The sequence below is a fragment of the Stenotrophomonas maltophilia genome (assembly GCF_025642255.1).
In the GTDB taxonomy this organism is placed as follows: domain Bacteria; phylum Pseudomonadota; class Gammaproteobacteria; order Xanthomonadales; family Xanthomonadaceae; genus Stenotrophomonas; species Stenotrophomonas maltophilia_P.
In genome coordinates, this window is the sequence record NZ_CP106759.1 from 337,501 (window position 1) to 450,619 (window position 113,119).

A 113,119-nucleotide genomic window follows, 5' to 3' on the forward strand; every position below is an offset into this window, starting at 1 on the left:
GTCTCCACCCGAGACTCAGTGAAATTGAAATCGCTGTGAAGATGCAGCGTTCCCGTGGCAAGACGGAAAGACCCCGTGAACCTTTACTATAGCTTTACACTGAACGTTGAGTTCGTCTGTGTAGGATAGGTGGGAGGCTATGAAACCATGGCGCTAGCTGTGGTGGAGCCATCCTTGAAATACCACCCTGTCGTGCTTGACGTTCTAACCTGGGCCCATTATCTGGGTCGGGGACCGTGTATGGTGGGTAGTTTGACTGGGGCGGTCTCCTCCTAAAGAGTAACGGAGGAGCTCGAAGGTACGCTCAGCGCGGTCGGACATCGCGCACTGTGTGCAAAGGCATAAGCGTGCTTGACTGCAAGATCGACGGATCAAGCAGGTAGGAAACTAGGACTTAGTGATCCGGTGGTTCTGTATGGAAGGGCCATCGCTCAACGGATAAAAGGTACTCCGGGGATAACAGGCTGATACCGCCCAAGAGTTCATATCGACGGCGGTGTTTGGCACCTCGATGTCGGCTCATCACATCCTGGGGCTGTAGTCGGTCCCAAGGGTATGGCTGTTCGCCATTTAAAGTGGTACGCGAGCTGGGTTCAGAACGTCGTGAGACAGTTCGGTCCCTATCTGCCATGGGCGTTGGAGATTTGAGAGGGGCTGCTCCTAGTACGAGAGGACCGGAGTGGACGAACCTCTGGTGTTCCGGTTGTCACGCCAGTGGCATTGCCGGGTAGCTATGTTCGGAAGCGATAACCGCTGAAAGCATCTAAGCGGGAAGCGCGCCTCAAGATGAGATCTCCCGGGGCACAAGCCCCCTGAAGGAACCATGTAGACTACGTGGTTGATAGGTCAGGTGTGTAAGTACAGCAATGTATTGAGCTAACTGATACTAATGATCCGTGCGGCTTGACCATATAACCTCAAGTTGCCTTGGCTTTACGACAGCGTCGTAAGAGCATCCAAGTGCACGCTACGTCACAAGAACTATGCGAGGCTGGCGCCTTGTCCCATCGGGACGAGTGCGACTCTCCAAAAGCCTCCCTGGTGAAATTAGCGCTGTGGAACCACCCGATCCCATCCCGAACTCGGAAGTGAAACGCAGCTGCGCCGATGGTAGTGTGGCTCAAGCCATGCGAGAGTAGGTCATCGCCAGGGTTTATACCCAAAAACCCCGCTGCTCACGCAGCGGGGTTTTTCCTTTTAATGAAGGCACTGCATTTTCCGGGTGGCTTCCGCCCAAGGGCAAGATCGCGAAGCTGGCGCCGCAGGCGCTGCTGCAACCGTCTCCCTGGTGAAATTAGCGCTGTGGAACCACCCGATCCCATCCCGAACTCGGAAGTGAAACGCAGCCGCGCCGATGGTAGTGTGGCTCAAGCCATGCGAGAGTAGGTCATCGCCAGGGTTTACACCCAAAACCCCGCTGCTCGCGCAGCGGGGTTTTTCTTTATGCACGGAAAGCGGCCACCGAGCTGCGATCGCACAAAAAAAGCGGCGCCCCGTAGGGCGCCGCTCTGACCTCGATAGCGTTCAGTCGAGCATGGCGCGACGTTAGCGGGCCGGGGTCTTGGCCTTCATCATCGTGTCGCGGGCGGCTTTGAAGGGATTGCCTTCATACCAGTTCGGCCAGCGGTCGCCACCGGCAAGCTCCTTGCCGACGCCGTACATCAGCTGCAGGTCTTCGACAGTGCCGTCCAGCTTCCAGCTGGCCGCATCGAACTCATCTTTCGGGCCATGGTAGCGGTTGGCGCCGTAGTCAGCTGCTGCCTTGCGGCCGGCTTCCACCCCACCTTCGCGCAGATCTTCGCCGCCGTCGGCGTACAGCGCCGGGACGCCTGCCTTGGCGAAATTGAAGTGGTCGGAACGGAAGTAGAAGCCACTCTGTACCGAGCTTTCGCCGTGCAGGGTGCGTCCCTGGGCCGCCGCCAGCGGCTTGAGGATGTCTTCCAGCTCGGAGCTGCCGAAGCCGGTCACCGTCACGTCTTTGGCGCGGCCGGCCACGGACATGGCGTCGATGTTGATGACGCCGGCGATCCTGTCCAGCGGGAAAGTCGGATGCGCAACGTAGTACTTGGAGCCGAGCAGGCCGGATTCCTCCAGGGTCACGGCAAGGAACACCACCGAACGCTCCGGCTTCGGATCCTGGTGGGCCATCGCTTCGGCGACTTCCAGGATGCCTGCCACGCCGGTCGCATTGTCGATCGCACCGTTGTAGATGTTGTCGCCTTCCTCGCCCTCGTGCTTGCCCAGGTGATCCCAATGGGCCATGTACAGCACGGCCTCGTCGGCACGCTTGGTGCCCGGCAGGACGCCGACCACGTTGCGCGACTGCTTCTGTGCGATACGGCTCTTGAGGTCGACGGATGCGGTGGCTTTCAGCGGCACCGGCTTGAAGCCGCGCTTGCTGGCGTCCTTGTAGGCCTGGTCAAGGTCCAGGCCCGCAGCGGCGAACAGCGAGCGTGCGGCGTCGGCGCTCAGCCAGCCCTGCACCGGGATGCGTGCTTCCGGATCGTCCTTGGCCGGCAGGTCGTACTGCGGTCCGGCCCAGGAGTTCTTCACCACATCCCAGCCGTAGGAGGCGCCGGCCGTGTCGTGCACGATCAGGGCCGCGGCGGCGCCCTTGCGTGCGGCCTCCTCGAACTTGTAGGTCCAGCGGCCGTAATAGGTCATGCGCTTGCCGTCGAACAGGGTCTCGTCATCGACGTGGAACCCCGGGTCGTTGACGAACATGACGACCGTCTTGCCCTTCCAGTCCTGGCCGGCATAGTCGTTCCACTTCTGTTCCGGTGCATCGACACCGTAGCCGACGAACACCAGGTCGCTGGCATCGATGCTGATCTCGGCCTGGCCGGTACGCGTGCCGACCACCATGTCAGTGCCGAACTTCAGCTCGGTGGTCTTGCCGCCCTGGTTGATCTTCAGCACGGTGGACTCATCGGCCGTGGTTTCGGTCATCGGCACGTCCTGGAACCAGCTGTCGCCATTGCCTGGCTTCAGGCCGATGCGTTGCATCTGGTCGCGGATGTAGTTGACCGTCAGCTCTTCGCCCTTGCTGCCCGGTGCTCGCCCTTCGAACTCGTCGGAGGCCAGGGTCTTGACCATCTCGGCGAAATCGGCGGCATTGATCTCCGGCGAGAACGCATGGCCCGCGGTCGCGGTGGACGGGGCGGTACTGTCGGTGCCGGCGCTCGGCGCCGGGGAGTCATTGCCTTTGCAGGCACTGAGCGCGGCCGCGGCGGCCAGGCACAGGAGGAGTTTGCGGGGCATCATCGGTTCCTGGGAAACAAGGGAGGGCCGCACGGTGGTGCGGCCGGGAACGGGGAGTATCCCCGAATCGGTGGGCTCAGTCCGCCGGCGCGGTTTCGCTGTCGAACGGAATGGGATCGGCGCCGCTGACCGGGCCGATGCGCGCAGTGCGGTGCACGTACAGCACCACGTCCCGCTCGAAGTGCAGGGCGCCACTGACCACGGCGTTCGGGCCGATGATGACCCGCGGCTTGCGGACGGCCGTCAGCGAGACGCTGAAGCTGGGCTTGCGCACGCGCACGCCGCCGTCGACCTGGGAGCCGATGCCCACGGTGATATCGCCATTGACGGTTTCCACGTCCTTGCTGACGCGGCTCTCGACCAGGCCGATGCCACCGTTGACGGTCTCCACGCCGCCTTCGATCTGGCTGCCGCGATCACTGAAGATGCTGCCATTGACCGTGCTGACGTTGCCGCGCGCGATCACCTCACGGCCCAGGCGCACCCCGCCGTTGACCGTTTCGATGCTGCCGGTACGGGCGCGGTCGGCGACCTTCACCCCACCGTTGACGGTATCGATGCTGCCGGTTTCGCCGCCTTCGCCGACGCGGATGCCGCCGTTGACGGTATCCAGCTTGCCGTAGCGCTGCCCGGCTTCGGCGGTGATGCTGCCGTTGACCTTGCTGATGTTGTCCTGTGCCCAGGCGGGACTGCTGGCCAGCAGCACGCCCAACAGCAGCGGAATGGATCGAATGTTCATGGGTCCCTCGGTGGATGTGCGGCTGGCAGGCCGCGTGCGTTGATGTCACCATTCCCCAATCGCCCCTGCAACTGCCTGAAGTCACTGGAAAGCCCTTGCGCAACAACGCCTTCCCCTCACGCCGACATCACATCGCCGCTGCCCGCGGCGGGCGCTGCCTGCTGCTGGGGCTGGCCTTGGCATTGGCGCTGCCGCTTCCGTCAGGTGCACAGAACACGCGCGAAACGGAGCGCAAGCTGCAGAAGCTGCGCAGCGAGCTGAAGGGCGTCGCGCAGGAGCGCCGCCAGCTTGAGGGCCAGCGTGGCCAGGCATCTCAGCAGCTGCGCGCGGCCGATGAGAAGGTGGCCCGCAGCGGCCGTGTGCTGGCCCAGACCGAGGCGGCGCTGCGCGAGCAGAACCAGGCACTGGCCGAGGCCGAGCGACGTCGCACGACCCTGCAGTCCAACCTGGCGCAGCAGCATCGCGAACTGGCCGGGTTGCTGCGCGCGGCCTATCAGCTGGGCAACCACGCCCCGCTCAAGCTGCTGCTGTCACAGGACACGGTGGCCGATGCCAACCGTGCACTGGCCTACCACCGGTACCTGCAGCGCGAGCGCGCGCAGCGCATCACCGCATTGACTGCCGATCTCAAGGAACTGGAGGCGCTGCAGGCACAGATTGCCGAACGCCAGCAGCAGCTGCAGGGGACCCAGCGCGAGCAGAAGCAGCAGGCGGCTGCGCTGGCGGCCGATCGTCGCGAACGTGCGCAGACCGTGGCCTCGCTGGACGAACGCTTCAAGGACCGGCGCGAGAAGGAACAGGCATTGGGGCAGGATGCCAAGGCACTGGAAACCCTGCTGGCCAATCTGCGCGCGGCCGCAGCGCGGGCCGAAGCCGAGCGTCGCGCGGCAGCGCGCCGGGCTGCCGCGGAGAAGGCCGCCGCCGAACGCGCTGCACGCCAGGCCGCCGCCGAAGGCCGACCGCCGCCGGCGACCAAGGTGCCGCCGGCCGTGGCATCGGCGCCGGCACCGAAGGTGGGGGGACTGGGGTGGCCGCTGTCGGGCAATCTGCTGGCACGCTATGGCGGCAAGCTGCCAGATGGCCGCACCAGCAGCGGCGTGCTGATCGGTGCCCCGGCCGGCAGCACGGTGACCGCGGTAGCCGATGGCACGGTCGTCTTCTCCGATTGGATGACCGGTTACGGCATGATCCTGATCGTCGATCACGGCAACGGCTACATGAGCCTCTATGCGCATAACGACACGCTGCTGAAGGATGCAGGTGCGCGGGTCAGCCGTGGCGATGCGGTCGCCAAGGTCGGCAACTCCGGCGGCCAGGGCGTGACCGCACTGTATTTCGAGCTGCGTCGTGGCGGGCAGCCGGTCAATCCAGACAGCTGGCTGCAGCGCCGCTGAACCCGGGGCCTGCACGGACTGCGTGGGTTCAACGGGAATTTAGCTGTGCTTCGCGCATAATCGGTGCCTGTGCCTTGGGCACGATGCCACCGTCGACAGGAGTGCTCCATGCGCGCAGCCCGTACCGCCACCCTCTTGCTGGCCCTGTTGCCAGCGCTGTCCTGGGCGCAGCAGACCGCGCCGGCCCCGACCGCTGCGAACAGCGGGCAGGCGGCGAGCAGCGAGGAGGCGGTGACCTCGAAGGTGCCGCTGGAAGACATCCGCCGTTTCGTGGCGGTGTACAACGCGGTGCGCGCGGCCTATGTCGACCCGGTCGACGACAACAAGCTGATGCAGTCGGCGGTCAGTGGCCTGCTGCTCGACCTCGACCCTCACAGCACGTATTTCAACAAGGAAGATGCGCAGGCCTTCGACGAGCAGGCCTCCGGTGCCTACGAGGGCATCGGCGTCGAGCTGCAGCAGCAGCCGGACAACGCCAGCATGAAGGTGATCGCGCCGATCGATGACACGCCGGCGGCCAAGGCCGGCATCCTCGCGGGCGATCTGATCATCGCCATCGATGGCAAGCCGATCAGTGCGATCGATGCCAGTGAGCCGCTGCGGGGCCCGGCCGGCAGCAAGGTGGTGCTGACCATCGTGCGCGACGGCCGGCCGAAGCCTTTCGATGTCAGCCTGACCCGGCAGACGATCCGCGTCACCAGCGTGCGTAGCCGCCTGCTGGAACCGGGCTATGGCTACATCCGCCTGAGTACCTTCCAGGCCGACACCGGTTCGGATTTCCAGAAGCATGTGCAGCAGCTGCAGAAGCAGTCCGGTGGAACGCTGAAGGGGCTGGTGCTGGACCTGCGCAGCAATCCGGGTGGCCTGCTGACCGCCGCTGTGCAGGTGGCCGACGATCTGCTGGACAAGGGCAACATCGTCAGTACGCGGGGCCGCATCAGCATCAGCGATGCGCGTTTCGACGCCACGCCGGGCGACCTGTTGAAGGGCGCACCGGTGGTGGTGCTGGCCGATGCGGGTTCGGCCAGCGCCTCGGAAGTGCTGGCCGGTGCATTGCGCGACAATGGCCGCGCACGCGTGGTTGGCAGCCGCACGTTCGGAAAGGGCTCGGTGCAGACCGTGCTGCCGCTGGACAACGGCGATTCGGTGAAGCTGACCACGGCGCGCTATTACACGCCCAGCGGCAAGTCGATCCAGGCCACCGGCATCGTGCCGGATGTGGAGCTCAAGCCTGCGCCGCGCCCTGAGGATGACGCGCTGCCGGCCAGCCTGAGCGACTACAGCGAAGCCACCCTGCCGGGTCATCTGCGCGGCGACGATGAAGGAACCGAAGGTTATCGGGCAGGCGCGGTGTTGCCGGGCGATGGCCCGATCAACGATGCGCTCGCCGAACTGAAGCATCCCGGTTCGGTGGCCGCGCGACTGAAGGCCGAAGCCGCGAAGGCGGAAGCGGAAAAGGCCGCCGACGCGGCGACCGCCAAGCCGGAAGCAAAGCCGGAAGCAAAGCCGGAAGCAAAGCCGGAAGCAAAGCCGAGCCCGGCCCCGGCAAAGCCCTGAGGCAGCGCCGGGCCACGCCCGGCGGCGCCGGCCGGTTGCCTAGAACCCGTGCCGCTTGCGCAGGCGGCGCGCGATCGCTGCGCGCACGTACACGCCATACACCACGCCGAACACGAAGCCGCCGATGTGGGCCCACCAGGCCACCATGCCGAAGGTCGGGCCGATATAGGCGAACACCACCTGCAGTGCTGCCCATACGCCGATCAGCAGATAGGCCGGGGCGCGTACGAACTCCAGGAACAGGCCGAGGGGAATCACCACGCCCAGTCGCGCGCCCGGGAACAGGGCCAGGTAGGCGCCGATCAGGGCCGACACCGCGCCGCTGGCACCGATGATGATCTGGTCCGGGCTGCCCATGGTGTAGATCGCCACCAAGTTGGAGACCGCGCCGCCGACCAGGAACAGCAGCAACAGGCGCCATGGCCCCAGTACCCGCTCTGCCGGCAGGCCGAAGATCAGCAGGAAGACCAGATTGCCCAGCAGGTGCGACCAGTCCGCATGCAGGAACAGGGCTGTGAACAGGCGCAGCACGCTGCCGTCCTGCAGGGTGGCCCACCAGTCCAGCGGATGGGTCAGCCCGGTGGAGAGCGCGCCCCAGTCGAGCCACAGGCTGCCCCTGGCATCATCCGGCCGTGAGATCGACCACAGGAAAGCCAGCCACAGTGCCGCAAACAGCACGGGTGTGGCCCAGCGCAGGGCGGCCTTCTTGCGCGACGGAAGGGAAACGAACATGGCGACAAGCCTAGCGCGCCGGGCTCCATGGCGGGGGCGCTCCTGTTCAGGTTTTGCGACGAAAAAAGCGCCGCCGCTGTTATTGTTTCATTAACGGCTCTGGGTAATACTCGCATACGGCGTCGTATGTCGGGAGGGGAATCCGGCGCGCTCCGATGGGCCCCAGGGCCTGCCGGGCGCAGGCGCACTCAGAGCAACATCACCGCTTACCGGAGAGAGAACTACGATGCAAACCGCTTCCACCATTGCCCGTCTGACCCTGCTGGCCGTCGGCGTTGCCGGTGCGCTGGCCGCCGCCGACGCCAACGCTGCTGCCTTCCAGCTGAAGGAAAACAGCGCCAAGGGCCTGGGCCGCGCCTTCGCCGGCTCCACCTCGACCGAAGGTGACGCCTCGGTCATCGCCACCAACCCGGCCTCCATGCGCCTGCTCGACGGTACCCTGCTGCAGGGCGACGTCAGCGCCATCAGCTTCGGTGCCAAGTTCCGCGGCCGTGGCGAATACGGCAACGGCGCGCCGATCTCGGGTGGCAACGGCGGCGACGCCGGCATGATCGCCCCGGTCCCGGCGGCCTACTTCCACCTGCCGTTCGGCGAGAACGAGAACATGCACTTCGGTGCCTCGCTGACCGTTCCGTTCGGCTTCAAGACCGAATACGACCGTGACTGGGTCGGCCGCTACAACGGCGTCAAGACCGAACTGCAGGCGATCGACCTGGGCGTCGCGTTCTCGTACGACGTCAACCCGTACCTGTCGTTTGGTGCTTCGGTGTTCGCCGAGCGCCTGAACGTTGACCTGACCAGCGCCGTCGACACCGGCACCGCGATCAACGCCACGGCCCAGCGCCAGGCTGCCGCCCGCGTGCTGCAGGCCGGCGGTACTCCGGCCCAGGCCGCTGCCGCTTCGCAGGCTGCTGCCCGCCAGGCGGCCCAGCTGGGCTTCGCTCCGGGCACCGCTGATGGCTACCTGCGCATCAAGGGTGACGAAGTGTCGGTCGGCTATACCCTGGGCATGACCGTCAGCCCGGTGGAAGGCACCAACATCGCCTTCAGCTACCGCTCGGAGGTCGAACACAAGATCACCGACGGCACCGCCGACTTCACCATTCCGCAGAATGCCGCGGCCTTCCTGGCCAATACCGGTACCTTCATCGACAGCAACGGCCGCGCCACCATCACCCTGCCGGCCAGCGCGACCGTCGGCATCACCCATCGGGTGAACGACCAGTGGCAGGTCATGGCTGAAGTCACCCGTACTGCCTGGAGCAAGTTTGACCAGGTCACCGTCGACTATGACTCCAACCAGCCGGACAGCGTGCTGCCGTTCCACTACCGCGATACCACCTTCGCGGCAATCGGTACCGATTACAAGGTCAACGACAAGCTGACCCTGCGCGGCGGCCTGGCCTACGATCAGACCCCGACCACCTACGAGCACCGTGACGTCCGCGTGCCGGACACCACCCGCAAGTGGCTGTCGCTGGGTATGACCTACGCAGCGTCGGACAAGCTGGAGTACAGCGTGGGCTACACCCACCTGTTCACCAAGGATCCGGACATCTACTCGACCTCGGCGACGGCCAACACCGTCATCGGCAAGTACAAGGTCAGTGGCGACGTGCTGGCCGCATCGCTGCAGTACAAGTTCTGATCCAGGCTTCGGCCTCATCCAGTACACGAAGGGCCCCGCGCAAGCGGGGCCTTTTGTTTGTGCAGCGCGCATCCACGCGGGCTGTGGATCTACGACAATGGCCGCATGAACCTGTCCGATCCGAACTTCCAGCTGGAGCTGGCCGCCAACGTAGCGGTCGCAGGCTCGATCCTGCTGGCGGGACGCAACAACGTCCACACCTGGTGGCTGGGCATTGTCGGCTGCGCGTTGTTCGCCGTTGTCTTCGAGCGCTCACACCTGTTCGCCGACATGGTGCTGCAGTTCTTCTTCATCGCCATCAGCGTGCTGGGATGGTGGCAATGGCTGCGTGGCAACCACGGCGCACCGCTGCCGATCACCTCGCTGCGCCCGCGCACGGGAATGTGGCTGCTGCCGACGGCGGCCCTGGCCACGTTCGGCTACGGCTGGATGCTGACCCGCCTGACCCACGCCTATGCGCCCTACGTCGATTCGGCGGTACTGGTGCTGAGCGTGATCGCGCAGATCCTGATGATGCGCCGCAAGCTGGAATCGTGGTGGGTGTGGCTGCTTGTCAACACGATCGCCGTGCCCCTGTACTACAGCCGTGGCCTGCACCTGACGTCGATCCTGTACGTCGGTTTCTGGATCAATGCACTGGTGGCGTTGCGCCACTGGCGCAATCTGATGCGTGCCGAGGCCACGGCGGCACCTGGCTCCCTGTAGCGCCGAGCCCACGCTCGGCTGCGCCGGAAAAGCCAAGCGCGGGCTCGGTTCTACAGCAAGCGAGGCACGAAAAACCCCGCTTCCGCGGGGTTTTTCGTTGACCACATCAACCCGGTGATCAGTCGCCCAGCGTCAGCAGCGAGGCGTTACCACCAGCGGCCGTGGTGTTCACCGTGACGGTCTTCTCGGTGGCAAAGCGCAGCAGATAATGTGGGCCACCGGCCTTCGGTCCGGTGCCGGACAGGCCCTGGCCGCCGAATGGCTGCACACCGACCACTGCACCGATCTGGTTGCGGTTGACATACACATTGCCGACCTGGATGCCGTTGGTGATGCGATCGACGGTCTCGTCGATGCGCGAGTGCACGCCCAGGGTCAGGCCGTAGCCGGTGGCATTGATCTGCTCGATCACCGCGTCCAGCTGCTCACCCTTCCAGCGGATGACGTGCAGGACCGGCCCGAAGATCTCCTTCTGCAGCTGGCCCAGGTTCTTCAGTTCGTACGCGCGCGGTGCGAAGAAGGTGCCGTGGGCAGCCTCGGCGGACAGTTCAGCCGCAGCGATCAGGCGCGCTTCGCGGTCCATGCGTTCGGCATGGTCCTGCAGGATCTTCAGCGCATCGGCGTCGATCACCGGGCCGACGTCGGTGGACAGCAGGCCGGGGTCGCCGACCTTCAGTTCCTTCATGGCGCCGGCCAGCATGGTCATCACCTTGTCGGCGATGTCGTCCTGCACGAACAGCACGCGTGCGGCCGAGCAGCGCTGGCCGGCCGAGGTGAAGGCCGAGCCGATCGCATCCTTGACCAGCTGTTCCGGCAGCGCCGAGGAGTCGGCGATGAAGGCGTTCTGGCCACCCGTCTCGGCGATCAGCACGCCGATGGCGGCATCACGCGCGGCCATCGCGCGGTTGATCGCACGTGCGGTGTCGGTGGAGCCGGTGAAGGCCACGCCCGCCACGCGCGGATCGGCGGTCAGCGCCGCGCCGACGGTGGCACCATCGCCCGGCAGGAACTGCACCACCTCGGCCGGCACGCCGGCGTCATGCAGCAGCTTCACGGCGTAGTAGCCGACCAGGTTGGTCTGCTCTGCCGGCTTGGCGATGACGCTGTTGCCGGCAGCCAGTGCGGCGGCCACCTGGCCCAGGAAGATCGCCAGCGGGAAGTTCCACGGGCTGATGCAGACAAACACGCCACGGCCGTGCAGCTGCAGCTCGTTGGATTCGCCGGTGGGGCTCGGCAGCTTCTCGGCATGTCCGAACTGCTCGCGTGCCTGCTTGGCGTAGTAGCGCAGGAAGTCGACCGCTTCACGCACTTCGGCAATGCTGTCGGGCAGGCTCTTGCCGGCTTCCTTCACGCACAGCGCCATGAACTCGGGCATGCGTGCTTCGAGCTGGTCGGCGGCGTGCTCGAGAATGGCGGCGCGGCTTGCTGCCGGGGTGCGGTTCCAGGCCGGCTGCGCGGCCACGGCATTGGCCAGCGCCTTCTGCACGGTGGCGGTATCGGCGGGCAGCCACTGGCCGACCACTTCGCGGGTATCGGCGGGGTTGGTTACCGGTTGCGGCGCGCCTGCGGGGGTCGCACCCGGCACCAGCGGCGCGGCCTGCCACGGCTTCACTGCCGCGTTGAGCTGCCCGGCCAGGGCGCGCAGTTCGTTGTCGTTGGCGAGATTGGCGCCCATGGAGTTCTTCCTGTCGTGGTTCTGGCTGCGCAGCAGGTCAACCGGCAGCGGGATCTTGGGATGCGGAATCGATTCGAACGAGGACACCATCTCGACCGGATCGCGGATCAGATCGGAGATCGGCACGCGTTCGTCGGTGATGCGGTTGACGAAGCTGGAGTTGGCGCCGTTTTCCAGCAGGCGCCGCACCAGGTACGGCAGCAGATCCTCATGCGATCCGACCGGCGCATAGACGCGGCAGGGAAGGCCGAGACGATCGGCCGGCACCACTTCGGCGTAGAGATCGTCGCCCATGCCGTGCAGCTTCTGGTGCTCGTACACGCCGCCGTTGGCAATGCTGCGCACGGCCGCGATGGTGTGCGCGTTGTGGGTGGCGAACATCGGGTAGATCGCATCGGCATGTGTGAACAGACGCTTGGCACAGGCCAGGTAGGACACGTCGGTGTTCTGCTTGCGGGTGAACACCGGGTAGCCCGGGTAGCCCTCGATCTGCGCGCGCTTGATCTCGGCATCCCAGTAGGCGCCCTTGACCAGGCGCACCTGCAGGCGGCGACCGGCACGGCGGGCCATGTCGGCCAAGTGGTCGATCGTGTACGGGGTGCGCTTCTGGTAGGCCTGCACCACGACGCCGAAGCCGTCCCAGCCGGCCAGCGAGGCGTCGCAGAACACCTGCTCGATGATGTCCAGCGAAAGCTCGAGGCGGTCGGACTCCTCGGCGTCGACGGTGCAGCCGATGCCGTAGCTCTTGGCCAGCTGCGCCAGTTCCAGCACGCCCGGCACCAGGTCCTTCAGCACGCGCTCGCGCTTGGCATGTTCGTAGCGAGGGTACAGCGCCGACAGCTTGATCGAGATGCCCGGTGCGTTGTTGACGTCGCCGTCGGGACGGCCACCGCGTGCCTTGTGGTCACCGCCGATGGCGTGGATCGCACGACGGTAGTCTTCCAGATAGCGCAGCGCATCCTTCATGGTCAGGGCACCTTCGCCCAGCATGTCGAAGGAATAGCGATAGCTGGCGTTGTCGCCCTTGTGCGAACGCGCGAGCGCCTCGCTGATGGTGCGGCCCATGACGAACTGATGGCCCATGATCTTCATCGCCTGGCGCACGGCCAGGCGGATCACCGGCTCACCCACGCGTCCGACCAGGCGCTTGAACGCGCTGGGTGCGTCGGCACGGGTGGCATCGTTCATCTGCACCAGCTTGCCGGTCAGCATCAGGCCCCAGGTGGAGGCATTGACCAGTACCGAGTCACTGCCGCCCAGGTGCTTTTCCCAGTCGGCGTCGGCCAGCTTGTCGCGGATCAGTTTGTCGGCGGTGTCCTGGTCCGGAATGCGCAGCAGCGCTTCGGCCACGCACATCAGCAGTACGCCTTCCTCGCTGCCCAGATCGTACTGGCGCATGAAGGCTTCGATCGCGCCCTGGTCCTTGGCGCGCACGCGCACGCGGCCGACCAGATCGGCGGCCAGCGCCTGCACCCGGGCCTGTTCCTCGGCGGGCAGGCGGGCCTGCGCCAGCAGCTCACGGACGTGGCTGGCCTCGTCCTTCAGCCAGGCGTCGGTAATGGCCTGGCGGAACGGGTTGGGGGACGCCGGCAGTTCCGGCGACAGCAGCGCGCCATGACGCGGGGCGTCGTGGGCGGCAAGGGAGGAGGAGGGTGCGTTCATGCCGGTCCGGCCAATGGAAAACTTGGCGATTTTAATCATTTTTGCGCCCTCCGGAAGTGCCCCGCGGCCGCCTTCGTGAATGCTGATAGCCCCTAACGGTGGTGGATTCAGCGTGTTCAGCAAGCGCGACACTATTTGTGCTGAATTCGTCATTTGCGGCGCCGGGCGAATGCTGTATTGCAGCATGGCAAAAAGTGTGAATGCACCCTTGCTACCGGTGAGACGGCGGGGCTACCATCGAGACGTTTCCCGCGGCAGGAACGCGGTTGCGACATGATCGAGGTGCTTCCAGCTCCAGATGGGTCAGGTACGCAGCTGCGGCTGCGTCCCCCACGGGCGCTCGATGCCCGGCAGTTCGTCCTGTTGTTCACCGTGTTGTCGGGAGCGATGTGGCTGGTCTCCGCCCTGGGGTGGTTGGCCGGCAATGCATTCGCCCCCCTGTTCGCGCTGCTGTACAGCCTGTTGCTGGCAGCCGCGTTACGTGCCCTGTGGCGCAGCGGCGAACGGCAGGAGGAAATCCGGGTAGTGCCGGCGTATGTGGAGGTCATCCCCGTACCCGGTGGATTGCCGGTGTTCCGGGCTCACCCGCATTGGGTGCGCCTGCTCGCCGACGATGAGAGGGTCCGGCTTGCGTCCAGCGGCCGGCAGGTGGAGGTGGGGAGTTTCCTCGCGCCGGCCGAACGTCAGACGCTCGCAGAGACACTTGAAGGCTTGCTCGCCGCCAGCGATGGCGGCAACCGACGACGCTAAGGGTCTAGGCAATGAAGCAAAGCAGCAGGTGGGGCACGAAGTGCGTTGCAATGGCCGCCGCAGTGGTGGCCGGGGGATGGGTTCCGGCGATGGCATGGGCCCAGGCGGCCGATCCCAAGCCGTGGCAGCTGAACATGGGCAAGGGGGTAACCCAGACCTCGCGCCTGGCCTGGGAGTCGAACAATCTCTCGCTGATCGTCTGCACGGTGATCGGCGTGATCGTGTTCGGGGCGATGGCCTACGCCATCTTCAAGTTCCGCAAATCCAAGGGGGCGGTCGCAGCCACCTTCAGCCACAACACCAAGGCCGAGATCATCTGGACGGTGATCCCGGTGATCATCCTGGTGGTGATGGCATGGCCGGCCACGGCCAACCTGATCAAGATGTACGACACCCGCGATGCCGAGATGACGGTGAAGGTCACCGGCTACCAGTGGATGTGGAAGTACGAGTACCTGGGCGAGAACGTCACCTTCACCAGCCGCCTGGACCGCGAGTCGGACCGCATGCGGCAGAGTGGCAAGGTGCCGACGCGCGAGAGCCATCCCCACTACCTGCTGGATGTCGACAACCGGCTGGTGCTGCCGGTCGATACCAAGGTCCGTTTCGTCATCACCTCCGACGACGTGATCCACGCCTGGTGGGTGCCGGCGCTGGGCTGGAAGCAGGATGCCATTCCCGGCTTCATCAACGAGGCCTGGACCAGCATCGAGCAGCCGGGCGTCTATCGCGGGCAGTGCGCTGAACTGTGCGGCAAGGACCACGGATTCATGCCGATCGTGGTCGAGGCCGTATCCAAGGAGGAGTTCAGGCAGTGGCTGGCGCAGCGCAAGCCGGCACCGCCGGCCGCAGCCCCGGCCGAACCGGCTGCGCCTGCGGCGGAGACGCCTGCCGCGCCGGCCGAACCTGCCGCCGCCGAAGCGGGTGCCGCCCCTGCCACCGCGGCCAGCGGCGCGTGATGTAAATCCCGCGGCCGCCTGCGGCCGTGGCGACAACCGATTCTGAGAGGTGTTTTGCAATGGCGCACTCGGCAGTTGGGCACGACGATCACCACCACCACCCGGGTTTCTTCGAGCGTTGGTTCTTCTCGACCAACCACAAGGACATCGGCACCCTGTATCTGCTTTTCAGCTTCATCATGTTCATCATCGGCGCGGCGATGAGCGTGATCATCCGCGCCGAGCTGATGCAGCCGGGCCTGCAGTTCGTCAGGCCGGAAACCTTCAACCAGCTCACCACCGTGCACGCACTGGTGATGATCTTCGGCGGAGTGATGCCGGCCTTCGTCGGCCTGGCCAACTGGATGGTGCCGTTGCAGATCGGTGCGCCGGACATGGCCCTGCCACGCATGAACAACTGGTCGTTCTGGCTGCTGCCGGTGGCCTTCAGCCTGCTGCTGCTCACCTTCCTGCTGCCCGGAGGTGCGCCGGCCGGTGGCTGGACGTTGTATCCGCCGCTGTCGCTGCAGGGCGGCTACAACGTGGCCTTCACTGTGTTCGCCATCCACGTGGCCGGCATCAGTTCGATCATGGGCGCGATCAACATCATCGCCACCGTGCTCAACATGCGCGCGCCGGGCATCGACCTGCTGAAGATGCCGATCTTCTGCTGGGCCTGGCTGATCACCGCCTTCCTGCTGATCGCGGTGATGCCGGTGCTGGCCGGTGCGGTGACCATGCTGTTGACCGACAAGTTCTTCGGCACCAGCTTCTTCAACGCCGCCGGTGGCGGTGACCCGGTGATGTTCCAGCACATCTTCTGGTTCTTCGGCCACCCCGAGGTGTACATCATGATCCTGCCCGCCTTCGGCGTGGTCAGCGAGATCATTCCCACCTTCAGCCGCAAGCCCCTGTTCGGCTACCAGGCGATGGTGTACGCCACGGCTGCGATCGCCTTCCTGTCGTTCATCGTCTGGGCCCACCACATGTTCACCGTGGGCATGCCGCTGGGCGGCGAGATCTACTTCATGTTCGCCACCATGCTGATCTCGATCCCGACCGGCGTGAAGGTCTTCAACTGGGTCAGCACGATGTGGCGTGGCTCGCTGACGTTCGAGGCGCCGATGCTGTGGTCGGTGGCCTTCGTCATCCTGTTCACCATTGGCGGCTTCTCCGGTCTGATGCTGGCCATCGTCGCCGCCGACTTCCAGTACCACGACACCTACTTCGTCGTTGCCCACTTCCACTACGTGCTGGTGACCGGTGCGGTGTTCGCGCTGATTGCCGCGGTGTACTACTGGTGGCCGAAGTGGACCGGTCGCATGTACAGCGAGAAGTGGGCCAAGGTGCACTTCTGGTGGTCGATCGTGTTCGTCAACCTGCTGTTCTTCCCGCAGCACTTCCTCGGCCTGGCCGGGATGCCGCGCCGTATTCCCGATTACAGCGTGGCGTTCGCCGACTGGAACCTGATCAGCTCGATCGGCGCATTCGGTATGTTCGTCACGCCCTTCATGATGGCGGCGATCCTGCTGTCCTCGCTGCGCAATGGCGAGAAGGCGGCCGATCGGTCCTGGGAAGGTGCGCGTGGCCTGGAGTGGACGCTGCCGTCGCCGGCACCGGCCCATACCTTCACCACCCCGCCGATCCTGCGCCCGGGCGATCTGGCGCATGACGACATCACGCATTGAGGTGGGGCATGCATAACGAGAGCCCGCTCCAGACCTGTAGAGCCGAGCCCGGCTCGGCTGTCGAAGAGCAGCCGGGCAGGGCCCGGCTGTACGGCGGCGAGACTCAGGGCATCGAACAGCAGCGCCGGCGTGCCCGGCGCACGGCGGTCGTGGTGGGCGCCATCGCCGTACTGGTCTATGCCACCTTCATTCTCAGCGGGGTGATCGGACGATGAGCCCGACACCGGCCAGCACACCGTCGCCCAGCGCCGGCCTGCCGCGCCTGATCGGCGTTGCCGTGGCCGTGTTCCTGCTGACCTTCTCGCTGGTGCCGCTGTATCGCATCGCGTGCGAGAAGGTGTTCGGCGTGCGCCTGGAGCGCGGCCCGGGCAGCGAGGCCAGCGTGGGGGCTGCCACCGCAAAGCGCACCGTGCGGGTGGAGTTCGATGGCGGGGTCAATTCGCGGCTGCCATGGGCATTCCATCCCGAGCAGCTGACCATGGACGTGGTGCCCGGTGAGCTGAACGAGGCGCTGTACTACGCCCGCAATGACGGCCCACAGGCGATCGTCGGTAGTGCGGTGCCCTCGGTCGCGCCAGCACGTGCCTCCGGATTCTTCAGCAAGACCGAGTGCTTCTGCTTCACCGCGCAGACGCTGCAGGCCGGCGAGAAGCGCGACATGCCGGTGCGCTTCATCGTCGATCCGGATCTGCCGCCGGAAATCAAGACGATCACCCTGTCCTACACCTTCTACCGCAACGACGCGCTGTCCGATCGGCTGGCTCCGGCCGCCACTTCGGAAGGCGCGCACGCCGCTCCCTGACCCGGATAACGACATGGCCCAGACACCGACCGACGCCAACGTGTACTTCGTCCCGGCCCAGAGCAAATGGCCATTCGTGGGCTCCATCGCGATGATGGTGACCATGGTGGGCGTGGCCAGCTGGCTCAACGATGCCAGCTGGGGGCGCTGGACGTTCTACATCGGCATCGCGATGCTGGTGCTGACCCTGTTCTGGTGGTTCAGCGACGTGGTGCGCGAATCGCAGGCCGGCAACTACAACCGCCAGGTCGATGGTTCGTTCCGGATGGGGATGGTCTGGTTCATCTTCTCCGAGGTGATGTTCTTCGGCGCATTCTTCGGCGCACTGTTCTACACCCGCCACCTGGGCCTGTCCTGGCTCAGCGGCGAGGGCCGCGGGGTGATGACCAACGAGCTGCTGTGGCAGGGCTACTCCGCGGGATGGCCTACCAACGGCCCGGCGGCGATCGGCGGGGCCTTCCAGACCATTCCGGCCTGGGGCCTGCCGTTGATCAATACGCTGATCCTGCTGACTTCCGGCGTGACGCTCACCATCGCCCACCATGCGCTGAAGGCCGGGCACCGTCGCCAGTTGCTGGTCTGGCTGGGCCTGACCGTGGCGCTGGGCCTGGGCTTCCTTGCCCTGCAGGCGGAGGAGTACATCCACGCCTACAAGGAGCTGAACCTGACGCTCGGCTCGGGCATCTACGGGTCGACGTTCTTCATGCTGACCGGTTTCCACGGTGCGCATGTGCTGCTGGGCACGATCATGCTGATCGTGATGTGGCTGCGCTCGGCAAAGGGGCACTTCACCCGCGACAACCATTTCGCGTTCGAAGCCGCTGCGTGGTACTGGCACTTCGTCGACGTGGTGTGGCTGATGCTGTTCCTGTTCGTCTACGTGCTGTAAGCGCCGGTGCCGGTGGCGTACTCAGCCACCGATGCCGTGCGGTTTGATCCAGCCCATGTAGATGCTCACGATCACCAGTACGATCAACGCCACCGACACCGCGATGCGGCGCGTCAGTGCGTTGACCGTGCGCTTGGTCTGGCCCCGGTCGACCAGCAGGTAGTACAGCCCGGCGCCCAGGTTCCAGACGATGACGATCAGAAACGCGATCACCAGCAGGGTCTTCAGCGAATCACTCATGCGCGGCTCGAGGGCAGGGTGGATGTGCCTATCTGACCGCGTTTGCGCGGACTTGTCATGATGCGCCAGCACACGCGGGTGATCGGCTGGCTGCTGGCGCTGGTGGCGATCACGGGATTCACCGCGCTGGGGCTGTGGCAGTTGCAGCGCATGCATGCAAAGCAGGCCATGCTGGATGCGCAGGGCCCCGCTGCGGCGCAGGCACTTCCGCTGGCGCAGGCACTGGCGGCGCCGGGCGCGCTGCATGGCGTGGCCGACCATGGCCGCTTCCTGCCGGGTGTGGTGCTGCTGGACAACCAGACCCGGCACGGCCGGGCCGGGGTGAAGATCTATCGCCCCTTCCGCAGCGACGGCGGCAGCGTGCTGCTGGTCGACCTCGGCTGGCGCGCGCTGCCCGCCGACCGCACGCTCCCCGACCTGCCGCCGCCGCCTTCGCCGGTGGCCGTGCGCGGGCTGCTGGCGCCGCCGCCGTCGGCAGGGTTGGCGCTGGGCCCGGCGTTCTCTGCAACCGGTGAGGCGCAGCGCTGGCTGGCCAGCCGGCTGCCTGCCGAGGGCCTGGCGACGGCGCTGGGGCTGCCTGCACTGCCGGAGCGCGTGCTGCGGCTTGATCCGGCGCTGCCCTTCGGTGATGAACGCGACCTCGATCTGCTGCCGAACACGCTGCCCCCGCAGCGCCACCTGGGCTACGCCGTGCAATGGTTCGGCCTGGCGCTGACCGTGCTGGTGGTCGCGCTGGTGCTGGAATGGCGCAGCAGGCGCGTTCCACGCTAGCGCCGGCCCGACTTCGGGCGCCCGGCATCCCCTGTCCAACCATGAGAAAATGCCCGCATGAACACTGCTACATCCCCGCAGGCGCGCGGTTCCGGTCGCCGGACCCTGGTGCTGTTGTTCGCCGTGTTCTTCGGGGCAATGGCGCTGGCGGCCGTGCTTCGCTTCTCCGGATGGCAGCCCACCGGCCACCGCAACAGTGGACAGCTGCTCAAACCCCCGGTGGACCTGCGCCAGCAGCCACCGACCCTGGCCGACGGCACGGCCTATCCCTGGAATCCGGAGGCGCGCACCTGGCGCCTGCTGGTGGCACCGGCCGGTGCCTGCGACGCGCAGTGCGTCACTTTGTCGCAGGGACTGGGCAAGGTGTGGCAGCTGTTCGGCCATAACGCCGATAATGTCGAGATCCTGTGGCTGGGTCCGCCACCGGCGTCGATCGCCTCGCTGCCCGCGCTGCGGCCGCTGGCACCGTCGCCAGCGCTGCGCGCGGCCCTGCCCGGCGTCGACGATCCGGCTGGCCTGCCGGTCTACGTGATCGATCCGAACGGTTTCGTGATCATGCGCCATGCCCCGGGCAGCGACCTCGGGGGCCTGCGCAAGGACATGGCCACGTTGCTGAAACTGAAGTGAGTCCTGTTTGATGAGCCTTTCCGCGCGTCCGGCGCTGCACCGCAATTTCCACCGCCTGGCGTGGTTCGCCATGATCATGACCGCGAGCACGATCATGTTCGGTGCCTTCGTCCGTCTGTCCGATGCGGGGCTGAGCTGCCCGGACTGGCCGACCTGCTATGGCCGCGCGACCTGGCCGCAGCACATCGAGGAGACGGTTGGCCACCCGGCCGCCGACATCCGTCCGCTGGAAACGCACAAGGCCTGGCGCGAGCAGGTTCACCGCTTCCTGGCCGGCGCGCTGGGCATCGAGATCCTGACCCTGGCCCTGCTGGCCACGCGCAGGCGCCGGTTCGGAACCACGGCGGTCGTCACCGCCTGCGTGCTGGTGGCTGCCGGCATACCGTTGTACATGATGGGCTGGCATGCAACGGCCAGTGCCCTGGCCCTGAGTGGTGAGGCGATACTGCTGATTGCCGCCTTGCGCTGGAACAACATCGATCTGGCGCGCGCGGCGGTACTGACCCTGGCGGTGGTGATCTTCCAGGCCCTGCTGGGCATGTGGACGGTGACGCTGCTGCTGAAGCCGATCGTGGTGATGGGCCACCTGCTGGGCGGCATGCTGATGTTCGGCCTGCTGGTGTGGCTGGCGTGGCGGGCCACGCATCTGCCGATCACGCTGGCCGAGGCGCCCAGGCTGAAGTGGCTGCTGCGTGCCGCCGTGGTCGTGCTGGTCACCCAGATCGCACTGGGCGGCTGGGTCAGTGCCAACTATGCGGCGCTGGCCTGCGGCGGCGGCAGCGCCTCGCTGGACAACTTCCCACGCTGTGCCAACCAGTGGTGGCCGCAGCACAACTTCGTCGAAGGCTTCACCCTGTGGCGTGGCATCGGCGTGGACTACGAAGGGGGCGTGCTCGATGGCGCCTCGCGTATCGCCATCCAGCTGGCGCATCGCCTGTTTGCCATCGTGGTGGCTGCCTACCTGCTGTGGCTGGGCGTGCGCCTGTTCCGCCTGCCGAGCATGCGGGGCTGGGCGACTGCGCTGATCGTGCTGCTGGTGCTGCAGGTCACCCTCGGCATCCTCAACGTGAAGCTGGCGCTGCCGCTGGAAGTGGCGGTGGCGCACAACGGCGTGGCCGTTGCCCTGTTGTTCGTGCTGGTCAGCCTGCTGGCCCGCCTGCGTGCCCCGGACTGATCCGATGTTCTCCAATTACCGCCAGTACTGGGACCTGACCAAGCCCAAGGTCGTCGCCCTGATCGTGTTCACCGCCCTGGTGGGCATGGTCCTGGCCATTCCAGGCGTGCCCAGCTGGGAACAGGTACGCGCGGGCCTGCTCGGCTTCCTCGGCATCTGGCTGGCGGCCTCGGCTGCGGCTGCGATCAACCAGCTGCTGGATGCGCACATCGATGCGCAGATGGCGCGCACCTCGTGGCGGCCGCTGGTGGTCGGCAAGGTCAAGCCGTGGCAGGTGCTGGTGTTCGCCGGCGCGCTGATCGTGCTGTCGATGACGATCCTGGTGCTGTGGGTGAACGTGATCACCGCCGTGCTGACCTTCGCTTCGCTGATCGGTTATGCGGTGATCTATACGGTCTACCTCAAGCGTGCGACCTCGCAGAACATCGTCATCGGTGGTCTGGCCGGCGCGATGCCACCGATGCTGGGCTGGGCCGCCGTCACCGGAATGCAGGGCTCTTCGGACTGGGCGTACTCGTCGCTGCTGGTGCTGATCATCTTCATCTGGACGCCGCCGCATTTCTGGGCGCTGGCGATCTTCCGCCGCGAGGACTACGCCAAGGCGAAGATCCCGATGCTGCCGGTGACCCACGGCGTGGTGCATACCCGCAGGCAGATCATGGTGTATTCGGTGGTGCTGGCCCTGGTCTGCCTGCTGCCCTATCTGGTGGGCATGAGCGGACCGTTCTACCTGGGCGGTGCGATCGTGCTCAACGCGGTGTTCCTCTGGTATGCGTGGCGCATGCTGGATCCGCCGGATGAGCTGTTCTCGATGAAGATGTTCCAGTACTCCATCGTCTATCTGATGGCGCTGTTCGCCTTCCTGCTGATCGACCACTGGATCCTGCCCTGGTTGTAACGGGCGCCTGCCGCCGGGCATGGCCCGGCGCTACCGCATGCCGGAAAGAGGCGGGCGCATCAGCCGGATGCATGACGGCCGTCGCAGTGAGGACATGCTTGACCTGATCGAGGCGGCACGCGTGCTGCGCAGCCACGCCGTGCGTGGACGGTCTTCCACAGAACTCCGTGCGTTCAATGTCGGGTTCCGCTCGCCGGAGGCGGCACTTTGCCAACCCGCCGAGCCGCTACGGTGTAGGGATCTGCCGCGCTGCTGACTCACCGCCGGCAGTGGATCACAGATACGGATGGATTCGGCAGGCGGGATGGTCGAATGTGGATACACAGGATTTGCGAGATGAATCGCAATTCTGTGGAGCTATCAATGAGATGCCATGTTTCTCTGCCCATCGTTCTCTGTGCTGCGCTTGCGTGCTTGGCCGGCAATGCAACAGCAGAAGTAAAAGCACTGAGTTGGGCCAACTGCATTGGATTCGTCAATGAATCCGTTACCTACGAACGGCCCCAGTTCCGCAACTTCCAGGGCTCTACCGCATCCAGGCATATCCCGCTTGGAAACATCGAGCCGAAGCATGTCCTTGCTGCTCCCAACAATGGACTGTACTCCTGGCGCTTCCACGCAGGCGATGGCACCGATCCGGAACGGATGGTTGTTCATGGTTACCACACATGGGTGCTGGGCGGGCGTGTATTCACCCAGTCCACGAGCGCGGTCGACTGCCAACTTTCGGAGTGGTGAGCATCATGAAAAGCGTTTGCTTTCTTGCAACCTCACTGCTGATGTCGATGTCGGCCCAGGCATCGCAGACCGATGCAACTCCTGATCCGGTGGGACGTTGGCTACATCAACGTGCCATGCAAGCTGCAATGCAGGAGGCCTCGATGACGAGAGGGTCGTCCGTAGGCGCTGGCAGCTACCAGATCGTGCGACTGGCAGACCTGGATGCCCCCGAAGCGGTGAAGCATCAGCTTCGCACGGACATGGACCGGTCAGCGGGTGTGGTGCAGGTTGCAGAAGGGAACATCCCAACGCGGGCCGAACTGCTGGCCGCCTTGCCCCGCCGATATCGCTCGGCGTCGGAACTACGCCAGCGCCTGCCACAGCCACCCAGCAGCTTGGAAGCAAGCCTCCTGGGACCGGCGGAGCTGATCGGTATGGAGTCCAGTGGCGTGCTGGATGGAAGCAGGTCGTCGGGGCTGAGCCGTTTCTTCCAGCTGGAAGGCGTCGGCATCGTGGAGTTCAGCGAGAACAACTTCCTCGCTGCGGGCACGCATATCGAGGTCATCGCCGAGGCGCAGAACACAACAGTAAAGGGCGCGCTCGCGCACTTGAAGAAGAGCGTTGACAGCGCTGGCCGTACCCGCGTCGAGCTTGTCTGGACGGGAGACAGCAAGACCTTCAGCCTGATCGCAACCGGGGAGCGCGGCACCGACGTAGAGCGTAACGCCCGATTGCTGCACGACATCGCTGCCGCCATCGTGGATTAGCGACGGCGCGAGGGGCGTCCACACGTGGCGTGGCATCAGCCGAGCATGGGCTCTGCTCTGCAGTAGTTCCACGCCATGTGTGGATGAATTTCCGGGTCAGGAGCTGCGCCGTGCGTAGCGCTGCGCGATCACACCGCAGACGATCAGCTGGATCTGGTGATAGATCATCACCGGCAGCACGATGGCACCGAGGCTGCCGCCGGCGAACAGCACCTTGGCGATCGGCACGCCGGTGGCCAGGCTCTTCTTGGAGCCGCAGAACACGATGGCGATCTCGTCCTCGCGGTTGAAGTGCAGGCGACGGGCGATGAAGGTGATCAGCGGCATGGCGATACCGAGCAGGACGGCAGCTACCACGGCCACTGCCAGCAGCGACAGCAAGGGGGTCTTGCTCCAGAGCCCTTCGGTGACGGCTTCGCCGAACGCCGAATACACGACCAGCAGGATGGTGGCCTGGTCGGTGTAGCGCAGCAGCGCGCGCTGCTTCTCGACCCAGCCGGCGATCCACGGGCGCAGCAGGTGGCCGGCCACGAACGGCACCAGCAGCTGCAGCATGATGCCGCCGATCGCATGCAGCGGGTCGTGCACGCCGCCGGAGGTGCCGGCCAGCGCGGTCAACAGCAGCGGCGTGAGGAACACACCGAGGATGCTCGACAGCGATGCGCTGCAGACGGCCGCCGGCACATTGCCGCGCGCCATCGAGGTGAAGGCGATGGACGACTGCACGGTGGAGGGCAGGGTGCACAGGAACAGCACGCCCAGGTACAGCTCCGGGGTCAACAGCCAGCCCGACAGCGGCTTGAACATCAGGCCCAGCATCGGGAACAGCAGGAAGGTGCAGGCGAGAATGGTCAGATGCAGGCGCCAGTGCAGCATGCCGCCGATGATCGATTCGCGCGGCAGGCGCGCCCCGTGCAGGAAGAACAGCGCGGCGATGGCGACCGTGGTGACATCGTCCAGGACGATGGCGGCGGCGCCCTTCATCGGCAGCAGCGAGGCCAGGCCGACGGTGCACAGCAGGGCCAGGGTGAAGTTGTCCGGTCGCAGGCGCGACCACCAGCGGGTCATGGGGGGCAGACTCCTTGGTGTGGAGGGTTCAGGGCGAGGTGACCGGTGTGGCCAGACGCTGGCGGGTGGCCGCTTCCAGCGACTTCAGGCCGGCGCGCTGGCCCAGCTGGAGGGCCTGTTCCGGGCTGGCATGTTCGTAGCGTGCATTGACCAGGCCGAGCACGGCACCGGCGCGGTTGCCGGACGCGCAGTGCAGCAGCACCGGCCCCTGGCTTTGCTGCAGGGCCTGGTGCACGGCGCGCACATTGGCCGCATCCAGGCCCTCGGCGCCGGCCACCGGGATGCGCACATAGCGCAGGCCCAGCGATTCGGCCGCGCGCGTTTCATCGAAACCACGGTCCTCGTCGGGCTGGCGCAGGTCGATCACGGTGCGTACGCCTTGCGCAGCCAGTTCGCGCAGGTGTGCGGCACTGGGCTGGCCGCCGGCATACAGGCCGGGGCGGACTTCATTGAGCGGGGCACCTGCGGCCAAGGCCGCCAGCGGCAGGCAGAGGGACAGCAACAGCAGGCAGGTCAGGCGCAGCAGCATGGTCCTCTCCGTTGAAATGTTCCGCCGCTACCGGCCCAGGTTGGCGCGGGCCTTGAGCAGCTCGCGCAGTTCGTACTTGTCAGTATCGTCCAGTCCCTGCTGACGCTGCTTTGCCAACAGCTCTTCCAGACGTTGCTGCAACAGTTGTTTCTCCAGCTGGGCCACGGCGTCGTGCAGTTCCTGGGTCCAGATCGCTTCGCTGCCGGGCAGGGTCTGGGCGGCCAGCGTGTGCAGCGAGGCCTGCTCCTCACGCCCGTCGAAATGCTCCAGCAGCGCGCCGGTGCTGATATCGGGACGCTGTTCAACCAGTGCCAGCAGCTCCAGCAGCAGCTCCACACCGGGCAGGCGCAGGCCCTGGAAGTGATGCTTGCCGCCCAGGGTCAGCGCCAGCGACGGCTGCTGCAGCAGCACGGCGATCGCACCCCGCACCAGGCTGCGCTTGGCCACCGGCTGGATCGACCGTGCCGGAGGGCGCTGCGGCATCGCCGTGCGGGTATTCTGCGTGGCCGCACCGAGCCCGGTCAGCTGCGCCAGCTGCTGCTTCATCAGGTCACCGAACGCGCCATCGGGAATCTGCGCCAGCATCGGTCTGGCCCGCTCGGCCAGGCGTGCCCGGCCGTCCAGCGTGCCCATGTTGATCTCGCGGGTCAGCTCGTCGAAGAAGAACTGCGATAGCGGCGTGGCCTGCTTCAGGCGTTCGTTGAAGGCCTCAGCGCCTTCCTTGCGCACGATGGTGTCCGGGTCCTCGCCGTCGGGCAGGAACAGGAAGAAGGCCTGGCGGCCGTCCTTCATGCGCGGCAGCACCGACTCCAGTGCCTTCCAGCCGGCGCGGCGGCCGGCGGCATCGCCATCGAAGCAGAAGAACACGTCCGGTGCGTTTCGGAACAGCAGCTCGGCATGGTCGGGCGTGGTCGCGGTGCCCAGCGTCGCCACCGCCTGGGTGACGCCGAACTGGAACAGCGAGACCACGTCCATGTAACCCTCGACCACGATCAGCCGCTCGATCTTCTGGTTCGCCTGGCGCACCTGCCACAGGCCGTACAGTTCGCGGCCCTTGTGGAACAGCGCGGTTTCGGGCGAATTGAGGTACTTGGGACCGTCGTCCTTCTCGAACACCCGGCCACCGAAGGCGATCACCCGCCCACGGCGGTCGAAGATCGGGAACATCACCCGGTCGCGGAACTTGTCGTAGACGTGCCCCCGGTCGTTCTTGGAGAACAGGCCGGCACGGTCGAGCAGCTTCATCCGCCGCTCGTCCTTGCCCAGCGCATCGCGCAGGCCGCTGTAGCCGTCGGGCGCATAGCCGATCTGGAAGCGGGCGCGGTTCTGTTCGTCCACGCCACGGCCGTCAAGGTAGGCGCGGGCCTTGTCGCTGCCCTCCAGGTTCTTCTGGAAGAAGCGCGCCGCTGCATCCAGTGCCGAATAGAGTTCGCGGCTGTCGTCCTGCTGCTGGGCGCTGCGCGGGTTCTCGCTGCGTGGCACGTCCATGCCGGCGCGCTTGGCCAGCTCATCCACCGCGTCGAGGAACTCGAGGCGGTCGTAGTTCATCAGGAAGCTGATTGCGGTGCCGTGCGCACCGCAGCCGAAGCAGTGATAGAACTGCTTGGTCGGCGAGACGGTGAACGAGGCCGAGCGCTCGTCATGGAACGGGCAGCGTGCCGCGTACTCCTTGCCCTGTCGCTTCAACGGCACGCGGCTGCCCACCACCTCGACGATGTCGGTGCGGGCCAGCAGGTCGTCGATGAAAGCGTCGGGGATACGGGCCATGGGCAGCAGGGCAGGGCGCGGCCGCCGGGGCGCGCAGCAGGGGCGGCAGTTCCCCTAGTTTACTCGCTGGCGATGGTCGGGCCGGCCTGTTGTTCGCTGCTGCCGCCGGCGCTGGCGGCAGCCCGCTGTGCCCGGGCACTCAGGCGCTCGTCGATCACCGCGGTCATCAGGGCGCCGACGAAGAACACCGCGGTAGCGTAGTAGATCCAGACCAGCGCGATCACCAGGGCGCCCATCGAACCGTAGGCGCTGCCGGGCGCCACGGTGGCGATGTAGACGCCGATGCCGTAGCGCCCCAGGGCGAACAGGAGCGAGGTGATGGCCCCGCCGATGAAGGCCTGGCGCCAGGCCACGCGACGGTCGGGCAGATAGTGGTAGAGGAAGGCGAAGGCCAGCGTGTACAGCAGCAGCGTGGTCACGTAACCGATGGCCGGCAACACCGATGGCAGCTGCGCGAATACCACCTGCAGGGCGGTGGTGGCGGTCATCGACAGGATCAGCAGGAAGCCCAGCGCCAGCACCACGCCGAAGGAGAACACGCGCTTGCGCAGCCAGGCCTGGACGCCTTCCAGGCGCTGGCCGCTGGTATGGAAGATGCGGTTGAGTGCGTTCTGCAGCTGTGCGAACACGGCGGTGGCGCCGACGAACAGCAGCAGGGTGCTCCACAACCCAGCCAGCGAGCCCATGCTCGGCTGGCTGTTGGCGTTGTGCAGCACGGTATCGGCCACGCTGGCCACGCTGCTGCCGGCCACCGAGCCGATCTGGCTGATCAGCGCCTGCTGCGCGGGCGGGTACAGCGAGGCGGTCAACCACAGCAGCAGCACCAGCAACGGCGCCATCGACAGCAGGGAATAGAACGAAACCGATGCGGCCTGGGTCAGGACGTCGATTTCGACGAAGCGCTTGGCCACGGCCATCGGGAAGCTGTCCTGCAGCTTCTCCAGGCGCGATCGGACGATGGGCAGGAAGGTGCGGGGATGCGGCATCTACGGCGTCGGCTGGAGCGGTACGGGCTTCCTTTTCTAGCAGATGCCGGCGTTGCGGCAGGTGAAGTGGAAGCGCGGTCGCAGAATGCAGCGAAGTCCGCGTTATCCTTCTGCCCGGACCGAGGGCGCGCTGGGGCTGCCGCCGCGGTATCCGGGCCCACCGCCGGTGTGCGGGGCCACGACAATCCAACTTCTCTGCAAAAGGACGCGTTATGAAAGGGATGGTCTGCACCACGATGGTGTTGCTGCTGGCGACGAGCGGTTCGGCCGCTGCGGCGTCCACGGCCTGCGAAAAGGCCTTCAAGACGGTAGGGGATCCGCGCAATGGCGCGATGTACATGGCCGACCTGACGGTGCCCGGTCTGAAGGTGCAGAGTGCACTGGACCAGCTTCGCAAGATCGGTGCCGATGACCAGTTCGAGGTGGGCGGCCAGCTGGTGGAAGGCGATACCGGCAACCAGTACCTGATCCAGACCAAGGGCCTGCGCACGCCGCTGGTGCTGATCGGCACCGCCGACCGCAGCGGCCGGGTCACCCTGGCCACCAAGCTGGCCCGCGGCCAGACCATCGCCCAGGAGGATGCCCGCAAGTCGATGTGCGACATGCTCGACAAGCTCAAGGGGGGCAGCCAGGGGGACGCGCTGGCCGCCGCTGCGCGCGCGCAGTATCCGACTTCCGTGGCGGAGGACGTGACCGCGCCGGACCTGTCCAAGAAGATGGGCAAGGAGGTGCGCGATACGATGGCGGCCTACAACGCTGCGGGCAGCTTCAAGGACCTGCTGCTGGGCACCACCACCAACAAGGAAGACCTGGGCGACCGTTCGGCCACCTTCCTGCCGGTGTATGCCAAGTACATCGGTCGCCGCTACCGGATCGACGGCCAGATCTACACGGTCAACTCGAACAGCTACTCCAGCCGTCCGGGTGAGGTCGGATCGATCAACTACCTGGTGACGCCGACCCGTGGCCTGTTGCGGATCCGCCAGAATGACACCTTCAACAACAACAACTACACCATCCGTTGCGAATTCGCTCCGGACCAGGCGGCCAACTTCGCCATGCTGCGCGAGCGCGACTGGGCCAAGCTGGAAGGCGAGGTCAGCGCGGTGGAAGGCAGTTCCATGACCCTGCGCAACTGCCGCCAGGTGTAAGCGCTGGCCTGGCCGCTGCAGCAATGACAAGGCCCGCGTGAAGCGGGCCTTGTCGTGTCCGGCAGGGGCGGTGGCGGATCAGCCAGCCAGGGCCTGCTTGACCAGCCTGGACACCACGCCCATGTCGGCCTGACCGGCGAGCCTGGGCTTCAGCGCCCCCATCAGCTTGCCCATGTCGGCCGGGCCGGTGGCACCGGTTTCGGCAATGGCGGCCTGGATGGCGGCGGCGATCTCGGCCTCACCCATCTTGGCGGGCAGGTAGGCCTCGATGACCACGATCTCGGCACGCTCGATCGCGGCCAGGTCTTCACGGTTGGCCGCTTCGTACTGGCTGACCGAGTCCTTGCGCTGCTTGACCATCTTGTCCAGCACGGCGATCACGGCGGTGTCGTCGAGCTCGATACGCTCGTCCACTTCCTTCTGCTTGATCGCGGCGTTGATCAGGCGGATCACGCCCAGCTTGTCCTTCTCGCCCGCCTTCATGGCGGCCTTCATGTCATCGGTGAGCTGCTGCTTCATGCTCATGGGAGACCTCGTGGTGGTAGTGGGGCAGGGTGGTTGCCCGGGCCCGGAAACGCAAAAAGCCGGCGACGCTCGCGCGTGCCGGCTTCGGCTTCACCGCGGAAGGACGAACCCGCCGCAATGAAGATGCGTCCGATCAGTACAGGCGCTGACGCTTGGTGACGTCGCGCGACGAGCGGCGCAGCTGACGCTTCACAGCAGCGGCGGCCTTGCGCTTGCGCTCCTGGGTCGGCTTTTCGTAGAACTCGCGCTTGCGGGTTTCGGCCAGCACACCGGCCTTTTCGCAAGTGCGCTTGAAGCGGCGAAGAGCAAACTCGAAGGGCTCGTTCTCGCGGACTTTGACGCTGGGCATGGAATCTCCGGGACACAGTAGAACCGGGTCACGCCCGGCGAGCCGCACATTATAGCGGCGAATCAACAAACTGCAAGCACGCAAGCCTGAATGCGGGCCAGCAATACGGATGCAGTGGGATCTGCACGTCACCCCGAGGGGGCGGCAGGGGCGTCATAATAGCAGGCATGCGAGTCCTTGGCATCGAATCTTCCTGTGATGAGACCGGCGTGGCGGTGTACGACACCGACCTGACCGGCAGCGCGGCCCTGCGCGCCCATGCGGTCTACAGCCAGATCGCCCTGCACGCCGAGTACGGCGGTGTGGTGCCCGAGCTGGCCAGCCGTGACCACGTGCGCAAGCTGCTGCCGCTGGTCCGGCAGACCCTGGCCGAGGCGGGCCTGGGCGTGGACGACATCGATGGCGTGGCTTATACCGCTGGCCCCGGGCTGGTCGGTGCGCTGCTGGTCGGTGCCGGGGTGGCCCGTGCCCTGGCCTGGGCACTGGAGGTGCCGGCCGTGGGCGTGCACCACATGGAAGGGCACCTGCTGGCGCCCTTGATGGAGGACGATCCGCCGCAGGCCCCGTTCGTGGCCCTGCTGGTGTCCGGTGGCCACACCCAGCTGGTGGCGGTCGATGCCATCGGCCGCTACCGCCTGCTGGGCGAGACCCTGGACGATGCGGCCGGCGAAGCCTTCGACAAGACTGCCAAACTGATGGGGCTGCCCTATCCCGGCGGCCCGCAGCTGGCCAAGCTGGCCGAACAGGGCACCCCGGGGGCCTACCGTTTCGCGCGGCCGATGACCGATCGCCCGGGTCTGGATTTCAGCTTCTCCGGCCTGAAGACCCAGGTGCTGATGGCCTGGCGTGACAGCGACCAGAGCGACCAGACCCGCGCCGACATCGCGCGCGGTTTCGAGGATGCGGTGGTGGAGACCCTGTCGATCAAGTGCGAACGCGCGCTGGAAGCAGCCGGCACCAATGTGATCGTGGTGGCCGGCGGTGTCGGTGCCAATACGCGGCTGCGTGCACGCCTGCAGCAGATGGCCGAACGCCTCGGGGGGCGTGCCTGCTTCCCGCGGCCGGCGCTGTGCACCGACAACGGCGCGATGATCGCTTTCGCCGGCGCCCTGCGCCTGCAGGCCGGGCAGCACAACCCGCCGAACGTTGACGTGACCCCGCGCTGGGACATGGCGACGCTGCCCGCGGTGTGACCCGCGGCGCACCCATCCACACAGGCTGCGACCGTAGCGGCGGACGTGCCGGGATCCGGTCGTTTCAGGCAGTGGTGGTTCCGTGCCGTTACCATGACCGTCTGTTTTCCGGCTGGTAACCGCAATGGACAAGGTTTTCATCGAGGGGCTGACGATCGACGCCCTGATCGGCATCTACGATTGGGAACGGCGGATCCGGCAGGACCTGGTGTTCGACCTGGAGATGGGTTTCGACAACCGGCGCCCGGCAGCGACCGACGATATCGCCCATACCCTCAACTACAAGGCGGTCAGCAAGCGGCTGGAGCAGTTCGTGCGCGAATCGGAGTTCGGCCTGGTCGAGACCCTGGCCGAGCGTTGCGCGCAGATCGTGCTCGACGAGTTCGATGTGCGCTGGCTGCGGCTGAAGCTGAGCAAGCCGGGAGCGGTGCGCGGCGCGCGCGCGGTCGGCGTGATCATCGAGCGCGAACGCGGCTGAAACAGCAGCGTCGGCCGGCGGCCGGCAACTTCTTCATGCGAAATGACTGAAACAGGAGACGACTGATGGTGGATGCGGTGGTGGCGGTACAGTGGATGGAGCGGCTGCAGAACACACTGGAACCCTATCCCGGCGCCTACCTGGCGTTGATGATTTCGGCCCTGCTGCTCGCGGCGGGCCTGGCCAACTGGGTGACCAAGCGCATCCTGGTGCGCGGCCTGCGCCGTCTGCTGCAGCGCCTGCCCGGTGCCGAATCCGGGCGTGGCAGCCATCTGATGCGGGTCATCTCGCGGTTGTCCAACGTGGTGCCCAGCCAGGTGATCGCCTCTGGCATCACCCTCATTCCCGATCTGCCGCCCGGGCTGGTCAGCGTCATCGTCAAGCTGTGCATCGTGTGGGCGGTGCTGACCGTCTCGCTGGCCTTCTCGCATGCGCTGGATGCGGCCAACAGCCTGTACGAGCGCAAGCCGGATGCGCGCAACAAGCCGATCAAGGGCTACCTGCAGGTGGTCAAGATCGTGATCTTCGTGGCGGCCGGCCTGGCGATCATCTCCACCCTGCTGGGCGTGGCGCTGGGCCCGCTGGTGACCGGCCTGGGTGCGGCCACGGCCGTGCTGATGCTGATCTTCCAGGACACCATCCTCTCGCTGGTGGCCAGCGTGCAGATCAGTGGCGATGGCCGCGTGCGCATCGGCGACTGGATCGAGATGCCGAGCCAGAACGCCGATGGTGACGTCATCGACATCGCCCTGCACACCATCACCGTGCAGAACTTCGACAAGACCATCACCACCATCCCGACCAAGAAGCTGGTGACCGAGTCGTTCAAGAACTGGCGCGGCATGCAGGAGGCCGGTGGCCGCCGCATCAAGCGCGCGCTGTACCTGGACCAGCACAGCGTCGGCTTCCTGGACGAGGGCGACCTGGCCTTCCTCGGTGAGTTCGCCCTGCTGCGCGACTACCTGCGCGACAAGGAGCAGGAGCTGGGGCAGTGGAACGGGCGCCTGCGCGAACAGGGCGTGGCGGACGTGAACAGCCGCCGGGTGACCAATCTGGGCACGTTCCGGGCCTATGTGGAGCGCTACCTGCGCAGCCACCCGGGTATCCACACCGACATGACCCTGCTGGTGCGACAGCTGCAACCGACCACCGAGGGCCTGCCGCTGGAGCTGTACTGCTTCACCCGCACTACCGCCTGGGCGGAGTACGAGGCGGTGCAGTCGGACATTTTCGACCATCTGCTGGCGATCCTGCCGGCCTTCGGCCTGAGGGTGTTCCAGGCGTCCAGCGACGCCATGTTGATGGCCGGGCAGCGCCAGTCGGCCCGCTCGGAGTAAGCTGCCGTGCCGCCCGCGGGACCGTACGGACCCCGCTGGTGGATGAAACTGAATGCCGAAACCTCTCGCCAAATGGCCCGGGATCGCTAGAATGCCGGGCTTGTAAACGTTTTCATCAAGGACTGCCGGTGGCCTCCGAACGCATCGAATCCCTCATTGCCCAGATGACCGTCGAGGAAAAGGTCGGCCAGCTGGGTGTTTTCGCGGACATGGTCCGCCCGTTCGCCCCGGACGTGAACCCGGAAGCCAACGTGCGCAATGCCGACCAGGTGCTGCAGCAGGTGCGCGAGGGCAAGGTCGGCTCGCTGTTCAACGGGGTGGGCGCCGAACTGGGCCGCCGCATCCAGCAGGTCGCGACCGAGGAGAGCCGGCTGGGCATCCCGGTCATCCTCGCGGCCGACGTCATCCACGGCATGCGCACCGTGTTCCCGATCCCGCTGGGCGAGGCCGCCAGCTTCGAGCCGGACCTGGCCGAGCGCACCGCCCGCGCCACTGCGGTCGAGGCCACCGCCGCCGGCCTGCACTGGACCTATGCGCCTGCCGTGGACATCGCCCGCGACCAGCGCTGGGGCCGTGGCGCCGAAGGCGCAGGCGAGGACGTGGTGCTGGGCTGTGCCTTCGCCGCCGCCCGTGTGCGCGGCTTCCAGGGCAGCGACCTGCGTGCCGCCGATTCGCTGCTGGCCACGCCCAAGCATTTCGCCGCCTATGGCGCGGTGATGGCCGGCATGGAATACAACATGGTGGACATCTCGCCGCAGACCCTGCGCGACGTGCACCTGCCGCCGTTCAAGGCGGCCTTCGATGCCGGTGCGATCACGGTGATGTCCTCGTTCAACGACATCAACGGCGTGCCGGCCAGCGCCAATGCAGAACTGCTCACCGACATCCTGCGTGGCGAGTGGAAGTTCCCGGGTGTGGTGATCTCCGATTACACCGCCGACATGGAACTGGTGGCGCACGGCTACGCCGCCGATGACCGCGACGCCACCGCCAAGGCCTTCACCGCAGGCCTGGACCTGAGCATGCAGAGCGGCTTCTATGCCGAGCACCTGCCAGGCCTGGTGGAAAGCGGCGAGGTGCCGATGGCGGTGCTGGATGAGGGCGTGCGCCGCATCCTGTGGCTGAAGGAAACCATCGGCCTGTTCGACGACCCGTACCGGTCGCTGGACCCGGCCCGCGAAGCGGACGACTCGCACATCGCCGCACATGATGAGCTCTCGCGCGATGCCGCGCGCCGTTCGATCGTGCTGCTGAACAACCGTGACAACGTGCTGCCGCTGCAGAAGACCGGGCAGAAGATCGCGCTGATCGGCCCGTTCGTGCAGGACCGCGAAAACATCGAAGGCTGCTGGACCCTGTTCGGCGACAAGCAGCGTTATGTGGACCTGGAAACCGGTGTGCGTGCCGCCATCGGTGACGCGTCGCTGCTGGAGATCGTGCCCGGTTGCGATCTGGAAACCGCGATCCCGGGGGGCACCGAAGCCGCCGTGGCGGCTGCGCTGCGTGCCGACGTGGTGGTGTTGGCGCTGGGCGAGCCGCAGCGCTACAGCGGCGAAGCGCAGTCGCGCGTGGAGATCACCCTGCCGCCGGCGCAGCAGGCACTGGCCGAGGCGGTGGCAATGACCGGCAAGCCGCTTGTGGTGCTGCTGCGCAATGGCCGCGCGCTGGCCCTGCAAGGTGCGGTGCGCAATGCACAGGCCGTGGCGATCACCTGGTACCTGGGCACGCAGACCGGTCATGCGGTGGCCGATGTGCTGTTCGGCGACTACAGCCCGTCCGGCCGCCTGCCGGTCAGCTTCCCGCAGGTGTCCGGCCAGCAACCGTATTTCTACAACCATCCGCGTACCGGCCGCCCCGAACTGCCGACGATGTCGGAGTTCAAGGCACGCTGGCGCGAGATTCCCAACGAGCCGCTGTATCCGTTCGGTCATGGCATCGGCTACACCACCTTCGCCTATGGCGTGCCGCAGCTCAGCACGGCACAGCTGGGCTGGGACGACACCCTGACCATCACCACCACGCTGACCAACACCGGTACCGTGGCCGGCGAGGAAGTGGTGCAGCTGTACATCCATGACCGCGTGGCCAGCCGCGTGCGGCCGGTGCGCGAGCTGAAGGACTTCCGCAAGATCGCACTGCAGCCGGGCGAATCCACCGATGTGGTGTTCACCCTGCACCGCGAGCAGTTGGCGTTCACCGGCCGCGATGGCGTGCTGCGTGCCGAGCCGGGCCTGTTCGAGCTGTGGGTGTGCGCGTCGTCAGCGGCTGGCGAGCCGGTGCAGTTCGAACTGCTGAAGGGCTGAACGGGAACGGTAGCGCCGGGCCATGCCCGGCGTCGTCACCCATGGCAAACACGCCGGGCCTGACCCGGCGCTACCATCGGGGTTCGTGATCCGATGGAGCCCGACCATGCGCAAGAGTGCTTTCCTTGCCCCCGCGCTGCTGCTGGCAGCCTGTGCACAGCCGGTGCCGCCGACGGCCCCGGAGGCAACGCCCGCTGCCGCACCGGCAGCCGAGCCCGTGCAGGCAGCACCGGCAGCACCTGCGGCACCCGCGAGCGAACAGACCGAAGATGCGCGCGCGCGCATCGAGACACTGCTCGGTGATGCGGCGCAGTACGAGAAGGTCTTCACTGCCTTCAGAACGGCGGTGGTCGGCGGTGATCGCGCGGCGGTCGTCGAGGAAATACGTTTCCCGTTGAACATCAGCGGCGGAAAGACGATCGCCGGACCGGGCGAATTCCAGCGCAGCTACGAGAAGATCATCACGCCGGCCGTGGTCAAGGCGGTGTCCGCACAGGATTTCGGCAAGGTGTTCGTCAACCAGCAGGGCGTGATGATCGGCGATGGCCAGGTGTGGTTGAGCGGCCAGTGCCTTGATGCGGCCTGCACCCGGACCGAAGTGAAGGTCATCACCATCCAGTGAGCGTGCGGGGTGACGGGCTCTGGCCCGCCACCCTGCGTTACCTGATCAGGTCTTCGGCGTGAGCTTGAGCAGGCGCGCCTTGCTGCCATCTTCAAGCAGCCACAGCGCGCCATCGGGCCCCTGTTCCACTTCACGGATGCGCTCACCCATGTTGAAACGTTCCGCCTCGCGCGCGTTGTCGCCCTCGAAGGCTACGCGCACCAGTGATGTGGAGGACAGGCCGCCGATGAAGCCGCTGCCCTTCCACTGCGGGAACAGGGTGCCGCTGTAGATGACGAAGCCCGCAGGCGAGATGACCGGCGTCCAGGTCACCTTCGGCGCGGCGAACTCCGGGCGCGTGTCGTGGTCGGGAATCGGCCGGCCGTCGTAGTGGTCGCCGTTGGAGACCACCGGGTAGCCGTAGTTGGCGCCCCGCACGATCAGGTTCAGTTCGTCTCCGCCCGCCGGCCCCATCTCATGCGCCCACAGCTTGCCGTTGGCATCGAAGGCCATGCCCAGGATGTTGCGATGGCCGAGCGACCACACCTGTGCAGCCACGCCGCCCTGTGACGCGAACGGATTGTCCGCCGGCAGGCTGCCATCGTCGTTGAGGCGGATGATCTTGCCGAGGTTGCCGCCCATGTCCTGCGCGGGGTCGAACTTCTGCCGTTCGCTGGAGCTGATCCAGAGCTTGCCGTCCGGACCGAACACCAGGCGATGGCCGTAGTGGCCCTGCCCGCTGACCTTCGGTGTCTGTCGCCAGATCACCTTCAGATCCTTGAGCTGGCCACCGCCGTCGGCGTCCAGGGCGAGCGTGGCGCGGGCCACCGCGGCGCCGCGGGTATCCAGCGTGCCTTCCTCGGCATAGCTGAGGTAGATCACCTGGTTGCGGGCAAAGTCCGGGTGCAGGATGACGTCGCCGAAGCCGCCCTGGCCACCATAGGCGACCTTCGGTACGCCGGTGATCTCATGCTTCTGGCCGCTGGCCACGTCCAGGTGCTGCAGCTTGCCGCGCTTTTCGGTGACCAGCAGACTGCCATCGGGCAGGAAGGTCATTGCCCACGGTTGATCGAAACGGCTGACTTCCGTGGCGGTGAACGGTCGCTGGTCGGTTGCGGCCGCAGCGGGTGCAGCAGCGGTGGCGGCAGTACCGGCAGTAGCGGATGCAGGATCGGCGGCGTTGCAGGCAGTGGTGGCGAGAATCGGCGCCAGGCCGAGGGCAAGCAGCAGGGGCGTGCGGGTCATGGGAATCTCCAGGGCGGGGATGCGGATGGCCAAGCGTTCCCTTGTATACCACTGCGGGTGTGACCGTCGTGGCCCGAAGGTCCTGCTACCCCCTGTGCGACGTGGGGCGGATCGTCTAGGGTGGGCACGCCCGGGCAATGCATGCCCGTCTGTCTGCCAAGGATCTGCAATGCACACTGTTCCGACCCACAAGCCGTCTCCCGCCTTCGTCGCCGCTTCGTGGGTGGCGCTGCTGCTTGGCGCGGTGGCTTATCTGATCGGCCTGTTCAACGCCGAAATGGCCCTGAACGAGAAGGGCTACTACCTGGCGCTGCTGCTTTATGGCCTGTTCGCGGCGGTATCGCTGCAGAAGAGCGTGCGCGACCGCGTGGAGGGCATCCCGGTCAGCGGCCTGTACTACGCGCTGTGCTGGTTCGCCCTGCTGTCGGCGCTGCTGCTGTTGCTGGTGGGCCTGTGGAATGCCACGTTGCTGTTGAGCGAGAAGGGCTTCTACGCCATGGCCTTCGCACTTGCGCTGTTCGGCGCGGTCGCGGTGCAGAAGAACACCCGCGACCTGATCGCCGCCAACGGCGGCAATCCACGCGGTCAGGCCGTGCCGCCGCTGCCGGAACACGACTGACCCCCGGATTGCGCAGAGCCGGGACCAGCCCGGCTCTGCCGCAGTGCCGAAGGACAGCCGGGCATGGCCCGGCCGCAGCGCGGCGTGCCCTCAGGTGCCGCGCGGTACGCCCCGGTCCAGGCGCTGGTCGAGGTTGACCGCTTCTTCCCAGCCGCGGCGGACGGCGTTGCGGGCCTGCGCCCACTCCAGCCGGCTCTTGCCGCGCTCGTTCGCCCAGCGTGACTCGAGTTCGGCTTCCACCTCTTCGTACGCGCGGATCATGTCCTGCGCACGGGCAGCGTGGCCGATGCGATAGGCCGGCTCGTAGTCCTCGAAGAACAGCTGGTTGTCGTAATAGGGTTCAGCGGTGTAACGCTCGCGCCAGAAGTCGGAAACGGCCTGGCGCGGTGCGCTGTCATCCGGCACGCGGCCGGGGATCTGGTACTCGGGGCTCATCGATCGGGCTCCGTGGTGGATGAGCTTCGATCATGCCGCCATGGCGGTTAACGGTCCGGTCCGCTCGCGTGAAGGGAAGGTGTCCTCCATCCGCGCCGTCGCTGCCGATGATCAGGCGCCTACGTCCTTGCGCGGCAGTTTGTAGATCACTGCGCCGATGGCGAAGGCGACCAGTGCGGCGGCGATGTTCTGCCAGCTGGCACTGGCGAACAGGGCCAGGCAGAGCAGCAGGGCCAGGACCGGAATCAGCGGCCCGCCCGGCAGCTTCAGTGCGCCCGGCCGGTCGGCGTAGCGCTTGGCCAGCACCAGCACGGCCGCCGCGGTTCCGATATAGGCGAACAGTCGCGTGGTCATCGACAGCAGCGCCAACTGCACGAACGAACCGGACAGCGCCAGGCCGAGGGCGATCAGCCCCTGGCAGAAGATCGCGGCAGCCGGTGTGCGGAAGCGCGGATGGACCTGCGCGAGGATCTTCGGCCCGTAGCCATCGCGGGCAAGCGCGAACAGGAAGCGCGGGCCCATCATCATCGTATTGCTGTTGGTGCCGAGGATGGAGATGGTTGCACCGACGGTCAGGATCAACGCCAGTGCCTCACCGCCGAATCCGGCTGCGGCATCGGCCAGCGGTGTCGGCGACGACGCAAGCCCGGCCAGGGTGCCCTGCGCCACCACCTGCACCGCGCCGTAGATGACGGTGACGGTGATGATCATGGTGATCAACGCGAATGGAATGTCGCGACGGGGATTGCGGTACTCGCCGGCTGCCGCCGGGATGTTCTCGAAACCAGCGTAGGCATACAGCAGCAACAATGCGGCCTCACCCATGCGCTGCAGGTCGTGCGGGTCCGGGCGCTGGCCGGAGAACGCCAGCTGCGGATCGATGTAGAACGCGCCGATGGCCACGAACAGCAGCAGCGGCAGCATCTTGCCGATCACCAGCACGATGCCGGTGCGGGCCGCCGAGCGCACGCCGATGATGTTCACGCCGGTCAGGAAACCCAGCGACAGCACGATCACGGCAAGGCGACCCGTGCCGGCCCCGGCCCAGGGCCAGAAGCGCGCGACCGCATCGGCCAGCGCATTGCTGAGTGCGGCCGCCGAGCTGATACGGGTCAGCCAGATCATCCAGCCGATCTCGAAGCCGGCGAAGCGGCCAAAGGCTTCGCGGGCATACAGATAGCTGCCGCCGGGTTCATCGAAGTAACTGGCGGCCTGCGCGTAGCACAGCACCAGCAGGGCCACCACGATGCCGGCGGCGACCACGCCCCACAGGCTGAAGGGGCCCAGCAGGGCGACGGTGGCCGCCGGCAGCAGATAGATGCCGCTGCCGATCACGTCGTTGATCGACAGGCCGACGATCTGCCAGCGGCTGACCGCGCGCTGCAGCTGCGGTTCGTCCGGGGCGCTCAACGCAACGCTCCGGTCAGGGCCGGCAGCTGCCACGGCCCCTGCAGGTTGTCGTACTCCGTCTTGGGCAGCAGGACGAAGACCGCGCGCGTGTCCGGCTTCAGCCAGGCCAGCAGGGCCGTCATGTGGCGCGGCTCCATTGCCGTACAACCGGCCGTGGCCTCGCCCGGTTTGCGCCAGAGGTGGGCGAAGATGCAACTGCCCTTGCCCGGCCTGCGGCTGCTGTTGTGCTCGATCACGAAGCCCTCGCGGTAGCGAACATCGCCCTTGTTGTGCAGGTCCAGCCGCATCGGTTCGGTGGAGCCTTCCACTGCGGCGGTACCTACGTCCGCCGCATCGACGATGCGGTTGTAGTAGCGCGAGGCGGGTACATCCATGCAGTAGTGGCTGGCCGTCATCGGCAGATACGGCATCGCGCTGGCGATCGTCGGCGCGTAGCCGAACGCGGGGCCGATATCGAAGACGCCGGCCGGACTGCGCCCGTCGCCTTCCGTCTTCTGCGGCCCCTGGTTGTGCAGCGACGCACGGCCCACGCCCCACGCGCTGCCCTCACGCCCCACGGCCACGGTGAAGGCCGGGCCGTGCGGGCGCCACGTGTCGTCGCTGCTCCTGCGCTCATAGGCCTGCAGCCGGCCCTGGGTGGCATCCCAGCTGTCGGTGACCACCACGATGGCCTGCAGACTGCGCGCCATCGGCGGCAGCAGGGAGAGCGCGCCAGCGGGCAGCGCGGTGGCCAAAGCGGTGACAGCGAGGGCGGTACGCAGCAGCGGCAGCATCGTGGACTCCAGTGAACCAGGGGTCGATCAGGCGTCGATCAGGTGTTCGATCCGTTCCAGGTTCACCCCGAGCTGGCGGTGGCGGTCCGGGTTGGCATGGCACAAAAGCACGAAGACGAAGTCGAGCAGGGACTGCAGTGAAGCACGGTACAGCAGCTGCGCCACGTGCGGTGCGGGGTCATGGGCGCAGACCACCAGTGACTGGTCGGCATGTGCGCGCAGTGGGTTGGCGGTGTGGCGGGTGATCGACACCACCTTCCCGCCCACGTCCTGGAACTGCCGCGACAGCTGGAACAGCTGCGGCAGCTTGCCGAACTCGGAGAACACCAGCATGGCATCACCGGCCCGCGCCGCTGACAGGTTGGCCATCATCAGGATCGGATCGGCATGGTGCACGGTCAGCATGCCCAGCAGCGACAGTCGCATGGCGAACTCGCGCGCGTACAGGCCGTCATCGCCAAGGCCGTACACGAACACTTTGGGCGCCCTGTCGAGCAGTCGCACGATGGCCTCCACATCAGCCTGCGCATTGGCCAGGCTGGTCTCTTCCTCGGCGGCTGCCCGGCTCAGGCGCAGGCGCCCGGCGATGTCGGCGTAGTCATCGGCGCTCGGCGACGGTGGGCGTGCCTGCGGATCGTGGCCGGCGCGCGCCACGTCCTGGCCGATCGAGTACTTCAGGTCCGGATAACCCTTGAAGCCCAGCTTCTGGCTGAACTTCACCACGCTGGACTGGCTGATGCCCAGCGCGCTGGCCAGCTGCTGCGACGAGTAGTCGCGCAGCAGGTGCGCGTTGTCGAGGATGAAGTCGGCGATGCGGCGTTCGATGGCCGACATCTGCCCGCGCTCGGAGCGGATTTTCACCAGGGGTGGCATGGGGCTCAGCGTGGGTCCGGTTGCAGGAAGGGTAAGCGGGATCAACGGTCGGCGGTAGCGCCCGTGCAGCGGCCTACCAGCGCGGCGGCGTGATCATCTCCAGCCCGCGCACCTCGGTGATTCCCAGCCCCGGCGCATCGCTGATGGTGATCTCCGACTCGTTGAAGTTGACCCCGCCGCTGACCGGGTCGAACTGGCCCAGCGAAGGGCCGTCCAGGTCGACCTTGGTGATCACATCACTCCTGGCCACGGCCAGGTGCACGGCCGCGGCCACGCTGATGCTCGATTCGATCATGCAGCCGATCATGCACGGCACGCCGTAGATGCCGGCGATGTCGGCGATGCGGATGGCATTGGACAGGCCACCGGTCTTCATCAGCTTGATGTTGATGATGTCCGCCGCGCGCTGCTGGATCAGGTCCATCACCTGGCTGGGACTGAACACGCTCTCATCGGCCATGACGGGCGTGTTGACCCGGTCGGTCACGTACTTCAGGCCACTGATGTCGGCGGCCTTCACCGGCTGCTCCAGCAGCTCCAGCACCACCCCGGCATCCTCCAGCGTGCGCATCGCGTGCACCGCCTGCTTGGCGGTCCAGCCCTGGTTGGCGTCCAGGCGCAGCAGGGCGCGGCCTTCAACCGCCGCGTGGATCGCCTTGACCCGCTCGATGTCCAGGCCGATGTCCTTGCCGACCTTGATCTTCAGCGACTCGAAGCCACGCTCGATCGCCGACAGCGAATCGGCCACCATCTTGTCGATGTAGTCCACGCTGATGGTGATGTCGGTGGTGATGACCGGGTCGCCGCCGCCGAGCATCTGGTACAGCGGCGCACCATGCAGCTGCGCCCACAGGTCGTACAGGGCGATCTCCACTGCGGCCTTGGCGCTGGTATTGCGCTCCATCGACGTCTGCACCAGCCCGCACAGGCGGTTGAGGTTAGCAACGTCCTGCCCGATCAGGCGTGGAGCGATGAAGTGGCGGATCGCTTCGATGATCGAGCCATGCGTATCACCGGTGATCACCGCGGTGGCCGGCGCCTCGCCGTACCCGGTGTGGCCGCTGTCGGTGCGGATCAGCACCACCACGTCCTCCACGGTTTCCACGGTACGCAGGGCGGTCTTGAAGGGGGTCTTCAGCGGCACGCGCAGCATGCCCAGTTCAATGGCGGTGATCTTCATTCAGGGGTCTTGGCCCGCAGGCGCTGGATGTTGGTGATGCGGTCGATGTAGCGGACCGTGTCGCTGGCCATCATCGGCTCCAGCGGCGTGACCGAAACACCATTGAGATGGGCCTGCACACGCGTGCCGTCGGCGCCGAACCAGCTGCCGCCGGCCGTATCGTGGATGACCCAGGTGCGGCCGTCGACGTGGCCGATGGCCATCATCACATGGCCGGGGATGTAGACCAGATCACCGACCTGCAGGCCGGTGACGGCACGTTCGCGCGCGGCCTTGCCATCCCTGCTGGTGAACGGCAGGCGATCCAGTGCCGGGCTGATCGCCTGGGCGCTGGTATTGCGCGGCAGCAGCACGCCGAAGCTGCGGTAGATTTCCGAAACGAAGCCGCTGCAGTCGCGGGTATCGTAGTCATGGCCCCAGCCATAGCGCTCACCCAGGAACTTGAACGCCTGCTGCAACAGCCGGCGAGGGGTCAGCGGCAGGTAATCGGCGGCCGTGTCCTGCGAGCGCGGCAGCAGTGCCGGAACCAGCTTCAGTCGTCCATCGGCCTCGCGCACGGGCAGCTGCACCACCCATGAGGCGTGGGCCTGCTGGCCGTTGACCGGCGTGGCCGCAGGCCAGTCGGCCAGCACCGGCAGGCGCACGCCCATGTCCAGCTGCAGGCGCGAGACGCGCGGCTCTTCCGGCGTGTAGACGGTGTGCGCGGTGGCGCCGGTGACGATGCGGTACGGGCCGGCGCTGCCATAGCCGAGCACGCTGGTCTTGTCGCCGGTGGCCACGGCGTCCGTTTCGATCCATGCGCTGTAACGCTCGCTGTGCACGAACAACCAGCGGCCATCGCTGCTGCGATGGACCACGGCGACCTTGTCACCGGGGAACAGCGCCGATTCCTGGAAGCGATCGATATCGGTATCGCCCACCGTGCTGAAGACCCGCTCGCGGGTCGGGAAGGTGCGCAGTGCGGCACGCTTCACCACCAGCCCGTAGTCGGGCGCCACCTGTGCGGGAATCGCATCCAGGCCGAGGTTGGCTTCGATGGCCTTGCGCACTGCCGGCGCGATCGCCTGCCCCTTGGCGTTGTAGAGCGTACGCGTGGGCCAGCTCGACAGCGCCGTGATGCTGCTGCGTACCTGTGCCGCATCCAGCTGGGCGGGCAGGGCGGCGATGTCCTGGATATGGGCATCCTCTGCGCGCATCCGTGCGTTCTGCGCCTGGATCTGTGCGCGGTCGAGGATCGGCGCATCGGCATCGTCCAGCCGGGCGGCCCAGTAGTCCGGGGTCAGGTAAGCCTCGTGCAGACCGATCACATACGGCAGCGGCGCGCCCGGATCGGGCGCGGCAGCCTGCACGAAGGCCGGTGCGGCGAACAGGCACAGGGCCAGGGTCAACCGGCGCGGCCACTGCCGGCGCGGTTCGCGGGAAGCCAGGATCATGCGCAGCACACCCTCCTCGAATGCCTTAAGGAATATTTATTCCTTTCGCCTGCGAAAGCAAGGATAAATTATTGACCGGTCCTCCGGCCCGTGTTACACAGCCGTTACCACCCGCGCTTGGGAAGTGTCGCTGTGGATCCTGCCGTTCGCAAACCGCGTCTGCCTGCCGCCGCCGGCCTGTGTGCCGCGCTGCTGCTGTGGGCGTCGGCCACGCACGCGGCAGACGCGCGCGACAGCCGGCAGCTGCAGGTGATCGACCTGATCGACAGCGGGCGCTTCAGCGACGCCCAGGCGCTGCTGGCGACCGGGCGCGATGCTGCCGAAGACGCATTCCAGCGCGAGCGCATGCGCCGCATCCGCCTGGATTTTTCCCTCGACGAAGCGGCGGCCAAAGCGGCGGTGCGTCGCTGGATTCCGGATCTGACCGACGAGGAGTTCGCGCGCTGGGACCAGCTGGGGCTGATCGAGCACCTCGATATCGATGGCAGGCGCGCGTACTTCAAGCGCGCGCCCTCGAACCTGTTCCTGCTCAGCGATGAAGCGCGTGCACGCCGCCGCGCCGATGCACCGATGCCGTCTCCGGGCCCGAATGAAGTGCTCAACGCGCACCACGCACGTGTCGTTGCTGCTGCCGGTCAAAGCGGCCAGGGCTCGGTGCTGCCGCAGCGCATCGCGTTCACGCAGTCGCTCACGGTCAAGGCCGATGCGGTCCCGGCGGGCGAAACCGTTCGCGCCTGGATTCCCTATCCGCGCGAGATTCCAGGCCAGCAGGAGCGCGTGCAATGGCTTGGCAGTACACCGGACAAAGCACGCGTGGCACCCGCCGGTACCCTGCAGCGCACCGCCTATCTGGAAGCGAAGGCCGTCGCCGGGCAGCCCACGCGCTTCGAGATCCGTTATGCGGTCACCCTGTCCGCCCGCCACACGGCAATCGATCCGGCCCGGGTGCAGCCGACACCGGCCGACGCCGCGCTGCAGCCTTATCTGGGCGAACAGTTGCCGCATGTGCGTTTCACGCCGGCATTGAAACTGTTTTCCGACCAGGTGCTGCAGGGCGAAACACGCCCCTATGAGATCGTGCGCAGGCTGTTCGCGGCGGTCGATCGCATCCCATGGGCCGGCGCACGCGAGTATTCCACCCTCAGCAACATCAGCGACTACGCGCTGCGTGCCGGCCATGCCGACTGCGGCCAGCAGACGCTGCTGCTGATCGCGCTGCTGCGCATGAACGGCATTCCCGCGCGCTGGCAGTCGGGCATGGTGTTCTCCGACGATGGCAGCGGCTACAACAACCTGCATGACTGGGGACAGGTCTATCTGGCGCCGTATGGCTGGCTGCCGATGGATGTGACCACCGGTGCACTGGCCAGCGATGTACCTGCGCTGCGCGATTTCTACCTGGGTGGCCTCGACGGCTACCGCATCGCCTTCAACGACGATTTCGGCCAGCCGTTCGTGCCGGCCAAACAGCATTTCCGCTCGGAAACGGTCGACTCGCAGCGCGGCGAGGCCGAGTGGGCAGGCGGCAACCTGTACTTCGACCAATGGAGCTACGACTTCCAGTGGCAGGTACTGCCCGCCGGGCAACGCTAGCGCGACACACCACCATCGGCACCATTCAATTCTTGCAGGAGAGAGCAGGGGATGAAGGCATACAACATCAAGCGGGCGGCGCTGTGCGTCGCCCTGGGTACCTGTCTGGGCGTGATCGCGCCCGGCGCCTTCGCGCAGGATGGCTCCGTCGCCGGCCGGCTGGTCAGCGATGCCGGCCAGGTTCCCGCCGGCGCCACGGTCACGGTGCGCAATCCGGCCACCGGCTTCGTCCGCTCGGTACAGGCCGATGCCAACGGCAGCTATCGCATTCCGCTGCTGCCGGTGGGCACCTATGAGATGGAGGTGAGCCTGCCCGGCGGCGGTGCCAGCCGCGTCGGCCAGGTCACCGTCGGCCTGGGCAGCGCAACCACCGTCAATGTGCCGCTGGGTGCGGTCAGTACCCTGGGAACGGTGGAGGTGCGTGCGCCGCAGGTGGTATCGATGGTGGATGTGAAATCCACCGAATCGGCCACCAACATCACCCGTGAGGAGCTGTCGCGCCTGCCGGTGGACCGTGATATCACCGCCGTTGCGCTGCTGGCGCCGGGCGCAGTGAAGGGCAAGGGCTCGCTGGGCGGGCAGGGCATTTCGTTCGGCGGCTCATCAGTGGCCGAGAACACCGTGTACATCAATGGACTGAACGTCACCGACTTCTACAACCGGGTGGGCTTCTCGTCAGTACCGTTCTCCTTCTACCAGGAGTTCCAGGTCAAGACCGGAGGCTATTCGGTGGAGTTCGGGCGCAGCACCGGTGGCGTCATCAACGCCGTCACCCGCTCGGGCAGCAACGACTTCAAGGCCGGTGCCGAGCTGGTGTTCGAACCCCGCGCGTGGCAGTCGCAGGCCCGCGACCGCTATGACGGCCAAGGCAGCCGTTACATCACCGCCAGCCGCGACGACTACAGCCGCAGTGCGCTCAACGTGTTCGCCTCCGGTGCCCTGGTCCAGGACCGGCTGTTCTTCTTCGGCATGTACGAGGCCCGTGACTACCGGCCAACCTCGACCAACGATGCCGGTACGCGCCTGAGCCAGGGCAAGGCCGATGACCCGTTCTGGGGCGGCAAGATCGACTGGCAGATCACTGACAACCAGATGCTGTCGCTGTTCGGCTTCTCGGACAAGAGCAAGACGCTTACCGATGTCTACAACTACGACTATGCCAGTGGCCAGACGGTAGGCGAGCGCAGCAACCAGATCTACAACACCGTGGGCGGCACGAACTGGTCGGGCACCTACAGCTGGCAGGTCAACAACGACCTGACCATGAAGCTGATGTATGGCGAGAACAAGCGCAACCGCGCGCAGAGCTCGTTGATGGACGAAAACTGCAACCGCGTGTTCGACAACCGTACCGCCAGCCAGGGCGTGCCCTCGCAGCTGCAGGGCGACCGCAGCTGCACCAGCAGCTCGCTGCTGGAATCGGCACTGGATACGCGCAAGGCCGCACGCGCCGACTTCGAGTGGACCCTGGGCGACCATCTGCTGCGCTTCGGCCTGGACCGCGAAGAGAACACCTCCGACTACAGCCGCGCCTATCCCGGTCCGGGTGGTTTCCGCTACGACATCTACTACCGCACGCCGGGCAGCTCGCTCAATGGGGGCATCGTGCCGGCCAGTGGCCTGGTCGCGCGCACCCGCCGGTATGAAGTGGATGGCTCGTTTGAAACCATCAACTCGGCGTATTACCTGGAAGACAACTGGCAGGTCACCCCGAACCTGCTGCTGAACATGGGCCTGCGCCTGGAAGCCTTCGACAACAAGGGCGGCGACGGCAGCAGCTACATCAAGATCGACGACATGCTGGCCCCGCGCCTGGGCTTCGCGTGGGACGTGCGCGGTGATGGCACCACCAAGGTGTTCGGCAACCTTGGCCGTTACTTCCTGCCGGTGGCCAACGTCATCAACATCAAGCAGGCCGGTGGCTTCCTGGACGAACGCACCTGGTACGAATTCCTCGGCTATAGCGGTGCCGCCAACAACGTGCCGAACCTGGGGGCACAGATCGGGCCGGTCGACAATTCGCAGGGTGATGGCAGCGTGCCGGACCTGCGTGCCGAAGTGAACCGGGACATGGACCCGGTCTACCAGGACGAGGCGATCCTCGGCTTCCAGCAGATGATCAACGAAGCCTGGTCGGTCGGCGCCAGCGTGACCTATCGGCGCCTGCACAACGCCATCGATGACATGAACATCACCGCCACCGGCCAATGCGGTGCCATCGACAGCGTCTGGATCATGGGCAATCCCGGGCGCAGCAATACCGTCTGGGGCGATACCAACTGCGACGGCAGCAACGATGGCTGGATCAGCATCGATACGTCGAAGGAAGGCTGGGCGCTGTATGACGATGACGGCAACTATGTTGGCCAGCGCGGCTGGGTGAAGCCCAAGCGCGACTACAAGGCGCTGGAGCTGCAGGTCGATCGCGCCTGGGATGGCAAGTGGGGCTTCAATGCGTCCTATACGCTGGCCTACGGCCGTGGCAACGCGGAAGGTCCGGTCAACTCCGATACCGACTTTGCCGATGCCGGACGCACCGAGAATTTCGACAACCCCTGGGTGAACTACCGCGGCTATGGCTACCTGGCCAATGACCGGCGGCATCAGTTCAAGTTCCGTGGCAGCTATGCGTTGACCGAGAACCTGAGCGTGGCGGCGACGCTGGGCGTGCAGTCGGGCAGCCCGATCACCCGCTTCGGCGCCGGCAATCCGTTCGACGACACCGACTTCCACAGCTATTACGTGTGCGTCTCCAACTGCCAGGCGAGCGTGCCGTCCGAGCGCGTGTTCGTGCATTCCCCGCGCGGTGGCGATGGCCGCACGCCGTGGACCTACGACCTCGACGTCAGCGTGTCGTACAAGGTGCCGATCCCCACCGACCTGCGCCTGAAGCTGGCGGTGTACAACGTACTCAACCAGCAGCGTGTGGTGACGGTGGACCAGGACTACGAACCGCAGGACAGCATCGGTACGCCGAACCCGCTGTATCGTTATGGCACCGGCTTCCAGTCGCCGCGCTATGCGCAGCTGACGGTAACCTGGAGCTACTGACGCTGTGCCCGCGCCGCTCGAAGGGGCGGCGCGGGCAATGACCCAAGGGAGCGGGCCTGTGCTTCAGCTGATCGTCCTTGCTGCACTTGCCGGCTCGCCTGCTGCGCTGGCGGAGCCCGCGCGCTTCGATGCCGATATCGCCACCGTTGTCGCACGCGAGCACCTGCCTGGGATGGCGGTGGCGGTGGTGGACCAGGGACAGGTGGTGTACCGCCATGCCGAAGGCATGCGGGGTGATGGCGGTCGCATTGATGAGGACACGCTGTTCAAGATCGCCTCCAACAGCAAGGCGATGACCGCCGCGCTGCTGGCACGGCTGGTGCAGCAGGGCCGGCTGCGCTGGGATGACCCCGTGCAGCGGCATCTGCCCGGCTTCCGCATGCACGACGCCTGGGTAGGGCAACAGATGCAGGTGCGTGATCTGCTGATCCACAACAGTGGCCTGGGGCTGGGCGCCGGTGACCTGATGCTGTGGCCCGAGCCCAATGCCTTCACCCGCGCCGACATCATCGCCGGGCTTGCGCATCTGAAACCCGTTACCAGCTTCCGCAGCGGCTATGCCTACGACAACCTGATGTACGTGGTCGCCGGTGAAGTGGCTGCTGCCGCAGGGGGCAAGCCCTATGACCAGCTGATGCGCGAGCAGGTGTTTGAGCCGCTGGGCATGGCCCGTTGCCAGGTTGGCCGCTGGTCGGTGCGCGACGTCGGCAACGTCGCCCAGCCGCATGCGCGGCGCGACGGCCGCACGACGGTGGTCAACACCGATGGTGAGATCAGCGCCGATCTGCCATCGATGGCAGCCGGCGGCATCCGCTGCTCGCTGCGCGACATGACGCGCTGGATGCAGGTCCTGCTGGATCCCGACCTTGTGCCGGACTGGCTGGACACGCCACAGCGGCGGGCACTGTGGACGCTGCACATGCCGATGCCGCTGGGTGACTTGCAGCGGCGCTGGGACAACGCACACGTCCATGGCTATGGCTACGGCTGGCGCCTGTCGGACATCGATGGCCACTGGAAGGTGGCGCATACCGGCACCCTGTCCGGCATGTATTCGTCGCTGGCCCTGCTGCCCGACCGTGGCATCGGCGTGGTGATCCTGATCAATGGCGAGGGCGAGCAGGCACGTACGGCACTGATGCAGTCGATGCTGAAGGCGTACACCGCGCCGCAGGACCGCAGGCGTGCCGCCGACTACCTCGATGAACTGGAGCGCGCGCAGGCGTCCAAGCGTGCGCAGGGGCATGTGGCGCCTTCGACGGAAGGTGCGCGCGCCGTATCCGGCACGGCCTTGCCGCAGTGGCAGGGCCGCTATGCGGATCCGTGGCTGGGAACCGCCTGGCTGTGCCCAGGCCCCGACGGCCTGCGGTTCCGCGTGGAGAAATCGCCTCGCCTGCAGGCCCGGGTGATGCAGCTGCAGCAGCGTTGGCTGCTGCGTTGGGATACGCTGGGTGAGGACGCGCAGGTGTGGCTGCAGCCCGGCGATGGCCCGGTGCCGTCCCTGCAACTGCGCGCGATCGACCCGGACATCGACTTCAGCTATGACTTCCAGGATCTGCATTTCACTCGCACTGGCGACTGCACTGGCGAGCCCCGCGCACGCCAGTGAGGCGCCGCGCCTATCGTCGGCCACCGATGCGTCGCAGGCCGGGCTGGTGGAGATCCGCACGGTGTCGCCGGGAATCGAGCTGGACATCCGCTATGCCGGCGCCGGCAACTTCACGGGCGCACGCGTGCCTGGCTATGAAGCGCCGGCCTGTTATCTGCTGGCGCCGGTCGCGACCGCACTGGCACGGGTCGAAGCGGATCTGCGCGCGCAGGGCTTCGCTCTGCGCATCTACGACTGCTATCGCCCGGTGCGCGCGGTGCAGGCGTTCGTGGCCTGGGCACATGACCGCGCGGAGCAGTCACGCAAGTCACTGCAGTATCCGGATCTGGAAAAGCCGCAGCTGTTGAGCGAAGGCTACATCGCCGAGCGCTCGGGCCACAGTCGCGGCGCCACCGTGGACGTCGGCCTGCTGGCGTGCCGGCGCGACACGTGCACGCCGCTGGACATGGGCACCGATTTCGATTTCTTCGGTCCGCGGGCGCACACCGCGGCCGAGGGACTCAATGACGCACAGCGGGCCCACCGTGCCCGTCTGCTGCAGGCGATGGCCCGGCATGGCTTCAGCAACTATGCGCAGGAGTGGTGGCACTACACGCTGCAGCCCGAGCCGGACCCGATGACCGCCTACGACGTGCCCGTTCGATAGCAGCACCCGCGGGTCCGCGCCGCCGAGACCCTCCGTCGTACACTGGCCGCCTTTCCCCTCCTGCGCACCCGATGAATCTTCCCCTGCATTTCGGCCTGCTCGGTACCCTGGAAGCTGGCGCCATCGCATTGCTGGTTGGCCTGCTGGTGTACCTGCTCTGGCATCGGCTGTGCCGCCTGCTGCACTGGACGGTAGGCCATGCCATCGGCTGGTCGTGCGTCATCGCCGTGGTGATCTCGGCCGGCATCGATGCATGGAAGCTCTTCTACATGGGAATCGTGCGGCTGGAGTCGCCGCTGTATGCGCGGTTGTTCCTGGCCACCATCCACGATCCGAACGAACTCGGCAGCCGCGTGGTGCTGGAGATTGCCGGAGCGCTCGCCGGTGTGGCGCTGGGATGGGTGTTGTTCAGTTCGCGGTCATCGTCCCAGAACGTCGACTGACGCAGGTTTTTCGTTGCCTGTGGGTTAAATCCAAGGGCGTTGAATGTTCGCCTTATGGGCCGATCACTCCACCCTAACCACCGCGCTAATGCATGCACGCCGGGCAGTGGTTAACCGCGCGTGTGGATGCCGGTCGCGGCGCAAAATCGATTCAGAAACGGGGTGGCAGGGTAGGTGCCGTGCGGAAACAACAGGCCGCGCAACACCACCCCAAGGAGACATCCCTGATGACCATTCGCAACCGCAAGCCCCTGATCGCCCTGATTGTCGCCGCCGGCAGCGTACTGGCCATTCCGGCCATGGCACAGACCGCGCAGCAGCAGGCCGCACAGGCGCAGAATGATGCAGCGCAGGCCCAGCAGGCCGCCGCGCAGGCAGGCCAGGCCGCGAACCAGGCCACTGACGCAGCGGCTGCCGCATCGGCGCAGGCCAGCGGCGGCGGCCAGACCTGGGCCAGCATCGATACCGACGGCAACGGCACCATCAGCAAGTCCGAGGCACAGGTCAACGCCGGCCTTGCCCAGGTGTTCGACCAGGCCGATGCCAACAAGGACGGCGAGCTGAGCGCCGATGAGTACAAGGCCTATGTGGCCGCCCAGCAGGCCGGTGCCGGCGGCGCCGCACAGGGCCGCTGATCCACCGTTGATTCGGGACAACCGGTGCATGGGTACCCGGGCGGCGCCAGCCGCCCGGGTTTTTTTCGCCCTCGCCGCGCCTGTATCCTTGTCCGATGAACACCTCCACGCCTGCGCCCGCGCGCGCCATCGGCCTGGTCGGTTTTGACGGTGACGACACGCTGTGGAAGAGCGAGGACTACTACCGCAAGGCCGAGCAGGACTACCTTGACCTGCTGTCGCGCTACATCGACGTGCACGACACCCAGACCGCCCGTCACCTGCTGGAAGTGCAGCAGCGCAACCTGGGCGTGTTCGGTTACGGCGTGAAAGGCATGGCGCTGTCGATGATCGAGGCGGCCATCGACATCACCGGCCAGCGCATCGAGGCCAGGGACATCCAGCGCATCCTCGACATCGGCCACGACACCCTGCGCCATCCGGTCGAGCTGATCGACGGTGTGCGTGAATCGGTGGCGGCCATCGCCGAGCACTATCCGGTGGTGCTGATCACCAAGGGCGACCTGTTCCACCAGGAAGCGAAGATCAACGTTGCCCGGCTGCATGAACTGTTCCCGCGCATCGAGATCGTCTCGGAGAAGGACCCGGCAACCTATGCCCGCGTGCTGGCCGAGTTCGACCTGCCGATCGAGCGCTTCGTGATGGTCGGCAATTCGCTGCGCTCGGACATCGAGCCGGTGGTCACGCTCGGGGGCTGGGGCATCCATACGCCCTATGCGGTCACCTGGGCGCACGAGACCCAGCATGGCGTGGCCGACGACGAGCCGCGCATGGTCAGCGCCGATACCGCCTGGGACTGGCCGGCCGCACTGGCCGCGATCGAAGCCAAGGCCAGCGTCGCGGCCTGACAGGGCGCGACGGCTGCGGCAGAATCGGGGCATGAATGCTCGCCTGCTCACGCTGCTGATGCTCCTGCTGCTGGCGCCGGCCACTGTGCTGGCACAGCAGACGGCCGAACGCTCGGCAGCCTATGAGGTGGACACCGGCGACCGCTGGATCGACGCCCAGCTGCGCGACATCAACCACTACGCCGAGCGCTACCCCGATGCCTTCCTCGACGAGGTCTCGCGCTATGCCGATGTGCCGCGTGGCTATGTCAGCGCGCTGTTCAGCACCCACGGCTGGCAGGCGGGTGACCTGTACTTCGCCTGCTTCTGGGCCAAGGCCAGCGGCCAGACCTGCCGCGACAGCGTGCGTGCCTTCAGCCGTGACCCGGCCGGCGGCTGGCAGGCCGTGGTGAAGCGGATGCCCAAGGCACCGGACAACCTGCACTACCGCGCCGTGCGCCACGCCATCGTGGCCAGCTATGAGCATTGGGACCGGCCGATCACCCTGGATGCCACCCTGAAGCGCCAGCTCAACCGGTAGCGCCGGTCCGCTCCATGCTGCTCTGCATATCGCCGCCGGCCCCGCGCTCCGGCGACAATACGGGTTCGAGCTGTTCCCCGTTCCCGTAATCGAGTGACTGATGAGCGCCTCTTTCGTTTCGCCTGATGTGATCCGCCGCCTGTTCGCCCAGGCCATGTCCCGCATGTACCGCACCGAAGTGCCGCTGTACGGCACGCTGGTGGAACTGGTGGAGCGGATCAACGCGCAGGTACTGGCGCAGGACCCTGCATTGGCTGCGCAGCTGCAGCGCAACGATGAGCGCGGCCGGCTGGACGAGGAGCGGCACGGCGCGATCCGCGTCGGCACCGTGCAGGAGCTGGCCACCCTGCGCCGCCTGTTCGCGGTGATGGGCATGTTTCCGGTCGGCTACTACGACCTGTCGGTGGCCGGTGTGCCGGTGCATTCCACCGCGTTTCGCCCGCTCACCGGTGCGGCGCTGGCGCAGAATCCGTTCCGCGTGTTCACCTCGCTGCTGCGCCTGGAACTGATCGAGGACGAGGCCCTGCGTGCGCAGTCGGCACAGATCCTGGCCCGCCGCCGCATCTTCACCGATGCCGCCCTGGCTCTGATCGACCAGGCCGAGCGCGATGGCGGGCTGTCGCAGGACGACGCCGAGCACTTCGTGGCGGAGGCGCTGGAGACCTTCCGCTGGCACGGTGACGCCACCGTCGACCTGCCGACCTACCATGCGCTGCACCAGGCACACAGGCTGGTGGCCGACGTGGTCAGCTTCCGTGGCCCGCACATCAACCACCTGACCCCGCGCACGCTGGACATCGATGCCGCGCAGGCGGCGATGATCGAGCAGGGCATGGCCGCCAAGGCAGTCATCGAAGGTCCGCCGCGCCGCGCCTGTCCGATCCTGCTGCGGCAGACCAGTTTCAAAGCGCTGGAAGAAGCCGTGCATTTCCCCGATGACCAGGGCGGTGATGCCGGCACCCACACCGCGCGGTTCGGCGAGATCGAGCAGCGTGGCCTGGCCCTGACGCCGAAGGGGCGCGCGCTGTACGACCAGCTGCTGGCGCAGGCGCGCAACAGCGAAGGTGCCGGCAGTACCGGTGGCGACTATGGCCAGCGCCTGCAGGCAGCGTTCGCAGCGTTCCCGGACGACCATGACACCCTGCGCCGCGAGGGTCTGGGCTACTTCCGCTACCAGCTGACCGAGGCCGGCCGCGCCGCGCCTGGCGGGATCGGTGACCTGCCGGCGGAAGCCCTGATCGCGGCGGGGCTGGTGGTGGCCGACCCGATCGTCTACGAGGATTTCCTGCCGGTCAGCGCCGCAGGCATCTTCCAGTCGAACCTGGGTGGCGAAGAGCAGCGCGCCTATGCCGCACATGCCAACCGCGAAGCGTTCGAGCAGGCGTTGGGCGTGCCGGTGAACGATGAGTTCGACATCTACGAGCGCCTGCAGGCCGAATCACTGGCGAGCCTGCGCGGTTGATGCGTTGCGGTGGTCGCCGGGCATGGCCCGGCGCTACCAGGGACAATGCAACGGTAGCGCCGGGTCATGCCCGGCGAAGCGGCAAAGGATGCAGCGGTAGCGCCGGGCCATGCCCGGCGAACCCTATGCCTCAACCCTTCATCGTGCCCGTATCCAGCCACCGCTGGTGCCAGGACAACGCTTCCGGCAGCAGGTGCGGGGTGTGCTTGCCATAGCTCTCACGGCTGGCGCGGTCGAAGTAGTCCTGCAGCTGCGGGCGGAAATCCGGGTGCGCGCAGCGGTCGATCAGCACCTGCGCACGCTTGCGCGGGGTCAGGCCGCGCAGATCGGCCAGGCCCTGCTCGGTGACGATCACCGAGACATCGTGTTCGGTGTGGTCGACGTGGCTGGCCATCGGCACGATCGCCGAGATGGTGCCGTTCTTCGCCGTGGACGGGCTGAGGAACGCCGACAGGAACCCGTTGCGGGCAAAGTCACCAGAGCCGCCGATGCCGTTCATGATCCGCGTGCCCATCACGTGCGTCGAATTGACGTTGCCGTACAGGTCCACCTCGATCATGCCGTTCATGCCGATGCAGCCCAGCCGGCGCACGAGCTCGGGATGGTTGGAGATTTCCTGCGTGCGCATGATGATGCGCTCGCGGTAGAAGTCGATGTTCTCCTTGAACGTCTCGTTGGCCTGCGGGCTCAGCGCGAAGCCCGTGCACGAGGCATAGCTCAGCACGCCGTCGCGCAGCAGGTCGAGCATGCCGTCCTGGATCACCTCGGTGAACGCGGCCAGATCACGGAAACCACTCCTGGCCAGGCCTGCCAGCACCGCATTGGGAATGTTGCCCACGCCGGACTGCAGCGGCAGCAGGTTCGGCGGCAGCCGGCCGTGCTTCACTTCGTGCTTGAGGAAGTCGATCAGGTGCGCGGCGATCTGCTCGCTGGTCGCATCGATGGGGCTGAACGGGCTGTTGCGGTCCGGGCCGTTGGTGCGGACCACCGCCACGATCTTGTCGGGGTCGCAGCGCAGCGCGGTATCGCCGATGCGGTCGTTGGCGTTGACCAGCGGAATCGGCTTGCGATGCGGCGGCAGCGCGGTGCCGTAGTAGATGTCATGCATGCCATCGACGCCGGCCGGCTGCCACTCGTTGACCTCGACGATCACCTTCTTCGCCAGGTCCAGCCAGGTCTTGTTGTTGCCGACCGAGGTGGACGGCACCAGCGAGCCGTCCTCGCGGATGGCCGAGACTTCCACCACGGCGGTGTCGATCTCGCCGTAGAAGCCGAACCAGACGTGCTGGGCGACGTGGCTGAGGTGGATGTCGATGTAATCCAGCTTGCCTTCATTGATGCGGTTGCGCGCATCCGGGTCGCTCTGGAAGGGCATGCGCATGGCGATGCCATCGGCCTTGGCCAGCGCACCGTCCAGCTCCGGCGCGGTGGAGGCGCCGGTCATCAGCTTGATCTGGAAGGGCTGGTCCTGGGCATGCACCGCTTCGATGCGGCGCGCCAGTTCCACGGGGACGGCCTTGGGATAGCCCGAGCCGGTAAACCCGCTCATGGCCACGGTTTCACCCGGCTGGATCAGCGCGGCTGCGGCCTCGGCGGAGACCACGCGGTCGCGGAGACGCGCGTTGGCGATGCGATCAACAGACATGACGACAGTGTTTCTGGGGGGAGCCTCGATTATCGGCCATCCCCCGGCGTACGGGGGGGCTACCTTCGTGGAATGGCTTTTCGCGGGCGGGGCTATCCATACCCGCCGGTTCTGTTTTGCAGTGCAGCGTGCAAAGTCCTTTCGCAGCCCGCAGGATGGCCCTGCATCCCGACGTGGGGGAGGGAGCAGAGCCCGCTGGCAGTTCGCTGCAAGCGGGCTTTTTTATTGCCCGCTGCCCAGGATGAATGCGCGCGATGGACGGCGGCGCAGCGACTTCCCGCCGTTGGCAAAGGCGCCCGGCGCCGCGAGAATCAACGCATGACCCTCGCCCCCGCCGAACTGCCCGCCGCGCTGCAGCCCCTGGTTGATCGTGCCCTGTCGCGCTTGGCCCAGGTGGCTCCGGAACCGATTCCGGCCGATCTGCGGCCCCTGCTGACCCACCTGGCCATCGCCAGTGACTTCGCTCTGGACACGCTGGTGCGGCAGCCCGGCCTGTTGTCGCAATTGGCCCAGCCGGGGTGCCCGCCGTTGCCGACGCCGGTGCTCGACCCGGTGCAGCCCGGCGAATGGCCGGCGCAGCTGCGGCGTTGGCGTGCGGCGATGTCGACCCGCCTGGTCTGGCGCGATCTGGCCGGGTTGGATGACGTGGCGCAGACCCTGGCCGGCGCCACCGCCCTGGCCGAAGACTGCCTGCGGCTGGCGCTGGATGCCCTGCAGCAGGAATTCGCACAGCGCCACGGCGTGATCCGTGATGACGAGGGCCGCGTCGAGCAACTTGTCGTATTTGGCCTGGGCAAGCTCGGCGGTGGCGAACTCAACTTCAGCTCCGACATCGACCTGGTCTACGCCTACCCGCAGGGCGGTGAATCGGACGGACCGCGTCCGCTGGCCGCCGAAGAATACTTCGCGCGGCTCGGCCAGCGCCTGGCCAAGCTGCTGGATGAAACCACCGTCGATGGCTTCAGCCACCGCGTCGACCTGCGCCTGCGCCCGTTTGGCAGTGCCGGCCGCGTTGCGCTGTCGTTCGCTGCGATGGACCAGTACTTCCAGCGGGAGGGCCGCGACTGGGAGCGCTACGCCTGGTTGAAGGCACGTGCCGTGGCCGGTGATATCGCCGCCGGTGAGGCGTGGCTGCAGACGCTGCGCCCGTTCGTCTATCGACGCTATCTGGACTTCACCGCGCTGGACGGACTGCGCGAGATGAAAGCTGCGATCACGGCCGAAGTCGCCCGCCGCGAACTGCATGAAGACATCAAACGCGGTGCCGGTGGCATCCGCGAAATCGAATTCCTGTGCCAGGCACTGCAGCTGATCCGTGGCGGCCGCGAACCGGCCCTGCGTGAACGTCGCCTGCTGGTGGCGCTGCAGGCGCTGGTGGCGGCGGGCCAGATCGCGCCCGAAGACGGCGCATCGCTGGAGCAGGCCTACCTGTTCCTGCGCCGCCTGGAGAACCGGCTGCAGATGCTGCGCGATGCGCAGACGCATGTGCTGCCCAGCGATGCGATCGACCGCGAGCGCATCGCCCTCGGCCTGGGTTACCCCGACTGGGAAGCGCTGCGCGCCGCACTGGCCGTGCAGCAGCAGCGGGTCAGCACCGAGTTCGCTGCATTGCTGGCACCGCGCAAGGGCCAGGCGGCGCCGGATGCGCTGGCCAACTACTGGCGCAGCCTGCCGGGTGGCAGTGACGCGCCGTTGCTGGCCGAAGCCGGTTTCCTCGATGCGAACGGCGCCGATCAGTCGCTGCGCGATTTCGCGCAGAGCACCGGCGTGAAGTCGCTGTCCGACGCCGCGCGCGCGCGGCTGGACCGCGTGCTGCCGGCGCTGCTGCACGCCGCCACGCGCTCGCCGCAACCGGATGCCGCACTGAGGCGCGTACTCGGCCTGCTGCAGGCGGTGCTGCGCCGGACCAGTTATCTGGCCCTGCTGGACGAACAGCCCAGTGCGCTGGCGCGGCTGGTGGATGTGCTGGCGCGCAGCGCGTTGCTGGCCGAGCGCCTGGCGGCCTATCCGTTGCTGCTGGACGAACTGCTGGACGTGCGCGTGTCCGGCCCGATGCCGGATGCGGCCGGCATGCTGGCCGAATGCCAGCAGGCGCTGACGGTCGAAGACCCGGAAGCCGCGTTGCGCTGGCTCAACGAAACCCGGCTGGCCCTAAGTTTCCGCATGGCGATGGCCACGCTGGACGGCCGCCAGGGCGCGGTCGACAGCACCCGCCAACTGGCCGAGCTGGCGCAGGCGGTGGTGGTCACGGTGCTGGCCATGGCCGAGTCCGACATGCAGGCCGCCCACGGCGGCATTCCCGGCGGGCGCTTTGCGATCATCGGCTATGGCAGCCTGGGGGGCCTCGAACTCGGCTTCGGTTCCGATCTGGACCTGGTATTCCTGCACGATCATCCGGCGGGCGTGGAGGCCAGCGATGGCGCGCGCGCGCTGGAGCCGGGACGCTGGTACGCGCGGCTGGCACAGAAGGTGATGGCCCTGCTCGGCGCGGTCACCGCCGCCGGTCGGCTGTACGACATCGACGTGCGCCTGCGGCCGGACGGTGGCAAAGGCTCGCTGGTCTCGTCCCTGGCCAGTTACACCGAATACCAGCGCGAACGCGCGTGGACCTGGGAGCATCAGGCGCTGGTGCGTGCGCGCGGCGTGGCCGGTGATGCCAGCCTGCTGGCCGACTTCGAGCAGGTGCGTGCGCAGACCCTGGGCCGTGCACGCGACCCCGCCACCCTCTATGCCGATGTGCTGAAGATGCGAGGGCGCATGCGCACCGAACTGGACCGCAGCGATGCCGCGCGCATCGACCTGAAGCAGGGCGCCGGTGGCGTGGTGGACCTGGAGTTCCTGCTGCAGACCGGTGTGCTCGAGCGCAGTGCACAGGTACCGGCGCTGCTGTCACCCCGCGATACGCCGTCATTGATCGATGCACTGGCCGCAGCGGAATTCCTGCCGGTTGCCACCGCGCAGGCACTGCACGCTGCGCATGCCACTCTGCTGGATGTGGGCCTGGCCTGCACGCTGGACCGTCGCCCGCGGCTGGCACCGACCACACCGGCCATCGAAGCGGCCTGCGCAGCAATCAGTGCGGCCTGCCGGGCGGCCGGCCTGCCGTTCGGCTGATCGGCAGCGAGGCCGCCGGGCATGGCCCGGCGCTACCCGAACAGGCGCGCTGCGCCATGCCGGCGTCATCCAAACAAACGCAGCGGTAGCGCCGGGCCATGCCCGGCGGAATCACCGCGCGCTTTCCGCGCGCAGCGGCGCCATCTTCCACAGCAGCGCGCGGAACGGCGCCAGCAGGCACACGCCGATGGCCAGCTTCACGGCCAGATCGCCTGCCGCCCAGCTCACCCACGGCAGACTGGAACCGGCAAAGGCGATCGACCAGAAGATCGTGGTGTCCACCGTCGCGCTGCAGGTGGTGGCTACCATCGGCGCACGCCACCAGCTGCCCCGGCGCAGGCGGTCGAATACGGTGATGTCCAGCAGCTGCGCCACGATGAAGGCCGAGCACGATGCGATGGCGATGCGCGGCGTCGCCACCCAGACCGACAACAGCACCGCCACCGCGAAACCGATCCAGGCCACGCGCCGGGCGGGTCCCGGGCCGAAGCGGCGGTTGATCAGATTGCTCACCAGGAACGCGACGGGATAGCTGAACGCACCCCAGGTCAGCCAGTCGTTGATCGGGTACTGCACCAGCACGTTCGACAGCAGCACCACCGCGCCCATCGCCAGCACGGCCAGCACCAGGGCGCGCGGGGTCAGCGGGGCAAAAACGGGGGCAGGACGCACGGACATGGCGAGCCAGGAGGACAAGGGGAATCGCCCATTATCCGCCCGGCCAAAGGCAAATCCAAAACCACCCGTTCAGGAACACACCGGCCGTCAACGGTGGGGCGTTACCCCAATGCCAGCCGCGCCCTGACCTCGGCGGCGATGCGCGCGGTTTCGCGCAGTGGTTCGATGCGGTCGTACTGCCAGTCCAGCCAGCGTGTCTGCAATCGCCCGCGCTCGTGCAGCTGCTGCTGGAAGCGGGCGAGGCGTCCCTGCGCGGTCTCCGCCAGCGCCACCATCACCGGCATGCGCGTGGCGCAGGCTTCAGAGAGCAGGTTCACCGAATCGGGCGATACCACCACACGGTTGGCCCAGCCGAGCAGGCCGCCATACGGATTCACCCCGTCGCCGCCGTCGCCCCAGATCACGTGCGGCAGGTCGGCGAAGGTCGCGCGCAGGATCTCGGCCAGTGCCGGCGGGGTGCGTCGCGAGGTGGTGGCCAGCAGGCTGCCGCCTTCACTGCGAATCTGCGCGGCCAGGGCGCGGAACACACCGACCATCGCCGTTTCGTCCCACGGCGCCAGCGGCGTCGGGCCGCCCACCAGCAGTGCAGTGCGCGGACCGGGCAGGGTGCTGAAGCCGGCGAACGCCGCCCGTCCCCAGGCCAGCCAGTCGTCATCGACCGGGTTGAGGCTGCCGATCAAGGTCAGCACATTGCTGCCGCGCAGGCGATCATGCTCGGGTACCACCACCATGTCCCAGTGGCGGGCGCCGATGCGCGGGTCGAGGATCTGCACCACCTGCGTGCCGCGGGCGCGCAGCACGCGCAGCGCACCGGCGGCCTGGCGGCCACAGCCGATCGCCAGCGCAGGGGGCTCGGCAGCCAGTGCCGCGAACGCATCGCCGTAGCCGTTGGCATCCCCGGGCAGGCGCCGCGGGGTGACCCAGCGCCAGGGCGCCCGAGGCTGTAGTACCACGGGTCGATAGGTGCCCTGGCGCAGCGCCGAGGCCAGCGCGACCGCCTGGCGGACATTGCCTGCACGGCCATCGGTGACCGTCCACGGTGCGCTCGATCGTTTCACCATTGGCATTAATTCGTTTCAGCCCTGCTGGGTGTTGCAACAGTCGCGACACTCTACACTGCGGCTGGTCGTTTCGCCCCGCGTTGCCCGCGGGCACTGACTCCCCTTCGCCGCCCTGGAGATGCACCGATGTCCCACGCGCTTGACGCCGCCGCACTGGATCAGCTGTTCCGCACCGCCCGCACCCAGAATGCCTTCCTCGACACCCCGGTGGACGACAGCCTGCTGCAGGAACTGTACGAGCTGGTGAAGTGGGGCCCGACCGCGGCCAACGCCAGCCCGGCGCGCTTCGTGTTCGTGAAGTCGGCCGAAGCCAAGGCCAAGCTGGCCCCCGCGCTGTCCGAAGGCAACCATGACAAGACCATGGCCGCACCGGTCACCGTCATCATCGGTTTCGACCTGGATTTCCACGAGAAGCTGCCGTACCTGTTCCCGCACGCCGACGCCAAGTCCTGGTTCGACGGCCCGCAGGAAGGCCGCCACGAGGCCGCCATCCGCAACGGCAGCCTGCAGGGCGCCTACCTGATCCTGGCCGCGCGCGCGCTGGGCCTGGATGCCGGCCCGATGTCCGGCTTCGACCCGGCCAAGGTCGATGAAGCCTTCTTCGCCGGCACCAGCATCAAGTCGAATTTCCTGGTCAACCTGGGGTACGGTGACCCGGCGGGCCTGTTCCCGCGCCTGCCGCGTCTGTCGTTCGACGAAGCGGCGCGCATCGCGTAAGTCGCTGTATCGGTTTCGGGCCCGCCGGTTGCGGCGGGCCATTGCTGCACCCTGTACCCACCCTACGATCCGGAGAGTTCCTCAGATGAGCGCCACCCGTAAACTGCTGCTGCCGCTGGCCCTGACCCTGGCCATCGCCGCCTGCTCCAAGCCGGCCGATACCGCTGCCCCGGCCGCTGATGCCGCCGCTCCGGCCGCCACCGAACAGCCGGCCGCCACCCCGGCTGCCGATGCTGCCGCTGCCGCGCCGGCCGCCGAAGCGATCCAGATCGCCTCGGGCACCTACAAGCTCGACCCGAGCCACACCGACGTGCTGGCGCAGTGGAGCCACTTCGGCTTCTCCAACCCGAGCGCACACTTCGGCAACGCTGAAGGCACCCTGGTGTACGACGCCGCCGACGTGACCAAGTCCACCGTGGAAGTGAAGCTGCCGCTGAGCGGCCTCAACAGCTTCACCGCCAAGTTCGACGAGCACCTGAAGAGCGCCGATTTCTTCGACGCTGCCAAGTTCCCGGCGGCCACCTTCAAGAGCACCAAGGTGGAATCGGCCGGCACCAACAAGCTGACCGTCACTGGCGATCTGACCATCAAGGACATCACCAAGCCGGTGACCCTGGACGTCACCATCAACGGCGGCGGCGAGCACCCGATGGCCAAGGTTCCGGCCGCCGGCTTCGATGCCACCACCACCCTCAAGCGCAGCGATTTCGGCGTGGGCGCCTACGCCCCGAACGTCAGCGATGAAGTGAAGATCCGCATCACCACCGAAGCCACCGGCGAGAAGCCGGCCGCTTGATGCACCCCGCTCACTCGTCGTGAGAAGGCAGAAGGCCCGCTGCAAAGCGGGCCTTCTTTTTTGAGCGCGGGCAACGCGCGTTGGCCGCTACCGGGTACGTGCGCTCAGCGCAGCGCGCCCAGCCACGTTGCACACGCCTCGCTCGGGCTCTGCTTGGCCTTCACCGTCATGCCACTCATCCGCACGAAGGTCTGCGCGGCCTGCGCCACCACCTGACGTGCGATCAACGCGGCCTGCCTGGTCGCCGCCTGCTGCTTGCGCAGCTGCACGATATGCACCGACGGCCGGCCCACCGGCGCGTACTTCTGGTCGCGGCGCAGCACATCGGCCACCTGCGCCACTTCGTACTCGGCCTGCAGGAACCGGTGTTCGGCGTCCAACAGATCCCGCAGCGGTGCACGCAGGGCGGCCGGATCAGCGAAGGCCGCCAGCGCGCCATCACAGGCGGCGTCGTCGTTGAAGCGGGAGCGCAGCGCATCGACGCCGGCCAAGGTCAGTTTGCCCACAGGGGCCTCGTTGCAACTGGGAAGGAGCGCGATTGTCGCATCTGCCCGGCTCGATCCGATGCCGGCGTCATGCGCCGCTCCGTGGGACAAGGGGTCTGACCCCGTGGCATGGGCCGAAGAGCCACCGAGGGTGAACCCGGTCCTACAATCGCCTGCTGTTTCATCCACGGAAGGTAAGGCCATGCAGGACGTGCAGTACTGGTTGAACGAATTCTGGGCCGGGTTGAGCGTGCCCGATCTGGCAGTGGGCAGCGTGCTGGGCGCGCTGCTGGGCCTCATGGTCGGACTGGCCGGCTGGTATGCGCTGCGCCGCCGCGGCTGGTTGCAGCGGCGCAGGCGCTGGCATCACTGGCTGCTGGCCAGTTACGCGCTGCTGCTGCCGCTGGGCACTGCCTTCTTCGGCCTGCAGCTGGGTTTCACCGCGGGCGCGCACCGCGCGCTGCTCCAGCAGATGGACCATTTCCAGCCGCATCTGCAGACGCTCGTGGCCCAGTGGAGCCACGGGTTCACCGACTCGCTTGACGACCCGCGCATGCGCGATGCGCTGCACAGCGAAGGCACGGTGGGCGATGTGGCCGAAGCGGTCGCCTCGGCCTACCTCAGCGAACACCCGCTGCCGGTACTGGATCGCCTGGGTGACGGCGTACTGGCACGCGCCAGTGGCTGGGTGATCGGCAAGGTGCGCGAAGGCGTGCTGCGCGGCCTGGTGGAAGACACCCTGGTGGACAAGGCCGGTGTACTGGGCGTGGAGCCGACGGTGGTGCGCGAAGCGCTGACGATGCGCGTGGACGAACTGCTGCACACCCGCGGCGTGTTGCGACTGGTGAAAGCGCAGATCAACGGCATGATGCCGGGCGTGTATTTCGGCCTGCTGCTGCCGTGGCTGGTCGTTGTGCTGCTGATGGCGCTGGAAATCTGGGCCGCGCACCGGTTCGGATGGCGACAGCAACACATCCCGGTGGCTGCCTGCTGCAGAGCCGGGCCATGCCCGGCTCACGCAGACTGAGGCCAGCGCGGCGCGCTCAGTCGCCGTCGGTATCGTCCGGGTGCGCCTTCCAGTAGCCGGTCGAGCGGATCCAGTCGCGCGGCACGCCCAGATGGCCTTCGATGAACTTGCGCATCATCCGTGCGCGACGCGATTCGGTGGCGATCCAGTAGAACGTGTCGCCCTCCGGTGCCTCGAAGTCGGTCAGCATGTCCTCCAGCAGCGTGCTGCTGGCCGCCGGGAAGCCATTGCGTTCCAGCCAGTGAATCTGCACGTTCTCGTACTGCGGCAGGTCCTGGCGCTCGGCTTCATCGCTCACTTCGATGAAGGCCTGCACCTCGGCGCCCTCCGGCAGCACATCCAGCCAGCGGGCAATGGCCGGCAGCGCGGTTTCATCGCCGATCAGCACGTAGGCGTCGTAGCTGTCGGCCACCACGAACGAGCCGCGCGGGCCGCCGATCACCAGCGTGTCGCCCGGCTGCGCCCGTTCGGCCCATGGCCCGGCAATGCCCTGGTCGTGCAGCACGAAGTCGATGGCCAGTTCGCCGGCGTCGTGGTCCCACCAGCGTGGGGTGTAGTCGCGTGCCGGAGACGGCTGCTTGCCGTCCGGGTAGCTGCGGCCTTCGGCAGTCAGCACCGGCAGCACCATTTCGCCGCTGGCGTTGGGGAAGAACAGCTTGATGTGGTCGTCGGCGCCGGGCGAATCGAAGCCGGCCAGATCATCGCCGCCCAGCACGACGCGGCGCATGTGCGGGGTGACCACCTCGGTGCGCAGCACCGTCAGTTCGCGGAATCTCACATCCAGGCGCAGGCGCGCGTTGTGATGTTCAGTCATGGGAATACCTGTAAAGGTGTCGCGCAGGGGGCGCGGCGTAGGGGGAGACCTGGCTGGAGTCAGTCTGGCTGGGTCGTTGAAGAGGTGGGCTCGCTACCGGTGGTGCCGTTGATCAGTGCCGATGCCTGCGACAGCAGCGCCGCCACCTGCTCGGCCTCGCCTTCGGCCCAGCGGCCGTGGTGATGCACCAGCGCCCGCTTAAAGTCACGCAGGGCGCTGGCCAGCGGCGGCGGCAGCGATGCCTTGGTGATCTCGCGGGCGCGGTCGAAGGCCCGTCGCTGGGCCAGGCGCACCTGGGTGCGCTGCACCTTCAGCTCGAACTCGCCGGCGGCGGTGATGCGGAACACCCGGCGGCCATCCACTTCCTCCGATGCCACCCAGCCGGCCTGCTCGAAGCTCGCCAGCAGCGGGTACATGGTGCCGGCGCTGGGTGTGTAGGCCTGCAGGAACTGGTTGCTGATCAGTTGCATCAGCTCGTAGCCATGGCGCGGCTGCTCGCCGATCAGGGCCAGCACCAGCAGACGCAGGTCGCCCCGGCTCAGCACGCGTGGCTGGCCATGGCGGCGGGGCACGGCCGATTCGCTGGAACGGGTTCTGGGGGAAGGGGAACGGCTCATTTCGATATATCGGTAACGAGTATCGAAACGATATATCGATAGGGTAGGCGCCGGCAAGCATCGATCCGGCCACAACCGTGCCGCGTTTGGGCCACGTACACAGAAAGGGCGCCCTTGCGGTGCGCCCCGGGGACCACTGTGGAAGGGAGCGAGGCAGCCAGACGGCGGGCCGTTGCGGCAGTGCCAACACTCGCCGCCACCTTGCGCGGCAGGCGCAGCCCGGTCCAGAGCCAGGCGCGACACCGCATCAGTCATTCAGCTGCGGTGCCCCCGGCGCAGGCCCACACGCGGTCGGCCGTGCCCTACAACGGTCATCGCCCTGGGTAACACTTCGTTCTGCACATGCGCCAGGCGGGCAATCGCGACGTGCCCGAAGCAGTCCAATGCCCGCCGCAGAGGCCTGCAGCGCGCCTGCTGGCCCGCCGAAGACAGGCGGGACATGCCTTGCGGACACTGGCTGCATGCGTCCATACGCCAGCGTAGCCAAGTGACGAAAGCCCTTGGTGCGCTACACTTTGCGGTCTAGATATCTATACAACAGTCGCGCGCGTGCGTGCGGTTATGGGAGCGCTAATGAACTGGTTGAACGAGGTGCTGAACAACGACCCGAATCCTGTGGAAACCCAGGAGTGGATCGAGTCGTTGAAGGCCGTTATTGATGTCGAGGGCTCCGAGCGCGCGCATCAGCTGCTGGAAGGCATGGTGGAGCTGACCCGTCGTTCGGGCGCCTACCTGCCGTTCTCTCCCACCACCGAATACGTCAATACCATCGAGCCGCAGTTCGAGGCCAAGAGCCCGGGCAATGCCGAGCTGGAATGGCGCATCCGTTCGATCATCCGCTGGAACGCGATGGCCACCGTGGTCCGCGCCAACCGCAAGCCGGGCGACCTGGGCGGCCACATCGCCTCGTTCGCCTCCGGCGCCACCCTGTACGACGTGGGCTTCAACCACTTCTGGCGCGCCCCGAGCGACAACCACCCGGGCGACCTGCTGTTCATCCAGGGCCACAGCGCCCCGGGCATCTACGCCCGCGCCTTCCTGGAAGGCCGCATCAGCGAAGAGCAGCTGGACAAGTTCCGCATGGAAGTGGACGGCGGTGGCCTGTCCTCGTACCCGCACCCGTGGCTGATGCCGGACTTCTGGCAGACCCCGACCGTGTCGATGGGCCTGGGCCCGCTGGCCGCCATCTACCAGGCGCAGTTCATGCGTTACCTGGAAAACCGTGGCCTGATCGAGAAGTCCGACCGCAAGGTGTGGTGCTTCATCGGCGACGGCGAGTCGGACGAGCCGGAAACCCTGGGTGCCATCGCCCTGGCCGGCCGTGAAGGCCTGGACAACCTGATCTTCGTGGTGAACTGCAACCTGCAGCGCCTGGACGGCCCGGTGCGCGGCAACGGCAAGATCATCCAGGAATTGGAAGGCGTGTTCCGCGGCGGCGGCTGGAACGTCATCAAGCTGCTGTGGGGCGGTTACTGGGATGCCCTGCTGGCCAAGGACACCAACGGCGTCCTGAAGAAGCTGATGATGGAAACCGTCGACGGCGAATACCAGAACTGCAAGGCCTTCGGCGGCGCGTACACCCGCGAGCATTTCTTCGGCAAGTACCCGGAGACCGCCGCGATGGTCGCCGGCCTGTCCGACGACGACATCTGGCGCCTCAACCGCGGTGGCCACGACCCGCACAAGGTGTACGCCGCCTACCACCAGGCCGTGAACACCAAGGGCATGCCGACCGTCATCCTGGCCAAGACCGTGAAGGGTTATGGCATGGGCAGCGCCGGTGAAGCGCTGAACCCGACCCACCAGACCAAGAAGCTGGACGACGAAGCCGTCAAGCATTTCCGCGACCGCTTCAACATTCCGGTGACCGACGAGCAGCTCAAGGACGGCCAGGTGCCGTTCTACAACCCGGGCCCGGACTCGCCGGAAGTGCAGTACCTGCAGGAGCGCCGTGCCGCCCTGGGTGGTTACCTGCCGCAGCGCCGCCGCAAGGCCGACAAGAGCTTCAACGCACCGAAGCTGGAAACCTACGAGCGCCTGCTGAAGAGCAGCGGCGAACGCACGTACTCCACCACCATGGCGTTCGTGCAGAGCCTGAACATCACCCTGCGCGACAAGGAGCTGGGCCCGCACATCGTGCCGATCGTGGCCGACGAAGCCCGCACCTTCGGCATGGAAGGCCTGTTCCGCCAGATCGGCATCTACGCGCCGTTCGGCCAGAAGTACAAGCCGGTGGACGCCGACCAGCTGATGTTCTACCGCGAAGACCAGAGCGGCCAGGTGCTGCAGCAGGGCATCAGCGAGCCGGGCGCGATCAGCTCGTGGATGGCCGCCGGCACCAGCTACTCGGTCAGCAACGTGCCGATGCTGCCGTTCTACATCTACTACTCGATGTTCGGCTTCCAGCGCGTGGGCGACATCGCCTGGCAGGCTGCCGACATGCGCACCCGCGGCTTCCTGCTGGGTGGCACCGCCGGCCGCACCACGCTGAACGGTGAAGGCCTGCAGCACGAAGATGGCTTCAGCCATCTGGTGGCCGGTGGCATCCCCAACGTGCGCAGCTACGACCCGACCTTCGGCTACGAAGTGACGGTGATCCTGCAGCACGGCACCAAGGCGATGATGGAAGACCAGGTGGACGAGTACTACTACCTGACCCTGATGAACGAGAACTACGCCCACCCGGACATGCCGGAAGGCGCAGCCGAGGGCATCGTCAAGGGCATGTACCTGCTGACCGACGCCGGCAAGCCGAAGAAGGGCGAACTGCGCGTGCAGCTGCTGGGTTCGGGCACCATCCTGCGCGAAGCCATCGCCGCCGCCGAGCTGCTGGACAAGGACTTCGGCGTGACCGCCGATATCTGGAGCTGCCCGAGCTTCAACGAACTGCGCCGCGACGGCTTCGATGTGGAGCGCCACAACCGCCTGCATCCGGAAGGCGAGCAGCGCAAGGCCTACGTGACCGAGCTGCTGGAAGGCCGCCAGGGCCCGGCGATTGCCGCTACCGACTACGTGCGTGCGTATGCGGACCAGATCCGCGCGTTCGTGCCGATGTCGTACACGGTGCTGGGTACGGATGGCTTCGGCCGTTCGGATACCCGTGCGAACCTGCGTCGCTTCTTCGAGGTTGACCGGTACTACATCGCACATGCCGCGATTGCGGCGCTGGCGAAGGAAGGGAAGATGACCGCGAAGGATGTGGCCCGGGCGATCAAGCAGTACAAGATTGATCCGGAGAAGGCTAATCCTGTTGGGGTTTGATAGGAGTTCTATCAAAGCCTAGTCTGTAGGGCATCATTGCATGTTTCGGCAATGATGCCCTCTTTTTTGTGGGTCTGACCGCGAGGCGTGGAGCATGGAAGTACTAGACGCTAACAAAGACTGGTTTGACGACGATCAGGATTCGGATGTCGATGGCCGCATTGATGAATATGAAATAAGCTCTTCGCCAAACGATTTTAATGTAGCTACTATTTTTAGTTTTATTAAGTCTGGTGCAGTCAAAATTCCGGGATTTCAACGGCATTTTGTATGGGACATCAAGCGGGCATCGAAGCTCATTGAGTCTCTTATACTTGGCCTCCCTGTTCCGCAGATTTTTCTCTACGAGGATGCGCGCAATAGCTTTCTCGTGATCGATGGGCAGCAACGCCTGATGTCCATTTATTACTTCATGCTCCAGCGTTTCCCTCGTCAGGATAGACGGGCCGAACTTCGAGCTATCTTCGATAAGTACTCTGGCGATATTCCCTTGCACATCATCGATGATGACGAATATTTCGTCTCGTTTAAATTGAAGTTGCCTGAGCAGTTGCCGGGAAATCCCAGCCGATTTAATGGCCTTAATTATTCAACATTGGGTGATTATAAGGTTGCTTTTGATTTGCGCACTGTTAGGAATATAATTGTCAAGCAGGCAACGTCGACCGGTAACGATTCGGCGGTTTTTGAGATATTTAATCGCCTTAATTCTGGGGGTGTTAATTTAACGCCTCAGGAAATCCGGGCGAGCATGTACCATTCTGATTTCTACGCTGTACTTCAGCGGATGAATTCAAAGCCTGGATGGCGTCAGTTGGTTGGCCGTGAAGATTTGGATCTTCATATGAAGGACGTTGAAATTCTTCTCAGAGCATTTGCGCTGTTAGTTGATGCAGATTCATATGCTCCTTCAATGACGAAATTCTTGAATCTCTTCTCCAAGAAGTCGAAAGGAAATACTCCAGAGCACAATTTGTATTTGGAGAGGATCTTTGATGAATTTTTGGTGGCAACTAGTCGTCTGCCGAGCAAGGTTTTCTTTACTCCGGCAAACAATCGATTCAACATTTCACTATTCGAATCGGTCTTCTATGCCGCATGTAAGCCAGTTTTTGATAAGAGGGCAATGCAAGTTCCTGAAGTCTCGATAACTTGTCTCAATAAGCTTCGCTCTGACCCTGGATTTATCTCTGCCTCATCAGAGGGTACAAGTAAATCTGATAACGTGTACCGACGACTGAGTTTAGCTTCCGCCATAATTGGAGGCTGATGGTGGAGACGGTCGAGGAGCTTAAGTTGTCGGCAGATTCAATAAAAGAATTCTTGACAAAGAAGGGGGAGATTTCTTTAGTTGTCACTGCGGAAGACGTTTGGAGAAAAAGCGTACTGATTGCTGCCGCGTCACATTTTGAGCACGAGCTTGGAATGGCGATTGAAAGGTCTGCCCGAAGGCGGAATGTTCCTGATGACTTTCGAAGCTTAATAGAGACGAAGGCCATTTCAAGGCAGTTCTATAATTACTTTGACTTTGATTCGGCAAACACAAATAGGCTATTTGGAGCCTTCGGTGCTACTTGCAAAAATAAGGCTGAGTCAAAAATAAAAGACTCGAAAAAACTGAGGGAGTCCCAATCAGCGTTTCTAAAAATATGTGCGCTTCGCAATCAGATGGTTCACAGCAATTACGCTTCTTTCAATATAGACTTGACGACCGAAGAGATATACTTGCTCTATCAGCGCGGGTGTAAATTCATTGAATTCTTTGAAGCAATTATATCTGACTGGCACTGATGCGAAAGTGGGTATGTTGCTAGCGGTTCTTTGGCGAATTGTCGCGGTGCCGAGGGCAGTTCACACTGCAAGGTCCAGTGGTAGATCGCTAATGTCCTTGATGCGCTGGCCGTCGACAAGTATGGATAGCATTTCCTTGGCGTCTTCTAACTCAAGATCTTCTACTGCTTTTTGTAGTTCATATAGTGCGAAATGATATGTGCAATCAATATCACCTGTGCCTAGAGCTATGGACGCTAGTCGACTAGGCAACGGTTCCGCGGTCACTACTACCGCATGAGGTAGTCTTCCCTTTCGATTTCTTATAAGGTTCAGCGCTTCAGATCGAGCGTTCTGAGCTCGGTCACTCCGTATCGTCCACTTGCAAGAGATGCTCGCATGGAGCAGGCTCAATCCGCCATTGGATTTTCGAATTGATGCGCGGTTTGCGACTTCGTTATCTACCAGGAATTCTTCTGAATTAATGACGCTGTCGTCTATCAGGCCCTGGGAAATTATGATATCAGGAGTTATTGTGTAATCGCCACCGAGTGCTGCCGCCAGTTCCCGATTCCCTCTTGTTGCATTATCTAGGGCGACAAGGTGCGCGTATTGCTGAAAGTTCGCGATCTTTCGCCGATTTCTCCCGCCGACCTGCTGAATTTCCCAATTTCCGGGGCGAATGTGCTTGAGCGTCGTGAATGTCGCTCGCACGAAGTCGGCGCACGCGCTCTCGAAACTAGCGCCAGATGTCTGGGCCGCTGCACGCGCTGCGGTAGTTTCCACCTTCAGCTGTTGGGCTATGTGCTTGCTGATTTTTTTACTCGGGCCACTGTCTTTATCCGAGTTTGAAGGGTTGCCTTCCGAGTCCAAGGTCAGAATTCTGCTGAGTAGCGTCGCATGGAAGGCTAGGCGCTCGCTGGTAAACTTAGCTCCCATTTGGTCGCTCATGCTGCTTTGACCGAATTTCGGCGCAGCAGCGCCTTCTTTATCTGGCTTGCAACCGAGGCAGCAACTGGGGGGGGGAACGCATTGCCGATCTGCCGATATGCGGCCGTTTTGCGGCCCGCAAACTCCCAACTGTCCGGGAATCCTTGAATTCTCGCGGTCATCCGTGGTGTCAAGCGTGGCATGCCCACGAAATCAGCTTCGGGCGCTTGATCCCATAGGCCCATACCGTCCACTCCGAGCACAGCCCATGCTTTCTTGGCGCGGGTTGGTCCAAGGTCAGGGCCGCCGTGCTTCTTGGATCCACCGACGAGAGTCGGCGCGATCGTGTTGGCGCCTTCTCTCCATGCATCAACTTGATCCCAGCCTCTTGCTCCCATCAAGTCGTGCAGAAGCTGGCCTACTGTCTTCGGAGGCTCTTTCAGTGCATCTGGCCATGAGAATGCCGAAGCGAGCTCCTTCTTCATGCCGACAAATATGACGCGGGGCCGAAGCTGCGAGACGCCAAAGTCGGATGCGTGGAGCAGTCGCCAATCTCCCCAGTATCCCAGTTTCTTGAGTTCCTTCTCGACCCCCTTTCGATAATTGTCGAACTTGGGGTCGAGCAGTCCGCGTACATTCTCAAGCATGATGGCTTGAGGCCTCACCTGGTCGACAATTCGAACAGCTTCAGGGAACAGGTCGCGCTCGTCGTCAGCACCAAGCTGCTTTCCCGCCTTCGAAAAAGGAGGACAGGGCACGCCGCCGGCTACGAGGTCTACGCCCTTGTACGGTGATGCGTCGAATTCGCGAAGGTCACCCTCAATCACGTTCCAGTTCGGGCGGTTCAAACGGAGCGTCTGGCATGCGGCCGGCTCCCATTCCACGAGCGCAGAGTGGTCGAAGCCGGCCATCTCTAGGCCAAGGCCTTGTCCGCCAGCACCGGCGCACATCTCAAGGGAGGTGAATTGACTCATGTAGATCTCAGATCAGAAAGGAGCCCGGTAGGAGGTGGGCGCGCTGGCTACAGCGCGAGCTCCTTAGAGCACCAGGTGTTGGGTGGGGCCGGTGGGGTCAGCAAGTACACGCTGGCGCCGTATCAGATGCTGAGACTAGGGCAGGCGTGCCCCTAAACAGCATGACAGTGCGTGGCGTGTCCAGATGCCTGGACTCCCCTTCTCTGGCAACTGCCAGCGTACCAAGCCTGATCGCTAGTGCAAGTGTTTGGAGTTCAGGGCGATTGGGACGCCATTCCTGCAGGTCAATTCCGCCAAATCGCTTCCGAAATCCCCAAAATGTCAAGGCCCGGGCTGGCCCATTGTGTAACGCAGTAAACCGAGGCCTGGAAGCTGCTGGCTGCGAGCCTCTATAGCAAAGCCTTAAGGGTTATCAGAGATCCTGAGGCTCAACCATTCATCTTTGGTTGCAGGGGTGAAGCCGTGGGCGATCATGATCTCGCGGTCCGCAAGATAGGTGGCACAAAGGACCTGGTAGCCCTCCCTCCCCAGCGTTTCCTTCATCTCGCGAGCCCGCTTCACCGCATCCCTTTGCTGCGCTAACTGTTCGATGACGTCCCGTGGAATGAGAAGGCCCGTGGCCATGGTGAAGAGCGCACGCACTCGCTGCCGCCCGCTAGGCTGGGCCAAGATTGCCGAGCGCACCACTTCAGGGAGATCCAGCATGAAGTTCCTGGGCATCGGACCTTCTACGAGCCATCGAATCTGCGCCTTACCGGCAGCGGAGATGGACTTCTTTCCGTCTCTGTTTTGGCCATTGGTCAGTACTGCTGGGGTCATTCGCAACAGGCCGAGCCAGCAAAGACCCTTCACATCGTCCGCTCGAACAAGCATGCAAAGCTGTCCAATCGCCTCCTGCGGGATCATCCAGTCCTTCTTGACTGTGAATTTGGTATCAACCTCGTGGCCGACAATTAGATTGTCCAATAAGACTCCCCGCTCCAGCGCCAAGGCTTTGCGAAGCAAGATCTCAACCTTTGTGCCGATGTAGGTCTTTTCTGTCTTCTCTAGCTGATCAATGCAAAATCGCCCCGTACGGGGGGCGTCAATCACTTCGTCGAACGCCGTGCGAAGCGCTTGCCCCACTTTGCCTAGCAGAGCAGGGTCGCGTGAGAGCGCAGCGGCAACCTGCTCTAGAGCGGGGTCATCCAGCTGAGGAACTTGTAACAAAGGGCCGTTCATTGAGCCCTTCTATCACAATGTGGGCAATTTACGTAAGGTTATGCCGTGAACGGCCCATAGTTGGCCGCTGCCCTATTCTCGGGATCCTGGGGTGTCAGTCGGGCCGCAATAATCTGACTATGCGATCGATCTCTCGGGCTCGGTCCGCTTCCCGCTTGATCTTGCACTCCCAAACGGTAATCACCTTCCAGCCTGCGGCCCTTAAGCGGCGCGCCGACCTACGGTCGCGCCGCACATTTGCGTCCAACTTGGGGGACCAGTAGCGAGCGTTGTTATCCGGCCTTCTTCCGTTCAAGCAACTGTGCAGATGCCAAAAGCAGCCATGCACGAAGATGACGGTTCTGTACTTCGGCAGCACGATATCTGGTCGTCCAGGAAGCCCCCTTCCCCCCAGCACGTACCGAAAGCCTCGAGCATGCATAGCTTTGCGCAGCCACAGCTCCGGTTTGGTATCTGAGCTGCGAATCCTGGACATTCGCTCGCTTCGTGCTTCAGGACTAAGAATGTCGGGCATCGTCCTGCCTCAGGTCTTCTCGGATGAAGAATACTCTTGCCTATTTCAGCTCTCGGTAGATAGCAAGTGAACGTTCCATAGTTCCCATGCCGCTTCCTACCACTGGCACTGCGAACGATGCCAAGCGACTGATTCCTGGCAGGCTGACAGCTCAGGCAGCAATGAAATTCTCAGCTCACGGCCATCCACCTCGAAGTAGGTTGATTGCTGGAGAGCAGGCGCCACGGCGATCCGCAGAGAACCGGGGTTGATGGCTATTAGATACAAATCAAACAGAGTGTGCACATCGGCACGGAGCAAAAGACCGTTCCTGACATCGTTGCTCTTTAGGCCTGAGTAGGGATGGATGTGGGCCGCCTCAAGCGCATCGAACACATTGCACCCCGTCATAGCACAGCAACCGCCGTACGCCTCCAGTAGTGCCTTACGGAACACAGGCTGGCCGCGGCGCCGAACAATAGCCGCGAGCACACGTTGCCTCTCGTCAACCTCGTCTGTTGGGGAGAAACTGCCAGATGCTTCTGCTGCTTTAGTCTCCTGCTCCAACAGTTACCTTGCAGGACCGCAGGCCGATGTGAGCGCTTCACCAGAAAGCCCAAGGAGCTTGGCAAGTTTCGGCTCAACATTCGCACCTACGTTCGAAGCTGGAAGAAGCCCGGGTAGCCACGGCTTGCCTGCCTGATCCAAAACATGAGAGATGTTCTGCATGCGGTACTCCCACGCCTTGGCTGTGCGCCCGTGGCGGTCCGCGAGTTCCCGATAGACCCTGGCCTTCTCAAAGCCTGATCCATTGGCGAGAAGCGCCTCCATTTGGCGATACGCCTCGACGGCAGCAGCCAATTCGTCGTCAGTCCACCTGCTCACAGCCTTCCCCTGTCCTCGACCGTGCGTGGCGCTTCCGGGGAGAGTATGCCGTAAACGACACAATGAGCCGCTGATGGCTTGGGGTGGAGGAGGGTAGTGTGTCAGCGCAAATCGAAGACTGTTCAGGTCCGTCGATGCGTCTCGTATGTGGAGTTCAGTTGCAAAGCCCTAATCGGCTGGAAGCAGTCGGCTACTCCAGTGCTAGAGTAGAGGTTGAACGCAAGGCACCTCAATGGCTCGGCCTATGAAGCCTAGGATGAACAACTGTGCTGAGTTGTCCACCAGCAGAACTGGCTCGCCTTGGCAAGTGAGTTCGACGTACCTTGCTTCAAAGCGTCTGGCACCGAGCGCTGCATCTTCAGCCGCTAGGCCTAGGGCTTCCTCGCGCATGACAGCAAACTCTGCAGCTGAGACCTTGATGTAGATCTTCAGCTCCAAATAGCATTTTGGCAGGTGGAAGTGGGCGAGCGCTGAACCAATCAGCGCTGCCAAGCACAGTACCGCGTATGTCAGAGACTTCATTGGAAGTCCTGCAGCTCGGAGGCGAACGGACAATTCGGCCGCGACGACAGCCCGCAGCCTATTGCTTGAGAGGTTCAAGCCTTAGGCGCTACTCCCGCACATGCAACCTTTCAGTAGCCTGCGCAGTCAACGCCACGCACGCCATCTTCAACCCTTCCATCACTCGATCCCCCACGTACTCCTCAGGCGCTCCATTCTGCCGAGTCCGCTCCGCAGCCAGCATCAACTCTGCCACCACGCGCAATCCCGCTAGCGCGCAGTCCGCATCCGCCAGCTGAAGACAACGCCCAGGCAATGGATGCCGCTCCGGCCACGGCTGTCCATCTGCGGCCGCACCCTTTCCGATGCGACGCAGGGTCGAGACAAATCCGTTGGGATCGGTGGGTGCGTCGCGCTCGGGCTCGGAATTGGCCGGATCGTACTGCGCGTGCAGGGAACGGAAATTCGATTCGTTCATGGCAATGCTCCGTACAGAACAGATAGCACCGCCACCGATGAAGGTGGCGGGACGATGCGTGGCTCGAAAACCGGTCAACAACCAATCCGGCGGGCCCGAAGGCCCCCACGCACCGTCCGCCATGGAACGCGAACGGATTGCCAGCCGGCGCCACGTAAACGTGACGCCGACTGACAAGCGCAAACACATGGTTGTTGACCGGGTTTTCGACGCCCGCGCCACCCTGTGTGAGGTGGCATGCAAAGGTGTACTCGCATGGCTGCGAGATGCCAAGGAACCGTGGGCCGCAGAGGCCACAAGTGCTGACGCTTACGGCATTGTTACACGACTCCAATGCGGCGGAGCCCCTGTGGTGCGGCGGTTTCCGCCGTTGTTAAGTTACGGCCCGAATGCGCAGCAGAAAGCACGCTTTGGCGCCGTGCAAGGCCCCAAAAGCGACACCCGACACAAAGGGCTGATAGAGAAAGCGTGGCAATTGCGACACGGCTTAACGTTAGGGCTCCAGTCCCGGCCGAGGCCACAGGGCATCGTCGCGCTCCAGGTCGTAATCGCTTCCGAATGCGAGTGCCGCCTCGCGTGGCGGAAGGTCCGCGTAGCAAGCCAGCAGATACTCGTCCATGCCGGCATTGCCATGGTCGATGGCGAACAGATGCAGCAACTCCCTGTCGAAGGCTTCCAGCCATGCGGCGTCGATTCTGGTCATGGTCATCCTCAAACGGGGAGGGCAGGATACTGGGCATACGTCTGATGACAGGAACAGATGCATTGGTCCTTCCTCGCCGCCTCACCCTACATCGCTTCGTCAAGACGCATCGGCCGTCGCGGCAGGTTTCGCCTGCTCCCCATAAGCGTGCTTCCGCCTATGAGGGTGTTCTCCCCGCCAGCCTTCTCGATCTGTGGCGCCGGAAAGGTCTCGGATTCTATGGCGACCTTCAGCTCGCGCTGATCGATCCCCGGCAATGGCAATCCGTGCTTGATCGCTGGATTGTTTCGCCACCCGATTCCGTACGGCGCATTCCCATCGCGCTGACGCCTTTCGGCACACTTCTCTATTACCGAAAACTGTCGGAAGCCGACGAAGACGTGGCCTACATCGATCCCGTGTCAAAGAAGACGGGTGACTTGGCGTGGAGTCTGGATGACTTCTTCAACACATTCCTTTGCGAGCAGGAGGCACTCGAAACGCTCATTTCACCGGCGTTGGCTCGGGCCGCAAGAGAAGCGTGCGGAGCACTCGCGCCCGGCGAAGTTTATGAAGTCGATCAGATGCTGTTCTCGGCCCAGACGCTAAGGGTCGCAAAGGTCAATGCGCTCGACATGCATCGCCGCCTTCGCGATGCCGTTGATTTGCCCAAGTCGAAGACCGACGAGCCGACGACAGTAGCCGACGCGCTGCCAGTCGAGCATCGCTCCATGTTCGAAGGCATTGCAACAGGCCCGGGACTCGCCGGGCTGTATCTGTCTTCCTACATCGACTGGCATCGGCTGCTGGCGCTGCAGCCGAGCGGCCAGTACCACTTGCTGTTCTGGCGCATTCATCACAAGACGTTCGAGCGCACCGAGATGCGCGTTTACAGCGGCTCCTACGAGATTTCCAGCAATTCTGAGGGGGATGACATCGTCGCGCTCGACGTCACCCTGCGGGAAGATTCCCTGGGCAGTGACGCCAATGATGAAAAACTGGTGGCGATGCATGCAGATCACACGACCTTCCTGCTGCGTGCCGACGAGTTGGCGGACATGGCAACCGCCATCGGCGGGCGTGGCGTGATGGGGCGAAGTGAACACTACTTTCGTTGCGTCACGCTGGACGTGCCATTCGTAGAGGAGCCCAGCGATGGCCGCGCAGCACCATCATTCACGGATATGCCATATGCGCTGCAAGCATTGATTCATGTTGAACCTCTCCTTGCGACCATCACTCACGTTGACGATCCAGATCTCGACGAAGAGCATGACGGCGAGGGCGCTGTCATGTGCACGCTCGATCTGGGCGAGGACCACGGGTTGCGCATGAACATGCCGCTCTATTCGCCTGAGAATACACGTCGCCAACTCAAGGGATGGGTTTGGGATATGGCACCGCTTGCCTGCAGGGCGGGCATCAGGTATCGGCGCGGAGAGGACGGTGTCATTGAATATGGACCCTTGGTCGGGGACGTGTTGACTACCCGTGCTCCGGATTCTTAGAAGGGCGCCAGGGCCGTGAATCCAACTCGGCCTCCTTGCCGGCCGTGAATGCCCCCTCGCTGGCACTACGCGGGCGCACACAGGCATTTCGCAGCGATTTCGCGGGTGCCCGGTGCAGCATCCCACCCCCGCCTCCCTGTCTCCTGTTACCATTCCCCCCGCTAACCCAGCCAGCCTTTCCGTGCGCACACGCCGGAACGGCCGTCTTCGTACGGCCCAGCGAGCCAGGACACCCTTCCGTGCCCTTTCAAGGATGCTCGCATGTTCCGTCATTCCGCTTTCCGCTCGGCCGCCCTGGCCCTTGCCATTTCGCTCAGCGTCGGCGCCCCGGCGGCCTTCGCCGATAACGCGCCCGCCGCCAGCACTCCCGCTGCCGTGCAGCGCCAGGCCATCGCCAAGGGCCTGTACGAACTGGCGTACAGCCCCACCCAGAACGCCGTGTTCGTTGCCTCGTCCGGTGGCTTCGGCGATGACGCCGGCCCGTCGCAGGTACTGCGCCTGAACCCGGCCACGCTGGCCGTGGAAACCCGCATCCCGCTGGAGCGCAAGGCGTTCGGCGTGGTGCTGGATGACGCCCACAACCGCCTGTACGTCGGCAACACCGTTGATACCTCGGTAACCGTGGTCGATACCGCCCAGAACAAGGCCATCGGCATCGTGCAGCTGATGGAAAAGAAGGTCGGCAAGGACGGCAAGGCCGCCTACACCCACGACCTGCGCGAACTGGTGGTCGACAGCCCGGCCAACCGTCTGTACGTCACCGGCCATTCCAGCGAGGGCAGCGTGCTGTTCGTGGTCGATACCACCACCCTGAAGGTGATCAACACCATTCCGGGCCTCGGCAACGCCAAGGCGCCGGGCCTGGCGCTGGATGCCGCCAACAAGCGCGTGTATACCAGCAACCTGCTGGCCGACCTGGTAGTGGTCGGCACCGACGCCAACAAGGTGGTGGCCCAGCACAAGATCAGCGCCGAGCAGCCGATGAACATCGCACTGCACCCGGACGGCAAGCGCCTGTTCGTGACCGACCAGGGCTCGGAGATGATCCGCAGCTACATGACCAAGAGCAGCGCGGGCTTCACCAGCAAGCACCCGGGCCAGCGCGTGCTGGTGCTCGACCGCACCACCGGCAAGGAACTGGCCAGCATCCCGACCGACGCCGGCCCGCTGGGCATCCTGTTGGACGCACCGCGCAAGCGCCTGTACGTAACCAACCGCGATGGCGGCACGGTGACAGCGTACGACAGTGACAGCTACCAGAAGGTGGCCACCTACCCGGTGCCGACTCACCCGAACAGCCTGGCGCTGGATGCCAAGAACAACGTGCTGTACGTGAGCATCAAGAACGGCGAGAAGGATGCCAAGGACGCGAACGAGAGCGTGGCGCGCATCCAGTTGTAACGGCTGGAGGTGGCCGCGCTGGGAGAGCGCGGCCACCTGTTACAGGCATGTGATTTCGCCAGGTGGGCGCCAGAGTGGCGGCGTGGACCCTCCGCCGCCTGCCACCCCGAATCTCAATCCACCCCGCGGTGGTCATAGCTGATCACCCGCTCCACCTGCCAGGTGCCGTCCACGCGTCGCCACACCTGCACGAAGCGCGCCTGCCCCACCCACCGCTCCACACCGTCCTTGCCGCGTTCGTAGAAGCGATGGTCCCCCATCTCCAAGGCACGCTCATCGTGCAACGGGAACACCTGCAGCGAACGGTCCACCAGCTCGCGGCGCAGGCGCCAGCCGCCCTGGCGCGCGCTGTCGCACATGCGGGCCACGCTGCGCCGGAAGTCCTCGCGGCTGCTGGCCGATTTGCCGTCCTTGTCGTGGAAGAACTCCATGTCCTCGGTGGTCATCGCCGCGGCCCGATCGGCATCGCAGGCCTCGAACGCCACCGCGAACAGCTGGGTATCGGCCTGGCGGATCTGCTCGCGCAGGGTATCGGACGGGGCCGGGCTGGCGGCAAGGCCGGCGGCGAGCAGGGGCAGGGCGAACAGCATGGCGCGTCTCCGTGGATGTCGGGCGCACAGTGGCACGCTGCGGGGGCGGTCAGCGCACGGGTGCGACGAAGCCGCGTCTGCCGGGTACGAACGCCCGGATTCCGGGTGCGGGTGCCGGGCGCCAGGCGTGTAGGGCATGTCATGGCGCGGGCGGATTCCCTCACGGTCGCCACAGGCGGCGCTGCCTAGGCTGGTGCCATCCTTTCACCAGGAGTTCCCATGCCTGCTTCCCCCATCCGGCTGCACATCGAAGACACCGGCGGCGAGGGCCGCCCGGTCATCCTCATCCATGGCTGGCCGCTCTCGGCCGAGGCATGGAAGGACCAAGTGCCGATCCTGCGGGATGCGGGCTACCGCGTGATCAGCTATGACCGCCGTGGCTTCGGTCGTTCCGAGAAGCCAACTGACGGCTATGACTACGACACGCTGGCGGCCGATCTGGCCGGCATCATCGAGCAGCGCGATCTGAAGGAGGTCACGCTGGTCGGTTTCTCGATGGGTGGCGGCGAGGTGGCGCGCTACATCGCCAATCACGGCGAGTCGCGCCTGCACAGTGTGGTGTTCGCGGCTGCGGTGCCGCCGTACCTGCTGCGCACCGACGATAACCCGGAGGGCCCGCTGACCCAGGACAAGGCGGACGAGATGCGCACCGGCCTGGAACAGGACCGCGAAGCCTTCTTCGATGGTTTCACCCGCGATTTCTTCAGCGCCAACGGCAAGCTGATGGTCACCGAGGCCGAGCGCCAGGCGGCGATTGCGCTGTGCCACCAGTCCGACCAGGCGGCGGCGCTGGGTTGCATGAAGGCGTTTGCCACTACCGACTTCCGTCGCGATCTGCAGAAGGTGAGCGTTCCCACCCTGGTGCTGCACGGCGACAGTGATGCCACCGTGCCACTGGAGGGCTCGGGCAAGCGCACCCAGCGCGCCATACGCGGCAGCGAGCTGGTGGTGCTGCATGACGCGCCGCATGGCTGCAACACCAGCCACACCGACGACTTCAATCTGGCGCTGCTGAACTTCCTCAAGCAGTAACCGGCCTCTACACTCGTCGCATGCGCCAGACCCGCACGCCACCGTGGAAGAAGCCCAACCCGAAGGGCCAGAAGTCGCAGCCGTTGTCGCCTGCACAGAAGGAGGCGGCGCGGCAGCGCGCGGAGGAGAACGGGCGACCCTATCCGAACCTGGTCGACAACATGTGGGCGGCCAAGCTGCCGCGCGGTTAGCGCGGCGTTGGGCGGCCCGCTGGTGCAGGGGCGAGCAGGGGCGTCCAACCGCGTTCGCGCCAAGGTGCGAACGTGCGTGGATGGACCTGCACCGCACCGGCGGCCAGAGCGCCCCGCGCTGTCAGTGCGGCCTGCAGCTGGTGTGTCTGCATCGGCTGTGCAAACGCGACCTGCAGCAGGTCACCCTGCTGCCGTACCTGTACCGGCAGAACGTCGCGCGACTGGATTGCCAGCGGTGGGCGGCCGATGGTGTAGTCCATCTCGACCGTGCGTGCGCCCTGTACGATGACAGGCTGCCACGCCTGCAACAGCGCGGCGTGCCGGGATACGGGCAGGCGCACCTGGGCGATGCTCGCCGGGTAGCCGAGGGTGCTTTCAACCATGACCTGGAAGCGTGCGCCGTCCGGCATGACGACGGCCCATACCGCTGCCGTGGCGAAGATCGGTATGCAGCCGACGAAGTACCAGCGGCGGGGAACCGGTGCGGCAACGGGGTAGCTCCACTGCGGATGACGACGTTGCAGGCGCCGTAGTGCCTTGCGTTCGCGACGGCGCGGTGGTGTGGCCGTAGGCAGCAGGGATTGCGTGACTGGTGGCAGCTTGGCGCGCTGGGTCTGGATGACACGCGACACGGCGTAGGCCGCCCCTGCGATCATCAACAGGCCGGTGCCGTAATGCACCAGCAGGTACAGCGTCAGCATCCAGCGCACTCCATGCAACGGCTCTTCCTCGGTGGACATCGTACCGCCGAGCACACGAGTTGTCGCATCCGCCAGCCGACAGCCGTGATCGGCTTGGTTACGATGACAGACCGCCGACACGAGTGTAACGATGACATCCACTCCGTTCCCTCAGGGCCGCACGCGCGCCCCGGGACTGATGTTGCTTCTGCTGCAGGTGGTCGCCGTGCTGGGCCTTGGCCTGGCCGCAGGCTATTTCCATCACCGTGTGGATCTGTTGCTGGAGCCGGTGACGGCTGCCTGCGGTGGCCCGGACCCGGCGGCGCGACTGCGGATGGCTGAAGTGTTGATGGCGCGTGCCGGCGCGCTGGATGATTGGCAGCCACTGCGGTGGTTGCCGGTAGCGGGAATGGTGCTCGCACTGCTGGGTGCGATGGCCATCTGCGTGCATTGGTGGCACCGGGTACGGCGGCCCCTGCGCACCACCGCGTTGGGGCTGATGGCTCTGCATGCCAGCGCCATGGCGCTGGCGGCGTGGACCCTGCATCTGTACGAAGACGCGTGGAACAGCGTGGTCAGGCTGTCTCCGACGGCGTGTCTGGTCGATCTGACCCAGCAGGGACGCATGCCGCTGGAGCAGGCCCAGGAAGTGGTCTTCCATATTTTCACCCGCGCGCACGCGCCGCTGCAGCGCAATCCGGATGACCTGGCCCTGGTGCTGGTGGCGCTGCTGACGGCCGCGATGGTGGGCGGTGTTGCGCTGTGGCGGGCCGCGGCTGCGGAAGAGGGGCGCTGACGGCGCTCGCGCGCTGGGCTACAGTCGGCGTTCCTGCCGACACAAGGATGGTCCATGCGTACGTGGCTGCGTGCCCTGCCGTTGCTGCTGTTGTCGCTGGCGGTGCACGCCGCGGAGGTGGACCGGCGCATCGCGGTGACCATTGATGATCTGCCGTGGGCGCGCGTGGACACCATCCTGCCTGCGGATCTGCAGACGCGCCATGCGGCGTTGATGGCGCAGCTGCGCCAGGCCGATGTGCCGGTGGTGGGCTTCGTCAACGAGAACAAGCTGGAGGTTGATGGCCAGGTGCAGCCGGCGCGGGTGCAGATGCTGCGCGATTGGCTCGACGCGGGTTATGGGCTGGGCAACCACACCTATTCGCACATGGACCTCAATGCGCAGGGCGTAGCCGCCTTCCAGCAGGATTTCCTGCGTGGCGAACAGGTGCTGCGGCCACTGCTTGCCGAGCGCGGCCAGCGGCCACAGTGGATGCGCCATCCGTATCTGCGTGCGGGCCGGACGGCCGAGGACCGCGCGGCAATGGACGGATTCTTCCGCGACCACGGGTACCGCGTGGCGCCGGTGACGGTGGACAACGGCGAATGGGTCTGGGCCTTCGCCTACGCCAACGTGATGAATGAACAGCCGCCGTCCGCAGCCCGCGAGGCTACGCTGGCGCAGCTGCGCAAGGGCTATGTGCCGTACATGCTCAACAAGCTGGACTACTACGAGCGGCAGTCGCAGGCGCTGCTGGGCTATGCCTTGCCGCAGGTCTGGCTGATGCATGCCAATGAACTGAACGCGGCCACCTTCGCCGAACTGGTGGCGGCCACCCGGCGACGCGGCTACCGCTTCATCACGCTGGAAGAAGCCATGCGTGATCCTGCCTATGCGCGCGGCGCGGAAGGCTACAACGGCCGTTACGGCCCGAGCTGGCTGCATCGCTGGGCGATGGCCGAGAACAAGCCGAAGGACTTCTATGCCGGCGAACCGGTGGTGCCGGCGTGGGTGATGACGCTGGCGAAGGTGGATTCGGAGTAGCGCTCAGCGCTTGACCGCCAGCACGCCGTCCAGCGCGAGCTCGGCCTTGAATCCGGCCTTTTCCAGGCGCTTGGCCACTTCGCGCGGCACATCGCGGCCGCTGGTGAGCTTGTTGGGCGCGCCGGTGTAGTGGAACAGGCGGCCGCCCTTGCGCAGGGCGCGGGCGAGATGGTCGTAGAACACCTGCGAATACAGTTCGCCTGCGATGCCGAAGCGCGGCGGATCATGCAGGATCGCATCGACGCTGTTGCTGGCGATCTGCTCGATCTGCTGCGAGACGTCGCCCTGGCTGAAGTGCAGGCGACCACCGGCAGCGGCCGAGTCGGGATCGGGCGACCACGGGTTGAGCGTGCGCAGCCACATCACGTCGGCGTTCTTCTCGAACGAGCGGATCTGGCCGACGCCGGCCTCCAGTGCGCAGGCGGCGAAGTAGCCGAGCCCACCGCAGGTATCAAGCAGCGCCTTGCCCGCCGGTGCAACCAGCTCGACCTTGCGGCGCGCGTCCTCGAACGGCGACAGCTTCGAGGTGGGCAGCATCTTGATGCCGTCGATCTCGAAGGTCGGCGCACCCCACTCGGTAGGCACCAGTTTGATCAGTGAACCGCTGTAGCGTGAGATGGGAGCGAAGTCTTCGCCCTCCCAGTAGTACAGCGTGCGGTCCTTCAGCTTGCCCGGCCACGGGTAGTGCTGGCCGCGGAAGCTGAAGCCGTCAGCATCCAGCGTAACAGTGTCCTGGCTGCGCCCCAGGTCAAGCGAGCCCTGCCACTCGGGCGCGCCCTTGTCATGGGCACGACGCAGGGCATCGGCGCTGTCGCGGGTCAGCAGAGGGCCGGTGTAGTGGGGCACGGCAGGCATCGGGCGGTTCGGGGGAGGGCATGGTACCGCAGCTGCCATGAAGGATAGAAAGAGCGGTGTCGGATCCCAACGCAGCTGCCGGGCGCATTTTCACGAGTGCATACCCAGCCCGCCGCCGGCCCTTCAATCGCCCCTTCCCCCTGAGACGGTTCCATATCCATGGAGGCGCAGAAGGCCTGATGATAGAGCTTGGTGGCTTCCGACTGGTCACTGTATCGATAGATCAGGCGTCCAAATCCATCTGGCTTGAGATGCTGGTCAACCTGGATGTGTGCTCCGTCGAAGTCTGGCCACGTTGTACGACGAACGATGATGATCTCGCCCTTGGAGTCCAACTCGGTTCTGTCGACACTCAAGGGTGTTTCTGCGAACGCAGGTACAGCCATGGCCGTCGCTAAACATAGGATCAGCGCGCGTCTGCTCATGTGTGAGTCTCCGTTTCATGGTGGCGGAGACAGTAGGCTCAACAATATCCGGCATCTTGATTGTGACCGAAGTTGTGCCTGGTCGAATTTGAAACTTTCCTCATCCGCTTGAATCCCTGCACTTCGATCAATCGCACTTCACCGCATACACCGGCCCGGCACCGATCAGCATCAGCGCCATGTAGTCACTGTCACTGGCCTTGCCCTTCAGCGTGGCGCCCCTGTTGAAGTGGAAGAGGCCGAAGCCGCCGGCCATGCGGATCAAGGCGCTGTCGATCTGTGCCGCATCGTCGCGGAAGTAGCGGCTGATCTCGCTGGAGGTGGCCTTGTGCAGCCCGTTCGGGTCGCGCTGCCATTGGCCATCGCGGTTGAAGGAAACGAAGTACTGGCTGCCTTCGCGCTCGATGCGGAAATCGGCGGTCCTGCGCGGGCTGGTGGCGAAGCAGCCTTGCAGGGCATCGGAGGAGAACGGCAGCCGTGCATCGCCACCACAGGCGGTGAACAGCAGCAGGGCACCGGGCAGCAGCAGGCGAAGCGCGCGCATGGGATGTCCCGACGAGGCAGGTGCGGCTAGTGTAGGCAGCAGCCGGGCGTGGCCCGTACAGAAATTCGGCAAGAGGACGCGTGCAATGGCACAGGACAAGGCACCGTGGTGCGGTGTGGCCAGTGGATTGGGCCTGGTCGTGGGGTGGGCTGCAGGCACGCTTGCGGCACAGGCGGCGGTGGCCGCGGGAGGCAATGGCATCGCCGCGGGCCTGGGGGTGGGTGTGCTGGGCTCGGCACTGGTGGGATGCGGGCTGGCGGTGGCGTCGCGGGTGCGGGGCGAGCGTTGGCCCTGGATCGGTATCGTGGGCGCGGTGCTGAGTGCGCTGCCGTTGCTGATGTACCTGCTGCGGATGATGCTGAAGCTCTGAAGCCGGGGCGAGGGCTCGGCGCTGTCAGGACGGGCTGTGATGGATCTCGACCGTCACGTGCACCAGCTCCTCGTGGATCGCCAGCGCCTGGCGCACGGTATCGGCATCAAGGCGGGCGTCACTGGTCACCACGCTGGCGCTGACCGCGTACTTGCCCCGGCCCACCTGCCAGACGTGCAGGTCGGCCAGGCGTGCCGGCCATGGGCCCTGCTCGATCACCTCGCGGACCTCGGCCACCACCGGCGCGTCCATCTGCGCGTCGAGCAGGATACGGCCACTGTCACGCAGCAGGCCGACCGCCCACACCGTGACCAGCACGGCGCCGACCAGACCCATCACGGGGTCCAGCCAGGTGAGGCCCAGCAGTTTGCCGCCGAGCAGTGCGACGATGGCCAGCACCGAGGTGGCCGCGTCGGCCAGCACGTGCAGGTAGGCCGAGCGCAGATTGAGATCGTGGCCATGCGAAGGGGCATGAACGTGATCGTGGTGATGCCCGTGATGATGCGCGTGGTCGTGCCCATGCGCATGATGCGCGTGGCCGGGGCTGTCGTGCAGCCACCACGCACAGAGCAGATTCACGCCCAGGCCGACCACGGCGATGGCGATGGCTTCGTCGTAATGGATCGGCGCGGGAACCCACAGCCGCTGCACGGACTGCGCGGCCATCAGCGCGGCGACACCCAGCAGGGCAATGGCGCTGGTATAGCCCGCCAGGATCTCGATCTTCCAGGTGCCGAAGGCGAACCGCGGGTCGTGCGCGTAGCGCCGTGCACAGCGGTAGGCGAACACCGAAAGGCCCAGCGCCAGTGCGTGCGAGCTCATGTGCCAGCCGTCGGCCAGCACGGCCATGGAGTTGAACCACCAGCCGCCGATGATCTCCACCAGCATCATGCCGACGGTCAGCCACAGGGCGCGGCGGGTATTGCGTTCGGCAAGGGGATTGCCATCGTCGAAGCGATGGTCGTGGCGACGGGCAGCGGCGAGCGTGTCCAGATGCATGGAGTGACCGGCGGGTGGAGTTGATACCCCCATAGGGTATACGATCCACCCATGGCACATGTACACAGAAATCGAAAACAGCTGCTGACCCGGGTGCGCCGCATTGGCGGCCAGGTGGCGGCATTGGAGCAGGCGCTGGACAGGCCCGAGGGTGAAGCGGGCGACTGTGCGGACGTGCTGGTGCAGGTTGCGGCGGTGCGTGGTGCGGCCCACAGCCTGTTGATGGAGTTGCTGCACGAGCACCTGCAGGAGCATGTGGTCGGGGCTGAAGACCCGCAGCAGCGGGCGGCGGAGGCCGAGGTGCTGGTCGAACTGTTGCGGCGTTACGGGAAGTAACGCCGGGCGGGCCGTCGGCGATGCTCAGCAGTGGCGGTGCCGGCGCCGCGCGTTCCAGATGTGGGTGGCGGCCAGCAGCAGGCTGCCGGTGACGGTCAGCGGCGTTTCCCAGGCATGCGAAGGCAGCTCGAGCGCGCCGGCCAGCAGCAGGCCCAGGCCGAGACCGGCCGCAGTCCAGGCCATGACGGGCAGGCGATGGCGGCGGTCGGCCCGCCACAGGGCGTAGCCGGTCAGCGGCAGGGCGATCGCCACGAACAGCAGATGCACCCATTCGGCCTGGGCCCAGGCGCCGAACAGTGGCAACGCGGCGGCAAGCAGGGGCAGCGCCAGGCAGTGCAGCAGGCACAGGCTCGACAGGGCGAGGGCTCCGGCATCGAGCAGTGCGGGGGAAGGGGACTTCATGGGGGAGGTTCCTTGCGTAGCAATTGTTATACAGTAACATTTCTTTCCCGCAGCCAGACCGCTCCGACATGAACACTGTTTCTCGCGCCGACCGCCGCTTGCCCGTCACCGTGCTGTCCGGCTTTCTGGGGGCCGGCAAGACCACCCTGCTCAACCAGATCCTGCGCAACCGCGAGGGCCTGCGCGTGGCGGTCATCGTCAACGACATGAGCGAGGTCAACATCGATGCGCAGCTGGTGCGCGACGGTGGCGCCGAACTGCGCCGTACCGAAGAGACGCTGGTGGAATTCAGCAACGGCTGCATCTGCTGCACGCTGCGCGAGGACCTGCTGCAGGAAGTGCGGCGGCTGGCTGACAGCGGCCGCTACGACTACCTGCTGATCGAATCCACCGGTATCGGCGAACCGATGCCGGTGGCCGCGACCTTCGCGGTGCGCGATGAGCAGGGCTTCAGCCTGAGCGACATCGCCCGGCTGGACACGATGGTCACCGTGGTCGACGGCAGTGCCTTCCTGGCCGACTTCGGATCGACCCTGCGCCTGGCCGAGCGTGGCCAGCAGGCGGGACCGGACGACGACCGCGGGGTAGTCGACCTGCTCTGCGAGCAGGTCGAGTTCGCTGACGTGATCGTGGTCAGCAAGATCGACCAGGCGGAGGAGGAAGTGCTGCAGGACACGCTGGCCGTGCTGCGCGGCCTCAACCGCGATGCGAAGCTGCTGCTGTCCAGCTTCGGTGATGTACCGCTGACGGAACTGCTCGATACCGGCCGCTTCGACTTCGAGCGGGCGCAGCGCGCACCGGGCTGGGTGAAGGAGCTGCGTGGCGAGCACACGCCGGAAAGCGAAGAGTACGGCATTGCCAGTTTCGTCTACCGTTCACGGCGGCCGTTCCATCCGGCCCGTTTCGCGCGCGCGTTGCGCAGTGGCATGCCCGGCGTGATCCGCAGCAAGGGCTGGTTCTGGCTGGCCAACCGCATGGACTGGGTGGGCGAGTTGAACGCGGTTGGCGCGGCAACGCGCACGCAGGCCGCAGGCTTCTGGTACGCCGCGCGTGATCGCGTACGTGCAGGCCTGGAAGACACCACGCCGCTGCTGCCGCCGACGCCCCTGCCGTACAGCGATGTGGGCTGGGCGCGCCAGCAGGCCAACTGCTGGAGCGCTCCACTGCCGGGCGTGGAGGACTTCCCGGATCGCGACGCGCATGCCGCGATGGCGCGGCTGTGGCATCCGCTATGGGGGGACCGTCGGCAGGAGCTGGTGGTGATCGGCGTGCACATGGACGAGCGCGCGGTGCGCGCGGAACTGGATGCGTGCCTGCTGGATGACCAGGAGCTCCGCGCCGGCCCGCTGTTGTGGCAGCAGTTGCCTCAGTCGTTCCCGGCATGGAAGCGCTGACGGGAGGGGTTCAAGGGCGTGGGTCGTGCCATTGCCAACCGTCTGCTGTTACCTGCAGTACCTGCGTGGGCTGCAATGCCTGCAGCAGGTGACGGTCGTGGCTGACCATCATCAACCCGCCCGGCCATGCATCCAGCAGCTGTTCCAGCGCCTGCAGTGCCCCCAGGTCCAGGGCATTGCCGGGCTCGTCGAGCAGCAGCAGCTGGGGTGCCGGGTCGGCATACAGCACGCTGGCCAGTGCGCCCTTCACCCGTTCGCCGTCGCTGAGGCTGCTGGCGGGACGCTGGATGCGCTGCGCATCCAGCCCCAGCAACGCCAGGCGCGTGCGCAGCTCGCCAGGATCGGCGGCGGGGTTGGCGGCCTGCACGCTGTCCAGAATGCTGCGCGTACCGCACAACCCCAGCAGCTGCTGGTCCAGCAGGGCCAGCGGCGCCAGGCGCTGCACGGCGCCACTGCGGGCGGGCAGGTGATCGGCCAGCACACGCAGCAGGGTCGATTTGCCACTGCCGTTGTCGCCGATCACGGCGATGCGTTGCCGGCGACGGATCTCCAGCTGCAACGGCAGGCTGCAACCGTACGGCAGTACGAGATCAGTCGCCTGCAGCAGGCGCGTACTGCCACGTTCGCCCTCGCCTGCAAACAGGGCCAGCTCGGGTATGGCCTGCACGGCCGATGAAGCGGCGCGTACCTGCGCGGCACTGGCCTGCAGGCGCTCGTTCTGGATCTGCTGCGCACGCCCGTGGCTGGCTTCTGCGCGCTGCTTCTGCCGGCCGAGCAGGATCGGTGCCTGGTTGGCCTGCTTCGCCTCGCGCGTGCCGCGTGCCTGCCGTTGCTGTTGGCGTTCGTGCTGCTCGCGCGCGCTGCGTTGCTGCCGCCGGTGCTGCGCACGTGCGTGGTCAAGCTGTGCGTCCGCTGCGTCCCGCTCGGCGGCGCGTGCCTCGGCATAGTGCTGCCAGGGTCCGCCGTAGCGACGCAGGCCGTGCGCGTCCAGCTCGACGATCTGCTGCATGTGCGATAGCAGCTCGCGGTCGTGGCTGATCACCAGCAGACCGCCGGTCCACTCCTGCAGCTGCGCGTAGAGCTGCTGCCGATGGCGGGCGTCGAGGTGATTGCTGGGCTCGTCCAGAATCAGCCAGTCGGCGCCACTGGCCCAGGCGCCGGACAGCGCCACCTGCATCGCCTGGCCACCGCTGAGGCGGGCGGCCGGCTGCGCAGGATCGAGATCGTCCGGTAGCTGTTGCGCCTGCCAGTGCTGTGCCAGCCGCTCGCGCAGATCCCAATGCTCGCCAATGCAGGCGAAGTCGGCCTCGTCGATGCTGCCAGCCTCGATCCGCGCCAGTGCGGCCAGCTGCGGGCCGACGCCGGCCAGTTCGCCGACGCTGCCACGGGGTGGGTGGCCGGGCGTGGGCAGCAGGAACACGTTGCCGCTGCGGTGCACGTCGCCGCTGTCCGGCGTGATCTGCCCCGCCAGCAGGCGCGCCAGCACGCTCTTGCCGGCACCGTTGGCGCCGACCAGGCCGGTGGCGACCGGTTCAAAGGAAAACGACAGGTCTGAAAACAGCGACCGGCCATCGGCCAGTCGATACGACACGCGATCGAGCGTGAGGAAATGTGCGGTCATGCGACCTCCATGGATGCCGTGTTCTCCCCTGCGCGCAGGGGCGGGAAGCGTCGGGCCGTCTAGTTCGAAGACGGCGGCATCAATGGCGCATCGGTCGCGAGCCTCAAGGAGGAATGAGCGGCCAGTATAGCGCCGGCGGCTGAACGGTCGCGCCGCGGCGTGGCTACGGCACGGTGTCCAGGCGCGCGCCGACGAAGTCGATGAACACGCGCAGCTTCGGCAGTACGTGGCGCCCCGAGGGCCACAGCAGGTGGAAGGTGCCGCAGGAGTGCACGTACTCGTCCAGCACCGTCACCAGGCGCCCGTCGGCCAGCGTATCGCGCACTGAATGCACGGGTACGAAGGCCAGGCCGACATCGCGCAGGGCCAGGGCCACGCGGGCTTCGATGGTGTTGGCGACCATGTGCACGGGCAGTTCCTGCACGGGTTCGCCTTCGGGCCAGTGGATCGGCCATGGCTCCAGCTTGCCGCTGCTGGGGAAGCGGTAGTGCAGCAGCGTGTGCTGCAGCAGGTCGGCCGGGGTGCGGGGCGTGCCACGCCGCTGCAGATAGGCAGGCGAGGCAACGACACGCCGGGGAAACACCCCCATCCGACGCGCGTTCATGCGCGAATCGCTGGGCTCACCCACGCGCAGTACTGCGTCGAAGCCTTCTTCGATCACGTCCACCAGGCGGTCACTGAAGTCCAGGTCGAGGCGGATGTCCGGATACGCCGCCATGAATTCGGCCATCAGCGGCAGGGTGAGGTCGCCGACCAGCGGCAGGCTGATGCGCAGGGTGCCACTGGGCGTGGCATGCGGTTGCGCCAGTTCGGTACGCGCGGCATCGCGCTCGTCGAGGATGCGCCGGCAACGGGCCAGGAACAGCTGGCCCTCCGCGGTGAGGGTGATGCTGCGCGTACTGCGGTGGAACAGGCGTACGCCCAGGGCCTGTTCCAGCCGGGCCACGCATTTGCCCGCCGCGGAGGCGGAAATGCCCTGCAGGCGCCCGGTTTCGACGAAGCTGCGGGTGTCGGCGGCATGCACGAAGGTCTGCAGGTTGGCGAGATTGTCGAGAACGGACATGGGCGTGGCAGGCAGGGCAGCGGCGGGGGGAAATGCAACACCGTGATGCAGCGCGTTGACGCGCGATGATGGCCTTCCGGTTCCGGGCATCATGCCCATTGCGGACTCCCCGGTCCATGATGCGCGGAGCGGCAACCGGCTTTTTGCCGGCGTCCAGGCTGCCTAAGGTGGCGGCCTCTCCCCCCACGGACTGCCGCCATGAATGCCGCTCTTTCCCCAGTGACTGAACCCGCCCTGCCGTCGGTGCAGCGCCTGCTGCAGCAGGTGCACCCTCATCGGCTGGTCGGTGCGGTCGTGCAGGTGCGCGTGCACGGGGTGCTGCGCCACGCCAGCGCCACCGGCCTGGCCGACCGTGAACGCGGGGAACCGATGCGCCGTGACCATCTGTTCCGCCTGGCATCGGTGAGCAAGCCTCTGCTGACGGTGGTGATCCTGCGCCTGGTCGCCGAGGGCGTGCTTGATCTGGATGCGCCCGTGCAGCGCTGGCTGCCCGATTTCCGGCCGGCGCTCGCCGACGGCAGCACCCCGGCCATCAGCCTGCGCCAGCTGCTCAGTCACAGCAGCGGCCTGGGCTACCGCTTCCTGGAAGCCGATGCGCACGGCCCCTACGCGCGGGCCGGCGTCAGTGATGGCATGGATGCCAATCCGCTGTCGCTGGCCGACAACGTGCGGCGTATCGCACAGGTGCCCCTGCTGTTCCCGCCGGGCAGCCAGTGGATGTACTCGCTGGGCGTGGACGTGGCCGGGGCGGTGGCCGAAGCCGCAACGGGCGAGACCCTGCAGGTGCTGTTCGAGCGCCTGCTGGCGACGCCGCTTGGCCTGCGCGACACCGCCTTCGCAACCGGCGACGCGAGCCGCCTGGCCACGCCCTATGTCAGCGACGACCCGCTGCCGCACCGCCTGCGCGAGGGCGAGGTCGTGCCGGTGTTCCCGGAAACGGTCGGTATCGAGTACAGCCTGGCCCGGGCCACCGATGCCAGCCGCTATCCATCGGCCGGCGCGGGCCTGGTCGGCACGGCCGACGACCTGATAACCGTGCTCGAGGCGCTGCGCGACGGGCAGGCGCCTGCGCTGCTGCCGGCCCCGCTGCTGGCGCAGATGGGCACGCCGCAGGTGGGTGAGGCGGGGCCGCCGGAGCCGGCAGGCTGGGGCTTCGGCCTGGGATTTGCCGTGCTGCGCGATGCGGTTGCCGGCGCAACGCCGCAGGCGCCAGGCAGCTGGCGCTGGGGCGGTGCGTACGGCCACAGCTGGTTCGTCGACCCGGCACGGGGCCTGAGCGTGGTGGCGCTGACCAATACGCTGTACGAGGGCATGGACGGTGCATTCGTGGATGAACTGCGCGATGCGATCTACGCCGATCTGGAGGCTGCACGATGAGTGGCCACGCGATCGATGCGGCAGCCCCCGCGGGTGCGGCCTCGCGCCTGCCCTGGGTCGGCCTGCTGGCGCTGGCCGGCGGTGCCTTCATCACCCTGCTGACGGAAACACTGCCGGCCGGGGTGCTGCGTCCGATGGGCGCCAGCCTGGGTGTGAGCGATGCGGCGGTGGGTCAGCTGGTCAGCGTGTACGCGCTGGGTTCGGTACTGGCGGCGCTGCCGATGACCGCGCTGACCCAGCGTTTGCCGCGTCGTCCCCTGTTGCTGGCCGCGATCGCCGGCTTCGTGCTGGTCAATACGCTGACCGCGTTGAGCAGCAGCTACGCGCTGATTCTGGCGGCGCGCTTCCTGGCCGGCGTCAGTGGCGGCCTGCTGTGGTCGCTGGTGGCAGGTTACGCCGCGCGCATGGTGGTGCCTGAGCTGCAGGGACGGGCCATCGCGGTGGCGATGATCGGATCGCCGTTGGCCCTGTCACTGGGCGTGCCAGCCGGTACCCTGCTGGGCCAGCAGATCGGGTGGCGCTGGGCGTTCGCCCTGATGAGCGTGCTGGCGGTGCTGCTGCTGGTCTATGCGCGCTGGGCCCTGCCGGCCCTGCCCGCAGCCGGCTCCGGACGGCGTGTGTCGCTGGCTGCGGTATGGCGCATGCCGGGCGTGCGCAGCACCTTGCTGGTGATGGCGCTGTACGTACTCGCGCACAACGTGCTGTACACCTACATCGAGCCTCTGGCCTTGCAGGCCGGTGCGGGGGCCTGGCTGGACCGCCTGCTGCTGGCGTTCGGCATGGCGGCCCTTGTCGGTATCGCGATCGCTGGCTGGGGTGTGGACCGCCACCTGCATGCGCTGGTCTGGAGCACGGTGCTGGGCTTCATCGCCGCCGTCATGGCGCTGCTGTTGTGGCCGGTGAGCGCGACCGCACTGCTGCTGGCGACGATCGTGTGGGGTATGGCGTTCGGTGCAGTGCCGACCCTGTTCCAGACGGCACTGGCGCGGCGCGCCGGCGCGGCGGCCGACCTTGCACAGTCGATGCTGGTGACAGGCTGGAACCTGGCCATTGCGGCCGGCGGCGTGGCCGGTGGCCTGGTGCTGCAGTCCGGCGACGCGCGCCATCTGGGCTGGCTGCCGCTGCTGTTGCTGGCGGCAAGTGCGGCGTGGCTGATCGCACGCCCGAAGGCCTGGGCGTAACGCTTACGGCAGTGGCTCCTGTTCGATCGGTACGCTGCGCGGGTTCTGCATCTGTTCGCGCGCTGCGCCGTAGCGCTGCTGCCGCTTGTGGTGGAACGCCACGAATTCGTCGCGTGGCAGCGGCCGGGAGAACAGCCAGCCCTGCCCGAACTGCACCTTCTGGCCGTGCAGATAGGCCAGCTGTGCTTCTGTCTCCACGCCTTCGGCCACGACCCACAGGCCCAGCTCGCGTGCCATACCGATGATGTGCGGGGTGACCGGGCTGGTGGCACTGTCGGTGCCGATCGCATCGACGAAGGACTTGTCGATCTTCAGCGCATCCAGTGGCAGCTGTGCCAGGTACTGCAGGCTGGAATAGCCCACGCCGAAATCGTCGATGGCGACGCTGTGCCCGGCGCGGCGCGCCGCGGCCAGCATCGTGCGGGCGCGGTCCAGGTCGAGGAAGCCGCGCTCGGTGGCCTCCATCCAGATCTGCTGCGGCAGGATGCCGCTGCCGGTCATGTGCTTGGCGATCATCTTCAACGCGCGGCCGCTGCTGATGTCTTCGGCCGCCAGGTTGATCGCCACGTGCGCGCTGCGATCGCCGACCAGCAGTTCGCGCAGGTCGCGCACCACGTTCTCGATCACCAGATCGGTGACATCGCCGATCATGCCGGCCTCTTCGGCCAGCGGAATGAACAGGTCCGGACGCACCTGGGTGCCGTCCGGACGCTGCCAGCGCACCAGCGCTTCGGCGCCCACGCAGATGCCGGTGTCCAGTTCGATGATCGGCTGGTAATGCAGGTACAGCTCGCGACGGCGGATGGCGGTGGCCAGTTCACCCCGCAGCGACAGCCGGCGGCGCGACAACCAGATCACCAGGCCGGCACCGGCGGCGGCCAGCAGCACGCCCAGCGGCACGAACAGCCACGCCTGCTGGCGGAAGCTGGCGGTGAGCGCGGTCCGCGGGGTGGTGGCGATGGCCAGCCATTCTTCATTGCGAGCGGTGGCGTACAGCGTGTTCTGGTCCAGACCAATGCCGGGATCGCGCAGCAGGCTCTGCAGCAGCGCCGGATCCATGTCGTTCTGCCGGGCCAGCAGGCGGCCGTCGGGGCTGGCCAGGGCCAGCCGCACGTTCGGATCAACGATGACATCGACGAAGCGGCGGGGATCGACCAGTACGTCGTAGGAGCCATACAGGATCGACAGCACCTTGCGGCGGCCGCTGGTCTCGGGACGCACATCGACCGCGATGCCGGCGCCGTCGCTGGTGACGTGGTCCGGCCTGGGCTGGTTCACGTCGGACAGGAACGGCCCCCATGAGGTGCACCGCAGTTTGCCGCCTTCGAAATAGCCCAGCTGATCGGCCGAAGGGGTGGTCATCACCAGCGTCTGCATGCGCCGGATGTGCTCCGGGCTGCAGGCGGGGAGTGCGGTGGCCTCGGCGGATTTCAGTGCGGCCAGCGCTTCCTGGTAGGACAGGTCCGCACGCCGCAGGGTGCGTTCGGCGATGTCATGCAGGCGCTGCTGCTCCACGCTCACGGCGCGGTCCCACGTGGCGTAGGCCATGACGGCGATGGGAATGGCCGCCGCCAGCAGCGCCAGCGCGGTTCCCCCGATGATGATCCGCAGTCGGCTCACGTCCGGGGCTCCAGCAAGGCAGGCAGGGCAGGGCGCATGGTCGGGCCGATCCTTGGGCAGATGCGGCTATCTGAGCATGCCGCCGCGCCGGGCGGAATGGGACGAATCAGGTATTCGGTCACATTGTGGTGAAAGCGGCCAACTTTGCCGGATTCAGCCCGTCCCCAGCTGGCGCAACCGGCCCGGGAGGACTACCGTCGGACGCTTCGCCCGCCGATTCCGCGCCATGACCGACCCTGCCCAGCCCCCCGAGCATCTGCGCCGCAGCCTGTCCAACCGCCACCTTCAGCTGATTGCCATCGGCGGTGCCATCGGCACCGGTCTGTTCATGGGATCGGGCAAGACCATCAGCCTGGCCGGCCCGTCCATCGTGTTCGTCTACCTGATCATCGGCGCGATGCTGTTCTTCGTCATGCGCGCGATGGGGGAACTGCTGCTGTCCAACCTGCAGTACAAATCCTTCATCGATTTTTCCACCGATCTGCTCGGGCCCTGGGCCGGCTTCTTCTGTGGATGGACCTACTGGTTCTGCTGGATCGTCACCGCCATCGCCGATGTCATCGCCATCGCTGCGTACGCACAGTTCTGGTTCCCCGGACTGGATGCGTGGATTCCGGCACTGATGTGCGTGCTGTTGCTGCTGGGGCTGAATCTGGTGACAGTGAAGCTGTTCGGTGAGATGGAGTTCTGGTTCGCGCTGATCAAGATCGTGGCGATCTGCGCGCTGATCATCACCGGCGCCGGCCTGGTGGCGTGGGGCTTCACCTCGCCCAGCGGGCACACCGCCTCGCTGGCCAACCTGTGGAACGACGGTGGCATGTTCCCGATGGGACTGGTCGGCTTCTTTGCCGGTTTCCAGATCGCGGTGTTCGCCTTCGTCGGCATCGAGCTGGTGGGAACCACCGCCGCTGAAACCGCCGACCCGGAGCGCAACCTGCCCAAGGCGATCAACTCGATCCCGGTGCGCATCATCATCTTCTACGTGCTTGCGCTGGTGGCGATCATGGCAGTGACGCCGTGGCGGCAGGTGGTGCCGGACAAGAGCCCGTTCGTGCAGCTGTTCGTATTGGCCGGGATCCCTGCCGCCGCCAGCCTGATCAATTTCGTGGTGCTGACCTCGGCAACGTCCTCGGCCAACAGCGGCATCTTCTCCACCAGCCGCATGCTGTATGGCCTGGCGGAAGAAGGCCACGCGCCGCGCGGCCTGTCGAAACTGTCGCGCGCGGCGGTGCCGGCCCGCGGGCTGCTGTTCTCCTGCCTGTGCCTGCTGGGCGGCACGCTGCTGATCTACCTGATCCCGAATCTGGTGACCGCCTTCACCCTGGTGACGACGCTGGCGACGGTGCTTTTCATCTTCGTCTGGTCGCTGATCCTGGTGGCCTACATGGTCTACCGCCGCCGTTACCCGCAGCGCCACGCGGCCTCGATCTTCAAGATGCCCGGTGGCGTGGCGATGTGCTGGGCGTGCCTGGTGTTCTTCGCGGGCGTGCTGGTCCTGTTGAGCCTGCAGGCCGATACCCGCCAGGCCCTGATCGCGAGCCCGGCGTGGTTCGTGCTGTTGGGCGTGGGCTATGCGCTGCGCAGCCGGATGGCCCGCTAGGGGCGCGGCCGCCACCGCATTCACCCATCGTTAGCGGGGGCGGCCGGATGATCCGGCCGCCATGACCCGCCGCCCCGTCCTCGCTGCGCTGATGCTGCTGTCCCTCCTGTGGGCCGGGACGGCGGCTGCGCGCACGGTGTACCGCTGCGTGCAGGGCAACACCGTCAGCCTGGCCACCGCGCCGGAACCCGGGTCGCGCTGCACCGCGCGCGATATCGACGACAACGCCATCCAGACCCCGAACCTGTGGGGCAACATGGGGGTGTTCAGCGGCGTGCTGTACGAACGCGAGCAGGACGGCCGGCTGGTCTATTCCACCCGCAATCTGCCGGGCTCGCGGGTGTTCCTGAAATTCACCGTGGCCACGCCGCCGGGCGAGCCTGCGCATGAGGGCCTGGGCCGGGTCGGCAAGCCGCAGCTGGCGCCGCACGCGCGGCAGTTCAGGGCGGCAGCGAAGGCGACCGGTGTTGATGATGCCTGGCTGCGTGCCATCGCCCACGCCGAAAGCAACTTCGACGCGCTGGCGGTGTCCAGCAAGGGCGCCCAGGGCGTGATGCAGCTCATGCCCGAGACTGCACTGGAGTACGGGGTGAGCGACCCGTTCTCGCCACAGCAGTCGATCGACGGTGGCGCGCGCTACATGCGCGCGCTGCTGCGCCGCTACAACGGCGACCGCACGCTTGCGGCGGCCGCGTACAACGCCGGCATCGGCGCGGTGACCCGCTACAAGGGCGTACCGCCCTACGCGGAAACGCTGGCCTACGTGGACAAGGTGATGGCGTTGTACACGCGCTATCGCGAGGCGATGGGCATCCGCATCGAGGTGCCGGCAAAGTAGCCACTCGTCGGACGGTGATTGTGGGCGCCCCTCGGCCGCGGCAGGATGGCGCTGCACGGGTGGGCGGGGGAGCGCCGGCCTGGGCGTCGAGGGACAATCCGGCCTGCAGCATCGAATCCACAGGGGGATGTGCATGAAGCCTATCAGGAGCGTGGTCGCGGCATTGCTGTTCGCGATCGCATGCAATGGCTGTGCCAGCAAGAACGTGTTGTATCGCGATGCCGAACGACGACAGGACGCAACCGCGCTGTTCCTGGACCGTGAGGGCAGTCTCTACCCCGCAGCCAGCGTGGCGGTGCCGGTGCAGCAGATGCTGGAAGGGGCACGCCCGTCGTCGGCGGAGTTCGCGACGCTCCGGCATCTCTACCAGCAGTCGGCGGTGCCAGGTGCTGCCTCGGCAGAGGCGTGGCGCAGCCTGCTTGCCGATACCGGGGTGACGCCCGACGCCGCCTTCACTGACACCTGGCAGCAGATCCAGCAGGTGCTGCGTGCGCGCGCCTCGCAGCAGCTGGATCGTGCGGCGGAGGACGGCCGTGTGGTGGTGCTGCTGGTGCACGGCTACAACAACGACTACCGCGAGGCGGCCGCCTGGTACGAACGGGTGGAGCGTGATTTCCGCGAGCGCGGGGCGGCCAGCGGGCAGACGTTGTCATTCGTGCGCGTGTACTGGGATGGCATGCATGGCAACGCGTTCCTGATCTGGGGCGCCGCCCAGCTCAACGGGCCCTACGTGGGACTGGAGCTGCGCAGGGTGCTGGCGGGTGTGGACAACACGGACATGCCGTTGCGGGTGTTCACCCACAGCTCGGGTGCGTACGTGATGAACAACGCATTGGGCAACGGCTCTTCGCCGCTGCGCGGCATGCAGGACGCCTACTACCGTCGCGCTGCCGGTCTGGATGGCTATGGATTCCCGCCGCTGCGCAACCTGCGCATGGCCATGCTGGTGCCGGCGCAGCCGCCGACGGCGATGGCCAACTACCATCATCCGCGCCTGGAGCAGACCTTCGGCACGATCCCCGACCGGTTGATCCTGGGCCTGAGCCGGCACGATTTCGCCACCGGCAAGGGCCGCCGGCTGGGGTCGTGCAGGATGGCGGGCAACACCTGCATGGCCACCCACATCCGCTATTCCTGCGCAGCGGTACGGCGCGACCTGCGCAGCAGCGAATCGCACGGGCGAAAGCAGGTGTGGGCCGTCGCGTTTCCGCAGCCCGCGCTGAAATCGCATCCACATCCGGTAGCGTCCTACATGCAGGATGGCGACTGGAAGCTGTTCGCGGACGCGCTGCTGCTCGACACCGCGCTGGAGCCGGCCAACCAGGCTGCGCTGTGCGAGCGCAGGGTAGGGCCGCTGAAGCACAGCGATGCCTGGCCTGACGAAATCAAAGTGCGCGCTGCAACAGCACCCGAGCGTGCGGCTGAGGCCGATGCGGGTTGGCATTGGTGGAACTACTGGCTAAGTTCGTCGCTCCCCGTTGAATGATGGAACACGATGGCGCGGCGATACTGGATGGCGGCGGTTGCGGTGGCAACCGCCGGTGCATTGGCGGCGACCTTCTGGCTGCCGGACGAACCCCACCCCGACACACCTGCGGGACCGGCGCCGACGCCGCTGGCATGGACCGCGCAGATCGAACTGCTGGCCGGTGATGGCCATCCGGGTGATCGGGATGGGGCCTCCGCGCAGGCGCGCTTCGCCGATCCCTACGCGCTGCTGCGGCTGGCCGATGGCAGCGTCTACTTCACCGATGGCGGCGACAACAACCGCATCCGCCGCCGCCTGCCCGATGGCCGCGTCGAGACCGTGGCCGGGCAGGGCGAAGGTCGCGTCGATGGCCCGGCATTGCAGGCACGCTTCCACACGCCGTCCGGCATCGCCGCCGATGCACAGGGCAATCTGTACGTGGCCGACACCGGCAACCATGCGATCCGCCGCATTGGCGTCGATGGCCAGGTGACCACGCTGGCCGGCGGCGAGCAGGGGTATGCCGACGGTCCCGGCGCGCAGGCACGTTTCGATGCACCGATGGGTATTGCGGTGGATGCGCAGGGGCAGATCTACGTGGCCGATACCTGGAACGACCGGATCCGGGTGATCGGCACCGACGGCAGTGTGCGCACCCTCGCCGGGGGCGATCGGCCCGGCTTCATCGACGCGGCAGGAGGTGAGGCGCGGTTCGATACACCGGTGGCGTTGGCCTTCGACGCGCACGGGGTCCTGCTGGTGGCGGATCTGTTCAACAACGCGGTGCGTCGTGTCGGTGCCGATGGCACGGTCAGCACGTGGGTCGGCAGTGGCGGGGTCATCAACGGGCCGCTGTCGCTGACCGCGACCCATGATGGCGTGCTGTACGTGGGCGACCTTGAGGGACGCGTGGTGCAGGTCACCGCACAGGGCCACCAGATCGCACTGGTGGGCAATGACCGACTGCCGCGGCTGGCGCGCCCCAGCGGCCTGGCGCTGGATGCGGATGGCAGCCTGCTGGTGGCCGACGCGGCCGGATACCGGCTGCATCGGCTGCGGCCGCTGCCGGTGGGCGAGCTTCCGGCCCCTGCGCTGGTTGGACCCGCCGCTGACGCAGCGCTGCCGGACACGGCCGGGCGCTGGCCGCTGGCACCGCAGGAGGGCTGGCACGAAGTGGTCGGCACGCTGGGTGAGGTGCGGGGCAATTTCAGGGGTGAGAGCCGGCACCATCTGCACGGCGGCTTCGATGTGCGCGGCGATGTCGGCCAGACCGTGCTGGCCATTGCCGAGGGCAAGATCAGCAGCCCGGTGGCCAGCTGGAGCCTGGGCGGGCAGGGCGAAGGGCTGGCGGTGGACCGGCTGAAGTACATCCACATGCGGGTGGGCCGCACGCCGCGCGGGGAACCGTTCGACGCGCGCTGGCAGGCGCTGTATGACGACCAGGGCGCGCTGGAACGCATCCGCGTGCGCCGGGGCACGCGCATCCACGTGGGCGATCGCCTGGGCAGCATCAACAGCCAGGCGCACGTGCATCTGGCGGTGGGCACCAGCGGCTTTGAAACCAACGCGGTCGCACTGGGGTTCCGCAACTTCGCCGATCACTTCGCGCCGCGCATCACCGATGTGGCGCTGCTGGACGCCAACGACCAACTGATGACGGCGGGGAGCGACGGCAGCGTGATGGTCGCGCGGCAGGGACGGGGCGTGCAGATCGTGGTCGAGGCCTGGGACCAGGTCGACAACAACCTGGCCCGGCGCAGGCTGGGCGCGTACCAGGTGGGCTACCAGATCCTGGATGCGGCCGGTCGGCCGCTGCAGGGCTACGAGCAGCCGCGCTGGAACATCGTGTTCAACCGCATGCCGCCGCAGAATGCCGCCGTGAAGGTTGCCTACGCACCGGACAGCGGCATCACGGTGCACGGCAGCGCCGTCACCCGTTTCCGCTACCTGGTCACCAACACCGTGCGCGATGGCCTGATGGAGACCGGTCGCTGGCAGCCGGCAGCCCTGCCGCCGGGGGACTACATCGTGCGTGCCAGCGTGCGCGACTACAGCGGCAACGAGGGCATCGGCAAGCGCGAGGTCAGAGTACGGCTGCTGCCATAGCGGGCGGGGCGCCGCAGCGCTCGCGCTCGGCGTCCATGTCCTCCAGCGGGCGCACTTCGATGCTGCCGAACCGTGCCCACGGGAACTCGCGCGCGATGCGCATCGCCTCGTCACGGTCGCGCGCGACAATGAGATTGAAGCCGGCCAGCAGCTCGCGGGTTTCGGCGAACGGGCCATCCAGCACCCGGCTGTGGCCATCGCGGACGCGCAGGGTCTGCGCGGTATCCACCGGCTGAAGTTTCTGCGCCAGCAGCAGCGTGCCTTCGGCCTGCAGCCTGTCGGCGTGGGCCAAGCAGTCGCGCATCAAGGTGTTGAACGCCTCGGTCGGCAGGGCCTGCAGCAAGGCAGGTTCGATGTAGATCAGAAGCAGGTACTGCTGCATGGCGCGATCCTGGCGGGGCGGGGCGGACCTGCATGATCGCGCAGGTTTGCGCCGGGGCATGTTGCAGCGCGGGAGACCGGTGCCCGATGCCCCCCCAAAAAAAAACTTTCAGAATTTGTCGATTCCCCGTCCCCTCGTTCGTTGTAACAGTGAAGGGCGCGCACCTGCGCCCCACGGGAGACCCACATGAAAGTCATGGTGATCGTCAAAGCCAACGCCGATTCCGAAGCCGGACGCCTGCCCAGCGAGCAGGAGCTGACGGCCATGGGCGCCTACAACGAACAGCTGGTTGCCGCCGGCATCATGCTGGCCGGTGAAGGCCTGCATGCCACCGCGCGTGGCCGCCGCATTCACTTCGGCGGCGCTGGACCGCAGGTCGAGAGCGGCCCGTTCGCGCCCGTCGCCGACCAGATCGCAGGCTTCTGGCTGTGGAATGTCCGCTCGCTCGACGAGGCTGTGGAATGGGCCAGCCGCGCCCCCTTTGGCAGTGGTGGCACGCTCGAGGTGCGCCCGCTGATCTCCGCCGAAGACTTCGGCGAAGCCTTCACCCCCGAATTACAGCAGCAGGAACAGCGTCTGCGCGAGCAGCTCGAAGGCTGAACCGCGCCGCGCCGTGACCACTCGACTTCTTCAACCGAACGGAGCACCCCGATGAAACTGATTCCCTTCCTTGGCTTCAGCGGCCAGGCCCACGAGGCGATGGCCTTTTACGCCAAGGCCCTGGGTGGCCAGGTCACCTCGGAAATGAAGTACCGCGACATGCCCCCCTCCGACGGCTCGCCGGGGTGCAACGAGATGCCGGCCGACACCCTTGACCACGTGGCCCACAGCCAGCTGGAAATCGGCAGTGCCATCCTGATGGCCGCCGACGGCCCCGGTGCCGGCGAAGGCGGCTCGACCACCATCAATGTCGATGTCGACAGCATCGAGGAGGCCGAGCGCGTGTTCGCCGCGCTGGCCGATGGGGGCCAGGTGCAGATGCCGATCGCCGAGACGTTCTGGGCGCACCGCTGGGGCATGTTGACCGATCGCTACGGCAAGCCGTGGATGGTCAACTGCATGAAGCAGCCCTGATCGCCCGCCTTCTTTCCATTTCCCAGGGAACCTGAGCAATGAGCACACCGCAACCGCAGATGATCTTCGTCAACCTGCCCGTGCAGGATCTGGACAAGTCCAAGGCCTTCTTCGCCGCACTGGGCTACCGCTTCAACCCGGCGTTCACCGATGAGAACGCGGCCTGCATGGTGGTCAGCGACAGCATCTTCGTGATGCTGCTGGTCAAGCCGTTCTTCCAGCAGTTCACCACCAAGGCGATTGCCGACGCGCAGGCGCAGACCGAGGTGATCACCTGCCTGTCCGCCGACAGTCGCAACGCGGTGGACGTGATGGTGGACAAGGCGCTTGCCGCCGGTGCCAGTGAACCGCAGCCGGCGCGCGACGAGGGTTTCATGTACCAGCGTGGCTTCCAGGACCTGGACGGACATCTCTGGGAAATCGTCCACATGGACGGCGAGCCGGGCTGAGCGGCCACGCCCGACGACAGGAGAACGCTCATGGCTTACGTCGATGCCTATGTGCTGCCGTGCCCCGAGGACAAGGTCGCGGCCTACCGCCGCCTTGCCCGCAAGGCCGGTGCGGTGTGGAAGGATCACGGTGCGCTTCAGTACATGGAATGCGTGGCCGACGACGTGGAACCCGGCACGTCGACCTCGTTCCCGCGTGCGGTGAAGGCCAAGCCGGGCGAGACCGTGATCGTGGCCTTCGTGGTGTTCCGATCGCGTGCGGCACGTGACCGCATCAACGCGAAGGTGATGGCCGATCCGCGCCTGGCCGGCATCGGCCCGAAGGACATGCCGTTCGATACCCGGCGGATGTTCTGGGGCGGCTTCAGGCCCATCGTCGAAGCGTGACTGCCGGTGCTTGTGCGGCGGGGGCGTGCATGCTGTGATCGGCGCATGCACGAGCCCGCCCTGACCCAGCGCCTGGAGACTCTCTGGCGGATGGAATCGCCAGTGTTGATCGCGCGCCTGGCGCGGCTGCTCGGCGGTGATGTCGGCCGTGCCGAGGAACTGGCCCAGGACACCTGGCTGGCTGCGCTGGAGCGTTGGCCGGAGCAGGGCATCCCGGACAATCCTGGAGCCTGGCTGATGACCACTGCGCGCAACCGGGCCATCGATGTGCTGCGCCAGCACCAGCGGGTGGCGCAGCAGCATGCGCAGTGGGGCGAGGCACTGCATCCGGCCGCGCTGCCGGCACCGGACGACAGCACCGCGCTGGAAGACGATCTTGGCGACGATCTGCTGCGCCTGATGTTCGTGGCGTGCCATCCGGTACTGCCCGCCGACGCGCGCGTGGCGCTGACCCTGCGCCTGCTCGGCGGGCTGACCACGAGCGAGATCGCGCGCGCGTTCCTGCAGCCGGAACCGACCATCGCCCAGCGCGTGGTGCGCGCCAAGCGCACGCTCGCGCAGAAGCAGGTGCCCTATGAAGTGCCGCGTGCCGAAGCGTTGCCCGCGCGCCTGGCCTCCGTGCTGGAAGCGATCTACCTGGTGTTCAACGAAGGCTACGCCGCCAGTGCCGGCGATGACTGGATGCGACCAGCGCTGTGCGAGGAGGCGCTTCGCCTGGCGCGCATTCTCGCCCACCGCATGCCGGCCGCCGCCGTGCTGGGACTGCTGGCACTGATGGAACTGCAGGCGTCGCGCGCCGCGGCGCGGGTGGATGCGCAGGGCCGGCCGGTGCTGCTGGACCAGCAGAACCGCGCACGCTGGGACTGGCTGCAGATCGAACGCGGGCGGCAGGCGCTGGCGCGCGCGCTGTCGGCCGGCGGTAGCGACGATCCCTACGTGCTGCAGGCCTGCATTGCCGAGTGCCACGCAACGGCGCGCCAGGCCGACCAGACCGATTGGGCGCGCATCGCCGGGCTGTATTCGCGGCTGCTGCAGATCCAGCCTTCGCCTGTGGTGGCGTTGAACCGGGTGGTGGCCATCCTGCGCAGTGAGGGCGCGTTCGCTGCCTGGGCGCATCTGCAGCCGCTGCTCTCCGATGACCGTCTGCGTGACTACGCACCGTTGCAGGTCGTCCGTGGTGAAGTGCTGCAGCACCTGGGTCGGGTCGAAGACGCCCGGCAGGCGTTCCAGGCCGCTGCCGCGCTCACCGACAACGTGCGCGAACGCGATCACCTGCTGGCGCGGGCCCATCCGACAGTGCCAAAAGCGCCTTAAATCCCTCGGGCCCCTTTTGTACACTCGGCTGGGATTTCCCTGCTGGAGAGAGCAATGAAGCGAGTAGCACTGGGCGTGCTGGCCCTGTCGGTGTCGGGCGCGCTGATGGCGGCCACGCCGAAATTCGATGGCGCGCGGATTTCCGCCGACGTGAAGGAACTGGCCTCGGACGCGTATGAGGGCCGTTCGCCGGCCACGGCGGGCGAAGCGAAGACCATCGCCTACCTGAGCAAGCAGTTTGCCGACGCCGGCCTGCAGCCGGGTGGCGACCTGAAGGATGGCAAGCGCCTGTGGACCCAGGCCGTGCCGCTGCGCAAGGGCGACATCGTGGGGACGCCGCAGCTGGCCCTGCATCAGGGCGACAGGACCATCGCGCTGGAGCAGGGCAAGCAGATCGCCGTGCGCGCGGCGATGAACGGCGCCAGCACGGTGGACATCAGCAAGGCGCCGCTGGTCTTCCTCGGCTACGGCGTGAAGGCCCCGGAGCGCAACTGGGACGACTTCAAGGGCGTGGACCTGAAGGGCAAGATCGCGGTCGTGCTGATCAACGACCCGGACTTCGAGACCGGCAAGGGCGACTTCGACGGCAAGGGCATGACCTGGTACGGCCGCTGGCCCTACAAGTACGAGGAAGGCGCACGCCAGGGCGCGCTGGGCGTGCTGATCGTGCATGAGACCGCACCGGCCTCGTACGGCTGGGCAACGGTGGCCGGCTCCAACACCAACACCATGTTCGATGTGGTGCGCGACAACCCGGCCGACAGTCACCCCCTGCTGGAAGGCTGGATCCAGCGCGACCTGGCCGTGGACCTGTTCCGCGCGGCCGGCCAGGATTTCGAGGCACTGAAGAAGAAGGCGCAGCAGCGCGACTTCACGCCGGTCACGCTGACCGGCGCCAGCCTGGACGCGAAGTATGCGGTGAAGACCGAGGTGATCACCTCGCACAACGTGGCGGCGCGGCTGGAAGGCAGCAGCCACCCGGACGAGACCGTGATCTACAGCGCCCACTGGGACCACATCGGCGTGGGCGAGCCCGATGCCCGCGGCGACCGCATCTTCAACGGTGCGCTGGACAATGCCAGTGGCACCGCTTCGCTGATCGAACTGGCCCGTGGCTTCGCCAAGGGCAAGCAGCCGCAGCGCTCGCTGCTGTTCCTGGCGGTCACCGCCGAAGAAAAGGGCCTGCTGGGTTCGGAGTACTACGCGACCCACCCGTTGTATCCGCTGGAGAAGACCGTGGCGGTGATCAACATGGATGGCATGGCGCCGTTCGGCCCCTCGCGCGACTTCGGCATCTACGGTGCCGCGCGCTTCGAGCTGCTGGACCAGCTGAAAGAGGTGGCCAAGGGCTGGGACATCCGCTATACGCCCGATCCGAAGCCGGAAGCGGGCCTGTTCTTCCGCTCTGACCATTTCCCGTTCGCCAAGCGCGGCGTGCCGGCGCTGTCCTGGTCGGCCGGACAGGACTGGGTGGACGGGGGCGTGGCTGCTGGCAGGAAGGCGTCGGAGGACTACACCGCCAAGCGCTACCACCAGCAGGGCGACGAGTGGCAGCCGGACTGGGTGTTCGCCGGCGCCGCCCGCGACCTGGAGGTGCTGTACACCCTGGGCAACCAGCTGGCGAACTCGCGCAGCTGGCCGAACTGGAGCAAGGACGAGTCGTTCCGCGCCGTGCGTGACGAAAGCGCGGGGCAGCGGAAGTAAGGGAAGGCGGGGCGCTGCCCCGCCCCCCCGGTAGCGCCGGGCCACGCTCGGCGTTTCCGGGAGGGGTTCCATCGCGGCTTTCCCGCACTTCGTCGCAGGCCGCTTGTCTGCCCGGCAGGCCGCCCTATGCTCGGCCTACCCCTTTCACCAAGGCGCCGCCGTGTTCGCCAGCCTCACTCTCATTTTCCGTCATCTGTTGGCCTGGGCCGCGGCGCTGGTCGTGGCCGGCATGGTCTGGAGCGGCATCTTCAGCGGCATGAACGATGGCCCGGGCTGGATCTTCGGCCTGCTGGCGATGTTCCTGATGATTACCGCGCTGGGCAGTGCGATCAGCCATGTGCGCCGGGTCTGGCTGGTGGCCGGGCGCCTGGACGCGAGCACGCTGTCCGGGCGCCAGCGTCGGCAGGTGGAACTGCCGATGGATGCCGGCCAGGCCTTTGCCGTGGTCGAGGCGGCCGTGGCCGAGCTGCCCCGGGTGGAGGACGTGGAAAGCGCGGCCGGCAGCCTGCAGGTGCGCGCCTACGTGCGCCGCGTCGACCCCTGGAACGGCCGCCAGCCCTCGCGCTGGAACCTGCCCGCGCGGCTGGCGATCAAGCGCAATGGTGTGCTGGCCACGGTCACGCCCGGGCAGGGCACCAGTACCGTCACCCTGCTGTTCGAGCCCGATGCGGGCTGGTGGGCCGATCTGCTGGCGCTGGACGAAGGCAGCAACTACGAGAATGCCGAAGCGGTCACCCGTGCGATCAGCCGTCGGGTGGCCGACCAGCGCCGCACCGAGCAGGCCGCCGCGGAGCAGACCCAGGTGGAAAAGGAGCTGTCGGTGGCGCGCCTGAACCTGCTGCACGCGCAGGTCGAGCCGCACTTCCTGTACAACACGCTGGCCAATGCCCAAGTGCTGACCCGCACCGATCCGGCGCGGGCCGAGCAGATGCTGGGGCACCTGATCCAGTACCTGCGCAGTTCGTTGCCGCAGGTGGACGAATCGATGTCGACCCTCGGCGTGGAGCTGGAGCGTACCCGCGCGTACCTGGAGATCCTGCGGATCCGCATGGGCGCAAGGCTCGCGGTGGAGGTGCAGGTGCCGCCGGAACTGCATGCGGTGAAGCTGCCGGCGATGGCGCTGCAGACGCTGGTCGAGAACGCGATCAAGCACGGCCTGGAGCCCAAGCCCGGAGGTGGAACGATCTGGATCCTGGCGCGCGGCTTCGACGACCACGTGACGGTGACCGTGGCCGATGATGGGCTCGGCTTCAGCCAAGGCACCACCAGTGGCACCGGCATTGGCCTGAAGAACCTGCGCGAGCGGCTGCGCCTGACCTGCGGCGAGCAGTCCGGCGTAGCGATCGTCGCCAATTTCCCCAGCGGCGTTGCTGCGACCATGACATTGCCGCCATCCAGCAAGGAGCGCAGCCATGCCGCTTGAAGCCCTGATTGCCGAGGACGAGGAACTGCTGCGGCAGTCGCTGGTGGACCAGCTGCGCCGGCTGTGGCCGGAGCTGAAGCTGGTGGCCGAGTGCGAAGACGGCGCCAGTGCACTGGAGCAGCTGGCCGAGAAGCAGCCGGACATCGCGTTTCTCGACATCCGCATGCCGGGCATCACCGGCATCGAGGTCGCGCGTGCACTGTCCGAGCTCAGCCCGCGCACGCAGGTGGTGTTCGTCACCGCCTACGACCAGTACGCCATCGATGCCTTCGAACAGGGTGCGATGGACTACCTGCTCAAGCCGGTCAGCGATGAGCGCCTGCTGGCCACGCGCGAGCGCATCCTGGCGCGGTTGCCCTCCACGCGCCACGATGATGCGGTGCTGGAACGCCTGCTGCAGCGTCTGGGACCGGGACAGAACGATGACCGCCCGCCGCTGGCGTGGATCACCGCCAGCAATGGCCGCGAGACCCAGCTGATCATGCTGGAGGACGTGGTCTACTTCCGCGCGGACAACAAGTACACCACCGTGATCACCGCCGCCGGCGAGAGCCTGCTGCGCACCCCGCTGCGCGAACTGCTGGAAGTGCTCGATCCGCAGCACTTCCGCCAGATCCACCGCTCGACCATCGTCAACATGAAATCGGTCGCTGCGGTCAGCCGCGACGATACCGGGCGCGGTGTGCTGCGCCTGCGCCAGCGGCCGGAAACGCTGGTGGTCAGCCAGCCCTTCATGAGCCTGTTCCGCGGCATGTAGCCGCGACGTTGCATCTGCCCCGAGGAATGACCATGCCCCGTCTGCTGCTTGTGTGTGCTGTGCTGCTGGCACTGGCCGGCTGCGAAAAATCCAGTAATTCCTCGATTACCCGCGCGCGCGCCAACGGCGTGGACACGCTGTACAGCAAGGGCACCGTCGTTGATGGTCAGGCGCGGTTCCAATGCATCGCCAGCAGCAGTGGCAGGTGCCACTATCTCGTGCTGGACCCGGCCTGCAGCACCGAGGCCACCTGCGCCACGCCGCCCCTGCGGCGTTTTTCGGTGGCCGTAGGCCAAACCGAAACCATGCGAGGCCTGCCCGAGGGCTTCCACCAATGCGTCAGCCAGGACCCGATAGAACAATGCCACCGTGAGTGATCACGGTGGCATTGTGGACCCCCCCGTTTTCCGCAAGGGTCAGTAGGCAGGCTGCAGCGTCAGTTCGTGATGGTGTTCGGTTTCGCCTACATGGTTCAGCCGCCCGACCAGTTCGGAGTGCTGCTTCATCCGTCCGATCTCGGTCATGATGCGGATGTCCTCATGGCGCAGCTCGCGCCTGGCGGTGACCGCCTGCTTGTAGTCCAGCACTTCCGGGTAGTGCTCGGCCAGGTCCAGCGCCTCGGCCACATGCTCGACGCTGTCGGCCTTGGAACTGATGCGGGCCCGGCTGTTGAAGGCTTTCATCCAGCGCTCGAAGCCGGCCTGCTGGTCGAACATGTTGGCCATGAACCAGATCACGAACAGGATCGAGACCCATGAGCCGAACACGATCACCACGCGGGTGAAGGTGATATGGAAGTCGTCACGCCACAGGTAGTTGGCGATCAGGCCCAGAATCACCAGCGACGCCGCCTGCCAGCCGATGATGGAGGCGATCAGCCACTGGCACTTGGCCTGGGCCAGCACCGCCACTTCATCGCGGATCTGCTGCTCGCTGAGATTGCGCCAGTGCGCGACCTGTTTGTCGAACGGGCTGCTGTAGAGCTCGTTGTCGCGAAGCAGAATTCCCAAACCCTTGAACAAAGCAATCATGGCTGGCTCCTTGTGGAACGTGCGTCGATCAGCGTTGGACGGTGTGGCGGGTTCAGTTCTAGCACTTCCAGCGAGCGGTGCAATGGGCGGAACGCCAAGCGGCGTAAGGGTCTTGTCCGGCCGGGTGAAGTTTTGTGCGATGCAGCACAGTGCCCGCACCCTGCGACAGGATGTCGCAGGGTGAAACGTGCTGCGGGCGCACATGAAACCGGGGATGAGCAGGGATCCCGGCAATCGGCCTCGTCTTCGGCCTGAATCGGCACCGACCGCGCAGCCTGCCAGGCCGGTGCGGATGAAAACGGGCGCCTCGCGGCGCCCGTTTCCCTCATCTCACCAGACTTTGACCCGCTTGTCGGGGGCCAGGTACAGCTTCTGGCCCTCCTTCACCTCGAACGCCGGGTACCAGGCGTCGATGTTGCGCACGGTGAGCGCGCGGAACTGGCCCGGCGCGTGCACGTCGGTCAGCAGCGAATTGCGCAGCGCCTGCTCGCGGCTCTTGCTGCGCCATGCCTGGGCGAAGCCGAGGAAGAAGCGCTGGTCCGGGGTGAAGCCTTCCAGGGTCTGGCCCGGCTTGCCCTGCAGCGACAGCTGGTAGGCGTCGTACGCCGTTCCGAGACCGGCGACGTCGGCGATGTTCTCGCCCAGCGTCAGCTTGCCGTTGACGTGCACGCCGGGGAACGGCTCGTAACTGCTGAACTGGGCCGCGAGCGCGTCGCCGGCGGCGTTGAACTGCTTCAGGTCCTCGGCGGTCCACCAGTTGTGCAGCTTGCCGGTCTCGTCGAACAGCGCGCCAGCATTGTCGAACCCGTGGCTGATCTCATGGCCGATCACTGCACCGATCGCACCGTAGTTCACCGCATCATCGGCGGCTCCATCGAAGAACGGCGGCTGCAGGATCGCGGCCGGGAACACCAGGCGGTTCTCCAGCGGCACGTTCATCGCGTTGATGGTCTGCGGCAGCATCGCCCACTCACCGTGGTCGACCGGCTTGCCCAGCTTGGCGATGTTGCGCTGGTACTCGAACAGCTCGGCGCGCTGTGCATTGCCCAGCGGGTCGTCGCGGCGGATTTCCAGACCGCTGTAATCGCGCCATTTTTCCGGATACCCCATGCCCACGGTCAGGCCGGCCACCTTTGCCTTGGCGCTGGCCTTGGTCTGCGGCGACATCCACGACAGCGCGTCGATGCGCCTGGCGAACGCGGCGATGATGTTCTTCGCCATTTCGTCCGCGCGCTCCTTGGTCCTGGCGTCGAAGTGCTTCTCGACATAGCGCTTGCCGATGGCCTCACCGACGGCGTGGTTGGCATCATCCACCGCGCGCTTCCAGCGATCGCTCTGCTGCGGCGTGCCGCTCAGCGCGGTGCCGTGGAAGGCGAAGCGGGCATCGGCGAACTTCTTCGGCAGGTACGCCGCGGCGCGATCCAGCGCATGGAAGGCCAGGTAATCCTTCCAGACCTCCAGCGGCTCGGTGGCCACCAGCCTGGACAGCCCGGCCACCGCCCTGGGCTGCCAGACGATGAAGTCCTGCTGCTTGCCCAGTGCCGCGGCATCGAGGAAGGCGGTCCAGTCCATGCCCGGGGCCTTGGCGTTGAAGTCAGCCTGGGTCCAGGGGTTGGCACCCTTGGTCACGTCGTTGGTTTCTTCCTGGGTGGCGTGCGCCTGTGCGATCTTCGTTTCCAGCGCAACGATGCGCTGCGCCTTGCCGGCCGGGTCGGCGCTGCCGGCCAGCTGCAGGAGCTGCGCGATATAGGCCTGGTACTGCTTGCGCAGTTCGGCCATGCGGCCGTCGCCCAGATAGAAGTCGCGGTCGGGCATGCCAAGTCCGCCCTGCACCAGATATGGCGCGGTGCGGTCCGGCTGCAGCAGATCGACCGAGACCCACAGGCCGAACAGGCGGTCGGTGTAGAAGTTGGTGGCATTGAGCAGGTCGACATCGGCGCGCATGTCGCCGCCCAGCGCGCGGGCCAGGCCGGCCTTGTCAGTGATCGCATCGATCGCCTTCAGCTGCGGCTGCACCGGTGCGATACCGCGCTGCTCGATGCCGGCCTCATCCATGAAGGCGGCGTAGTAATCGCCGATCAGCTTGTCCTCGCCGCTGGCCTGGGCATTGCCGGCAGCGCCTTCGAGGATGGCGCGGGTGTCGGCCTGGGTCTTCTCCGCGATGACGTTGAAGCTGCCGAAGCGCGAGCGGTCGGCGGGGATCTGGGTGTTCTTCACCCAGGTGCCATTGGCGAAGCCGAAGAAATCGTCGCCGGCGGCGATGCTGCGATCCATGCCGCTGGCATCGAAGCCGAAGCTGCCCAGCATCGGCTTGGCGGCTGCGGGGGCGG

107 protein-coding genes and 3 rRNA genes (2 of these 110 running past the window's edge) are annotated in these 113,119 nt (G+C 66.1%); 66 read left to right on the forward strand and 44 right to left on the reverse strand.

What is annotated here, in order from left to right:
- The 3 genes from N8888_RS01515 to rrf (N8888_RS01525) form a co-directional block, all read left to right on the forward strand.
- A 23S ribosomal RNA gene (locus N8888_RS01515) occupies positions 1-911 on the forward strand (it extends 1,969 nt beyond the left edge of the window).
- Between the two features lie 126 nt (positions 912-1,037).
- Positions 1,038-1,152 (forward strand): 5S ribosomal RNA (gene rrf, locus N8888_RS01520).
- 132 nt (positions 1,153-1,284) lie between these two features.
- Positions 1,285-1,399, forward strand: a 5S ribosomal RNA gene (gene rrf, locus N8888_RS01525).
- 146 nt (positions 1,400-1,545) lie between these two features.
- On the opposite strand, the gene N8888_RS01530 is transcribed toward rrf (N8888_RS01525), so the two are convergent.
- Positions 1,546-3,261: a M28 family metallopeptidase gene (locus N8888_RS01530; protein ID WP_065175456.1), complete on the reverse strand. Its 1,716-nt coding sequence runs from the start codon at positions 3,259-3,261 to the stop codon at positions 1,546-1,548.
- Positions 3,262-3,337: 76 nt separating this feature from the next.
- The gene (locus N8888_RS01535; protein ID WP_263176927.1) at positions 3,338-4,000 is read right to left on the reverse strand and encodes a DUF4097 family beta strand repeat-containing protein; all 663 of its coding nucleotides are present in this window, start codon (positions 3,998-4,000) and stop codon (positions 3,338-3,340) included.
- A gap of 50 nt (positions 4,001-4,050) precedes the next feature.
- Between N8888_RS01535 and N8888_RS01540 the strand changes: the two genes are divergently transcribed.
- Positions 4,051-5,394, forward strand: a complete 1,344-nt coding sequence (locus N8888_RS01540; RefSeq protein WP_428992349.1) for a murein hydrolase activator EnvC family protein — start codon at positions 4,051-4,053, stop codon at positions 5,392-5,394.
- Between the two features lie 108 nt (positions 5,395-5,502).
- Complete coding sequence (locus tag N8888_RS01545; protein WP_263176930.1) at positions 5,503-6,951, forward strand: S41 family peptidase; 1,449 nt, start codon at positions 5,503-5,505, stop codon at positions 6,949-6,951.
- Between the two features lie 39 nt (positions 6,952-6,990).
- Here N8888_RS01545 and N8888_RS01550 read toward each other — a convergent pair whose 3' ends face one another.
- Positions 6,991-7,683, reverse strand: coding sequence for a rhomboid family intramembrane serine protease (locus tag N8888_RS01550; RefSeq protein WP_053520204.1), 693 nt, complete (start codon positions 7,681-7,683; stop codon positions 6,991-6,993).
- A 226-nt stretch (positions 7,684-7,909) separates the two neighbouring features.
- Here N8888_RS01550 and N8888_RS01555 point away from each other — a divergent pair, with 226 nt between their 5' ends.
- Complete coding sequence (locus tag N8888_RS01555; RefSeq protein WP_065175449.1) at positions 7,910-9,331, forward strand: outer membrane protein transport protein; 1,422 nt, start codon at positions 7,910-7,912, stop codon at positions 9,329-9,331.
- Between the two features lie 105 nt (positions 9,332-9,436).
- Positions 9,437-10,036, forward strand: a complete 600-nt coding sequence (gene pnuC / locus N8888_RS01560; protein WP_065175455.1) for a nicotinamide riboside transporter PnuC — start codon at positions 9,437-9,439, stop codon at positions 10,034-10,036.
- A 118-nt stretch (positions 10,037-10,154) separates the two neighbouring features.
- Here the strand turns inward: pnuC and putA are convergent, their stop codons facing one another.
- Positions 10,155-13,373, reverse strand: a complete 3,219-nt coding sequence (putA, locus tag N8888_RS01565) for a bifunctional proline dehydrogenase/L-glutamate gamma-semialdehyde dehydrogenase PutA (RefSeq protein WP_263176933.1) — start codon at positions 13,371-13,373, stop codon at positions 10,155-10,157.
- A 273-nt stretch (positions 13,374-13,646) separates the two neighbouring features.
- On the opposite strand from putA, the gene N8888_RS01570 reads away from it, so the two are divergent.
- Genes N8888_RS01570 through N8888_RS01595 form a run of 6 tightly spaced genes read left to right on the forward strand, consistent with a single transcriptional unit; the run spans position 13,647 to position 18,440 of the window.
- Positions 13,647-14,123: a DUF2244 domain-containing protein gene (locus N8888_RS01570; RefSeq protein ID WP_065182572.1), complete on the forward strand. Its 477-nt coding sequence runs from the start codon at positions 13,647-13,649 to the stop codon at positions 14,121-14,123.
- A gap of 11 nt (positions 14,124-14,134) precedes the next feature.
- Positions 14,135-15,082 carry a cytochrome c oxidase subunit II gene (gene coxB, locus N8888_RS01575; protein ID WP_053519495.1) on the forward strand — a complete coding sequence of 316 codons (948 nt, stop codon included), beginning with the start codon at positions 14,135-14,137 and terminating at the stop codon, positions 15,080-15,082.
- Between the two features lie 59 nt (positions 15,083-15,141).
- A complete protein-coding gene (gene ctaD / locus N8888_RS01580) occupies positions 15,142-16,749 on the forward strand; it encodes a cytochrome c oxidase subunit I (RefSeq protein ID WP_053519494.1) in 1,608 nt (535 codons plus the stop codon).
- A gap of 8 nt (positions 16,750-16,757) precedes the next feature.
- On the forward strand, positions 16,758-16,964 hold the full coding sequence (locus tag N8888_RS01585) for a hypothetical protein (protein WP_053519493.1): 207 nt from the start codon (positions 16,758-16,760) through the stop codon (positions 16,962-16,964).
- A complete protein-coding gene (locus N8888_RS01590; RefSeq protein ID WP_053519492.1) occupies positions 16,961-17,551 on the forward strand; it encodes a cytochrome c oxidase assembly protein in 591 nt (196 codons plus the stop codon). Before N8888_RS01585 ends, N8888_RS01590 begins: the two co-directional genes overlap by 4 nt.
- A 13-nt stretch (positions 17,552-17,564) precedes the next feature.
- The gene (locus tag N8888_RS01595; protein WP_053519491.1) at positions 17,565-18,440 is read left to right on the forward strand and encodes a cytochrome c oxidase subunit 3; all 876 of its coding nucleotides are present in this window, start codon (positions 17,565-17,567) and stop codon (positions 18,438-18,440) included.
- Positions 18,441-18,461: 21 nt separating this feature from the next.
- On the opposite strand, the gene N8888_RS01600 is transcribed toward N8888_RS01595, so the two are convergent.
- Positions 18,462-18,680 (reverse strand): twin transmembrane helix small protein, encoded by a 219-nt coding sequence (locus N8888_RS01600; protein ID WP_008264755.1) that lies wholly within the window; start codon positions 18,678-18,680, stop codon positions 18,462-18,464.
- Positions 18,681-18,737: 57 nt separating this feature from the next.
- Between N8888_RS01600 and N8888_RS01605 the strand changes: the two genes are divergently transcribed.
- From N8888_RS01605 to N8888_RS01630, 6 genes are all read left to right on the forward strand, one after another.
- Entirely contained in the window at positions 18,738-19,451 is a 714-nt protein-coding gene (locus tag N8888_RS01605) for an SURF1 family protein (RefSeq protein ID WP_263176938.1), read from the forward strand.
- A 57-nt stretch (positions 19,452-19,508) separates the two neighbouring features.
- Positions 19,509-20,078, forward strand: coding sequence for a redox-active disulfide-containing membrane protein (locus N8888_RS01610; RefSeq protein ID WP_053519489.1), 570 nt, complete (start codon positions 19,509-19,511; stop codon positions 20,076-20,078).
- A 10-nt stretch (positions 20,079-20,088) separates the two neighbouring features.
- Positions 20,089-21,252, forward strand: a complete 1,164-nt coding sequence (locus N8888_RS01615) for a COX15/CtaA family protein (RefSeq protein WP_053519488.1) — start codon at positions 20,089-20,091, stop codon at positions 21,250-21,252.
- Between the two features lie 4 nt (positions 21,253-21,256).
- Entirely contained in the window at positions 21,257-22,150 is an 894-nt protein-coding gene (cyoE, locus tag N8888_RS01620; RefSeq protein WP_053519487.1) for a heme o synthase, read from the forward strand.
- A 336-nt stretch (positions 22,151-22,486) separates the two neighbouring features.
- Positions 22,487-22,888 carry a hypothetical protein gene (locus N8888_RS01625; protein WP_263176941.1) on the forward strand — a complete coding sequence of 134 codons (402 nt, stop codon included), beginning with the start codon at positions 22,487-22,489 and terminating at the stop codon, positions 22,886-22,888.
- A gap of 5 nt (positions 22,889-22,893) precedes the next feature.
- Positions 22,894-23,637, forward strand: a complete 744-nt coding sequence (locus N8888_RS01630; RefSeq protein WP_263176942.1) for a hypothetical protein — start codon at positions 22,894-22,896, stop codon at positions 23,635-23,637.
- A 96-nt stretch (positions 23,638-23,733) separates the two neighbouring features.
- On the opposite strand, the gene N8888_RS01635 is transcribed toward N8888_RS01630, so the two are convergent.
- Genes N8888_RS01635 through N8888_RS01650 form a run of 4 tightly spaced genes read right to left on the reverse strand, consistent with a single transcriptional unit; the run spans position 23,734 to position 27,987 of the window.
- Positions 23,734-24,705: a bile acid:sodium symporter family protein gene (locus N8888_RS01635; RefSeq protein WP_263176943.1), complete on the reverse strand. Its 972-nt coding sequence runs from the start codon at positions 24,703-24,705 to the stop codon at positions 23,734-23,736.
- 28 nt (positions 24,706-24,733) lie between these two features.
- On the reverse strand, positions 24,734-25,234 hold the full coding sequence (locus N8888_RS01640) for a protein tyrosine phosphatase family protein (protein ID WP_263176944.1): 501 nt from the start codon (positions 25,232-25,234) through the stop codon (positions 24,734-24,736).
- A 27-nt stretch (positions 25,235-25,261) separates the two neighbouring features.
- Positions 25,262-27,001, reverse strand: a complete 1,740-nt coding sequence (gene dnaG, locus N8888_RS01645) for a DNA primase (protein ID WP_263176945.1) — start codon at positions 26,999-27,001, stop codon at positions 25,262-25,264.
- Between the two features lie 59 nt (positions 27,002-27,060).
- Positions 27,061-27,987 (reverse strand): YihY/virulence factor BrkB family protein, encoded by a 927-nt coding sequence (locus N8888_RS01650; RefSeq protein ID WP_053519482.1) that lies wholly within the window; start codon positions 27,985-27,987, stop codon positions 27,061-27,063.
- A 212-nt stretch (positions 27,988-28,199) separates the two neighbouring features.
- Between N8888_RS01650 and N8888_RS01655 the strand changes: the two genes are divergently transcribed.
- Positions 28,200-29,138 carry a hypothetical protein gene (locus tag N8888_RS01655; RefSeq protein ID WP_229765859.1) on the forward strand — a complete coding sequence of 313 codons (939 nt, stop codon included), beginning with the start codon at positions 28,200-28,202 and terminating at the stop codon, positions 29,136-29,138.
- 78 nt (positions 29,139-29,216) lie between these two features.
- Here N8888_RS01655 and N8888_RS01660 read toward each other — a convergent pair whose 3' ends face one another.
- Together N8888_RS01660 and rpsU are read right to left on the reverse strand one after the other, a co-directional pair.
- Positions 29,217-29,663, reverse strand: a complete 447-nt coding sequence (locus N8888_RS01660) for a GatB/YqeY domain-containing protein (protein ID WP_053519481.1) — start codon at positions 29,661-29,663, stop codon at positions 29,217-29,219.
- 133 nt (positions 29,664-29,796) lie between these two features.
- Positions 29,797-30,012, reverse strand: coding sequence for a 30S ribosomal protein S21 (rpsU, locus tag N8888_RS01665; protein ID WP_002808376.1), 216 nt, complete (start codon positions 30,010-30,012; stop codon positions 29,797-29,799).
- A 167-nt stretch (positions 30,013-30,179) separates the two neighbouring features.
- Between rpsU and tsaD the strand changes: the two genes are divergently transcribed.
- From tsaD to N8888_RS01690, 5 genes are all read left to right on the forward strand, one after another.
- Complete coding sequence (gene tsaD / locus N8888_RS01670) at positions 30,180-31,205, forward strand: tRNA (adenosine(37)-N6)-threonylcarbamoyltransferase complex transferase subunit TsaD (RefSeq protein WP_053519480.1); 1,026 nt, start codon at positions 30,180-30,182, stop codon at positions 31,203-31,205.
- A gap of 124 nt (positions 31,206-31,329) precedes the next feature.
- Positions 31,330-31,683 carry a dihydroneopterin aldolase gene (folB, locus tag N8888_RS01675; protein ID WP_053519479.1) on the forward strand — a complete coding sequence of 118 codons (354 nt, stop codon included), beginning with the start codon at positions 31,330-31,332 and terminating at the stop codon, positions 31,681-31,683.
- Positions 31,684-31,748: 65 nt separating this feature from the next.
- A complete protein-coding gene (locus N8888_RS01680; RefSeq protein WP_065175436.1) occupies positions 31,749-33,020 on the forward strand; it encodes a mechanosensitive ion channel family protein in 1,272 nt (423 codons plus the stop codon).
- 128 nt (positions 33,021-33,148) lie between these two features.
- Positions 33,149-35,323 (forward strand): glycoside hydrolase family 3 N-terminal domain-containing protein, encoded by a 2,175-nt coding sequence (locus N8888_RS01685; protein WP_263177130.1) that lies wholly within the window; start codon positions 33,149-33,151, stop codon positions 35,321-35,323.
- Positions 35,324-35,429: 106 nt separating this feature from the next.
- Positions 35,430-35,945: a hypothetical protein gene (locus tag N8888_RS01690; protein ID WP_263177132.1), complete on the forward strand. Its 516-nt coding sequence runs from the start codon at positions 35,430-35,432 to the stop codon at positions 35,943-35,945.
- A 45-nt stretch (positions 35,946-35,990) separates the two neighbouring features.
- Here the strand turns inward: N8888_RS01690 and N8888_RS01695 are convergent, their stop codons facing one another.
- Positions 35,991-37,169, reverse strand: coding sequence for a PQQ-dependent sugar dehydrogenase (locus N8888_RS01695; protein ID WP_111186640.1), 1,179 nt, complete (start codon positions 37,167-37,169; stop codon positions 35,991-35,993).
- A 169-nt stretch (positions 37,170-37,338) separates the two neighbouring features.
- Here N8888_RS01695 and yiaA point away from each other — a divergent pair, with 169 nt between their 5' ends.
- Positions 37,339-37,788: an inner membrane protein YiaA gene (gene yiaA, locus N8888_RS01700; protein WP_111186639.1), complete on the forward strand. Its 450-nt coding sequence runs from the start codon at positions 37,339-37,341 to the stop codon at positions 37,786-37,788.
- 90 nt (positions 37,789-37,878) lie between these two features.
- On the opposite strand, the gene N8888_RS01705 is transcribed toward yiaA, so the two are convergent.
- The 6 genes from N8888_RS01705 to N8888_RS01730 all read right to left on the reverse strand — a co-directional run bounded on the left by N8888_RS01705 (position 37,879) and on the right by N8888_RS01730 (position 43,892).
- The gene (locus tag N8888_RS01705) at positions 37,879-38,223 is read right to left on the reverse strand and encodes a hypothetical protein (RefSeq protein ID WP_111186638.1); all 345 of its coding nucleotides are present in this window, start codon (positions 38,221-38,223) and stop codon (positions 37,879-37,881) included.
- A gap of 111 nt (positions 38,224-38,334) precedes the next feature.
- Positions 38,335-39,633: an APC family permease gene (locus N8888_RS01710; RefSeq protein WP_065175432.1), complete on the reverse strand. Its 1,299-nt coding sequence runs from the start codon at positions 39,631-39,633 to the stop codon at positions 38,335-38,337.
- Complete coding sequence (locus N8888_RS01715) at positions 39,630-40,406, reverse strand: L,D-transpeptidase family protein (RefSeq protein ID WP_111186637.1); 777 nt, start codon at positions 40,404-40,406, stop codon at positions 39,630-39,632. Before N8888_RS01715 ends, N8888_RS01710 begins: the two co-directional genes overlap by 4 nt.
- A 27-nt stretch (positions 40,407-40,433) precedes the next feature.
- Positions 40,434-41,279 (reverse strand): MurR/RpiR family transcriptional regulator, encoded by an 846-nt coding sequence (locus N8888_RS01720; RefSeq protein WP_065175430.1) that lies wholly within the window; start codon positions 41,277-41,279, stop codon positions 40,434-40,436.
- Positions 41,280-41,352: 73 nt separating this feature from the next.
- Positions 41,353-42,459, reverse strand: a complete 1,107-nt coding sequence (locus N8888_RS01725; protein ID WP_111186635.1) for a dipeptide epimerase — start codon at positions 42,457-42,459, stop codon at positions 41,353-41,355.
- A complete protein-coding gene (locus tag N8888_RS01730) occupies positions 42,456-43,892 on the reverse strand; it encodes an SH3 domain-containing protein (RefSeq protein ID WP_111186651.1) in 1,437 nt (478 codons plus the stop codon). Before N8888_RS01730 ends, N8888_RS01725 begins: the two co-directional genes overlap by 4 nt.
- A gap of 132 nt (positions 43,893-44,024) precedes the next feature.
- Here N8888_RS01730 and N8888_RS01735 point away from each other — a divergent pair, with 132 nt between their 5' ends.
- From N8888_RS01735 to hglS, 9 genes are all read left to right on the forward strand, one after another.
- Entirely contained in the window at positions 44,025-45,485 is a 1,461-nt protein-coding gene (locus N8888_RS01735) for a transglutaminase-like domain-containing protein (protein ID WP_263177135.1), read from the forward strand.
- Positions 45,486-45,536: 51 nt separating this feature from the next.
- Positions 45,537-48,536 (forward strand): TonB-dependent receptor, encoded by a 3,000-nt coding sequence (locus N8888_RS01740; RefSeq protein WP_263177136.1) that lies wholly within the window; start codon positions 45,537-45,539, stop codon positions 48,534-48,536.
- Positions 48,537-48,594: 58 nt separating this feature from the next.
- Entirely contained in the window at positions 48,595-50,145 is a 1,551-nt protein-coding gene (locus N8888_RS01745; RefSeq protein ID WP_263177137.1) for a serine hydrolase domain-containing protein, read from the forward strand.
- Positions 50,078-50,791, forward strand: a complete 714-nt coding sequence (locus N8888_RS01750; protein ID WP_263177139.1) for a M15 family metallopeptidase — start codon at positions 50,078-50,080, stop codon at positions 50,789-50,791. The genes N8888_RS01745 and N8888_RS01750 overlap by 68 nt, the downstream gene beginning before the upstream one ends.
- A 71-nt stretch (positions 50,792-50,862) precedes the next feature.
- Positions 50,863-51,234, forward strand: coding sequence for a hypothetical protein (locus N8888_RS01755; protein ID WP_053519653.1), 372 nt, complete (start codon positions 50,863-50,865; stop codon positions 51,232-51,234).
- Between the two features lie 227 nt (positions 51,235-51,461).
- Positions 51,462-51,869, forward strand: a complete 408-nt coding sequence (locus tag N8888_RS01760) for an EF-hand domain-containing protein (protein ID WP_065175425.1) — start codon at positions 51,462-51,464, stop codon at positions 51,867-51,869.
- 95 nt (positions 51,870-51,964) lie between these two features.
- Positions 51,965-52,717, forward strand: coding sequence for an HAD family hydrolase (locus N8888_RS01765; RefSeq protein ID WP_053519655.1), 753 nt, complete (start codon positions 51,965-51,967; stop codon positions 52,715-52,717).
- Between the two features lie 31 nt (positions 52,718-52,748).
- A complete protein-coding gene (locus tag N8888_RS01770) occupies positions 52,749-53,237 on the forward strand; it encodes a hypothetical protein (RefSeq protein ID WP_053519656.1) in 489 nt (162 codons plus the stop codon).
- Between the two features lie 100 nt (positions 53,238-53,337).
- On the forward strand, positions 53,338-54,699 hold the full coding sequence (gene hglS / locus N8888_RS01775; RefSeq protein ID WP_263177142.1) for a 2-oxoadipate dioxygenase/decarboxylase HglS: 1,362 nt from the start codon (positions 53,338-53,340) through the stop codon (positions 54,697-54,699).
- A 130-nt stretch (positions 54,700-54,829) separates the two neighbouring features.
- Here hglS and N8888_RS01780 read toward each other — a convergent pair whose 3' ends face one another.
- Complete coding sequence (locus N8888_RS01780) at positions 54,830-56,344, reverse strand: succinyl-CoA:acetate CoA-transferase ScpC (protein ID WP_065175422.1); 1,515 nt, start codon at positions 56,342-56,344, stop codon at positions 54,830-54,832.
- Between the two features lie 318 nt (positions 56,345-56,662).
- On the opposite strand from N8888_RS01780, the gene glnE reads away from it, so the two are divergent.
- Entirely contained in the window at positions 56,663-59,458 is a 2,796-nt protein-coding gene (gene glnE, locus N8888_RS01785; protein ID WP_263177145.1) for a bifunctional [glutamate--ammonia ligase]-adenylyl-L-tyrosine phosphorylase/[glutamate--ammonia-ligase] adenylyltransferase, read from the forward strand.
- 111 nt (positions 59,459-59,569) lie between these two features.
- On the opposite strand, the gene N8888_RS01790 is transcribed toward glnE, so the two are convergent.
- Both N8888_RS01790 and N8888_RS01795 read right to left on the reverse strand, forming a co-directional pair.
- Entirely contained in the window at positions 59,570-60,136 is a 567-nt protein-coding gene (locus tag N8888_RS01790) for a queuosine precursor transporter (RefSeq protein ID WP_053520117.1), read from the reverse strand.
- Positions 60,137-60,237: 101 nt separating this feature from the next.
- Entirely contained in the window at positions 60,238-61,197 is a 960-nt protein-coding gene (locus tag N8888_RS01795; RefSeq protein WP_262100726.1) for a mitochondrial fission ELM1 family protein, read from the reverse strand.
- A gap of 126 nt (positions 61,198-61,323) precedes the next feature.
- Between N8888_RS01795 and N8888_RS01800 the strand changes: the two genes are divergently transcribed.
- Entirely contained in the window at positions 61,324-61,914 is a 591-nt protein-coding gene (locus N8888_RS01800; RefSeq protein ID WP_053520115.1) for a malonic semialdehyde reductase, read from the forward strand.
- Positions 61,915-61,999: 85 nt separating this feature from the next.
- Entirely contained in the window at positions 62,000-62,710 is a 711-nt protein-coding gene (locus tag N8888_RS01805) for a YceI family protein (protein ID WP_074902043.1), read from the forward strand.
- A 104-nt stretch (positions 62,711-62,814) separates the two neighbouring features.
- On the opposite strand, the gene N8888_RS01810 is transcribed toward N8888_RS01805, so the two are convergent.
- The gene (locus tag N8888_RS01810; protein ID WP_263177149.1) at positions 62,815-63,216 is read right to left on the reverse strand and encodes a hypothetical protein; all 402 of its coding nucleotides are present in this window, start codon (positions 63,214-63,216) and stop codon (positions 62,815-62,817) included.
- A gap of 181 nt (positions 63,217-63,397) precedes the next feature.
- On the opposite strand from N8888_RS01810, the gene N8888_RS01815 reads away from it, so the two are divergent.
- Positions 63,398-64,222, forward strand: coding sequence for a hypothetical protein (locus N8888_RS01815; RefSeq protein ID WP_263177150.1), 825 nt, complete (start codon positions 63,398-63,400; stop codon positions 64,220-64,222).
- A gap of 16 nt (positions 64,223-64,238) precedes the next feature.
- Here N8888_RS01815 and N8888_RS01820 read toward each other — a convergent pair whose 3' ends face one another.
- Both N8888_RS01820 and N8888_RS01825 read right to left on the reverse strand, forming a co-directional pair.
- The gene (locus N8888_RS01820) at positions 64,239-65,036 is read right to left on the reverse strand and encodes a siderophore-interacting protein (RefSeq protein WP_053520112.1); all 798 of its coding nucleotides are present in this window, start codon (positions 65,034-65,036) and stop codon (positions 64,239-64,241) included.
- 59 nt (positions 65,037-65,095) lie between these two features.
- Positions 65,096-65,653 carry a PadR family transcriptional regulator gene (locus N8888_RS01825; RefSeq protein ID WP_053520111.1) on the reverse strand — a complete coding sequence of 186 codons (558 nt, stop codon included), beginning with the start codon at positions 65,651-65,653 and terminating at the stop codon, positions 65,096-65,098.
- A 573-nt stretch (positions 65,654-66,226) separates the two neighbouring features.
- Here N8888_RS01825 and aceE point away from each other — a divergent pair.
- From aceE to N8888_RS01840, 3 genes are all read left to right on the forward strand, one after another.
- Positions 66,227-68,914, forward strand: coding sequence for a pyruvate dehydrogenase (acetyl-transferring), homodimeric type (gene aceE / locus N8888_RS01830; RefSeq protein WP_065175416.1), 2,688 nt, complete (start codon positions 66,227-66,229; stop codon positions 68,912-68,914).
- Between the two features lie 94 nt (positions 68,915-69,008).
- Positions 69,009-70,184, forward strand: coding sequence for a DUF262 domain-containing protein (locus tag N8888_RS01835; RefSeq protein WP_263177152.1), 1,176 nt, complete (start codon positions 69,009-69,011; stop codon positions 70,182-70,184).
- The gene (locus N8888_RS01840) at positions 70,184-70,705 is read left to right on the forward strand and encodes a HEPN domain-containing protein (protein ID WP_263177154.1); all 522 of its coding nucleotides are present in this window, start codon (positions 70,184-70,186) and stop codon (positions 70,703-70,705) included. The genes N8888_RS01835 and N8888_RS01840 overlap by 1 nt, the downstream gene beginning before the upstream one ends.
- Positions 70,706-70,765: 60 nt before the next feature.
- Here the strand turns inward: N8888_RS01840 and N8888_RS01845 are convergent, their stop codons facing one another.
- From N8888_RS01845 to N8888_RS01875, 8 genes are all read right to left on the reverse strand, one after another.
- Entirely contained in the window at positions 70,766-71,635 is an 870-nt protein-coding gene (locus tag N8888_RS01845) for an NgoMIV family type II restriction endonuclease (protein WP_263177156.1), read from the reverse strand.
- The gene (locus tag N8888_RS01850) at positions 71,632-72,588 is read right to left on the reverse strand and encodes a DNA cytosine methyltransferase (protein WP_263177158.1); all 957 of its coding nucleotides are present in this window, start codon (positions 72,586-72,588) and stop codon (positions 71,632-71,634) included. Before N8888_RS01850 ends, N8888_RS01845 begins: the two co-directional genes overlap by 4 nt.
- 402 nt (positions 72,589-72,990) lie before the next feature.
- Positions 72,991-73,809, reverse strand: coding sequence for a NaeI family type II restriction endonuclease (locus N8888_RS01855; protein ID WP_263177160.1), 819 nt, complete (start codon positions 73,807-73,809; stop codon positions 72,991-72,993).
- A gap of 94 nt (positions 73,810-73,903) precedes the next feature.
- Positions 73,904-74,323 carry a very short patch repair endonuclease gene (locus N8888_RS01860; protein WP_317629478.1) on the reverse strand — a complete coding sequence of 140 codons (420 nt, stop codon included), beginning with the start codon at positions 74,321-74,323 and terminating at the stop codon, positions 73,904-73,906.
- Positions 74,324-74,419: 96 nt separating this feature from the next.
- On the reverse strand, positions 74,420-74,713 hold the full coding sequence (locus N8888_RS18790) for an HNH endonuclease (RefSeq protein ID WP_429001222.1): 294 nt from the start codon (positions 74,711-74,713) through the stop codon (positions 74,420-74,422).
- A 159-nt stretch (positions 74,714-74,872) separates the two neighbouring features.
- On the reverse strand, positions 74,873-75,187 hold the full coding sequence (locus N8888_RS01865) for a hypothetical protein (RefSeq protein WP_263177163.1): 315 nt from the start codon (positions 75,185-75,187) through the stop codon (positions 74,873-74,875).
- A gap of 610 nt (positions 75,188-75,797) precedes the next feature.
- The gene (locus tag N8888_RS01870) at positions 75,798-76,166 is read right to left on the reverse strand and encodes a hypothetical protein (RefSeq protein ID WP_263177164.1); all 369 of its coding nucleotides are present in this window, start codon (positions 76,164-76,166) and stop codon (positions 75,798-75,800) included.
- 493 nt (positions 76,167-76,659) lie between these two features.
- Complete coding sequence (locus N8888_RS01875) at positions 76,660-76,869, reverse strand: hypothetical protein (RefSeq protein WP_263177166.1); 210 nt, start codon at positions 76,867-76,869, stop codon at positions 76,660-76,662.
- Between the two features lie 62 nt (positions 76,870-76,931).
- Between N8888_RS01875 and N8888_RS01880 the strand changes: the two genes are divergently transcribed.
- Together N8888_RS01880 and N8888_RS01885 are read left to right on the forward strand one after the other, a co-directional pair.
- Positions 76,932-78,356, forward strand: a complete 1,425-nt coding sequence (locus N8888_RS01880; RefSeq protein WP_263177167.1) for a GAD-like domain-containing protein — start codon at positions 76,932-76,934, stop codon at positions 78,354-78,356.
- A 261-nt stretch (positions 78,357-78,617) separates the two neighbouring features.
- Positions 78,618-79,757 (forward strand): YncE family protein, encoded by a 1,140-nt coding sequence (locus tag N8888_RS01885; RefSeq protein ID WP_262218519.1) that lies wholly within the window; start codon positions 78,618-78,620, stop codon positions 79,755-79,757.
- Between the two features lie 113 nt (positions 79,758-79,870).
- Here N8888_RS01885 and N8888_RS01890 read toward each other — a convergent pair whose 3' ends face one another.
- Positions 79,871-80,347 carry a nuclear transport factor 2 family protein gene (locus tag N8888_RS01890; protein ID WP_053518805.1) on the reverse strand — a complete coding sequence of 159 codons (477 nt, stop codon included), beginning with the start codon at positions 80,345-80,347 and terminating at the stop codon, positions 79,871-79,873.
- A 219-nt stretch (positions 80,348-80,566) separates the two neighbouring features.
- On the opposite strand from N8888_RS01890, the gene N8888_RS01895 reads away from it, so the two are divergent.
- Entirely contained in the window at positions 80,567-81,379 is an 813-nt protein-coding gene (locus N8888_RS01895) for an alpha/beta fold hydrolase (RefSeq protein WP_197600623.1), read from the forward strand.
- 20 nt (positions 81,380-81,399) lie between these two features.
- Positions 81,400-81,570: a hypothetical protein gene (locus tag N8888_RS01900; protein ID WP_164972344.1), complete on the forward strand. Its 171-nt coding sequence runs from the start codon at positions 81,400-81,402 to the stop codon at positions 81,568-81,570.
- Here the strand turns inward: N8888_RS01900 and N8888_RS01905 are convergent.
- Positions 81,567-82,310: a hypothetical protein gene (locus tag N8888_RS01905; RefSeq protein WP_263177172.1), complete on the reverse strand. Its 744-nt coding sequence runs from the start codon at positions 82,308-82,310 to the stop codon at positions 81,567-81,569. The genes N8888_RS01900 and N8888_RS01905 overlap by 4 nt on opposite strands.
- Before the next feature lie 91 nt (positions 82,311-82,401).
- Between N8888_RS01905 and N8888_RS01910 the strand changes: the two genes are divergently transcribed.
- Positions 82,402-83,046, forward strand: a complete 645-nt coding sequence (locus tag N8888_RS01910) for a hypothetical protein (protein WP_053518811.1) — start codon at positions 82,402-82,404, stop codon at positions 83,044-83,046.
- A 54-nt stretch (positions 83,047-83,100) separates the two neighbouring features.
- Positions 83,101-84,069, forward strand: a complete 969-nt coding sequence (locus N8888_RS01915) for a polysaccharide deacetylase family protein (protein ID WP_111186613.1) — start codon at positions 83,101-83,103, stop codon at positions 84,067-84,069.
- A 3-nt stretch (positions 84,070-84,072) separates the two neighbouring features.
- On the opposite strand, the gene N8888_RS01920 is transcribed toward N8888_RS01915, so the two are convergent.
- The gene (locus N8888_RS01920) at positions 84,073-84,915 is read right to left on the reverse strand and encodes a class I SAM-dependent methyltransferase (protein ID WP_317629486.1); all 843 of its coding nucleotides are present in this window, start codon (positions 84,913-84,915) and stop codon (positions 84,073-84,075) included.
- A gap of 561 nt (positions 84,916-85,476) precedes the next feature.
- A complete protein-coding gene (locus N8888_RS01925) occupies positions 85,477-85,893 on the reverse strand; it encodes a hypothetical protein (RefSeq protein WP_053518813.1) in 417 nt (138 codons plus the stop codon).
- 85 nt (positions 85,894-85,978) lie between these two features.
- Between N8888_RS01925 and N8888_RS01930 the strand changes: the two genes are divergently transcribed.
- Positions 85,979-86,263, forward strand: a complete 285-nt coding sequence (locus N8888_RS01930) for a hypothetical protein (protein ID WP_111186611.1) — start codon at positions 85,979-85,981, stop codon at positions 86,261-86,263.
- A gap of 24 nt (positions 86,264-86,287) precedes the next feature.
- Here the strand turns inward: N8888_RS01930 and dmeF are convergent, their stop codons facing one another.
- Positions 86,288-87,262 carry a CDF family Co(II)/Ni(II) efflux transporter DmeF gene (dmeF, locus tag N8888_RS01935; RefSeq protein WP_065182548.1) on the reverse strand — a complete coding sequence of 325 codons (975 nt, stop codon included), beginning with the start codon at positions 87,260-87,262 and terminating at the stop codon, positions 86,288-86,290.
- Positions 87,263-87,313: 51 nt separating this feature from the next.
- Here dmeF and N8888_RS01940 point away from each other — a divergent pair, with 51 nt between their 5' ends.
- Positions 87,314-87,598 (forward strand): metal-sensing transcriptional repressor, encoded by a 285-nt coding sequence (locus tag N8888_RS01940; protein ID WP_049417302.1) that lies wholly within the window; start codon positions 87,314-87,316, stop codon positions 87,596-87,598.
- Between the two features lie 24 nt (positions 87,599-87,622).
- Here the strand turns inward: N8888_RS01940 and N8888_RS01945 are convergent, their stop codons facing one another.
- On the reverse strand, positions 87,623-88,000 hold the full coding sequence (locus N8888_RS01945) for a MerC domain-containing protein (protein WP_164151030.1): 378 nt from the start codon (positions 87,998-88,000) through the stop codon (positions 87,623-87,625).
- A 68-nt stretch (positions 88,001-88,068) separates the two neighbouring features.
- Between N8888_RS01945 and N8888_RS01950 the strand changes: the two genes are divergently transcribed.
- Positions 88,069-89,394 carry a GTP-binding protein gene (locus N8888_RS01950; protein WP_263177183.1) on the forward strand — a complete coding sequence of 442 codons (1,326 nt, stop codon included), beginning with the start codon at positions 88,069-88,071 and terminating at the stop codon, positions 89,392-89,394.
- Between the two features lie 10 nt (positions 89,395-89,404).
- On the opposite strand, the gene N8888_RS01955 is transcribed toward N8888_RS01950, so the two are convergent.
- Entirely contained in the window at positions 89,405-91,015 is a 1,611-nt protein-coding gene (locus tag N8888_RS01955) for an ATP-binding cassette domain-containing protein (protein WP_263177185.1), read from the reverse strand.
- Between the two features lie 163 nt (positions 91,016-91,178).
- Positions 91,179-92,078 carry a LysR family transcriptional regulator gene (locus N8888_RS01960; RefSeq protein WP_053518823.1) on the reverse strand — a complete coding sequence of 300 codons (900 nt, stop codon included), beginning with the start codon at positions 92,076-92,078 and terminating at the stop codon, positions 91,179-91,181.
- 198 nt (positions 92,079-92,276) lie between these two features.
- On the opposite strand from N8888_RS01960, the gene N8888_RS01965 reads away from it, so the two are divergent.
- Positions 92,277-93,455, forward strand: a complete 1,179-nt coding sequence (locus N8888_RS01965; protein ID WP_263177186.1) for a serine hydrolase domain-containing protein — start codon at positions 92,277-92,279, stop codon at positions 93,453-93,455.
- A complete protein-coding gene (locus N8888_RS01970; RefSeq protein ID WP_263177188.1) occupies positions 93,452-94,636 on the forward strand; it encodes an MFS transporter in 1,185 nt (394 codons plus the stop codon). Before N8888_RS01965 ends, N8888_RS01970 begins: the two co-directional genes overlap by 4 nt.
- A gap of 3 nt (positions 94,637-94,639) precedes the next feature.
- Here N8888_RS01970 and N8888_RS01975 read toward each other — a convergent pair whose 3' ends face one another.
- Positions 94,640-96,256 carry an EAL domain-containing protein gene (locus N8888_RS01975; protein ID WP_065182542.1) on the reverse strand — a complete coding sequence of 539 codons (1,617 nt, stop codon included), beginning with the start codon at positions 96,254-96,256 and terminating at the stop codon, positions 94,640-94,642.
- Between the two features lie 226 nt (positions 96,257-96,482).
- On the opposite strand from N8888_RS01975, the gene cycA reads away from it, so the two are divergent.
- The 4 genes from cycA (at position 96,483) to N8888_RS01995 (ending at position 102,268) form a co-directional block, all read left to right on the forward strand.
- Positions 96,483-97,856: a D-serine/D-alanine/glycine transporter gene (gene cycA, locus N8888_RS01980; RefSeq protein WP_111186604.1), complete on the forward strand. Its 1,374-nt coding sequence runs from the start codon at positions 96,483-96,485 to the stop codon at positions 97,854-97,856.
- Positions 97,857-97,917: 61 nt separating this feature from the next.
- Positions 97,918-98,694, forward strand: a complete 777-nt coding sequence (locus N8888_RS01985) for a lytic transglycosylase domain-containing protein (protein WP_065182540.1) — start codon at positions 97,918-97,920, stop codon at positions 98,692-98,694.
- Positions 98,695-98,827: 133 nt separating this feature from the next.
- Entirely contained in the window at positions 98,828-100,180 is a 1,353-nt protein-coding gene (locus N8888_RS01990; RefSeq protein WP_263177192.1) for a hypothetical protein, read from the forward strand.
- Positions 100,181-100,189: 9 nt separating this feature from the next.
- Positions 100,190-102,268, forward strand: a complete 2,079-nt coding sequence (locus tag N8888_RS01995; RefSeq protein WP_263177194.1) for a gluconolaconase — start codon at positions 100,190-100,192, stop codon at positions 102,266-102,268.
- On the opposite strand, the gene N8888_RS02000 is transcribed toward N8888_RS01995, so the two are convergent.
- Positions 102,246-102,650 (reverse strand): YciI family protein, encoded by a 405-nt coding sequence (locus N8888_RS02000; protein WP_065175397.1) that lies wholly within the window; start codon positions 102,648-102,650, stop codon positions 102,246-102,248. The genes N8888_RS01995 and N8888_RS02000 overlap by 23 nt on opposite strands.
- Positions 102,651-102,836: 186 nt before the next feature.
- On the opposite strand from N8888_RS02000, the gene N8888_RS02005 reads away from it, so the two are divergent.
- The 9 genes from N8888_RS02005 (at position 102,837) to N8888_RS02045 (ending at position 110,135) form a co-directional block, all read left to right on the forward strand.
- Positions 102,837-103,250, forward strand: a complete 414-nt coding sequence (locus tag N8888_RS02005) for a YciI family protein (protein ID WP_053518842.1) — start codon at positions 102,837-102,839, stop codon at positions 103,248-103,250.
- Between the two features lie 51 nt (positions 103,251-103,301).
- Complete coding sequence (locus N8888_RS02010) at positions 103,302-103,724, forward strand: VOC family protein (RefSeq protein WP_065182537.1); 423 nt, start codon at positions 103,302-103,304, stop codon at positions 103,722-103,724.
- Between the two features lie 38 nt (positions 103,725-103,762).
- Complete coding sequence (locus N8888_RS02015; protein ID WP_263177196.1) at positions 103,763-104,173, forward strand: VOC family protein; 411 nt, start codon at positions 103,763-103,765, stop codon at positions 104,171-104,173.
- A 30-nt stretch (positions 104,174-104,203) separates the two neighbouring features.
- A complete protein-coding gene (locus tag N8888_RS02020) occupies positions 104,204-104,560 on the forward strand; it encodes a DUF1428 domain-containing protein (RefSeq protein WP_053518847.1) in 357 nt (118 codons plus the stop codon).
- 45 nt (positions 104,561-104,605) lie between these two features.
- Positions 104,606-105,874, forward strand: a complete 1,269-nt coding sequence (locus tag N8888_RS02025; RefSeq protein ID WP_053518849.1) for an RNA polymerase sigma factor — start codon at positions 104,606-104,608, stop codon at positions 105,872-105,874.
- A gap of 54 nt (positions 105,875-105,928) precedes the next feature.
- Positions 105,929-107,578 carry a M28 family metallopeptidase gene (locus N8888_RS02030; protein WP_053518851.1) on the forward strand — a complete coding sequence of 550 codons (1,650 nt, stop codon included), beginning with the start codon at positions 105,929-105,931 and terminating at the stop codon, positions 107,576-107,578.
- A 160-nt stretch (positions 107,579-107,738) separates the two neighbouring features.
- Entirely contained in the window at positions 107,739-109,001 is a 1,263-nt protein-coding gene (locus tag N8888_RS02035) for a sensor histidine kinase (RefSeq protein ID WP_053518853.1), read from the forward strand.
- The gene (locus tag N8888_RS02040) at positions 108,991-109,758 is read left to right on the forward strand and encodes a LytR/AlgR family response regulator transcription factor (RefSeq protein ID WP_065182534.1); all 768 of its coding nucleotides are present in this window, start codon (positions 108,991-108,993) and stop codon (positions 109,756-109,758) included. The genes N8888_RS02035 and N8888_RS02040 overlap by 11 nt, the downstream gene beginning before the upstream one ends.
- A gap of 32 nt (positions 109,759-109,790) precedes the next feature.
- Positions 109,791-110,135, forward strand: coding sequence for a hypothetical protein (locus N8888_RS02045; RefSeq protein ID WP_053518860.1), 345 nt, complete (start codon positions 109,791-109,793; stop codon positions 110,133-110,135).
- Between the two features lie 39 nt (positions 110,136-110,174).
- Here the strand turns inward: N8888_RS02045 and N8888_RS02050 are convergent, their stop codons facing one another.
- On the reverse strand, positions 110,175-110,789 hold the full coding sequence (locus tag N8888_RS02050) for a hypothetical protein (RefSeq protein ID WP_053518857.1): 615 nt from the start codon (positions 110,787-110,789) through the stop codon (positions 110,175-110,177).
- Positions 110,790-111,119: 330 nt separating this feature from the next.
- A protein-coding gene (locus N8888_RS02055; protein WP_065175391.1) for a M13 family metallopeptidase crosses the window boundary here: on the reverse strand, positions 111,120-113,119 show its 3' portion. Its footprint extends 112 nt past the window's final position; the window shows 2,000 of its 2,112 coding nt (coding positions 113-2,112); its start codon lies beyond the right edge, outside the window; it ends in the stop codon at positions 111,120-111,122.

Coding starts and splice junctions, on each gene's coding strand:
- N8888_RS01570 (WP_065182572.1), top strand. CDS start 13,647: ATGATCGAGGTGCTTCCAGCTCCAGATGGGTCAGGTACGCAGCTGCGG.
- N8888_RS01715 (WP_111186637.1), bottom strand. CDS start 40,406: ATGCTGCCGCTGCTGCGTACCGCCCTCGCTGTCACCGCTTTGGCCACC.
- dnaG (WP_263176945.1), bottom strand. CDS start 27,001: ATGGCCCGTATCCCCGACGCTTTCATCGACGACCTGCTGGCCCGCACC.
- glnE (WP_263177145.1), top strand. CDS start 56,663: ATGACCCTCGCCCCCGCCGAACTGCCCGCCGCGCTGCAGCCCCTGGTT.
- N8888_RS01630 (WP_263176942.1), top strand. CDS start 22,894: ATGAAAAGCGTTTGCTTTCTTGCAACCTCACTGCTGATGTCGATGTCG.
- N8888_RS01915 (WP_111186613.1), top strand. CDS start 83,101: ATGCGTACGTGGCTGCGTGCCCTGCCGTTGCTGCTGTTGTCGCTGGCG.
- N8888_RS01605 (WP_263176938.1), top strand. CDS start 18,738: ATGATGCGCCAGCACACGCGGGTGATCGGCTGGCTGCTGGCGCTGGTG.
- N8888_RS01640 (WP_263176944.1), bottom strand. CDS start 25,234: ATGCTGCTGCGCCTGACCTGCCTGCTGTTGCTGTCCCTCTGCCTGCCG.
- N8888_RS01855 (WP_263177160.1), bottom strand. CDS start 73,809: ATGAACGGCCCTTTGTTACAAGTTCCTCAGCTGGATGACCCCGCTCTA.
- N8888_RS01755 (WP_053519653.1), top strand. CDS start 50,863: ATGAATCTTCCCCTGCATTTCGGCCTGCTCGGTACCCTGGAAGCTGGC.
- N8888_RS01840 (WP_263177154.1), top strand. CDS start 70,184: ATGGTGGAGACGGTCGAGGAGCTTAAGTTGTCGGCAGATTCAATAAAA.
- N8888_RS01990 (WP_263177192.1), top strand. CDS start 98,828: ATGAAGCCTATCAGGAGCGTGGTCGCGGCATTGCTGTTCGCGATCGCA.
- tsaD (WP_053519480.1), top strand. CDS start 30,180: ATGCGAGTCCTTGGCATCGAATCTTCCTGTGATGAGACCGGCGTGGCG.
- N8888_RS01815 (WP_263177150.1), top strand. CDS start 63,398: ATGCAGGACGTGCAGTACTGGTTGAACGAATTCTGGGCCGGGTTGAGC.
- N8888_RS01635 (WP_263176943.1), bottom strand. CDS start 24,705: ATGACCCGCTGGTGGTCGCGCCTGCGACCGGACAACTTCACCCTGGCC.
- yiaA (WP_111186639.1), top strand. CDS start 37,339: ATGCACACTGTTCCGACCCACAAGCCGTCTCCCGCCTTCGTCGCCGCT.
- N8888_RS01885 (WP_262218519.1), top strand. CDS start 78,618: ATGTTCCGTCATTCCGCTTTCCGCTCGGCCGCCCTGGCCCTTGCCATT.
- N8888_RS01595 (WP_053519491.1), top strand. CDS start 17,565: ATGGCCCAGACACCGACCGACGCCAACGTGTACTTCGTCCCGGCCCAG.
- N8888_RS01550 (WP_053520204.1), bottom strand. CDS start 7,683: ATGTTCGTTTCCCTTCCGTCGCGCAAGAAGGCCGCCCTGCGCTGGGCC.
- N8888_RS01765 (WP_053519655.1), top strand. CDS start 51,965: ATGAACACCTCCACGCCTGCGCCCGCGCGCGCCATCGGCCTGGTCGGT.
- N8888_RS01985 (WP_065182540.1), top strand. CDS start 97,918: ATGACCCGCCGCCCCGTCCTCGCTGCGCTGATGCTGCTGTCCCTCCTG.
- N8888_RS01790 (WP_053520117.1), bottom strand. CDS start 60,136: ATGTCCGTGCGTCCTGCCCCCGTTTTTGCCCCGCTGACCCCGCGCGCC.
- N8888_RS02015 (WP_263177196.1), top strand. CDS start 103,763: ATGAGCACACCGCAACCGCAGATGATCTTCGTCAACCTGCCCGTGCAG.
- N8888_RS01870 (WP_263177164.1), bottom strand. CDS start 76,166: ATGAACGAATCGAATTTCCGTTCCCTGCACGCGCAGTACGATCCGGCC.
- N8888_RS01950 (WP_263177183.1), top strand. CDS start 88,069: ATGAACACTGTTTCTCGCGCCGACCGCCGCTTGCCCGTCACCGTGCTG.
- N8888_RS01740 (WP_263177136.1), top strand. CDS start 45,537: ATGAAGGCATACAACATCAAGCGGGCGGCGCTGTGCGTCGCCCTGGGT.
- N8888_RS01545 (WP_263176930.1), top strand. CDS start 5,503: ATGCGCGCAGCCCGTACCGCCACCCTCTTGCTGGCCCTGTTGCCAGCG.
- N8888_RS01590 (WP_053519492.1), top strand. CDS start 16,961: ATGAGCCCGACACCGGCCAGCACACCGTCGCCCAGCGCCGGCCTGCCG.
- N8888_RS01680 (WP_065175436.1), top strand. CDS start 31,749: ATGGTGGATGCGGTGGTGGCGGTACAGTGGATGGAGCGGCTGCAGAAC.
- N8888_RS01905 (WP_263177172.1), bottom strand. CDS start 82,310: ATGTCCACCGAGGAAGAGCCGTTGCATGGAGTGCGCTGGATGCTGACG.
- N8888_RS01960 (WP_053518823.1), bottom strand. CDS start 92,078: ATGTCCGTTCTCGACAATCTCGCCAACCTGCAGACCTTCGTGCATGCC.
- N8888_RS01895 (WP_197600623.1), top strand. CDS start 80,567: ATGCCTGCTTCCCCCATCCGGCTGCACATCGAAGACACCGGCGGCGAG.
- N8888_RS01770 (WP_053519656.1), top strand. CDS start 52,749: ATGAATGCTCGCCTGCTCACGCTGCTGATGCTCCTGCTGCTGGCGCCG.
- cyoE (WP_053519487.1), top strand. CDS start 21,257: ATGTTCTCCAATTACCGCCAGTACTGGGACCTGACCAAGCCCAAGGTC.
- putA (WP_263176933.1), bottom strand. CDS start 13,373: ATGAACGCACCCTCCTCCTCCCTTGCCGCCCACGACGCCCCGCGTCAT.
- N8888_RS01875 (WP_263177166.1), bottom strand. CDS start 76,869: ATGACCAGAATCGACGCCGCATGGCTGGAAGCCTTCGACAGGGAGTTG.
- N8888_RS01615 (WP_053519488.1), top strand. CDS start 20,089: ATGAGCCTTTCCGCGCGTCCGGCGCTGCACCGCAATTTCCACCGCCTG.
- N8888_RS01625 (WP_263176941.1), top strand. CDS start 22,487: ATGAATCGCAATTCTGTGGAGCTATCAATGAGATGCCATGTTTCTCTG.
- N8888_RS01860 (WP_317629478.1), bottom strand. CDS start 74,323: ATGCCCGACATTCTTAGTCCTGAAGCACGAAGCGAGCGAATGTCCAGG.
- N8888_RS01845 (WP_263177156.1), bottom strand. CDS start 71,635: ATGAGCGACCAAATGGGAGCTAAGTTTACCAGCGAGCGCCTAGCCTTC.
- N8888_RS01780 (WP_065175422.1), bottom strand. CDS start 56,344: ATGTCTGTTGATCGCATCGCCAACGCGCGTCTCCGCGACCGCGTGGTC.
- N8888_RS01955 (WP_263177185.1), bottom strand. CDS start 91,015: ATGACCGCACATTTCCTCACGCTCGATCGCGTGTCGTATCGACTGGCC.
- ctaD (WP_053519494.1), top strand. CDS start 15,142: ATGGCGCACTCGGCAGTTGGGCACGACGATCACCACCACCACCCGGGT.
- N8888_RS01690 (WP_263177132.1), top strand. CDS start 35,430: ATGCGCAAGAGTGCTTTCCTTGCCCCCGCGCTGCTGCTGGCAGCCTGT.
- N8888_RS01850 (WP_263177158.1), bottom strand. CDS start 72,588: ATGAGTCAATTCACCTCCCTTGAGATGTGCGCCGGTGCTGGCGGACAA.
- N8888_RS01695 (WP_111186640.1), bottom strand. CDS start 37,169: ATGACCCGCACGCCCCTGCTGCTTGCCCTCGGCCTGGCGCCGATTCTC.
- N8888_RS01970 (WP_263177188.1), top strand. CDS start 93,452: ATGAGTGGCCACGCGATCGATGCGGCAGCCCCCGCGGGTGCGGCCTCG.
- N8888_RS01805 (WP_074902043.1), top strand. CDS start 62,000: ATGAGCGCCACCCGTAAACTGCTGCTGCCGCTGGCCCTGACCCTGGCC.
- N8888_RS01530 (WP_065175456.1), bottom strand. CDS start 3,261: ATGCCCCGCAAACTCCTCCTGTGCCTGGCCGCCGCGGCCGCGCTCAGT.
- aceE (WP_065175416.1), top strand. CDS start 66,227: ATGAACTGGTTGAACGAGGTGCTGAACAACGACCCGAATCCTGTGGAA.
- N8888_RS01730 (WP_111186651.1), bottom strand. CDS start 43,892: ATGATCCTGGCTTCCCGCGAACCGCGCCGGCAGTGGCCGCGCCGGTTG.
- N8888_RS01760 (WP_065175425.1), top strand. CDS start 51,462: ATGACCATTCGCAACCGCAAGCCCCTGATCGCCCTGATTGTCGCCGCC.
- N8888_RS01925 (WP_053518813.1), bottom strand. CDS start 85,893: ATGCGCGCGCTTCGCCTGCTGCTGCCCGGTGCCCTGCTGCTGTTCACC.
- N8888_RS01600 (WP_008264755.1), bottom strand. CDS start 18,680: ATGAGTGATTCGCTGAAGACCCTGCTGGTGATCGCGTTTCTGATCGTC.
- pnuC (WP_065175455.1), top strand. CDS start 9,437: ATGAACCTGTCCGATCCGAACTTCCAGCTGGAGCTGGCCGCCAACGTA.
- N8888_RS01720 (WP_065175430.1), bottom strand. CDS start 41,279: ATGCCACCCCTGGTGAAAATCCGCTCCGAGCGCGGGCAGATGTCGGCC.
- N8888_RS01555 (WP_065175449.1), top strand. CDS start 7,910: ATGCAAACCGCTTCCACCATTGCCCGTCTGACCCTGCTGGCCGTCGGC.
- N8888_RS01890 (WP_053518805.1), bottom strand. CDS start 80,347: ATGCTGTTCGCCCTGCCCCTGCTCGCCGCCGGCCTTGCCGCCAGCCCG.
- folB (WP_053519479.1), top strand. CDS start 31,330: ATGGACAAGGTTTTCATCGAGGGGCTGACGATCGACGCCCTGATCGGC.
- N8888_RS02045 (WP_053518860.1), top strand. CDS start 109,791: ATGCCCCGTCTGCTGCTTGTGTGTGCTGTGCTGCTGGCACTGGCCGGC.
- N8888_RS01725 (WP_111186635.1), bottom strand. CDS start 42,459: ATGAAGATCACCGCCATTGAACTGGGCATGCTGCGCGTGCCGCTGAAG.
- N8888_RS01705 (WP_111186638.1), bottom strand. CDS start 38,223: ATGAGCCCCGAGTACCAGATCCCCGGCCGCGTGCCGGATGACAGCGCA.
- rpsU (WP_002808376.1), bottom strand. CDS start 30,012: ATGCCCAGCGTCAAAGTCCGCGAGAACGAGCCCTTCGAGTTTGCTCTT.
- N8888_RS01610 (WP_053519489.1), top strand. CDS start 19,509: ATGAACACTGCTACATCCCCGCAGGCGCGCGGTTCCGGTCGCCGGACC.
- N8888_RS01825 (WP_053520111.1), bottom strand. CDS start 65,653: ATGAGCCGTTCCCCTTCCCCCAGAACCCGTTCCAGCGAATCGGCCGTG.
- N8888_RS01945 (WP_164151030.1), bottom strand. CDS start 88,000: ATGAAGTCCCCTTCCCCCGCACTGCTCGATGCCGGAGCCCTCGCCCTG.
- N8888_RS01900 (WP_164972344.1), top strand. CDS start 81,400: ATGCGCCAGACCCGCACGCCACCGTGGAAGAAGCCCAACCCGAAGGGC.
- N8888_RS01660 (WP_053519481.1), bottom strand. CDS start 29,663: ATGAGCATGAAGCAGCAGCTCACCGATGACATGAAGGCCGCCATGAAG.
- hglS (WP_263177142.1), top strand. CDS start 53,338: ATGAGCGCCTCTTTCGTTTCGCCTGATGTGATCCGCCGCCTGTTCGCC.
- N8888_RS01910 (WP_053518811.1), top strand. CDS start 82,402: ATGACATCCACTCCGTTCCCTCAGGGCCGCACGCGCGCCCCGGGACTG.
- N8888_RS02000 (WP_065175397.1), bottom strand. CDS start 102,650: ATGCAGCAGTACCTGCTTCTGATCTACATCGAACCTGCCTTGCTGCAG.
- N8888_RS01995 (WP_263177194.1), top strand. CDS start 100,190: ATGGCGCGGCGATACTGGATGGCGGCGGTTGCGGTGGCAACCGCCGGT.
- N8888_RS02040 (WP_065182534.1), top strand. CDS start 108,991: ATGCCGCTTGAAGCCCTGATTGCCGAGGACGAGGAACTGCTGCGGCAG.
- N8888_RS01820 (WP_053520112.1), bottom strand. CDS start 65,036: ATGACTGAACATCACAACGCGCGCCTGCGCCTGGATGTGAGATTCCGC.
- cycA (WP_111186604.1), top strand. CDS start 96,483: ATGACCGACCCTGCCCAGCCCCCCGAGCATCTGCGCCGCAGCCTGTCC.
- N8888_RS02020 (WP_053518847.1), top strand. CDS start 104,204: ATGGCTTACGTCGATGCCTATGTGCTGCCGTGCCCCGAGGACAAGGTC.
- N8888_RS01940 (WP_049417302.1), top strand. CDS start 87,314: ATGGCACATGTACACAGAAATCGAAAACAGCTGCTGACCCGGGTGCGC.
- N8888_RS01655 (WP_229765859.1), top strand. CDS start 28,200: ATGAAAGGGATGGTCTGCACCACGATGGTGTTGCTGCTGGCGACGAGC.
- N8888_RS01800 (WP_053520115.1), top strand. CDS start 61,324: ATGTCCCACGCGCTTGACGCCGCCGCACTGGATCAGCTGTTCCGCACC.
- N8888_RS02030 (WP_053518851.1), top strand. CDS start 105,929: ATGAAGCGAGTAGCACTGGGCGTGCTGGCCCTGTCGGTGTCGGGCGCG.
- N8888_RS01835 (WP_263177152.1), top strand. CDS start 69,009: ATGGAAGTACTAGACGCTAACAAAGACTGGTTTGACGACGATCAGGAT.
- N8888_RS02050 (WP_053518857.1), bottom strand. CDS start 110,789: ATGATTGCTTTGTTCAAGGGTTTGGGAATTCTGCTTCGCGACAACGAG.
- N8888_RS01930 (WP_111186611.1), top strand. CDS start 85,979: ATGGCACAGGACAAGGCACCGTGGTGCGGTGTGGCCAGTGGATTGGGC.
- N8888_RS02025 (WP_053518849.1), top strand. CDS start 104,606: ATGCACGAGCCCGCCCTGACCCAGCGCCTGGAGACTCTCTGGCGGATG.
- N8888_RS01965 (WP_263177186.1), top strand. CDS start 92,277: ATGAATGCCGCTCTTTCCCCAGTGACTGAACCCGCCCTGCCGTCGGTG.
- N8888_RS02010 (WP_065182537.1), top strand. CDS start 103,302: ATGAAACTGATTCCCTTCCTTGGCTTCAGCGGCCAGGCCCACGAGGCG.
- N8888_RS01535 (WP_263176927.1), bottom strand. CDS start 4,000: ATGAACATTCGATCCATTCCGCTGCTGTTGGGCGTGCTGCTGGCCAGC.
- dmeF (WP_065182548.1), bottom strand. CDS start 87,262: ATGCATCTGGACACGCTCGCCGCTGCCCGTCGCCACGACCATCGCTTC.
- N8888_RS01795 (WP_262100726.1), bottom strand. CDS start 61,197: ATGGTGAAACGATCGAGCGCACCGTGGACGGTCACCGATGGCCGTGCA.
- N8888_RS01650 (WP_053519482.1), bottom strand. CDS start 27,987: ATGCCGCATCCCCGCACCTTCCTGCCCATCGTCCGATCGCGCCTGGAG.
- coxB (WP_053519495.1), top strand. CDS start 14,135: ATGAAGCAAAGCAGCAGGTGGGGCACGAAGTGCGTTGCAATGGCCGCC.
- N8888_RS18790 (WP_429001222.1), bottom strand. CDS start 74,713: ATGACGGGGTGCAATGTGTTCGATGCGCTTGAGGCGGCCCACATCCAT.
- N8888_RS01750 (WP_263177139.1), top strand. CDS start 50,078: ATGACTTCCAGGATCTGCATTTCACTCGCACTGGCGACTGCACTGGCG.
- N8888_RS01585 (WP_053519493.1), top strand. CDS start 16,758: ATGCATAACGAGAGCCCGCTCCAGACCTGTAGAGCCGAGCCCGGCTCG.
- N8888_RS02005 (WP_053518842.1), top strand. CDS start 102,837: ATGAAAGTCATGGTGATCGTCAAAGCCAACGCCGATTCCGAAGCCGGA.